This is a genomic window from Paenibacillus phytohabitans, from assembly GCF_013141775.1.
GTDB classification, from domain to species: Bacteria; Bacillota; Bacilli; order Paenibacillales; family Paenibacillaceae; genus Paenibacillus_AQ; species Paenibacillus_AQ phytohabitans.
Genome location: NZ_WHOB01000089.1, coordinates 115,344 through 230,686, shown reverse-complemented (window position 1 = coordinate 230,686; position 115,343 = coordinate 115,344). Strand labels below are relative to the sequence as shown.

General features: G+C 53.2%; 94 protein-coding genes, 1 pseudogene and 3 riboswitches (2 of these 98 cut by a window edge). Of the genes and pseudogenes, 62 read left to right on the top strand and 33 right to left on the bottom strand.

The genetic code is table 11. The features are described from left to right. The 27 genes and pseudogenes from GC101_RS30175 to GC101_RS30050 form a co-directional block, all read left to right on the top strand. Window positions 1-841, top strand: the 3' portion of a protein-coding gene (locus GC101_RS30175; protein WP_171720341.1) for a glutamate synthase subunit beta. Its footprint begins 644 nt before the window's first position; only the last 841 of its 1,485 coding nucleotides appear in the window; its start codon lies beyond the left edge, outside the window; it ends in the stop codon at window positions 839-841. Window positions 842-1,084: 243 nt separating this feature from the next. Then, window positions 1,085-1,291, top strand: coding sequence for a hypothetical protein (locus GC101_RS30170; protein ID WP_171720340.1), 207 nt, complete (start codon window positions 1,085-1,087; stop codon window positions 1,289-1,291). A gap of 73 nt (window positions 1,292-1,364) precedes the next feature. Beyond that, complete coding sequence (yfcE, locus tag GC101_RS30165; RefSeq protein WP_171720339.1) at window positions 1,365-1,907, top strand: phosphodiesterase; 543 nt, start codon at window positions 1,365-1,367, stop codon at window positions 1,905-1,907. A 147-nt stretch (window positions 1,908-2,054) separates the two neighbouring features. After that, the gene (locus GC101_RS30160) at window positions 2,055-3,086 is read left to right on the top strand and encodes an agmatine deiminase family protein (RefSeq protein ID WP_171720338.1); all 1,032 of its coding nucleotides are present in this window, start codon (window positions 2,055-2,057) and stop codon (window positions 3,084-3,086) included. Between the two features lie 159 nt (window positions 3,087-3,245). Continuing rightward, window positions 3,246-4,121, top strand: a complete 876-nt coding sequence (gene aguB / locus GC101_RS30155; protein ID WP_171720337.1) for an N-carbamoylputrescine amidase — start codon at window positions 3,246-3,248, stop codon at window positions 4,119-4,121. Between the two features lie 260 nt (window positions 4,122-4,381). Then, on the top strand, window positions 4,382-5,197 hold the full coding sequence (locus GC101_RS30150) for a transporter substrate-binding domain-containing protein (protein WP_081969796.1): 816 nt from the start codon (window positions 4,382-4,384) through the stop codon (window positions 5,195-5,197). A 110-nt stretch (window positions 5,198-5,307) separates the two neighbouring features. Continuing rightward, entirely contained in the window at window positions 5,308-5,955 is a 648-nt protein-coding gene (locus tag GC101_RS30145; RefSeq protein WP_039299378.1) for an amino acid ABC transporter permease, read from the top strand. Between the two features lie 15 nt (window positions 5,956-5,970). Continuing rightward, on the top strand, window positions 5,971-6,693 hold the full coding sequence (locus GC101_RS30140) for an ATP-binding cassette domain-containing protein (protein WP_171720422.1): 723 nt from the start codon (window positions 5,971-5,973) through the stop codon (window positions 6,691-6,693). 256 nt (window positions 6,694-6,949) lie between these two features. Continuing rightward, a complete protein-coding gene (locus GC101_RS30135) occupies window positions 6,950-7,396 on the top strand; it encodes a tellurite resistance TerB family protein (protein ID WP_042132981.1) in 447 nt (148 codons plus the stop codon). A 123-nt stretch (window positions 7,397-7,519) separates the two neighbouring features. Continuing rightward, window positions 7,520-8,116, top strand: coding sequence for a TerD family protein (locus tag GC101_RS30130; protein WP_171720336.1), 597 nt, complete (start codon window positions 7,520-7,522; stop codon window positions 8,114-8,116). Between the two features lie 29 nt (window positions 8,117-8,145). After that, window positions 8,146-8,721 carry a TerD family protein gene (locus GC101_RS30125; RefSeq protein ID WP_042132985.1) on the top strand — a complete coding sequence of 192 codons (576 nt, stop codon included), beginning with the start codon at window positions 8,146-8,148 and terminating at the stop codon, window positions 8,719-8,721. A 51-nt stretch (window positions 8,722-8,772) separates the two neighbouring features. Beyond that, window positions 8,773-9,354, top strand: a complete 582-nt coding sequence (locus GC101_RS30120; RefSeq protein WP_042132987.1) for a TerD family protein — start codon at window positions 8,773-8,775, stop codon at window positions 9,352-9,354. Window positions 9,355-9,447: 93 nt separating this feature from the next. Beyond that, a complete protein-coding gene (locus tag GC101_RS30115; RefSeq protein ID WP_171720335.1) occupies window positions 9,448-10,776 on the top strand; it encodes a TerD family protein in 1,329 nt (442 codons plus the stop codon). Window positions 10,777-10,803: 27 nt separating this feature from the next. Beyond that, entirely contained in the window at window positions 10,804-11,547 is a 744-nt protein-coding gene (locus GC101_RS30110) for a TerC family protein (RefSeq protein WP_171720334.1), read from the top strand. Between the two features lie 232 nt (window positions 11,548-11,779). Further along, window positions 11,780-12,988, top strand: coding sequence for an HpcH/HpaI aldolase/citrate lyase family protein (locus tag GC101_RS30105; RefSeq protein ID WP_171720333.1), 1,209 nt, complete (start codon window positions 11,780-11,782; stop codon window positions 12,986-12,988). A 76-nt stretch (window positions 12,989-13,064) separates the two neighbouring features. Further along, window positions 13,065-14,357 carry a phosphoribosyltransferase family protein gene (locus GC101_RS30100; RefSeq protein ID WP_171720421.1) on the top strand — a complete coding sequence of 431 codons (1,293 nt, stop codon included), beginning with the start codon at window positions 13,065-13,067 and terminating at the stop codon, window positions 14,355-14,357. Further along, the gene (locus tag GC101_RS30095; RefSeq protein WP_171720332.1) at window positions 14,354-15,508 is read left to right on the top strand and encodes a cysteine protease StiP family protein; all 1,155 of its coding nucleotides are present in this window, start codon (window positions 14,354-14,356) and stop codon (window positions 15,506-15,508) included. Before GC101_RS30100 ends, GC101_RS30095 begins: the two co-directional genes overlap by 4 nt. Then, window positions 15,505-16,338, top strand: a complete 834-nt coding sequence (locus GC101_RS30090) for an HAD family hydrolase (RefSeq protein ID WP_171720331.1) — start codon at window positions 15,505-15,507, stop codon at window positions 16,336-16,338. The genes GC101_RS30095 and GC101_RS30090 overlap by 4 nt, the downstream gene beginning before the upstream one ends. Beyond that, complete coding sequence (locus GC101_RS30085; protein ID WP_171720330.1) at window positions 16,335-17,390, top strand: ATP-grasp domain-containing protein; 1,056 nt, start codon at window positions 16,335-16,337, stop codon at window positions 17,388-17,390. Before GC101_RS30090 ends, GC101_RS30085 begins: the two co-directional genes overlap by 4 nt. 36 nt (window positions 17,391-17,426) lie before the next feature. Further along, on the top strand, window positions 17,427-18,152 hold the full coding sequence (locus GC101_RS30080; RefSeq protein ID WP_171720329.1) for a hypothetical protein: 726 nt from the start codon (window positions 17,427-17,429) through the stop codon (window positions 18,150-18,152). A gap of 13 nt (window positions 18,153-18,165) precedes the next feature. Further along, window positions 18,166-19,260 carry a toxic anion resistance protein gene (locus GC101_RS30075; RefSeq protein WP_039299403.1) on the top strand — a complete coding sequence of 365 codons (1,095 nt, stop codon included), beginning with the start codon at window positions 18,166-18,168 and terminating at the stop codon, window positions 19,258-19,260. A 159-nt stretch (window positions 19,261-19,419) separates the two neighbouring features. Further along, a pseudogene (locus GC101_RS37005) lies at window positions 19,420-19,800 on the top strand (S-layer homology domain-containing protein); the annotation flags it as partial. 51 nt (window positions 19,801-19,851) lie between these two features. Continuing rightward, entirely contained in the window at window positions 19,852-22,668 is a 2,817-nt protein-coding gene (locus GC101_RS30070) for an S-layer homology domain-containing protein (protein ID WP_246354580.1), read from the top strand. 338 nt (window positions 22,669-23,006) lie between these two features. Then, window positions 23,007-23,795 (top strand): formate/nitrite transporter family protein, encoded by a 789-nt coding sequence (locus GC101_RS30065; RefSeq protein WP_039299406.1) that lies wholly within the window; start codon window positions 23,007-23,009, stop codon window positions 23,793-23,795. 408 nt (window positions 23,796-24,203) lie between these two features. Next, entirely contained in the window at window positions 24,204-27,848 is a 3,645-nt protein-coding gene (locus tag GC101_RS30060; RefSeq protein ID WP_343049840.1) for a PA14 domain-containing protein, read from the top strand. 23 nt (window positions 27,849-27,871) lie between these two features. Then, the gene (locus GC101_RS36825; RefSeq protein WP_171720327.1) at window positions 27,872-29,578 is read left to right on the top strand and encodes an S-layer homology domain-containing protein; all 1,707 of its coding nucleotides are present in this window, start codon (window positions 27,872-27,874) and stop codon (window positions 29,576-29,578) included. Between the two features lie 25 nt (window positions 29,579-29,603). Beyond that, window positions 29,604-34,943, top strand: coding sequence for a glycoside hydrolase domain-containing protein (locus GC101_RS30050; RefSeq protein ID WP_171720326.1), 5,340 nt, complete (start codon window positions 29,604-29,606; stop codon window positions 34,941-34,943). Window positions 34,944-35,079: 136 nt separating this feature from the next. Here GC101_RS30050 and GC101_RS30045 read toward each other — a convergent pair whose 3' ends face one another. Next, complete coding sequence (locus GC101_RS30045) at window positions 35,080-35,532, bottom strand: rhodanese-like domain-containing protein (protein WP_171720325.1); 453 nt, start codon at window positions 35,530-35,532, stop codon at window positions 35,080-35,082. A gap of 118 nt (window positions 35,533-35,650) precedes the next feature. Between GC101_RS30045 and GC101_RS30040 the strand changes: the two genes are divergently transcribed. Further along, on the top strand, window positions 35,651-36,532 hold the full coding sequence (locus GC101_RS30040; RefSeq protein WP_171720324.1) for a LysR family transcriptional regulator: 882 nt from the start codon (window positions 35,651-35,653) through the stop codon (window positions 36,530-36,532). A gap of 133 nt (window positions 36,533-36,665) precedes the next feature. On the opposite strand, the gene GC101_RS30035 is transcribed toward GC101_RS30040, so the two are convergent. Continuing rightward, complete coding sequence (locus GC101_RS30035; protein ID WP_171720323.1) at window positions 36,666-38,978, bottom strand: TPM domain-containing protein; 2,313 nt, start codon at window positions 38,976-38,978, stop codon at window positions 36,666-36,668. 228 nt (window positions 38,979-39,206) lie between these two features. Next, entirely contained in the window at window positions 39,207-39,350 is a 144-nt protein-coding gene (locus tag GC101_RS30030) for a hypothetical protein (RefSeq protein ID WP_171720322.1), read from the bottom strand. A gap of 389 nt (window positions 39,351-39,739) precedes the next feature. Between GC101_RS30030 and GC101_RS30025 the strand changes: the two genes are divergently transcribed. After that, window positions 39,740-42,880: an EAL domain-containing protein gene (locus GC101_RS30025; RefSeq protein WP_171720321.1), complete on the top strand. Its 3,141-nt coding sequence runs from the start codon at window positions 39,740-39,742 to the stop codon at window positions 42,878-42,880. 92 nt (window positions 42,881-42,972) lie between these two features. Here the strand turns inward: GC101_RS30025 and GC101_RS30020 are convergent, their stop codons facing one another. After that, a complete protein-coding gene (locus GC101_RS30020; RefSeq protein WP_171720320.1) occupies window positions 42,973-44,067 on the bottom strand; it encodes a GGDEF domain-containing protein in 1,095 nt (364 codons plus the stop codon). Between the two features lie 215 nt (window positions 44,068-44,282). After that, a riboswitch (purine riboswitch) is annotated at window positions 44,283-44,382 on the top strand. Window positions 44,383-44,506: 124 nt separating this feature from the next. On the opposite strand from GC101_RS30020, the gene GC101_RS30015 reads away from it, so the two are divergent. The 3 genes from GC101_RS30015 (at window position 44,507) to GC101_RS30005 (ending at window position 48,046) form a co-directional block, all read left to right on the top strand. After that, window positions 44,507-45,970 (top strand): NAD(P)/FAD-dependent oxidoreductase, encoded by a 1,464-nt coding sequence (locus tag GC101_RS30015; protein ID WP_171720319.1) that lies wholly within the window; start codon window positions 44,507-44,509, stop codon window positions 45,968-45,970. Between the two features lie 559 nt (window positions 45,971-46,529). Continuing rightward, window positions 46,530-47,414: a methyl-accepting chemotaxis protein gene (locus GC101_RS30010; RefSeq protein ID WP_246354585.1), complete on the top strand. Its 885-nt coding sequence runs from the start codon at window positions 46,530-46,532 to the stop codon at window positions 47,412-47,414. A gap of 5 nt (window positions 47,415-47,419) precedes the next feature. Beyond that, complete coding sequence (locus tag GC101_RS30005) at window positions 47,420-48,046, top strand: PDC sensor domain-containing protein (RefSeq protein WP_171720317.1); 627 nt, start codon at window positions 47,420-47,422, stop codon at window positions 48,044-48,046. A gap of 140 nt (window positions 48,047-48,186) precedes the next feature. Here GC101_RS30005 and GC101_RS30000 read toward each other — a convergent pair whose 3' ends face one another. Continuing rightward, entirely contained in the window at window positions 48,187-48,765 is a 579-nt protein-coding gene (locus tag GC101_RS30000; RefSeq protein ID WP_171720316.1) for a nucleotidyltransferase family protein, read from the bottom strand. 206 nt (window positions 48,766-48,971) lie between these two features. Here GC101_RS30000 and GC101_RS29995 point away from each other — a divergent pair, with 206 nt between their 5' ends. From GC101_RS29995 to GC101_RS29975, 5 genes are all read left to right on the top strand, one after another. Further along, complete coding sequence (locus GC101_RS29995) at window positions 48,972-50,576, top strand: LytS/YhcK type 5TM receptor domain-containing protein (RefSeq protein ID WP_171720419.1); 1,605 nt, start codon at window positions 48,972-48,974, stop codon at window positions 50,574-50,576. Beyond that, window positions 50,573-51,304, top strand: a complete 732-nt coding sequence (locus GC101_RS29990; RefSeq protein ID WP_171720315.1) for a LytR/AlgR family response regulator transcription factor — start codon at window positions 50,573-50,575, stop codon at window positions 51,302-51,304. The genes GC101_RS29995 and GC101_RS29990 overlap by 4 nt, the downstream gene beginning before the upstream one ends. Before the next feature lie 135 nt (window positions 51,305-51,439). Continuing rightward, window positions 51,440-52,708, top strand: coding sequence for an L-lactate MFS transporter (locus tag GC101_RS29985; RefSeq protein ID WP_171720314.1), 1,269 nt, complete (start codon window positions 51,440-51,442; stop codon window positions 52,706-52,708). A gap of 475 nt (window positions 52,709-53,183) precedes the next feature. Continuing rightward, a complete protein-coding gene (locus tag GC101_RS29980; RefSeq protein WP_216626805.1) occupies window positions 53,184-53,765 on the top strand; it encodes an RNA polymerase sigma factor in 582 nt (193 codons plus the stop codon). Next, a complete protein-coding gene (locus GC101_RS29975) occupies window positions 53,726-54,709 on the top strand; it encodes a hypothetical protein (RefSeq protein ID WP_171720312.1) in 984 nt (327 codons plus the stop codon). Before GC101_RS29980 ends, GC101_RS29975 begins: the two co-directional genes overlap by 40 nt. 463 nt (window positions 54,710-55,172) lie before the next feature. Here the strand turns inward: GC101_RS29975 and odhB are convergent, their stop codons facing one another. After that, entirely contained in the window at window positions 55,173-56,459 is a 1,287-nt protein-coding gene (odhB, locus tag GC101_RS29970) for a 2-oxoglutarate dehydrogenase complex dihydrolipoyllysine-residue succinyltransferase (protein ID WP_171720311.1), read from the bottom strand. Between the two features lie 58 nt (window positions 56,460-56,517). Further along, window positions 56,518-59,385, bottom strand: coding sequence for a 2-oxoglutarate dehydrogenase E1 component (locus tag GC101_RS29965; RefSeq protein ID WP_171720310.1), 2,868 nt, complete (start codon window positions 59,383-59,385; stop codon window positions 56,518-56,520). A 516-nt stretch (window positions 59,386-59,901) separates the two neighbouring features. After that, window positions 59,902-59,986, top strand: a riboswitch (cyclic di-GMP riboswitch). A gap of 28 nt (window positions 59,987-60,014) precedes the next feature. Here GC101_RS29965 and GC101_RS29960 point away from each other — a divergent pair. Then, on the top strand, window positions 60,015-60,164 hold the full coding sequence (locus GC101_RS29960) for an anti-repressor SinI family protein (protein ID WP_083442555.1): 150 nt from the start codon (window positions 60,015-60,017) through the stop codon (window positions 60,162-60,164). A gap of 150 nt (window positions 60,165-60,314) precedes the next feature. Here the strand turns inward: GC101_RS29960 and GC101_RS29955 are convergent, their stop codons facing one another. The 10 genes from GC101_RS29955 to GC101_RS29910 form a co-directional block, all read right to left on the bottom strand. Then, window positions 60,315-60,647 carry a helix-turn-helix domain-containing protein gene (locus GC101_RS29955; RefSeq protein WP_039299636.1) on the bottom strand — a complete coding sequence of 111 codons (333 nt, stop codon included), beginning with the start codon at window positions 60,645-60,647 and terminating at the stop codon, window positions 60,315-60,317. Between the two features lie 172 nt (window positions 60,648-60,819). After that, on the bottom strand, window positions 60,820-61,410 hold the full coding sequence (locus GC101_RS29950) for a TasA family protein (RefSeq protein WP_039299460.1): 591 nt from the start codon (window positions 61,408-61,410) through the stop codon (window positions 60,820-60,822). 69 nt (window positions 61,411-61,479) lie between these two features. Continuing rightward, window positions 61,480-62,076, bottom strand: coding sequence for a TasA family protein (locus GC101_RS29945; RefSeq protein WP_171720309.1), 597 nt, complete (start codon window positions 62,074-62,076; stop codon window positions 61,480-61,482). Between the two features lie 98 nt (window positions 62,077-62,174). Beyond that, window positions 62,175-62,771 (bottom strand): signal peptidase I SipW, encoded by a 597-nt coding sequence (gene sipW, locus GC101_RS29940; protein WP_171720308.1) that lies wholly within the window; start codon window positions 62,769-62,771, stop codon window positions 62,175-62,177. Window position 62,772: 1 nt separating this feature from the next. After that, window positions 62,773-64,047 (bottom strand): hypothetical protein, encoded by a 1,275-nt coding sequence (locus GC101_RS29935; RefSeq protein WP_171720307.1) that lies wholly within the window; start codon window positions 64,045-64,047, stop codon window positions 62,773-62,775. Window positions 64,048-64,330: 283 nt separating this feature from the next. Then, window positions 64,331-65,308 (bottom strand): aldo/keto reductase, encoded by a 978-nt coding sequence (locus tag GC101_RS29930; RefSeq protein WP_246354579.1) that lies wholly within the window; start codon window positions 65,306-65,308, stop codon window positions 64,331-64,333. Window positions 65,309-65,363: 55 nt separating this feature from the next. After that, on the bottom strand, window positions 65,364-65,582 hold the full coding sequence (locus GC101_RS29925) for a hypothetical protein (protein WP_171720306.1): 219 nt from the start codon (window positions 65,580-65,582) through the stop codon (window positions 65,364-65,366). A 237-nt stretch (window positions 65,583-65,819) separates the two neighbouring features. Further along, on the bottom strand, window positions 65,820-66,380 hold the full coding sequence (locus tag GC101_RS29920; RefSeq protein WP_171720305.1) for a PadR family transcriptional regulator: 561 nt from the start codon (window positions 66,378-66,380) through the stop codon (window positions 65,820-65,822). Window positions 66,381-66,385: 5 nt separating this feature from the next. Beyond that, window positions 66,386-67,912 carry an MDR family MFS transporter gene (locus tag GC101_RS29915; protein ID WP_171720304.1) on the bottom strand — a complete coding sequence of 509 codons (1,527 nt, stop codon included), beginning with the start codon at window positions 67,910-67,912 and terminating at the stop codon, window positions 66,386-66,388. 201 nt (window positions 67,913-68,113) lie between these two features. Continuing rightward, window positions 68,114-69,931: a diguanylate cyclase gene (locus GC101_RS29910; protein WP_171720417.1), complete on the bottom strand. Its 1,818-nt coding sequence runs from the start codon at window positions 69,929-69,931 to the stop codon at window positions 68,114-68,116. Between the two features lie 208 nt (window positions 69,932-70,139). Here GC101_RS29910 and GC101_RS29905 point away from each other — a divergent pair, with 208 nt between their 5' ends. The 3 genes from GC101_RS29905 to GC101_RS29895 all read left to right on the top strand — a co-directional run bounded on the left by GC101_RS29905 (window position 70,140) and on the right by GC101_RS29895 (window position 73,617). Next, entirely contained in the window at window positions 70,140-70,487 is a 348-nt protein-coding gene (locus GC101_RS29905; protein WP_144026055.1) for a metal-sensitive transcriptional regulator, read from the top strand. Window positions 70,488-70,842: 355 nt separating this feature from the next. After that, window positions 70,843-71,043 carry a copper ion binding protein gene (locus tag GC101_RS29900; protein ID WP_171720303.1) on the top strand — a complete coding sequence of 67 codons (201 nt, stop codon included), beginning with the start codon at window positions 70,843-70,845 and terminating at the stop codon, window positions 71,041-71,043. A gap of 120 nt (window positions 71,044-71,163) precedes the next feature. After that, window positions 71,164-73,617, top strand: coding sequence for a heavy metal translocating P-type ATPase (locus GC101_RS29895; RefSeq protein ID WP_171720302.1), 2,454 nt, complete (start codon window positions 71,164-71,166; stop codon window positions 73,615-73,617). Window positions 73,618-74,028: 411 nt separating this feature from the next. On the opposite strand, the gene GC101_RS29890 is transcribed toward GC101_RS29895, so the two are convergent. Further along, window positions 74,029-74,973: a DMT family transporter gene (locus tag GC101_RS29890; RefSeq protein ID WP_171720301.1), complete on the bottom strand. Its 945-nt coding sequence runs from the start codon at window positions 74,971-74,973 to the stop codon at window positions 74,029-74,031. Between the two features lie 207 nt (window positions 74,974-75,180). Here GC101_RS29890 and GC101_RS29885 point away from each other — a divergent pair, with 207 nt between their 5' ends. Both GC101_RS29885 and nfsA read left to right on the top strand, forming a co-directional pair. After that, complete coding sequence (locus tag GC101_RS29885; protein WP_171720300.1) at window positions 75,181-76,524, top strand: aminotransferase class I/II-fold pyridoxal phosphate-dependent enzyme; 1,344 nt, start codon at window positions 75,181-75,183, stop codon at window positions 76,522-76,524. 91 nt (window positions 76,525-76,615) lie between these two features. Continuing rightward, window positions 76,616-77,359, top strand: a complete 744-nt coding sequence (gene nfsA / locus GC101_RS29880) for an oxygen-insensitive NADPH nitroreductase (RefSeq protein ID WP_171720415.1) — start codon at window positions 76,616-76,618, stop codon at window positions 77,357-77,359. A gap of 101 nt (window positions 77,360-77,460) precedes the next feature. Here the strand turns inward: nfsA and GC101_RS29875 are convergent, their stop codons facing one another. Then, window positions 77,461-78,960, bottom strand: a complete 1,500-nt coding sequence (locus tag GC101_RS29875; protein ID WP_171720299.1) for a glycoside hydrolase family 30 protein — start codon at window positions 78,958-78,960, stop codon at window positions 77,461-77,463. Window positions 78,961-79,182: 222 nt separating this feature from the next. On the opposite strand from GC101_RS29875, the gene GC101_RS29870 reads away from it, so the two are divergent. Then, window positions 79,183-79,563 carry an ATP-binding cassette domain-containing protein gene (locus GC101_RS29870; RefSeq protein WP_171720298.1) on the top strand — a complete coding sequence of 127 codons (381 nt, stop codon included), beginning with the start codon at window positions 79,183-79,185 and terminating at the stop codon, window positions 79,561-79,563. 461 nt (window positions 79,564-80,024) lie between these two features. Here GC101_RS29870 and GC101_RS29865 read toward each other — a convergent pair whose 3' ends face one another. The 8 genes from GC101_RS29865 to GC101_RS29830 all read right to left on the bottom strand — a co-directional run bounded on the left by GC101_RS29865 (window position 80,025) and on the right by GC101_RS29830 (window position 88,304). Beyond that, window positions 80,025-80,870, bottom strand: a complete 846-nt coding sequence (locus tag GC101_RS29865; protein ID WP_171720297.1) for an ATP-binding cassette domain-containing protein — start codon at window positions 80,868-80,870, stop codon at window positions 80,025-80,027. Between the two features lie 89 nt (window positions 80,871-80,959). Beyond that, on the bottom strand, window positions 80,960-81,721 hold the full coding sequence (locus GC101_RS29860) for an ABC transporter permease (protein ID WP_039299509.1): 762 nt from the start codon (window positions 81,719-81,721) through the stop codon (window positions 80,960-80,962). Continuing rightward, window positions 81,718-82,011, bottom strand: a complete 294-nt coding sequence (locus GC101_RS29855) for a thiamine-binding protein (RefSeq protein ID WP_039299512.1) — start codon at window positions 82,009-82,011, stop codon at window positions 81,718-81,720. Before GC101_RS29855 ends, GC101_RS29860 begins: the two co-directional genes overlap by 4 nt. A gap of 53 nt (window positions 82,012-82,064) precedes the next feature. Then, window positions 82,065-83,150: an ABC transporter substrate-binding protein gene (locus GC101_RS29850; RefSeq protein WP_171720296.1), complete on the bottom strand. Its 1,086-nt coding sequence runs from the start codon at window positions 83,148-83,150 to the stop codon at window positions 82,065-82,067. Window positions 83,151-83,281: 131 nt separating this feature from the next. Beyond that, window positions 83,282-83,392: riboswitch (TPP riboswitch) on the bottom strand. A 72-nt stretch (window positions 83,393-83,464) separates the two neighbouring features. Continuing rightward, window positions 83,465-84,865: a hypothetical protein gene (locus tag GC101_RS29845; protein ID WP_171720295.1), complete on the bottom strand. Its 1,401-nt coding sequence runs from the start codon at window positions 84,863-84,865 to the stop codon at window positions 83,465-83,467. Further along, entirely contained in the window at window positions 84,859-85,452 is a 594-nt protein-coding gene (locus tag GC101_RS29840; RefSeq protein WP_171720294.1) for a sigma-70 family RNA polymerase sigma factor, read from the bottom strand. The genes GC101_RS29845 and GC101_RS29840 overlap by 7 nt, the downstream gene beginning before the upstream one ends. A 135-nt stretch (window positions 85,453-85,587) precedes the next feature. Further along, window positions 85,588-87,048, bottom strand: a complete 1,461-nt coding sequence (locus tag GC101_RS29835; protein ID WP_171720293.1) for a hypothetical protein — start codon at window positions 87,046-87,048, stop codon at window positions 85,588-85,590. Between the two features lie 47 nt (window positions 87,049-87,095). Then, window positions 87,096-88,304, bottom strand: coding sequence for an MFS transporter (locus tag GC101_RS29830; protein ID WP_171720292.1), 1,209 nt, complete (start codon window positions 88,302-88,304; stop codon window positions 87,096-87,098). Window positions 88,305-88,465: 161 nt separating this feature from the next. Here GC101_RS29830 and GC101_RS29825 point away from each other — a divergent pair, with 161 nt between their 5' ends. The 8 genes from GC101_RS29825 to GC101_RS29790 all read left to right on the top strand — a co-directional run bounded on the left by GC101_RS29825 (window position 88,466) and on the right by GC101_RS29790 (window position 95,482). Continuing rightward, on the top strand, window positions 88,466-88,903 hold the full coding sequence (locus GC101_RS29825; RefSeq protein WP_042133062.1) for a pyridoxamine 5'-phosphate oxidase family protein: 438 nt from the start codon (window positions 88,466-88,468) through the stop codon (window positions 88,901-88,903). A gap of 296 nt (window positions 88,904-89,199) precedes the next feature. Then, window positions 89,200-90,237, top strand: a complete 1,038-nt coding sequence (locus GC101_RS29820) for an EAL domain-containing protein (RefSeq protein ID WP_171720291.1) — start codon at window positions 89,200-89,202, stop codon at window positions 90,235-90,237. A gap of 96 nt (window positions 90,238-90,333) precedes the next feature. Next, window positions 90,334-91,008 (top strand): winged helix-turn-helix domain-containing protein, encoded by a 675-nt coding sequence (locus GC101_RS29815; protein ID WP_171720290.1) that lies wholly within the window; start codon window positions 90,334-90,336, stop codon window positions 91,006-91,008. Beyond that, a complete protein-coding gene (locus GC101_RS29810; RefSeq protein WP_171720289.1) occupies window positions 91,005-92,438 on the top strand; it encodes a sensor histidine kinase in 1,434 nt (477 codons plus the stop codon). The genes GC101_RS29815 and GC101_RS29810 overlap by 4 nt, the downstream gene beginning before the upstream one ends. 96 nt (window positions 92,439-92,534) lie before the next feature. Continuing rightward, window positions 92,535-93,446: an ABC transporter ATP-binding protein gene (locus GC101_RS29805; protein ID WP_042133070.1), complete on the top strand. Its 912-nt coding sequence runs from the start codon at window positions 92,535-92,537 to the stop codon at window positions 93,444-93,446. Next, the gene (locus GC101_RS29800) at window positions 93,443-94,159 is read left to right on the top strand and encodes an ABC transporter permease (RefSeq protein WP_171720288.1); all 717 of its coding nucleotides are present in this window, start codon (window positions 93,443-93,445) and stop codon (window positions 94,157-94,159) included. The genes GC101_RS29805 and GC101_RS29800 overlap by 4 nt, the downstream gene beginning before the upstream one ends. 1 nt (window position 94,160) lies before the next feature. Continuing rightward, window positions 94,161-94,898, top strand: a complete 738-nt coding sequence (locus GC101_RS29795; protein WP_042133074.1) for an ABC transporter permease — start codon at window positions 94,161-94,163, stop codon at window positions 94,896-94,898. Window positions 94,899-95,116: 218 nt separating this feature from the next. Further along, window positions 95,117-95,482 (top strand): ArsR/SmtB family transcription factor, encoded by a 366-nt coding sequence (locus GC101_RS29790; protein ID WP_039299548.1) that lies wholly within the window; start codon window positions 95,117-95,119, stop codon window positions 95,480-95,482. Window positions 95,483-95,795: 313 nt separating this feature from the next. Here GC101_RS29790 and GC101_RS29785 read toward each other — a convergent pair whose 3' ends face one another. Further along, the gene (locus tag GC101_RS29785; protein WP_171720287.1) at window positions 95,796-96,782 is read right to left on the bottom strand and encodes a cation diffusion facilitator family transporter; all 987 of its coding nucleotides are present in this window, start codon (window positions 96,780-96,782) and stop codon (window positions 95,796-95,798) included. A gap of 333 nt (window positions 96,783-97,115) precedes the next feature. On the opposite strand from GC101_RS29785, the gene GC101_RS29780 reads away from it, so the two are divergent. Both GC101_RS29780 and GC101_RS29775 read left to right on the top strand, forming a co-directional pair. Continuing rightward, window positions 97,116-99,434 (top strand): heavy metal translocating P-type ATPase, encoded by a 2,319-nt coding sequence (locus GC101_RS29780; RefSeq protein ID WP_171720286.1) that lies wholly within the window; start codon window positions 97,116-97,118, stop codon window positions 99,432-99,434. A 353-nt stretch (window positions 99,435-99,787) separates the two neighbouring features. Further along, window positions 99,788-101,680, top strand: a complete 1,893-nt coding sequence (locus tag GC101_RS29775; RefSeq protein ID WP_246354578.1) for a methyl-accepting chemotaxis protein — start codon at window positions 99,788-99,790, stop codon at window positions 101,678-101,680. A 107-nt stretch (window positions 101,681-101,787) separates the two neighbouring features. Here the strand turns inward: GC101_RS29775 and GC101_RS29770 are convergent, their stop codons facing one another. From GC101_RS29770 to GC101_RS29760, 3 genes are all read right to left on the bottom strand, one after another. After that, a complete protein-coding gene (locus GC101_RS29770) occupies window positions 101,788-102,750 on the bottom strand; it encodes an L-lactate dehydrogenase (protein ID WP_042133078.1) in 963 nt (320 codons plus the stop codon). A 409-nt stretch (window positions 102,751-103,159) separates the two neighbouring features. Then, on the bottom strand, window positions 103,160-103,666 hold the full coding sequence (locus GC101_RS29765) for a CcdC family protein (protein ID WP_171720285.1): 507 nt from the start codon (window positions 103,664-103,666) through the stop codon (window positions 103,160-103,162). 198 nt (window positions 103,667-103,864) lie between these two features. Next, window positions 103,865-104,125, bottom strand: coding sequence for a GlsB/YeaQ/YmgE family stress response membrane protein (locus GC101_RS29760; RefSeq protein ID WP_036732764.1), 261 nt, complete (start codon window positions 104,123-104,125; stop codon window positions 103,865-103,867). Between the two features lie 254 nt (window positions 104,126-104,379). Between GC101_RS29760 and GC101_RS29755 the strand changes: the two genes are divergently transcribed. Next, entirely contained in the window at window positions 104,380-105,429 is a 1,050-nt protein-coding gene (locus GC101_RS29755; RefSeq protein ID WP_171720284.1) for a lactonase family protein, read from the top strand. A gap of 247 nt (window positions 105,430-105,676) precedes the next feature. Here the strand turns inward: GC101_RS29755 and GC101_RS29750 are convergent, their stop codons facing one another. After that, complete coding sequence (locus GC101_RS29750) at window positions 105,677-108,019, bottom strand: alpha/beta hydrolase family protein (RefSeq protein ID WP_171720283.1); 2,343 nt, start codon at window positions 108,017-108,019, stop codon at window positions 105,677-105,679. 461 nt (window positions 108,020-108,480) lie between these two features. Between GC101_RS29750 and GC101_RS29745 the strand changes: the two genes are divergently transcribed. The 4 genes from GC101_RS29745 (at window position 108,481) to GC101_RS29730 (ending at window position 111,808) form a co-directional block, all read left to right on the top strand. Continuing rightward, a complete protein-coding gene (locus tag GC101_RS29745; RefSeq protein WP_216626802.1) occupies window positions 108,481-109,602 on the top strand; it encodes a sulfate ABC transporter substrate-binding protein in 1,122 nt (373 codons plus the stop codon). Between the two features lie 114 nt (window positions 109,603-109,716). Beyond that, window positions 109,717-110,568: a sulfate ABC transporter permease subunit CysT gene (gene cysT / locus GC101_RS29740; RefSeq protein WP_171720282.1), complete on the top strand. Its 852-nt coding sequence runs from the start codon at window positions 109,717-109,719 to the stop codon at window positions 110,566-110,568. Window positions 110,569-110,612: 44 nt separating this feature from the next. Further along, a complete protein-coding gene (gene cysW, locus GC101_RS29735; RefSeq protein ID WP_171720281.1) occupies window positions 110,613-111,476 on the top strand; it encodes a sulfate ABC transporter permease subunit CysW in 864 nt (287 codons plus the stop codon). Window positions 111,477-111,586: 110 nt separating this feature from the next. Further along, a complete protein-coding gene (locus GC101_RS29730) occupies window positions 111,587-111,808 on the top strand; it encodes a YezD family protein (RefSeq protein ID WP_039299580.1) in 222 nt (73 codons plus the stop codon). Window positions 111,809-111,936: 128 nt separating this feature from the next. Here the strand turns inward: GC101_RS29730 and GC101_RS29725 are convergent, their stop codons facing one another. Continuing rightward, complete coding sequence (locus GC101_RS29725; RefSeq protein ID WP_042232103.1) at window positions 111,937-112,245, bottom strand: hypothetical protein; 309 nt, start codon at window positions 112,243-112,245, stop codon at window positions 111,937-111,939. Between the two features lie 271 nt (window positions 112,246-112,516). Here GC101_RS29725 and GC101_RS29720 point away from each other — a divergent pair, with 271 nt between their 5' ends. The 3 genes from GC101_RS29720 to GC101_RS29710 form a co-directional block, all read left to right on the top strand. Then, the gene (locus tag GC101_RS29720; protein ID WP_171720280.1) at window positions 112,517-112,930 is read left to right on the top strand and encodes a GNAT family N-acetyltransferase; all 414 of its coding nucleotides are present in this window, start codon (window positions 112,517-112,519) and stop codon (window positions 112,928-112,930) included. A gap of 54 nt (window positions 112,931-112,984) precedes the next feature. Next, entirely contained in the window at window positions 112,985-113,617 is a 633-nt protein-coding gene (locus tag GC101_RS29715; RefSeq protein WP_171720279.1) for an NAD(P)-dependent oxidoreductase, read from the top strand. Between the two features lie 202 nt (window positions 113,618-113,819). Continuing rightward, window positions 113,820-115,343: the 5' portion of an NAD(P)H-hydrate dehydratase gene (locus tag GC101_RS29710; RefSeq protein WP_171720278.1), read on the top strand. 411 nt of this gene lie beyond the right edge of the window; the window shows 1,524 of its 1,935 coding nt (coding positions 1-1,524); the start codon lies at window positions 113,820-113,822; its stop codon lies off the right edge, out of view.

The following is a 115,343-nucleotide window of genomic DNA, read 5'->3' as shown; positions in this document are numbered from 1 at the left end:
AGGGATTACCTTCGTAACCCGGACCGAGATCGGCCGGGATATCCCTGCAGCCCAGCTGCAGGAGGAGCATGATGCCGTAGTTCTCTGCGGCGGATCTACCAAGGCGCGGGAGCTTCCGCTGGAAGGCCGGGAGCTGCGGGGCATCCATCAGGCGATGGAGTTCCTGACCCTGAATACTAAGAGCCTGCTGGATTCCGGGCTGGCTGACGGCGAATATCTGTCAGCGGAGGGCAAGGATGTTGTTGTTATCGGCGGTGGCGATACAGGTACAGACTGTGTAGCTACCTCTATCCGCCATGGTTGTCGAAGCGTTATCCAGCTCGAGATTATGCCGCAGTCACCGCTAACCCGCCAGCCGGGCAATCCTTGGCCGGAGTGGCCGAAGGTGCTGAAGGTGGACTACGGGCAGCAGGAGGCGGCATCCCTATATGAAGAAGATCCGCGCCGCTATCTTGTGAACACCAAGCGCTTCGCCGGCGACGAGAACGGACATGTGCAGGAGCTGCACACCGTGCGCATTGAATGGAAGCGTACGGAGGACGGCCGGATGGTACCGGTTGAAGTGCCGGGCAGTGAAGAGGTTATCCAGGCGCAGCTGGTGCTGCTGGCGCTGGGCTTCACCGGACCGGAGGAAACGGTACTTGGACAGCTTGGAGTAGAACGCGATGAGCGTTCCAACGTTAAGGCTGAATTTGGCACACAGGCAACAAGTGTTGCGGGTGTCTTCACCGCCGGCGACATGCGGCGCGGCCAGAGTCTTGTGGTCTGGGCCATTAACGAGGGCCGTCAGGCCGCCCGTGAAGTGGACCGCTTCCTGATGGGCTCGTCCAACCTGCCATGAGGAGCTTTTAGATATACGAGTAAGCGGAGTTAACAGCAGGGCGCCCCGCCGGGGCGTCTTGCTTTGCGTTAACCGGGCGGGGGCGTTTACAATGGATGCATGGAATTACCCCATTCCTCCTGTTTGATTCGTTGCTGGCAGAACCAGAACCGGAGATTCTTAAGTTCATATTGCATAGGCATAATTGTTGTACGTATTGCAACTTTAATTGGGCGATACCGGGGTGTTTGGGAGGATTGTTGTATGAAATACAGCAATTGTCCCGCAAACCCGCCTGGAGAAGGAGAGTTGCTGTATTTAGTACAACAATTTCCGATTACGCCCGATATTGTGAGGAGAATGTTGTATTTCGTGCAGGAATCCACCACTAACAGTGGGGAGTCCAAAATTCCTGTGGCAGCAGAGGCTGGGATTTCAAAAAATTCACCATATCACCATAGAAGAGACTGAAGCTCTGAGTGGAACTGAGGCTCTACCCGGACATCATTAAGCTAAAGCTATATAACGGAGAGGAAGAACAAAGATGAAACTGATGTTTATTTCCGATATTCACGGGTCGCTGCACTGGCTGGAGCAGGCATTGGCCAAGGCGGAGGAGGAGCAGCCGCACACACTGGTTGTTCTGGGAGACTTCCTGTATCACGGGCCGAGAAATCCGCTGCCGGAGGGTTATAATCCCCAAGGGGTTGCTGACAGGCTGAATGCTTACGGTAAATCGCTGGTTGCCGTGAGAGGTAACTGTGATGCTGAAGTAGACCAGATGCTGCTGCAGTTCCCGATGATGGGCGACTACGTAATGATTCTCCATGAGGGCCGGAAGATTTACGCTACGCACGGGCATGGATTCAGCATCGATAACTTGCCGGCGCTGTCCCCGCAGGATGTGTTCATCCAGGGACATACGCATCTGCCGGTGGCGGATGTGAAGGAGGGTATTGTTGTGCTTAACCCCGGATCGATCTCCCTGCCCAAAGAGAACAATCCCAATTCTTACGGAATCCTGGACAATGGTGAATTCAGCATCAAGGATTTCGCGGGCAATGTCATTAAGCATATTACGCTGTAAAATAGCAGCATAACGCTAATCCCTCTGGATATTTCCAGGGGGATTATTGCGGTCCGGCAATTGAGCACACAGGCATATTATTGTATGATGGGTGAGGAGCTTGCGGCTAACAGGGCAGCTTCAAATATAAATGGCAGAGGTAACTAAATGACGTATCCCAAAGATTTAAACTATACAATGCCGGCGGAATGGGCCCGGCATGAACGGACCTTCATCTCCTGGCCGGTGCAGGACTCTATGGTATATCCGGACAACCATGCGGCGGTAAGTGCGGGTTATGCCGAGATTATCAGAGCCATTGCCGAGTTCGAGCCGGTAACGGTGATTGTGAACCCTGATGATATGGAGACGGTAGAACAGCTCGGACTTGGAGCTAATGTGACGCTGCTGCCTATCAAGCACAATGATGCCTGGCTGCGCGATAACGGACCGACCTTTGTGGTGAATGCTGAAGGCAAGCTTGCCGGTGTGAACTGGAAGTTCAATGCCTGGGGCGGCAAATATTCGCCATGGGATCTTGACGATAAGGTAGCTCCGCAAATTCTGGAGCAGCTGGAGATCAGCAGCTATGATGCACCGCTTGTCATGGAGGGCGGGTCAATTCATACCGACGGCGAAGGCACACTGCTGACTACCGAAGAATGCCTGCTGAACACGAACCGCAATCCTGAGCTGGACCGGGAAGAGATTGCCGGCTTAGTGAAGCAATATACGGGAACTGAGTCGATCATCTGGCTGAAGCGCGGCCTCAGCGGAGACGAGACGGACGGTCATGTCGATAACATCGCCTGCTTCGCTGCGCCGGGCAAGGTGATCATCCAGGTCTGCGGGGACCCGCAGGATGAGAACTATGCTATTTCGGAGGAGAACCTGCGTATTCTGGAGCAGGCTACCGATGCCAAGGGCCGGAAGCTGGAGATTATCCGCATTCAGCAGCCGCCCCGTGTGGATTATGAAGACAGCCGGTTGACCCTAAGCTATCTGAATTTCTATTTCGTGAACGGCGGGATTATCCTGCCGGTATTCGGCGGTACGGCGGCAGAGACAGACAAGCTTGCCGAAGTGACGCTTGCCGGGCTGTTCCCGGACCGCAGAATCCGCACAGTGAACGGAATGGCCGTAATTGGTGAAGGCGGGAACGTGCACTGCACCACCCAACAGATGCCTGCTGTGAACTAAGCTGTAACTTGAAGTTGAACTTACTGACAACATAAAGGGCAAAAGTAACGAGGGGAATTTTGGGACTGGAAGGAGCGAAAGCGGCCGGAAATCCAAATATTCACCGCAGTTACACTTCGCCCGGATGGGAATTTAAAGTTCATAATGGGAGGAACAACCGTGAGAAAAGTAAAAGTAGCCGCAACACAAATGAGCTGTTCCGGCGACATTGATGAGAATATCCGCAAGGCCGAGACACTGGTCAGGGAAGCGGCAGCCCAGGGCGCACAGATTATTCTGCTGCAGGAGCTGTTTGAGACACCGTATTTCTGCCAGAAGGAGAAATCCGATTACTACGCCTATGCCACCGAGCTTGAGCACAACAAGGCTGTGAACCATTTCAAGGCGGTAGCCAAAGAACTCGAAGTGGTGCTGCCGATCAGCTTTTATGAGAAAAAGAACTACGCGCGTTATAACTCGCTGGCCGTGATTGATGCCGATGGAACGGTGATGGGCAAATACCGCAAGAGCCATATTCCTGACGGCCCCGGCTATGAAGAGAAGTTCTACTTCAACCCGGGCGATACCGGCTTCAAGGTGTGGAATACCCGTTATGCCAAAATCGGCGTCGGCGTCTGCTGGGATCAATGGTATCCGGAAGCAGCGCGGGTAATGAGTCTGATGGGGGCGGAGATTCTGTTCTACCCTACGGCTATCGGCTCGGAGCCGCAGGACGGCTCGATCGACTCCAAGGATCACTGGCAGACCTGCATGCTGGGTCATGCGGCCGCTAACCTGATTCCTGTCGTCGCCTCCAACCGGATCGGTGAGGAGATTGACGAGGACTCCAGCATTAACTTCTACGGCTCTTCGTTCATTGCCGGCCCGCAGGGCAACAAGATTGCCGAAGCCGGGCGCGATGAGCAGGGTGTACTGGTCAGTGAATTTGACCTTGATGCGCTTGAGGTTGGCCGGATCGAATGGGGGATCTTCCGCGACCGCCGTCCGGAGCTGTACCGGCTGATTGCTTCATATGACGGGGACCTGACGTTCTGATTGGAAATGAATGAATTGAATAACAGTTATGATAGCATGCAGCCAGGACGCTGCCGGGGATATCGCTCTCCGGACAGCCTCCTGGCTGCTTTTTATATGAAGATAGACCTGAATTCTAAGATTAGGCGGCTGTAAATGTTACAATACATCGATATTATGTCATGTTATATAACATATGCAGGAAAAGTTAATTGTCACCACCGCTTTAATCTGATAAAATCTCTTTAAGTTATTTTATAAATAAGTAGGGGGATTGGAGCATGGGAATCAGAAAAAAATGGGCAATGTCAGGTATGGTGGCATTCCTGGTCCTGGCAATGGTCGGCTGTGGTTCGGATAATAACGCAGGCAGCGGCAATGCGGCCGGAGAGAGCATCAAGTTCGCCAGCGATGCCAGTTATGCACCTATGGAGTATATGGATACAGACACTATCAAGGGTTTTGACATTGATTTCATTAAGGCGGTTATGGAGGAAGCGGGTATTGATTACACCGTGACCAACACAGGCTGGGATACGATGCTGACCAGTGTTCAGCAAGGCACTGAATATCAGGCGGGGCTATCTTCGGTATCCATTACAGATGAACGCAAGGAAACCTATGACTACTCCATTCCTTATTTCGAATCCACGAACATGATCATGGTTAAAGAAGGCAGCGATATTAAGTCTGCTCTTGATTTGAAAGATAAGAAAGTTGCCGTTCAGGCAGCAACAACTGCGGATGATCTCATGAGCGGCATTATGGGGATCGACAACGGCAATCTGAAGCGTTATGACAGCAATGCGGTAGCCCTGATGGAGCTGAACGGCGGCGGAGCGGATGCGGTGGTTGCGGATATCGCCATCGTGAACGAATACATCAAGAATAATCCGAATGAGAAGCTGACCGGTATCATCGACAAGGAGAACTTCGGTTCCGAATATTACGGTATCCTCTATCCTAAGGGCAGTGAATGGAAAGCCAAGCTGGACCCGGCGATCAAGAAGATCATCGAGAACGGCAAATATGCGGAAATCTACAAAGAATGGTTCGGCGATGAGCCGGATACGGCCACACTTTTGAGCGCAGAGTAAGCGGAGTAACAATTAAGCATGCGTAATGATTGCTATTGCGCATGCTTCTTTTTTTGAAACACAAGAGAAACATAGAGAAAGATATAAGCAGAAGAGAAGGGAAGAGTTCTATGGATTTCAGATTTGACATCATCGTTCATTATTTACCGGTTTTACTTAAGGGGACCCTGTTCACCATAGGTGTATCGCTGGTTTCGATCCTGTGCGGGTCCATCCTGGGACTGGTTATCGGGTTCGGCAAAATGGCGCCCAGATGGTATTTCCGCTGGCCGTTTCATGCGTATATCAACATCTTCCGCGGAACACCGCTGTACGTCCAGATTCTGATCGTCCATTTCGGACTCATTCCGTTGTTCTATGGTAAAACCTATGCGCTGATGAGCGCATTTGTGGCGCTCTCGCTCAATTCCGCAGCGTATTCCGCTGAAATTTTCCGTGCCGGCATCCAGTCAATTGACCCCGGACAACGGGAAGCCGCCCTGTCACTCGGGATGACCAAACTCCAGGCGATGCGCTTCATTATACTTCCTCAGGCCATCAAACGGATGGTTCCGGCGTTCGGGAATGAATTCATCGTCCTCGTCAAGGATTCTTCGCTGCTGGCGCTGATTGCCGCACCGGAGATTATGTACTGGAGCAATACCATGAAAGGCCAATATCTGCGGATCTGGGAGCCTTATCTGACCGCTGCACTGATCTATTTCATTCTGACCTACTCCCTCAGCAAGCTGCTTAATTATATCGAACGGAAGGTGTAACCCTATATGGAGCCTATTATCTCAGTGAAGCATCTTCATAAATCCTTCGGTGCCCATAAGGTACTGACCGATATCAGCGTCGACATTCACAGCCGGGAGGTTGTGGTGGTCATCGGACCTTCGGGTTCAGGCAAATCGACCTTTCTGCGCTGCCTCAATCTGCTGGAGCAGCCGCAGGAAGGCGATATTATAATTGAAGGCACTTCCTTGATGGCCAAAAGCACAAGGATTAACGATATCCGTACCGAAGTAGGCATGGTCTTTCAGCAGTTCAATCTGTTCCCGCACAAAAAAGTAATCGAGAACATTATGCTGGCCCCGATGCAGGTCCGTAAATGGCCGGCTGACAAAGCCCGTCAAAAAGCGCTGGAGCTGCTGCAAAAGGTGGGACTGAGCGAGAAGGCGGAGATGTATCCAGCCTCGCTCTCGGGCGGTCAAGCCCAGCGTGTGGCGATTGCGCGCGCGCTGGCGATGGAGCCGAAGATCATGCTGTTTGATGAACCGACTTCTGCACTGGACCCCGAAATGGTGGGCGAGGTGCTGGCGGTCATGAAGGATTTGGCCAGTGAAGGAATGACTATGGTCGTGGTAACGCATGAGATGGGCTTTGCCCGTGAAGTGGGAGACCGTGTCCTTTTCATGGAACAGGGCATTGTAGTGGAGCAGGGGGTACCCGAGCAGTTGTTCGGAAATCCGTCACATGAGCGCACCCGGGAATTCCTGTCCAAGGTACTGTGAGAATCTGTCAAAGTAGAATATTGTTATTTAATCGGTTATATTAGAAGAGTAAGAATTAGGCAATGGGACCATCGGTTGAATATCTGCCCGGAATGGCGGGGAGGAGGCTCGGGGATATCTTTTTTTAAAGTATAAGGATTTATGGGCTACGCATAATAATTTATCCTTATATTTCCGGCAGAAGCGGATATGGTGCTTATAGTACGGCACAGCCCTTTCTACTGGTCATAATTCAGAATGATAGAAGGAGAATACGATGAGCACATTTAAAAATTGGCTAAATACGACAAAAACCGGACTGACAGAACAAGTTAAGAAGTTTAAAAATAAAGACTTTATGAACGCGGTAGTTGCAGGCTGCGCACTGGTTGCTGCGGCTGACGGCAAGATTGAGGAATCCGAGAAGAACAAAATGGCCGGATATATGAACCTCAGCAATGAATTGAAGGTATTTGACATGAGAGATGTCATCAACCAGTTCAACTTCTATGTGAGCAACTTCGAGTTCTCGCCGGAAATCGGCAAGCAGGAAGCGCTCAAATCGATCGCGAAATTCAGCGGCAAACCGGAGATCGGACGTGTCATTGTGGGCGTATGCTCCGCGATCGGTGCGGCTGACGGCGACTTCGATGAGCATGAGAAAGCGGTTGTCCGGAATATCTGCAGTGTGCTCGGACTGAGCCCAAGCGAATTCAGCCTGTAATACAGGCCGGAGGGCATCCGCAATTGGATGAAACTTAGGCGTTTCTCCATCGTATCACTGATATAACACCCGCAAGAAGGACTTACAGGCAGTGATTACTACTGGAAACGGAGGTACGTAAAGTTGGCTGGAATCAATCTGGTAAAAGGTCAGAAGATCGATTTAACTAAAGGGAATGCCGGACTGTCTAACGTTATCGTAGGACTGGGCTGGGACCCTGCCGAACCGGCAAGAGGCTTCTTTGGTGTCAAGAAACAGGCGAATGTGGACTGTGATGCTTCCGCTCTGCTGCTGAATGAGAATGGCAAGCTGACCAATAAGCTGAACCTCGTCTGCTTTCACAACAAACAGAATACGAACAACTCTGTAGTTCACTCGGGAGATAACCTGACGGGTGAAGGAGACGGCGACGACGAGCAGATCATGGTGAATCTGAAGGCGATTCCTGCCGATGTCCATAAGGTTCTGGTTGTGGTTAACATCTACGATGCGGTGAACCGCAAGCAGGATTTCGGAATGATCAAATCGGCGTATATCCGGATTATCAACGCGGCCGGGAACGGCGAGCTGATCAAGTTTAATCTGACGGACAATTACACAGGCTTCACGGCACTGATCTGCGGCGAGCTGTACCGCCATGGCGAAGAGTGGAAATTCGCTGCTATCGGTGAAGGCGCGCACGCAGCACATATCAATCAACTGGCTGAACGTTATATCTAATTCCAATTTGAGAAAAGAGGGTTCTATTCATGGCTATTAACTTATCCAAGGGACAAAAAATCGATTTGACCAAAACTAATCCGGGCTTGTCCAAAATTACAGTCGGCCTCGGATGGGATACGAATAAATACGATGGCGGTAAGGACTTCGACCTCGACGTGTCTGTGTTCCTGACCAATGCTAACGGCAAAGTGGATAAAGAAACAAACTTCATCTTCTTCAACAATAAGCAGAACGAGAACGCTTCCGTTGTTCACACCGGCGACAACCGCACAGGTGAAGGCGACGGAGACGATGAGCAGGTTCAAGTTGATTTGCTCAATGTTCCTGCGGATGTTGATAAAATTGCGTTCACCATTACAATCTACGAAGCGGAAGCCAGAAGCCAGAACTTTGGACAAGTCTCCCGTTCTTATGTGCGTATCGTGAATGATGCGAACAGTGAAGAATTGATCCGTTTTGACCTGGGTGAAGATTTCTCCGTTGAAACCGGCGTTGTAGTCGGTGAATTGTACCGCAATGGTGCAGAGTGGAAATTCAATGCCATCGGCAGCGGCTACAAAGACGGCCTCTCCGGACTGACCCGTGATTACGGTCTGCAATAAGACCCTGATGACTCCGGGAATTAAATCTTTGAGGAAAGAAGGTTTTTGCCAGTGACGATCAGTCTTTCCAAAGGACAGCGGATTGATCTTACCAAGACCAATCCGGGCCTGACGAAGGTAGTTGTAGGACTTGGCTGGGATACAAACAAGTATAGCGGCGGCAAGGATTTCGACCTGGATGCTTCAGCATTTCTGCTGCATGAGGACGGCAAAGCCAAAGGCGAAGACGACTTTGTATTCTATAACAACCCAAGCGGCGGGACAGGCTCTGTAACCCATACAGGCGATAACCGTACAGGTGAAGGCGACGGGGACGATGAGCAGATTCTTGTAGATTTCAGCCTGGTGCCGGCGAATATTCAGCGCATTGGGATTACAGTGACGATCTATGATTATGAGACACGGGTGCAGAACTTCGGACAGGTATCGAACGCATTTGTTCGTGTTGTAGATGCTTCCAGCGACCGCGAGATTCTGCGGTTTGACCTGGGTGAGGATTTCTCCACCGAGACAGCCGTTGTCTTCTGTGAATTCTACCGCCATGGGGCGGATTGGAAGTTCCAGGCGATCGGCAGCGGGTTTGCCGGCGGGCTCAGCGCTCTATGCAAGAATTATGGACTGGATGCACAATAAAGCTTCAAAGGCGGGATCATCATCGATCCTGCCCTTTTTATAGACAAAAGTGTATAAGTTGCACTCTTATCCATTTATAAAGGTGGCGTAAGAATGAGTACTGAAGTAGTTAAAGGGCAGAAAGCAGACCTGACCAAAGGAAACCCGGGAATCCGCAATATCATTGTAGAGATCGGGTGGAAAGCTCCATCTTCCATGGATATTGACGCCTCTGCGTTCCTGCTTGGGGCGCAAGGCAAAGTAAATAGTGACGATGATCTGATCTTTTATAATAACCCGTCTACGCCTTATATCAGATATAAGGATGTGCCGGGTGCAGCTTCGGGAGGACTTAAGCAGTTCGAGGTGGGACTGGACAAGATTCCTGCAGGTATCGCGAAGATAGCCTTTACCCTTACCCTGTATGATGGCGAGAACCGCAAGCAAATGTTCGGACAGATGAGCGAGGCCCAGTGCCGGATCCTGGATCAGGCGACAGGGGCGGAAATTCTGCGGTGTAACCTGGGAAATCATTTCTCTGTGGAAACAGCTGTTGTGGTAGGAGAATTATATAGATACGGCGAAGAATGGAAATTCAGTGCGATCGTTGCAGGCTTCTCCGGCGGACTCAAAGCGCTGTGCGGCAACTATGGCATAGAAGTGGAGGATGAGCCTGCTCCGGCGGCGGCACCACAGCCTGTGAAGACGGCGGCACCGCCGGAACGCACGCCGCTTCAGGTGCCACCACCGAAGGTGGAGCAAGCCAGACCTGCTATAGTGATTCCGCCTCCGCCTGTGCCTGCGCCGAAGCAGGAGGAAGCTCCCGCACCGCCGCTGAATCTCAATCTGAAGAAGATTGAGCTGAAGAAGAAGGGCGATTCCATCAACCTGAAGAAATCAGCCTCCGGTCTCGGTGAGCTCGTCATCAACCTGAACTGGAATCAGAAGCAGGGGGGGGGACTGTTCAGCCGTAACAAGGGCGGCGTGGATCTGGATCTTGCCTGCCTGTATGAACTGAAGAACGGCAGCAAGGGAGTTGTGCAGGCGCTGGGCAATGCGTTCGGCAACCTGCAGCAGCCGCCGTACATCATGCTGGATGGGGATGACCGGACAGGCTCCGTAACATCCGGCGAGAATCTGCGTATAAACGGAAGTAAGGTTGCACAAATCGAAAGAATTTTAGTGTTTTCTTTTATTTACAAGGGAGTTACCAATTGGTCCGAGGCGGATGGGGTGGTTACCCTGAAGCAGGATGGAGGACCGGATATTGTCGTTAATCTGGACGAGCATAACAACCGTAAGGGCATGTGCGCCATCGCGCTGATCCGGAATGTAGGCAACGAGACCTTCAGTATTGAACGGCTTGTGCAATATTTCAGCGGTCATAAGGAGATGGATGAGGCCTATGGCTGGGGGCTTCGCTGGGTAGCAGGCAGCAAATAATTTTATTTTACCGGAGGCGCAAGTGGAATGGACTGGTTCAGTGATTTTTTTAGGAGTATCAGTGAGAATTATGGGCATTTCTTCTCATGGAGTGATGTTGTAGCGACGCTCTCCGATCCTGTCAGCTGGGGGATTATCGGGAGTCTGGTTCTGCTGGAGGGCCTGCTCTCCGCAGATAACGCGCTCGTGCTGGCGGTAATGGTTAAGCATTTACCGAAAGAGCAGCAGCGTAAGGCACTGTTTTACGGGATACTCGGGGCTTATTTATTCAGATTCCTGGCGATTGGTCTGGGTACCTTCCTGATTGGATTCTGGGAGGTTAAGGCTCTTGGTGCTCTGTACCTCTTCTACATTGCCTATAAAGGTCTGTTTAAGGGTGGCGGAGAAGAAGGGGAGACGAAGAACAAAGGCACCTCTTTCTGGAGGACGGTGCTCCTGGTTGAATTAATGGATATTGCCTTCAGTATTGACAGTGTAGTTGCTGCATTCGGTCTTAGTAATCAAGTCTGGGTGCTATTCCTGGGGGGGATCCTCGGCGTGCTGATGATGCGCGGCGTGGCACAGGTATTCCTCAAGCTGATTGCTAAATACCCTGAACTGGAACAGTCAGCATTCCTGCTCATTGCACTTATTGCCGGTAAAATGCTTGCTGGTGCGTTCGGGTATGAGATGCCGCATGTGATCTTCTTCACGGTTCTGATTGCAGTGTTTGTGGGTACCATTGTGTACAGCGCCAGTAAACGCAAAAAAGAGGCGAACCGCAAAGCCTGATTCCCCTGATGAATAGATTTAGCTTCATAGCTGTACAGGAAGCCGGGGAGTTCACGGGAAGGGTGGACTCCGGCGTGCTTCCGGGTAATCGTTATATGTTATAGCATGGCCTTTGCTTGTATTTGAGAAAGCCGGATGCCGTCCCCGAGAGGACGGCATAGCCGGTTCTGCTTGTCTCTATATGGAGAGGCTATTCGTTTTGTGCTTGGCACATCATTAAGGGGGAAAGGCCTTGAGATATTTCGATTACCTTACGCAAGAACAGGAAACTTCATTATTTCATGTTCCGCCGGTTTCATTTGATCATACAACCAGCAAGGATTTACTGGCTTACGCCGTCGGAGCTGCCCTTTATATGCCTGCTACAAGGTCCAGTGTTGCCGAAGATATTATTAAGCTGAGAGCCTCGGGGCTCGTTACGGTAATTATAGATCTGGAGGATGCCATAGGGGATGGCGAGGTGGATTATGCTGAAGAATCCGTTGTACGGCATCTTGCCTTCCTGTCCGCTTACGCCGAGAATGATCCGGAGCCCAGAGGCAGTCTGCCGCTGCTGTTCATCCGTGTACGCAATCCGGAGCAGCTGCGGGATCTGATTTTCCGGCTGGGTTCATTAATAACGATGCTGACCGGCTTTGTATTTCCTAAGTTTTCTGTCCTGAACGGTGTGGAGTTCTTTGAGGCCATTGCCGACTACAATAATACACGTACCTATTCTGCCCCTGTGCTGTACGGAATGCCGATTCTGGAGAATGCTCCGATCATCTACCGGGAGAGCCGGCTGGACAGCCTGCTGGCCATCCGTGATCTGCTGGGGCAATACCGCGAATATGTGCTCAATGTCAGAATTGGAGCAACGGATTTCTCCAGCCTGTTCGGACTGCGGCGCAGTCCCGATATCAGCATCTATGATCTGACGCCGATCCGCGACTGCATGTCGGATATTATTAATATATTTGGCCGTGTGGAAGAAGGGTATGTCATCTCAGGACCCGTATGGGAATACTTCGCGAGCAAAGGACACCGGGTTCTGCGTCCTCAGCTTCGCGAGACTCCTTTTGAAGATACCTATGGCAAACATGGCCGTGAGATGCGGAATAAATACATTTCCAGCTCGATGGATGGTCTGATTCGTGAAGTGATTTTGGACAAGGAAAACGGTATTGTGGGCAAAACGATCATTCATCCTTCCCATCTCAGACCCGTGCAGGCGATGTATACAGTAATGCATGAAGAATATGTGGACGCCTTAAGTATTGTGGAGAGCAATGATGGCAGCCGCGGAGTGTTCAAGAGCGAATATTACAACAAGATGAATGAAATTAAGCCACATTTGAACTGGGCTAGACGTATTTTACTACGATCTCAAATATACGGGGTGTTACATGAACAACAGCATTTTGTCGGATTACTACCCGAGAACGAATACACACACGTTTAATATCGTCGAGAATCTGCAGGTTACGGTAACGGAAACCTCCAACCCCTTTCATATGCCCGTGGAAGCCTTGTTCTCCATGGCCGCCCGCATCAACAAGAAACGCTCTTTTCTATTCGTCAGCAAAGTGCTTGGCAAACATATTCCTGTAGGTCCCTATACCCCTCTGCTTAGCGGAGCGGCACTTGCCCTTCTCCTGTACTTAGAGATGAGTGCGGATAGCGCTGAACGGGAAATCATGGACAAGCTGATGAGCCAGGCGGTTCATGGCCTGATTCATCCTGAATTCGCGGAAGAGGCCTATCATGATCTGCTTGCTGCACGTCTGGTGCTGCCTCAGCCTGCCTTATTTATCGGCTTTGCCGAAACCGCTACCGCCCTGGGCCACAGCATGTACAACATGTTTGCCGGCGGAGCCTCATATATTCATACGACCCGTGAGAATATTCCTGAACTGGAATCCGTAGTCACCTTCGAAGAGGAGCATTCCCATGCTGTAGATCATCTCTGTTATGCCCTGAATCCTAAGCTGTTGTCGGGAACGGAGCCGATCGTGCTGGTGGATGATGAGATTACGACCGGCAATACGGCGATCAATACCATTCGTGATGTCCAGTCCAAATTCCCGCGCCGGGAGTATGTAGTGGCTTCAATTCTGGATTGGCGGAGCACCGCGAATATTCAGGCTTACCGTGATCTGGAGCAGGAGCTGGGAATTAGAATTACCGCCTTATCTTTGCTGCAGGGCAGCATTGAGGTGACTGGAACCCCTCTGCTGAAGCCGCAGCCCGGAAGCGGCGAAGAGCCCGCAGCGTTGGCGGAGCTCGTTACCACATATGTGCAGGATGGATTAGAGCGGCTGCAGGTGACCTCTGCGGATGCGCTAGGCATTGTGAACCTCTCCCCCTATCTGAAATACAGCGGCCGTTTTGGTCTGGATTCTGCAGATAACCGGCGGATTGACGAAGGGGTCAGCCGGGTGGCCGGGAAGCTCCGTGACTTACGGGAAGGCTCCCGCACTTTGGTGATGGGCGTAGGTGAGTTCATGTATCTGCCGATGCGGATTGCCGCGGAGATGGGTGAGGGTGTGTCCTATCAATCCTCTACCCGCAGTCCGATCCATCCGCAGCGCCGTGCGGATTACGGTGTGCACAGTGCAGCAGCGTATCCGTCCGCAGGCGACACAGAGATCACCAATTTCATCTATAATGTGGATCCCGGCCAGTATGATGATATCTTTGTGCTGCTTGAGCGGGATGTGCCGCGGCAGCGGATTGAACCGATGACGGATATTTTGCAGAGGCTGGCAGGCAATAAGGTGCATCTTATTATACTGGCCTCTGAACCTGAAACTGGAGGCTCGCGGATATGAAGGGAATCGAAATGGAAGAGATAATGAACAGAAGAATATCCCCTCCGGTTCCGCTGGGTAGCTACCCTGCTTCAGATGTTACTTTTCTGCTCAAGGACCTCAGCGATGTATCCCTGGAGCGGGGAACAGCCGAACGGGAGGAAGCTATCCAGTCGGGCGTGCATTACTCAGAGATGCTCCCTGTAGAATACCAGCCGACGGAGCAGTATATCGAATTGTTCCATGAGACATTGCAGCATACCGCGAGGAAGGTGGCGCTTGCTGTAGCTGCTGTATCTGAGATGATTGTGGCTCAGCGGGGAACGGCGAATACGGTGCTGGTCTCACTGGCCAGAGCAGGTACCCCGATAGGCGTGCTGATCAAAAGGTATATTCTGGAGCGCTATGAAGCGGATCTGCCGCATTACAGTATTTCGATTATCCGGGGTAAAGGTATCGATGAGAACGCTGTGCTATATATGCTGCAGCAGCACGGAAGCGATGCAGAGCTGCAGTTCATTGACGGCTGGACCGGCAAAGGGGCTATCCGCCAGGTGCTGATCGAGGCCTGCGAGAGCATGTACAGCAAATATGGGATTACCCTGAATGATGATCTGGCGGTGCTTGCCGATCCCGGATACTGTTCGGGAACCTTCGGCACAAGGGAGGATTACCTGATCCCAAGCGCTTGCCTGAATTCTACGGTATCCGGATTGATGAGCCGTACCGTGCTCCGCGACGATCTGATCGGACCGGAGGAGTTCCACGGGGCCAAGTTCTACAAGGAATGGCTGGATAGTGATCTGTCTAATGTATTCGTGGAAGCTGTGACTCCTTATTTCCGTGAGGTGGCTGCGGAGGGGCTGAAGCTTGCTGAAGAGATGCAGGCGGATCCTCCGGAGATTACCTGGCAGGGGCTGGCTGATATCCGCAGTATTCAGGAGACCTTCGGCATTGATAATATCAATCTGGTGAAGCCGGGGGTTGGCGAGACCACGCGTGTGCTGCTGCGCAGAGTGCCCTGGAGAATCCTCGTTGATCGGCTGGACAATCCCAACCTGCGGCATATTCTGCTGCTGGCCGAAGACCGCGGTGTACCAGTAGAGGTATTCCCCGGACTTACGTATTCCTGCTGCGGGATCATTAAGCCGCTGAAAGGGGAGAGTGAATGATCTACGCCAGTGATCTGGACCGTACGCTGATCTACTCTCTGAATGCCATCGGAGTTCCCGGGGATGCCTCCGGGCTGGTGCCGGCCGAAGTGATTGACGGCAGAACGGTCTCGTATATATCGCAGCAGGCTCTGGATATGCTGAAAGAGCTTGCGGCGAAGATCGTCTTCATGCCGGTGACTACGCGCACTATCGCACAGTACCGGCGGATTAACCTGTTCCAGGAGACCATTATTCCGGATTATGCCGTTACCAGTAATGGAGGCAACATTCTCGTGAACGGGGTAGTGGACCATGAATGGCGGGCGGCTGTCGGGCGGCTGGTGGAACGCGGGTCCGTGCCGGCTGAGGAAGCCGGCAGGATTGTCCGCTCTGTAGTACGGGCAGAATGGATTACCAGCGAGCGGTATTGCGACGAGCTGTTCTACACCTTCGTAGTACACCGTGATTCTCTGCCGCTGGATGAGATTACCCGCATGGCTGAGCGGCTGGATGGACTGGGCTGGAAGGTATCGCTGCAGGGGCGCAAGCTCTACATTGTGCCGGAGGCCGTGAACAAAAGTGACGCGATCCTTCATGTCCGCCGTACCGTCCGCTCAGAGCCGATGGTCGCTTCAGGCGATTCCCTGCTGGACAAGAGCCTGCTGGCGGCTGCAGACTATGCCATTGCCCCCTGTCACGGAGAAATATTTGCCGAGCAGCAGGCGGGTCTAGTAAACTTAGAGTATCCTTTCACGAAGCAATCGGGTGTATTTGCCGGGGATGAGATTATGCAGTATGTTCAAACGATTTATAATAATTTGACAGCATTGGGAGTTGGGCCACAATGAAAAAGGTAAATATTTATTTCAATCGCTGGTTTTCCGTGGCTTTTCATTACATGAATCTCATCCGGAACAATGAAGACGGCATCCCGGTTCAAATATTCGCCACCCACCCGGATATCCGCCATATGTCGCTGCAGGGCGCTGATGTTGCGGGGGCCGAGCCTGAGCTTACGGGAATCGAATACGTGCAGTTCTGCGTTGATTTCTGCCGCCGCAATGAGATTGATATTTTCATTCCGCGGCTGCATATGCTGGATATCGCCCGGCATGTGTCCTTGTTCGATGCCATCGGGACGAAGGTGCTGGTCTGCCGCGATCAGGATCTGCTGGAAATGATTATGGATAAAGGCAAGTTCTACGAAAGTGTGAAGTCTAACGGAATCATGACGATTCCAGATTATCATGTCGCAAGTAATGCAGAGCAGTTCAAGGAAGCCTATGAAGAACTCGTCTCCAAGGGACATAAGGTCTGCTTCAAGCCGACCGAAACAGAGGGCGGTCTCGGATTCCGGATTATAGATAATAACCGCAGCCCGCTGGAAGAGCTGTTTGGACATGTAACGCCGTTGATTTCCTTCGAGGATGCTTATCGCATTCTTTCCGGAGCGGAGAGTTTTCCTAATCTGATGGTTATGGAGCTGCTGGAGGGATATGAATATAGTATTGATTGTCTGGCAGATGCGCATGGCAATCTGCTTGCCGCTGTCCCGCGCCGTAAGGCGGGCGGACGGCTGCGGCTGATGGAGCATATTCCGGAGCTGGAAGAGGTTGCCCGCAGGGTGGCCGAGACCTACCGGATTCCTTATAATTTCAATGTCCAGATGAAATACAGCGGCGATGTACCCAAGCTGCTTGAGATTAATCCGCGGATGTCCGGGGGCCTGCATATCTCGTGTCTGTCTGGGATTAACTTCCCTTATCTGGCAGTCAAAAGCGCTCTGGGCGGCGAAGTTCAGCCTGTAGAATTCGCGCACAATGTCTTGGCAAGCCATGTTGAACAGCCGCTGATCATGAAAATAAACGGAGAATCCGTGGTTACGGATTCCGTGAATTGAGTGTGGAGCATTCACGCTCATAAGAGGTGAGAAGGAATGCAAGCTAAATTCAAAGTACTGGTATACGCCGGGGCCGGCTATGTTGTGGCTGTATTGACCAGCGGGTTCCTGCCCGAGCTGATCTCGCTGCTGCTTCCGGTTGCCGGGGCCGCCCTTGCAGTGCCGGGCTTCAGGCGCACAAGAGTGAATCTCCCGGTGGAGGTTATTCCCGCCGGGCAAGAGCCGGCAGCGGTCCCTGCAGCTTCAGCAGGGGCGCTTCAGTCCCCGGCTGGCAGCGCCCCGGCCGCAGGCCCACTCCCGGCTGCGGGACAGGCTTCTGCGGTCAAAGCGGGAGCTGAGACCAGAGGGGAGATTACCATCGGAGCGGAATTCGCTCCGGTAGTGGAGTATCTTAGCATTCTGGAGGATATGATTATATCTGAAGGGCAGAAGGATACGCTGGACAATGAGATCGTCGAGAAGTCACTGGCGCTGTTCGCCAGACTGCAGCGTGTGATTCCTCTGCTGCAGGAACTTGGCAACGGCGAGATCAACCACACCGTCCGCAGACTGGTGCTGAAGGATCTCAACGGTGTGATCAATCCGTTCCTGAGGCTGGGCGGCGAAGCCAAGACGAGAAACCGGAGAATGCTGCTGAACGGTCTGCGTGATGTCGATACCAAAATATCCGATATTGCGTCTACGATCGAACATAAAGACCTGATGGAACTTCAGACCAAGGCGGAACTGATTCATCAGCGTTACAGCAGTTCCGAACTATAGGAGGAGGAAAACCATGTCCACGCAGTTGATCGAGCTGAGAAAAGAAGATGAACAGAAGGTAGTGGAGGAAGCTTCCCAGTTAATTGAGAAGGTGTCCAAGACCGATACGGTAGCCCTGGATTCCCTGATGGATGATATCGGCAAGCTTGGCGTGAAGACGCAGGAAAAAGCGGGACAAACCCTTAAGCTGCTGGATCGTCCGGTCAATGACCTGATGAGCGGCAAACGGGTGGAAGTGCCGAATATGATTATGAAGCTGCGTAATGAGTGCGAGACGCTGCAGCAGAGCAAGAATGTCAGCTTTTTCGGCAAAATGCTGCGCAAGAGTCCGCTCAAAAATTATGTCTACAAATATCAGTCCGTCCGCACCAATATTGATGCCATCATTACCGGTCTGCGCGACGGCCGCGATACGCTGGAAGAGAGCATCGTCAACATGCGCCAGCTGAAGCGCACCTCGATGGAGGAGATTTATAACCTGCAGACCAAAATTGCCTTCGGCAACAAGCTGAAGGAGCTGTTCGAGGTAGAAATCGCCAAGCCGGAGAACGAATTCCGCAAGGCGTATCTGGAACGGGGACTGCGCAAGGTAATGGTACGGATTCAGTCCATGACCGAAATGATTCTGCTCTACAATCAGGCGATTGCGGCAACGGATATCATCAATGACAATAATGATAAGCTGATCGATTCCGTAAACAACGCGATTGATAAGACTTCTAACCTGATCACCGTGTCGGCGATGATTGCCATGTCCCTGGCTGATCAGGAGAATGTCATTAACGCTGTGGAAGCCACCAACAAGACGATCGAGGATCAGTTCAAGGAGAACGCACGGTTGCTGCGTACAACTACCGAGAAGACCACGGAGCTGCTCTCCAAGCCGTCCATGTCACTCGAAGCTGTGAATCAGGCAATAGGCGATCTGCTCAGTGCCCTGGATACCTCGGAGCAGTCCAACCGGCGGATTATCGAGAGCTGCCAGGATTATACGTCCAAAATGACGACCATCAACACCCAGCTGAACAACCGGCTCGGGCTTAATGAGGGCTCGCAGCCGCAGGCTTTGAAGCAGGCGGAGAATGGGCTGAGCAGCTTTTTGAACTGATGATTTGATCTGCGGCCCGTAAGCACATACGAAGGATTGCAATAAGCCTGCTGATGGGGATCAGCGGGCTTTTTTTGATGTGCATATTCTAATTTACTATTATATTCCGGTGATATATCATGAGATGGGTTTACTCTTACATTCAGGGGGAAAAGACGGATGGGCAGGAAGTTACAAGGAATGTTGGCAGGTATACTAGGAGTTAGCATGCTTCTCGGTTCAATGGGGATAGCGGCAGCTCAGACGGCAAGTACAAAGGATTACGAAGGACATTGGGCTGAGCAAACGATTGAGAGATGGCTGGACAGCGGCTTGCTTAAAGGGTTTGAGGATGGGTCAGTGAAGCCCAATCAAACCATAACCAGAGCGGAGTTTATGACACTGGTGAACCGCGCATACCATTTCACGGAACAGGGCGTGGTGCATTTCTCCGATGTACCATCCACAAACTGGGCTTATGTTGAAGTATCAAAAGCAGTAGCGGCGGGTTACATTCAGGGCTATAACAGTGAAATGCGTCCTAACGCTCCGATTAACCGCCAGGAAGCGGCAGTTATTATCAGCAAGCTGCTGAAGTTGGACGCAGGTAATATGGAGGCATTGAACATATTCAGCGATGCAAGTCAGATTGCCTCATGGGGAAAGGGGAGTGTTGCCGCGGCAGTTACAGCAGGAGTGCTTAAGGGGTACCCGGATGGAACATTTGGACCGGCCAAAGCCTTGACCCGTGCTGAATCATTGTCACTGATAGATGCAGCTGCGACAGCGCAGCCGGCGGGTGGTACAGTAGCGGCGCCGTCACCAGCTGCAACACCGTCCCCGTCAGCTAGTCCTACTTCCACTCCTAAATCAACTGCAACTACTGCTGCAGTCGGGGGTGGAGGAAGCGGCAGTGGAGGTGGTGGTGAATCTCCGGCAACGCCTACTCCGGCTCCGACTGATACTCCTGCGGCCACTGCCACACCGGCAGCGACAGCAACTCCATTAGCTATTCCGTTTGTAGACGGAGTGAAGATTGCTGTTAACGAGGATATCCTTATGGCTAATTCCGTCAATTTGACGATCGATTTCAGACTGGTTCCGGATGAATTAGCATCCAAAGTAGACCATTTTGAACAGTATATTTCAAACGGCGCTGTTCCGGTTGAACAGTTGCTGTCGGGGGAGTTCTATCCTGAATATTTTGACTCTCTCTATGAAACTATTAACTTTCCTATTTATGCCTTTCAAATAGAGGGGATCACCGATCCCTATATTACGCAGATCTTTTATGATACCCATAATCAGCTGATAGGGTATTTCAGACAAAAGACCGAAATGAAGCTGATGACGGTTACGAAATCAGACCGCTTCTCAGAGCTGAATGACGGAGTGACTGTATCCAAAGTCTCTGTTGGAGCAGATGTCTATGATATCCGGATAGATGTTTCTGAGGCATTGGAGCAAGCCGGAAATCAAGCCGTCTATTACTCGATTAATCCTCAAGAAACACTCACAGAGCCAAGCGATGTTAATGTGATCAACGATATCCTGGCAGGCCAGAATTATTTGTATCGTCAGGACAGTGGAACTGTGTACTTTGAATACAGTTCAGACAAGACTTATTATGTTGTGTTCTATGATAGCAATCTTCAGGCGCTAGCCTATTACGCAGGAGATTGGAAAAGATCGGAGCAGAAGGCGTACGAGTTGGCAGTTGCCCGTATTCAAGCCTTGCCGGATGCTGCAGACGTAACTTTAGCTGATGAGGATGCGGTAGCTGCTGCTTTGAGTAAATTTGATATTCTGTCAGACGTTCAGAAAATGAAGGTCAGCACGGAGCTGCAGGACAAGCTGAACGATTCTGTTGCTGCAATCGGTAATCTGCGCCCCTTGGGCAGTCTGGGTTATCCTTATTTTAATGCGGTTACTACAGGCGAAAGTCATTATCTAAATAGTATCCCAATTGTTATAGATCTGCAGAAGATGCCGAGTTTACTCCGCTACACATCTGTAAACTTTACTCTTTCAATTACTAGCAATCCTATCAAACTGGGGGATTTGATTAAACAGGGCGATTATTACAAGAATGATCTTGCCAGCAGAGCGGTGGATCTTGGTCAGCCGCAGGAGGGAGATTTTTTGAATATCGTTCTCTATGATAAGCAAGGGAGAATAACTGCATACTATAGCGAGCCAGTGAGCTTCCCGGCAGTTAGAGCTGTGTGGAGCAGTCCTATTCCTCAAATCACAGAGGGTGTTGTGATCCGGAAGAGCGACACTGGTGGCGATGCTGAAATTGACATCAGCGGATATGTGAATCAAGACCCGCAATCGGCTGCTTATTATACCTTGAATTTACAGTCCCAGGAGCGCGGAGAATTAGCGAAGTTTGGTCCCGAAACGCGGCTGTTAAATAAGGAAATGGCATATTTGCGCAGCACCAGACAGTTCACTATAAATGTATCTAACGACTGGGACGATGAGCAATATTTGATTATCTTTTATGACAAGAGCTACAATGTGCTCGGCTATTATCAGGGCCAGGCTATGTTTACGGAGCAGCAACTCCTGACTCTGGCCAGTTCAAGGATGTCTGGAATGCCGGAAGTAGATGCAATTACCCTTGAAGATGAATATAGCGTGGAGAAAGCAAGATGGGCTTTTGAAGCTTTAACGGAGAGCCAGCGGCACCAGCTGGATGCTTCTTACCTTGCAAAACTGGAGCAGGCTGAATCCAGAATAACTGAACTTCATTCCGGCGGGCCGTTATCTGCGCTCCCGCAGGTCGGGGGAGTAGTCAGAGACTTAGAATTTCCGAATATGGTGAACGGAACATATCTGGGTGTCACATTTCCCTTCTTGCCTCGGGCGGTGAGGGATAAGGCTGTGTCCTTTAACGCCTATCTTACAGATCAGCCTATTACAGAGAATGATCTGAGCAACCGGTGGCCGGATAATAGTTATCCGCTTAGCTCGGGCGGCTATGGGCTTACTAGCCCTGAACTTCCGGTGGAGAAGTACGTTACGCTGGTATTTTACGATAAAAATAAGGCAGCGGTTGCTTACAACACACACAAAGTTCAATTTACTACAAATACTCCGCTTCTTGATGCCTCGGTTACTGAATTAACGGAAGGTGTGAAAATTAGCAGCATAAATGATGGGGAAGAGAGAAATATAGTGATAGATGTTTCAAAGATACGCAATAATCCGGAACTGGGTTTTGCATATTATTCTGTGGCATCCAAAACCCAGCTTGGAGGAGACGCAGGGTTTACAGTGGAACATGCGGCGAAGTACCGGAATTTTTTAAACGAGAACGATCGATATTCATTTCTTGAAACCGGTGACCAGGAATATATCATTCTTTTCTACGACAACAATTATAATGTGCTGTACTACTACAAAGGCGGTATTTCAGACTAACCCTTCCGAAGGATCTTTCTCATTCATAATACCTCCCTTTCCCACATAAGTTGTCACTAAGGCGACCTGTGGAGAAAGAGGGGATAAGCGGATGATTCTGGGATGTTTGATAGTTGTGCTTATCGTCGTAGCCAGCAGTGAGAAAGCGGAAGCTATTGCCAGGCTGAATGACCCGGATGATAGAGGCCTGTAAGGCAGGTTCGGATAGTGTGCAGGCTCCATAAATATTGACGCTCTGTGGTTCAAGCAATTTCCAGCGGTTTATTGGGTATAATAACCCGGAGGCTGTACAGCAGCCTCTACAATCACTGAAAATACGAAGCTAAGACGGAGGTCAAATGGAGAACGAGGCACTGCTGCAGGTTGAGAAGCTGGCACTGAAGAAACAGAAGATCTTCCGGCAAAGCATATTGCGGTATATTGCCAGAGCCATGCTCGCCAGCATGTTTATCGGATTCGGCGTTATCGTAGCGTTTAAGACCGGCAACTTCTTCTATATGGAACAATCGCCGATGACCTATCCGATGGCTGCGATTACGTTCGGCGCAGCCATCATCCTCATTTCTTACGGCGGGGGAGATTTATTTACCGGAGATACCTTCTATTACACCTACGCGGCCTTGAGACGCAAGATGGCATGGACTGAGGTAGTGCGGATGTGGGTAGTGAGCTACATCGGTAATATCCTTGGGGCTACGGCGTTCGCCCTGCTGATTTTTCTGACCGGATTATTCTATGATTCCTCTGTGAACGGGTTTCTGCTGAATGTGGTGGCTCACAAGATGGAAGCCCCGGCGCTGCAGCTGTTCTTCCGGGCTATTCTCTGTAACTGGCTCGTCTGTCTGGCCTTCTTCGTCCCGATGTCGATGAAAAGCGACGGAGCCAAAATGTTCGCCATGGTTCTATTCGTCTTCTGTTTCTTCATCTCCGGCTATGAGCACAGTATTGCCAACATGTGTACCTTCGCAATTGCCCTCGTGCTGGATCACCCCGGCACCATATCATGGGGAGGCGTTGTGCATAATCTTGTCCCGGTTACGCTCGGGAATCTCATTGGCGGCGGGGTGCTGATGGGCGTGATGTATTACTATGTGAATAAGCCGTTTCTGGATGAGGAGTCTCATTAAAGCGGCTGCCAAATAAACCAAAAAGCGTTTCTCCGGTTATGGAGGAACGCTTTTCTGCTTTTTGTTGAGATAAATATACACACAAGCTGTTTGTTCCTGCTGGAATTCATAGTAAATTTCATAGCTGTTTTAACCTCCCGATTACATTTCCTTTTAGAATGCCGGAATTACAACTAACCCTGCTTCGTCGGCTACTTATAAGGGACACAGGTTATTTGGCAGTAGCGGGTAAGAGAGGTGATTTGGAAAAACGTGAATAATTATATATTATAATGAATTAATTTCCAAATACTTTTCTTCAAATTTTACATAAAATTCATCCTGGCTTTACCAAGCATGCATTGAACAGTTCGCCCGGTAAACGTATCATTTCCAAATGATCATAACTTTCATTTGGGGGGAAAAGAAGTGAAGAAGAGGTTTAAGCTGCTAAGCCGAATGCTTGCAGCTGCATTGCTGACGGCTTCATTGTTCACCGCTGGTTATGTGCCGTTACTACCGGCCAGTGCAGAGCCTGCAGACACAGGTGCTAATCCGGCTGAGGGAACGGATAACTCAGGATCGGCATCTGCTGCAGAGCCTGCCGCCAGCGGTGCAGACGGAGAAATATCTCTTGTTGCCGGTGAGGATGCTCCCATGTCAGCTGCTGCTGCAGAGGGAGCATTGATCGCCAAGGACAGTGGATGGGTGTATCTGGATGACGGTTCTGATCAGGCTACGGTCTGGCAGGATGTCTATTTCGATGACAGCAGCTGGAAGCAGGGACAAGCCCCGCTCGGCTATGCCGGCAGCGGCAAAGGGCTGGATCTGAACACCTGGATCGGTTACGGCACGGATTCAAGCCAAAAATATACAACATCGTATTACCGCAAGGAATTTCAGATTGACGACCCGGCAGCTATCCTTAAGCTCGCGGCTACGCTGGTCCGGGATGACGGCGCAGTTGTGTATCTGAACGGTCAGGAAGTCTACCGCACGAACCTGCCGACGGGTACGATTCTCTATAATACTTATGCTTCTTCGGCCATCGGCGACGAGCGGCTCGATAATAACTTCAATATCGATCCGGCTCTGTTACTGAAGGGCACAAATGTAATTGCCGCCGAGGTACATCAGGACAGGGGCGGCAGCTCCGATACGTTTTTCTCCCTCGAACTCAACGCTTCTGCAGGGGTATCCGCCTCGAAAGACCACGGATTACTTGGTCAATATTACACCGGTACCGAGACCTTTGAGTTCGGTGATTATAAGTCCACACGAATTGATTCCCAGATTAACTTCAGCAATCTGGACCCCGTTCTCCAGACATGGACCGGACGTTCGGATGATGCAAATATCCGCTGGACAGGCCAGATCATGGCGCCGGAGTCCGGCGACTATACCTTCTATATGATCGGCGACAATGGTTTCCGGATGTGGCTGGACGACCAGCTTGTGATCGACCACTGGACTAACGACTGGGATGTGGAACAGACCAGCACTCCGATTACACTGCAAGGCGGAGTGAAGCACAACTTTAAAGTAGAATATTTCGAGGATTTCGGCGGATCGAACCTGTATCTGCGCTGGTCGGGTCCGGGGATAACGAAGCAGATTGTACCTGCCTCTGCCCTTTACCTTCCGGTTGATTACAATGGCCCTGTCTACGGCAGCGTAGATTCTGGCGGTACCAGTGTAGCACTGCAGCTCACGGGTGATCTGCAGCCGGTTTCGTCCGAGTTGGCCAGCCATCTCACAGTCAAGACGGACACAGCTGTGATCCCGCTCCTGAATGCGGTTCAAGGCAGTGCTCCAGATCAGCTTACACTGGCACTTGGCTCCATCGTGAAGCCTGGGCAGATTGTGAATATCTCCTATGACGGGCAGGCAGGACTGAAGTTTACAGACGGTACATCTGCGGGCAGTTTCGTTTATAGTCCTGATAATATGTCAGAGGCCGTGGATTACTCACCGATTGCGATTGCAATGTCCTTCCAGAATGAAGCGAAGACCAACCGGTCCTTCGCCTGGTATACAAGCTATGAAAGACCCGACAGCGCACCAGCGGGGATTATGGACAGCATTGTAGAGATCGTGCCGGCAGACCAGGACTTTGACTCCCCAGTGAAGCAGCGCTTTGTTGGAGATCCTGCTGACACCCGGGCGCTTAATCTGAAAATTACAAACTCGACAACAGGCGCTTTTATCAGCCATAAAGCGATTGCTACCGGACTTGTTCCCGGAACTGCTTATAAATACCGTGTGGGCAGTGACGGAAACTGGAGCGCCGCTGGCAGCTTCACGACTGAGGGGGAGAACGAAAAGGCATACAACTTCCTCTATATGACTGACTCCCAAGGTGCAAATACCAACGACTATGAGGTATGGGCCAAAACACTGAAGAACGGGCTGGATGATTATCCGGATGCCAAGTTCCTGGTAATGACCGGGGATCAGGTCGATGCCGGATCGCTGGAGTCACAGTGGCTGGACTATTTCGGCAAGCCGCAGAACATGCTGATGAAGCTTCCGCTTATGGCGGCTGTCGGCAATCATGAAGGGCCGTATAACGATAACTATTATTATCATTTCAACTATCCGAATGATTCAATCGATGATCCGCTTCCTCCAGGCAGTGTCTATTCCTACGACTACGGCGATGCCCATATCATGGTGCTGAACACGATGGACATGGGCTGGGACGAGCGGCAGCGTAATTCCTTCGAACAGCAGGTTGATTGGCTGAAGCGTGAGGTAGCTGTAACGGACAAGAAATGGAAAGTGGTTGCTTTCCACAAGGCGGTCTATTCGCTCGGGAACCATGCACTGGACAGTGATATTCTGGCGCTGAGAGAGAAGATGGTTCCGGTGTTCGATGAGCTGGGTATCGATGTGGTACTGCAGGGTCATGACCATACCTTCATGCGCTCGTACCAGATGTATGAGGACAAAGCGGTAACGGATATTCAAAAAAACGGCGACGGCAATCCGCTGAACCCTGACGGTACGCTGTACATGATCAATAATTCCGCCGGTACGAAATATTACGATATCCAAAAGGGTGTAAATCCGTATTATGCCAATGTATATCAGCAGCCTAAAGTACCGATCTACTCCGGCATCACGATGACGGAAGACAGCTTCACTATCAATTCGTACAAATCGGGCGATGCAGCTCCATTCGATACGTACACAATTGTCCGCGATGACAGCAAGCCCGAACCGGTGGAGGGGCTAGCAGCCAGTAGGACAGAGGACAAGGCGGCCGTACTTACCTGGGTAAGACCAGCCGACAAGAGTGACGCTGATGCCGTCAGAGGCTTCCGGATTTATGAGAAGAACGGTAAACTCGGGACGAACTGGAGTGTTTATGTACCCGTGGAAGAAGCGCGGAGCCAGTATGAATATAAGGTAACGGGAACTAATCCGGCAGTGGATTATGAGTTTGTAGTCAAAGCCGTAGACAAGCGGGACAATTCCTCGGAAGCTACCGTGTTCTCCGGCGGTGAGCATCCGGCGGCACCGACCGCTCCGGTCATTGACGATGCGCGCAACACCTTCGGCTGGACACTCGTACCTGGCTACCTTGAAGCAGCTGACTATGAATATAGCTTGGACGGAGGCGAAACCTGGCAGCCAGTCACGGTGAACCCGCAGCCGATTCATGACGGCAGCTACGCAGCAGGCATGGTGCAGGTGCGCATCAAAGGTGATATGGCAGCCGGTACGCCAGCAGGAACAGCACTGCTCTCGGATAAGCCGTTCACGCCAAATGATCATACCGATACGTACGAGATAAAGGGTGTGCTTAAGCGCGATAATCAGCTTCAGGTAGAGGTCTCACTGGATCGTCTCGCGGAGTATACCGGCAGCGCTTATGTTGTCTTCGAACTGATGGACGGAGATACTCCGCTGCTGATTAACGCTATCCCGCTTACGAGCAGCCATCTGACGATGTCCCAGTACTACAATGTGAAAGGTGAACACTACCGGGTCAAGGTATTTGTATTTGACCAGTTCAACAACAACCTGGAAGTGCCTGGACAGCTTGCGAAGCCGGTAGAACTTCAGTGATCAGGAAAGAGAGGAATCCGAAGGTGAAAAAAGTTGTAGCGGCCATTATGGTCTTATTGTTCCTGTATTCTCCTGCTGCAGTCTTCGCTGCAAACTCCTTCACGCTCCATTTGAGCGGAAAGGCGGCTGAGCGCGGCGGCAGCATCACGTTGTCTGGAACGACAGCTGGGCCGGGTGACCAGGTCGTAGTCAAAATCGTCAGCCCGGCCGGCACGGTGTTCTATATTGATGTCTTGAAGGCTGTAGACGGAGCATATGCACAGCGGTTATCAATTCCGGCAAGCCAGCTATTGGCTCCATCCGGAAGCTATAACGTCGTTGCCGGTTCCGGCGGAGCTGCATTGACGCAAGAATTCACCATTCAGGGGGAGGATAATCCGGGCCCCGGAACACCGACTGCAGCTCCAACAGCAACCCCAAGCGCGGTGCCGACTGCAACTCCAACACCGACACCGACACCGGCGCCGGATTCCGGAACTCCGAGTAATCCGGGTACGTCACAGCCCGTTAGAACGGGCAGCCCTGCTTCATCAGCGGCCAGCCCAATACCAGCCGGAGCCGGAGAAGCTTCTAATGCCCGGATCAAGCCAGAGCTGATTAAAGGAAGTTATCTGATTGGTGCAGATACGCTGGCGCAGGCTATGCAGCAAGCTGCTGGCCAGATCACAATTGAGCTTCCGGCCACGGCAGGAGAAGCTGGAGTGGCACTGGAGCTCCCGCAGCAATCGCTTAATCTGCTTAATGCAGGGAATACAGGACTTGTACTGACGGATGGAGTAAGAACGATATCTTTTCCCGCAGGTGCAATGAAGACCTCGGATGATAATCAGACCCGGTTGCGGATAGTCCTGAATGCCAGCTGGAACAAGGAAGCCCAGTCGCTGGTTGGCGGGTCTGTCCGCAGTGATGCCGCTTATGCTTCGACTGGCGTATTACTGTCGCTGGTCATTCAGATGGTAAACGGCAGCAATGTTACTGAGATCCATCAGCTGGCTCAGCCGGCAGAGGTTAGCCTCAGGCTGACACCGGAGCAGATTACCTCGATGAAGACGGAACTAGCGGGCATTTATTACGTGGACGGCAACAGTGCTGAATATGTACCTGGCACGTTGACGGCTGGAACGGTAGCCTTCAAGGCAACCCATTTCTCTGCATATGCACTGCTTGTCTATGACAAGAATTTCGCGGATATGACCGGACACTGGGCTGAGGCAGCCGTGAAATCTCTTGCCGCCAAACATCTGGTGAACGGTGTGGACGCTGCGCATTATGAACCGGCCCGCGGCATCACCCGCGCTGAGTTCGCCGCCCTGCTGATGCGGGCTGTAGAGCGTACGGGAAATGTGCCGGCTGAAGTTGCGGCAGCACCGTTCGCTGATGTGCCTTCAAATGCTTATTACGCTAAGCAGGCGGCGGAAGCCGCAGCGATGGATATCATGAACGGCTACGACGGAGCTTTCCGGCCAAGTGAACGCATTACCCGCGAGGAAGCGGCGGTAGCACTGGTTAACGCTTCGAGGTACTTCAAGCTTGGGGCAGGCGTCCAGGCAGGTAAGGCTTATACTGATGCGCGGGAAATTGCCTCTTGGGCGGCGGCCAGTGTGGCCGAGGCGGGAGCAAGCGGGCTAATGCAGGGAGACGGCACCGCATTCCAGCCGAAGAAGCAGGTCACCCGCGCTGAGGTGGCTGTAATGGTAGGCCGTCTGGTTCAGACCGGCTCTTCACTATAAGATGAAAGCGAGGGATTGGAATCTCATGCGTAAACAACTGTTCTCCATTCTGATGTCGGTTCTGGTGCTGCTTGGCTTGCTGGATTCAGTGACTGCCTTTACGGTTACGGTATCCGCCGCGGAAGCCGGTATAGAAGTAGTCCCGGCGAAGAATGTTGCACTGAATGCACAAGTTACGGCCTCAGGTCAATGCAATGTGAATGAACGGCCGCAATTTGCTGTAGACGGCAAGAACGACACGAAGTGGTGCGATAATACAACCGCCAAGATCAAATGGATGAAGCTCGACCTTGGTAAGGATTACACGATTAACCATTGGACGGTTTACAACGCCGGTATCAATGAGAGCTCGAACAGCCCGTTCTGGAATACACAGAATTTCCGGCTGCAGAAGAGCGAGGACGGCCAGAGCTGGAGCGATGTGGATGTCGTGCAGGGCAATGTGCAGACGGTCGTTGACCGGTATCTGCCCCAGCCGGTGACAGCCCGCTATCTCCGGTTCTATGTAAGCAAAGCTGCAGCGAGCGGCGATACTGTCCGGCTGTATGAGCTGCAGGTATATGGGGTAGATGCCGGGAAATATCCGGCCTATCCTGCAGTAAATCTGGACCCGGTGGATTATGTTGATCCGCTTATCAACACCCTGGGAGATAACGGTCAGACGAATCCGGGACCGTCGACGCCGTTCGGACTCGTCTCCCTGGGACCTGACAGCGACGGCGGGGCGTTCAGCGGCTATTATTATCAGGATAAATACCTGAAAGGCTTCTCGCAGGTACGTTTCAGCGGTGTAGGCTGCAGTGGGGCAGGCGGCAACATCCTGATGATGCCTGAGACGCGTTCGTTCACGAAGAATGTGAATGAATATAAGCAGCTGTACGATAAAAGCAGTGAGCAGGCTTCTGCCGGGTACTACGGTGTTACGCTGGCATCAGGAATCGGCGTAGAATTGACGGCATCGGACAATGTCGGCTTCCAGCGCTATACATTCCCGGCATCCGCGAAGACGGGTTCTGTACTCGTGGATCTCTCCAATTCCTATGCCGGAATGCTTGATGCCAACCTGAAGGTGGAAGGCAGCAATGAAATTACGGGCATGATCCAATCCAAGAACGTATGCGGCAACGGGTATTATAAGCTCTATTATTCCATCCAGTTTGACCATGATTTCGATTCCTACACCTCCTGGCAGGGCGATACAACCGGAACGGAAGCAGTCCGTACCGGGGCGAACAGCGGAGTCTGGGTTAATTTCGATACGAATGGCGGCAAAGTGATCCAGGCTAAGGTCGGTCTGTCGGCGGTAAGTGTGGAACAGGCCAGAGCCGAGGTGAAGCAGGATATTGCTGACTGGGATTTTGACGCCCAGCATGCCAAGATCCGCAGCACCTGGAGCGATGTTCTGGGCAAAGTGGAAATCAAGGATGAAGATGAAGAGAATAAGCAAGTATTTTATACGCAAATGTACCATACGTACCTGCATCCGAAGAACGTAACCAGCTCAGCCGGAACGTTCAAGGCGGGCAGGGATGAGAATACGGTACGCCAAGCTTCCGGGCTTGGTGAGGATTTTGAATACTATAACGGCTGGACGACCTGGGATGATTTCCGCAAATACTCCCTGTTCTCTGTGCTGGAGCCGCAGAAGTATAACAACATGGTGAAGTCGCTGGTTGACCTTTACAAGACCAGAGGGACCTACACGCAATGGGGGGACGGTTATTGGCCAAGCCCGACGGTGCGCAATGAATTCAACGGTGCCGTTATTCTCGATGCCTATGCGAAAGGCTTCACGGACTATGACGTGTACACGGCGCTAAAAGGAATGGCAGTCGATGCGGACAACTTCTCGATCTCGGACGGCGAAATTTCCGGCAAGCTGGAGAAGGCGAAAAGTGCCTATTTTCCGATGAAGCTTGCTGCGCTGCTGGGCGATAAGAGCACATATGAGAAATATAAGAAGCTCGCACTCTCCTATCAGAGTCTGTGGAATGAGAATCAGGTCGACGAGAACGGTGTTAAGACCGGATTCTTTACCCCGAATGGTACAACGGTAGCCAAGGGGGATGTAACCGCAGTGGACAAGTATGCCTATCAGGGCAATCTTTGGACATACCGCTGGTCCGCTACACAGGACATCAATGGTCTGGCCAAGCTGATGGGCGGCAAGACAGAAATGGCGAAGCAGCTGCAGGATTTCTTTGCCCGGAATGAGTACATGGCTATCAATGAGCCGGACATCGATGTACCCTATCTGTTCAACTACCTGGGTTATCCTTATCTGACCCAATATTATGCCAGAGAATATACTACTGAGGTGGTTACTCAGAAATACCACAACCACGGGCCGTATGCTTTCCCGATCCAATCGCGGGTCTACCGTGCTGATCCTGAAGGTTATCTGCCTTCTATGGACGACGATGCCGGGGGAATGTCCTCCTGGTATGTATACAGCGCAATGGGCCTTTTTCCCGGCAATCCGGGAGACGCCAATTTCCTGATCGGCTCACCTGTTTTCTCGGAGCTGACCCTCCATCTGGATAATGGCAAGACCTTTACTATTAAAGCGGACAATGTCTCCTCCGCCAACCGGTTCATCCAATCCGCCACCCTGAACGGTCAATCGTTTGATCAGGCCTGGATCGGCTATGATGATCTGATGAACGGGGGCACGCTGGAATTTGATATGGGAGATACGCCTAATTATGCTTGGGGAGCTTCGGCCAAATCGGCACCTCCTACAGCAGATTATGATGCTGACATTGAGAACACACTCTCCCGGAATTCATTGATCAGCGAAGGTTCAGAGTGGAAATATTATGATAAGGGCAAAGCCCCGGCGAGTGGCTGGACATTAGCGGGCTTCAATGACAGCAGCTGGTCCTCCGGGCAGGCACCGCTTGGCTACGACAACAAGGGATATGCCAGAACCGTGATCGGCTACGGCCCGGATGCAAGCAAGAAATATACGACGTCCTACTTCCGCACAACATTCAATGCATCTGAGCTGCAGGACATACTGGAGCTGGATGCCGGTCTGATCCGTGATGACGGCGCCATCGTCTATCTGAACGGACATGAGATTATCCGGACGAACATGCCGGACGGGGCTGCGGCTTATGATACCAATGCCAATGCTACAGTCGGCGACGAACGTGACTGGAACCGTTATGAGATCAATCCGGATTATCTGCAGGAAGGCATCAACGTGCTTGCCGCAGAAGTGCATCAGGTAAACTTCAGCAGCTCAGATATTGCATTTGATCTCAGTCTGGAGACAGTCAAGCAAATGATGAAGCCTGACGCGCCAACAGCTCCGCTGGTGGACGATACGGCCAATACCTTCGGCTGGACGGCGGTACAGGGCTTCACAAGCCCGGCCGACTATGAATACAGTACCAACGGCGGTGTGAGCTGGAAGACGGCTGCAGCGAATCCGCAAACGGTCGGACCGCAGGCTTTTGCGGTGGGTGCTGTACAAGTACGCATCCAAGCAAATGAAGACCGGAATGTCATGACAGGCGATGCCTTGGTTTCTAATGTCCCGTACACCTCGGACATCCTATGGGATGTGTACGATCTGAAGGCAGACGTGAAGCGCACAGGCAATATGACCGTAGAGGTATCAGGAACTCTCAAAGGAGATTATGTAGACTCGGCGGTTGCTGTAATTCAGCTGATGGACGGCGGAGAGCAGGCACTGCTGTCCAGTGCCGTACCGGTCCAGTCCGGCGGCTTCGAGCTGACGCAGAACTTCAGTGTGAACGCCAGTAGGTATCAGGTGAATGTCTACCTGGTGGACAGCTATAACGGCAACATCTACGACTCATTGTGGCTGGCTGATCCTATTGAATCGCAGCCGGAGCCGGCACCGCAGAACCCTGGTGAACCAAGTGAACCAGGCGAACCGGGAGGAGAGCAGCCGGGCGGGGAAGTTCCGTTGCCTGAACCGCTGCCGGTACCGGTGAAGCCTCCGGTTATACCTGACCCGGCGGAAGAACCGCAGCCACCGGTAGTGGATACGGGGACGGTAGAATTTGAGAACCGCACGGCCTGGTCGGATGCGGTCAATACGTTCAACAACAATAAGCTGAAAACTGAAGACGGCAATAACGGTTCGGTGGTTGCCAATACCTTTACCGGCGCGTGGCTATCCTTTGCGGATATCGATTTCGGAACCAAAGGGACAAACCGGATTACGGTCGAGTATAATGCAAACTCTGACCGTACACCGGCGGATGCGGTGCTTGAGCTGCGGCTTGGGGCTGTAGACGGCGAGCTTCTCGGCAATGTGGAGCTTAAGAATACCGGTGCAGGGTGGACGCAATATAAGGCGGCGGCAGCAATCCTGAATCGTACACTGACCGGCAAGCAGAGCCTGTTCTTCGTGCTGAAGGGCAGTACAGACAGCAATCGTCCGTATATCGCCAATCTGGACAAGTTCATGTGGGACTACCAGGCGATCCGGACCGACTACACCAAGCTGGAGCTGGAGAGCTATGATGCCTGGTCCACGGATAATAATCCGGCCAACGGCGGTCCGCTGAAGACCGAGAACGGTACCAGCGGCAAGCAGGTTGCCAATACCTTTAGCGGAGCCTGGCTGGCATACAAGGGAATGAACTTCGGCAGCACGGGCGTGAATCAGTGGTCGCTGGAGTATACAGGCAATTCAACGAATACGGCCGCAGATTCATCCGTTGAAGTCCGTCTGGGCGGAGTGGACGGTGAGCTTGCAGGCACTCTGTCAGCACCGCCGACTGCAAATGCCTGGGGGACGTACAAGACTGTGTCCGGCGCGCTGAGTAAGAATCTGACCGGCATGCAGGACATCTACCTGGTGTTTAGGGGCACAACGGATTCAACCTTCAAGTATATCGGTAATTTTGACAATGCGTCCTTCTCTCTGGCCGCAGCTGAACCGGATGTTCTTGTGGAATTTGAGAACAAGACCGTGTGGTCTGATGCCAAAAATACCTTCAACAGCAATCCGCTCAAAACTGAGGGCAACAACGGCGGAACTGTAGTGGCTAATACATTTACCGGAGCCTGGTTCTCCTTTGAGAATGTTGATTTCGGCGTACCGGGCAAGAACTACGTGTCCATCCAGTACGATGCGCCGACCAATCGTGCCCCGGCTGACATCACAGCTGAGATCCGGCTGGGCGGCAAAGACGGTACCGTGATCGGTACGGTCAGTCTGCCCAATACAGGCGGAGCCTGGGGGAACTACAAGACTGCAGGCGCTCTGCTCAGTCAGACACTGACCGGCAAGCAGCATCTGTATGTCTCACTGAAGGGCTCGACTACTTCGAGTCTGAATTATGTGGGCAACCTCGATAAACTAATCTTCACGAAGAAATGATGGAGTGATTGCTGCAGAAGGCCCATAGGAGACTTGTCTCCTATGGGCCTTCTTTGCTGCTGATTTTCTTAATTTCATAAAATGATAAAAAGCTGCGTCTCTCACGGAAATATCCGCTTAGGGGAAAGGCTCCGCACTATTGTGATCCGGCAGGCATGCTATAGTACAGCGGCGCTTCCTCCTGCAGGTTGCCCTCCAGTCTGCCCCCTTCCTTGCGCCAATACTCGATACCGCCCAGCATCTCCTTAACGAGGTAGCCCTGGGCAGCCAGTCTGGCTGCAGCTTTACTGGCTCCATTGCACGCGGGTCCCCAGCAATACAGAATGAGTACATCATCTGTGGGCAGCTCCGGAGAAGTGTGGTTTATCCGCCCGGAGGGCAGGGAGAGGGCTCCCGGCAGGTGAGCCTCTTCATATGAACGGGCATCGCGGACATCGACCAGCTGAAAGCCGGTGATCCCTTCACGCAGATCGTAAGCCACATCGGCCACATCGGTCTCGAATGCTGCTTTGGCCGTGAAATAGCGTAACGCATCTGCGGAGGCCGCTGCCGGAGCAGCCAGTACTTGAGATTTCGCCTGTAGTTTCATTGCGGAGTCCTCCTTGGTTAAACGGGTTGGTTTTATTATATAGGGGAACTATAATTGGAGTTATCTATAGTCTGTGATACTAAATATCGAATATATTGATAATTCAGGAGAGCTGTGTATGGAATTAACCTATTTGCGGACCTTTTGTACAGTGGCAGACCATGGAAGTTATACCCGGGCGGCAGAAGTGCTGGGATACGCACAATCGAGTGTGACGGCGCAGATCGCCAAGCTGGAGGAGCTGTACGGAGCTATTCTGCTGGAGCGTTCGGGCAGGGGGATGATTCCAACCTTCGCCGGCAGCAATCTGCTCCCGTATGCCCGGCAGATGCTGGCGCTGAGTGCGGAAGCCAAAGGGATAATCTCCGGCGGTGATCAGGGAGTGCTGAATATTGGAGCCATTGAGACGCTGGCCGCATATTATCTGCCTCACCGGCTGCACCGGTACCGGGAGCAGCATACCGGAATGCAGCTGCGGGTACAGCCCGGCTCTGAAGAAGATATCATCGCCGCAGTCAAAGATAAAACCGCCCATTTCGGTCTGATCTTCGATGTTCCGTATGCGTCGGGGGAACTGGTCACTCTGCCGCTGCGGGAGGAGCAGCTGTATGTGATCACCCATCCGGAGCATCCCTTGGCAGCCGAAAAGGCGGTTACCCCGGAGCATCTGGAGGGGGAACCGCTGGTGCTGACAGAGAGTACCTGCACTTACCGGAAGCAGCTGCTGCATGTGCTCAGGGAATCCGGTATAACTGCGCGTGTGGATATGGAGTTTGGGAATCTCGAGGGGATCAAGCAGGCGGTGAAGCACAGCTGGGGGACGGCCTTTCTGCCGCGGTATGCGGTAGAAGAGGAGCTGCGTACCGGCGTGTTAACCGGAATTCCCCTGGCCGGGCAGCTGGAGCCGTTCTATATTCAGCTTATCTACCGCAAGGAGCAGCGGCTATCCCCTGTATTCATGGAGTTCATTGCCCATATGCAGCTGCAGGAGCCTGTATAACACATCTTACATTCTCAGCATCAGCCACCCCGGGACTTACTTATACAGGTTCTTCAGAAAAATACGGCTTCAGCCATAAACACTGGCTGAAGCCGTATTAGATATGTCTATGCCGCTCCCGGCAATCCGCCGTCTACCACTTGGAGCCGCCGGAAGAGTTCCTGCCGGACTTGCCTCCGCCCCAGGAAGAGCCGCCCGACGACCGGCCTCCGCCGCCCCAGGAGGAGCCGCCGGAGGAACGTCCGCCGCCGAATCCGCCCGAGGAGGGCGGCCCGGAGGACATCCGCTTGCGGGCCTGTTCTCTGCGCTGCTGTTCCCGCATCATTGCCAGGCGGGCCGCCCGCTCTGCCTCTTCCTTCTGGCGGACAAGCCGGTTCGCTTCCTCCACGAAGCTGGAAATCTGCGAGGCATAAGAACGTCCTGTACTCTCCAGTTCATCCAGATTGTATGGACGGGCGGACAGGCGCTGCTCCAGCTCGGCATACTCCGGCAGCAGGGACAGCTGGAAGCGGCTCTGTGCAGCAATACCTCTGCTATGCAGCAGATTCTGTGCCGCATCGACCCGGCTCTGCCCTTCCGCGAACAGCCTTCTCAGGCTGTCCAGACGTTCGTACAGAGAGCTCAGACTGCTGTCGATACTGCTGAATTTGCCCTCAGTCTCGTCCTGCAGCGTTAGCAGCCGGTCAAGTCCGTTACGCGCATTCTCATATTCACCCCGTGCATCGCTGGTCCAGGTCTCAATCTGCGGCACTTCGCCTGCGCCTTGCCGCAGTGCGGCGCCGGTCTCCTCAAGCGTCTGCTCCAGACTGTCCAGATGCTGGCGGACGAACTGGTTCCCCGCCTCGGTGAGCTTGCCCTGCAGCTCATTGCGCCGCTGGGTCAAGCTGCCCCACTTGCTGCGCACCGTCTCCAGATCTGCACGGTTGCTCTGCCGGATCATGGCCTGGCGCTCCGTCATGGCAACGGCTTCAGCCAGCAGCGCGTCCAGCGCCGCACCGATCCGCCGCACCTCATCCATGTCGCCGCTGCGCAGCGGCGCCTCAAGGGACCCGGCGGCAGCGGAAGCCTGCTCCAGACTGTCATAGGGCTTAACCTTCATATTGTGCAGGGAGTTCTGCTCAATCAGCCCGGCAATGCGGCTGCGGGCAGCGGCCAGAACCCCGGGGAATGCCTTCAGCTTATCGTCAAAAGCATCTACATCCTGCAGGTCCCGCTCAATCTGCTCCTGGCGCTCCTGCGCCTCTTCGGTAATATCCTGTGCGGCAATCGGGTCAAACAGCTCCAGCTGGTCAGCTTTGGCGGTTTCTGCGGCCAGCTCCTGCAGGTCCTCGGCGATTTCCTGCAGCGGATAGCCGGTCGCTTGGGCCGCCTGCTGCAATTGTCCGTCAAGCTCTGGCGCATCCTGCTTCAATTCGGTGATCCGCTGCTTGACGTTCCGGTCGGCTTCGCTGATGACAGCGATATTCTTCTCTTCCTCTTCAAGCGAGGTGCGGAAATTGCCTTCCGTCTGCTGAAGCTGTTCTGTTGCAGCTTTGAGGGCGGACAGGCGGTAGAAGGGCGGCAGGGCACCTTGCCCGGTGGTCTGCAGCGCTGAGATCTCGACCAGCTGCGAGGTCAGGCGCTTTGATATACCCTCGACCAGTTCTCCGGTCTTGCCCTGCACGATTCCCTGGAAGGGCTGAAGGGATTCGAGGGCGCGATTCGCACGTACCAGCAGGTCAGACAATTGTTCCTGCTGCCTGGCAAGCCCGCTGCGGCGGCGCATTCCTGTAATCAGCACGTACAGCAGGAGCACCAGTAAGGCGGCACCCGCAGCAATAGCGGCGAGCGATAAGAAGGAGAGTCCGCCGCTGCCGGTCTCGGCCGCCCCCGATCCGCTGCTTCCGGCTGTCCCGCCGCTGCCGCCTGATCCGCTACCCGCAGTACCACCTCCAGCAGTACCACCGGCAGCACTGCCCGGTCCGCTGCCTATGGCTTGAAGCTCCTTAATGACAGAGCTGATTCCTGAGGCGAAATCACCGTCTCTGGCATAAGGATTGAAGTAAGTCTCCAGCAGCTTAGTGATTGCCGCGCTTCCCGAAGCTCCTCCAAGGTTCTGCGACCAGGCATTGAGCGAGTTCTGCAGCTCCGGATTATCGAAGTTAATCTCCGTCTGCTGGTCTCCGTAAGCGATCAGAAGCAGGATATCCCGGGTCTTCAAGTTCCAGGTATCGTATACCTCATCTGCATAACTGGCAGGGTACGCGCCGTCAAGAGAGTCTATTGTAAGAATATGGAGAGTATAGCGGTCCGTTGCGGCCATCCGGGTGATAGCTTCCGCTTCCTGGGCAGTAAGTAAGCCGGCTTCATCAGTAACAACTCCCTGCTGTACAGGAATATCCGCAGCATAGACGCCGGGGATCTGGAGCAAGGATAATAGTAAGACCAAGGCGAGGATTTTTCTCAAGTCTGCACACTCCGATCTATGGGCTGTTATTCGTTATATTATGCTAATCATTATATCATTAAACATTCCGGAGACCTCAGATGCAGCCGTCCCGGAATTAGCCCCCGTATACCACAAAAAAAGCCGCATTCCCGTTAAGGAAATGCGGCCGTATACATTCTTCTATAACTAACAGCAATGGCGTCCTTGCCATAGACAGGGAGGCTTAGCTGTTGTGCGCGGAATAATCTACCGGGTTTGCAGACAGAGGATATACTGCAATCTGGACTTGATCTCTTTTTGCCATTTCATATCTCCGACTTTTACAGCAAGATTGAGCAGATCCAGGTAATCGTCAACCTGTAATGCGGTCCGGGTGGTGGCTGCGTTCATGGGTGTTCAGTCTCCTTTTAACTCAGATATAGTCAAGTAATGAATACTAGATATTCAATAATGATAATCATTATCAACCGTTATTGCTATTATCCACATTTTGCTTCCAAAAAGCAATACAAATATAAAGTTTCTTATTTTAAAATATAAGAAGTTATAGGTGCCACCCACTATTCCTTCCTCTATATCCCGCTGAAACAGTACCGTCCTTTAAAAGGCCGGCAAAGTCGCCTCCGCATACTTCTTCGACAATAAATAAACGATTCTGCAGAATTTGCACATTTTATCAGAATTGAAGTGGAACTAGCAGGAACCTTACCATTTTTTGTCGAATACAGCTTCATAATAAATGCGTTTAGCCGATTTTTATGGGACAAAGGAGAATTGCGATGAAGCGGTGTAAACTCTTGCTTCTAATTGGCATCGTGCTCATGATTACACCCCCCGCTGCCGCTCACGCCGAAAGACAGGATATTAAATACCAGGCAGAACTGGAATATCCCCCTTACAAGTACATACAGAACGGATATCTAACAGGCTTTGATATTGATCTGACGAGTATGATTTTTGAGAAACAGGATTATCTTATTCTATACAGCACCGGGGAATGGGAGAGTACATACAGGCTGCTGACCGAGGGCAAGATCGACACGACCGGCCTCATGGCCGTAACCGAGGAGAGAAAGCAGGATACCTTGTTCTCCAGACCTGTGCTGAGGAGCTATATTTCCGTCTATTCCCGCCAGGAGCTTAGTGAAGAAGTGAAGATGGGCACGTTGAAAAATTACAAAATCGGTGTAGGCAAGGGACAGTATTCGGAAACTGTTCTGCAGAATAAGGTGGGAATCTCATCCTCACAATACATAGAATATGCAACCGTACCTGAAGCAGTGGAGGCCCTGCGCAAAGGCGAGATTGATCTGCTGTTCGAGAATCAGGGGGTTGTGGATTACCTGATTGTTGAACAGGGGCTGACCGGAACGATTGTCCGCAAAATGAACAATCTGTATCCTCAGGATGTCGCTTATGGCATCAGCAAGACCAAGCCGGAGCTGGTGTCTTATGTAAATGCCAGACTTGAGCGGCTGGAACGCTCCGGGGCATTCGAAGAGCTGTATCAGCAATATTTCTTCGCTCACTCGGATTATCATCAGTCGATGATCCGTAACAGAATCATATCAGGAGTGGCCATAGGGGCTATCCTGCTGGTATTCGGCGCTGTGCTGCTCCGGATCTATATCCGCCGTCTGCGCCGGACAATTCACTCTGAACAGGAATTCTTCGAGGATGTGATCGAGAATACCGGGATGATCATATGGGCGGTTCATGGAGACAAGCGGAGCGTGCGCTTCAATCAATATGCCGAGAAAATGACCGGGCTTTCAGAGAAGGACGTGCTCGGCGTGAGTATCGATGACCTGCCTGGTCTTGAGGGCGGAGCGGCAGTGCTCCGGGATCTCCTTACCAAAGCGGTCTATCTCGATTATGTGACTAATGTGGAGCTGAAGCTTCCGGAGCATTCTCCGGGTGCGCATTATTTCTCCATCCGCACTACCCTGATCAAGGGGATGGATAATCAGGCAGAGGATATATTTGTCCTGGTCGGGCTTGATATCGATGAACGCAAACAGAACGAACTTAAGCTGCAGCTGAGTTACGAGGAACTGGAATCTACCTATGAGGAGCTTGCGGCAACTGAAGTTGAGCTGCAGGACCAGTTCAACCGGCTGGGCGTCAGTGAACGGCGTTTCCGTCTGGCCTCCGAAGGCTCAGGTGCCTATATGTGGGAGCTCGACTGGGATAGCGGCTTCTACAAGCTCTCGGACCGCTGGTATGAGGTCATGGGCTACACCGAGGAAGAGATTAATTCCTTCGAAGGCGGCGTGCTCAGCATCATTCATCCGGATGATCAGGAATCTGCACGCAAAGCCAGACAGGAGCATCTTACCGGGCTGACTCCGATCTACGAAACCGAGTACCGGATGAAGACCAAGGATGGCGTCTACGTCTGGTTTGAGGTTAGGGGGAAGGCGATTGTGGACCCAAGAGACCAAATCGTACTGTTCCTTGGCTCGCTGATTGATATCAGTAAGCGGAAGCAGGCGGAGTTCAATCTGAACAACAGCTATCAGGAGCTTGAAGCGACCTATGAGCAGCTTACGGCTACGCAGCAGGAGCTTGTAGGGCAATATGAGATGCTGCTGGAGAATCAGAAGAACATGCACCGCCTGGCTTATGTGGATTCGCTCAGCAATCTGCCGAACCGGATCTGTCTGCTGGAGACGATGGAGAATTATTTCCGCCGGCCGGGGGGGAGAGCAGCGCTGCTGTTCGTAGACACAGACAACTTCAAGTATATTAACGATACGCTAGGACATAAATCCGGCGACATTCTGATCCGCAAGGCCAGCGAGCGCCTGCAGTCGGTAGTCCGGGAAGGGGATATGCTCTCCCGGCTTGGCGGCGACGAATTTGTAGTGTTCCTCAAAGACATTGAGAGCCGCGTGGATGTGCTGAATCTGGCCGAGGACATTATGCGCTCCTTCCGCAAATCCTTCCTCATCGGCGAGAGCAACCTGTACGTCTCCTGCAGCATCGGGATCTCCTTCTACCCGGAAGACGGGGAGACGACGGAGGAGATTCTGAAGAATGCTGATGTAGCGATGTACCGGGCCAAAGAAGAAGGAAAAAGCACGTATGTGGTTTATGACAAATCGATGCATACGGCATTTAATGAACGGATGAACATTGAGAAGCATCTGCGGAGTGCCATGAACAATAATGAATTTGAGCTGCATTATCAGCCGCAGGTGCAGATTGAGACGGGACTGATCTCGGGATTCGAGGCTTTGATCCGCTGGAACAGTCCGGTACTTGGTTTTGTCTCTCCGCTCTCCTTCATCAAGATTGCCGAGGATTCCAGGCTGATTATTTATATCGGGGAATGGGTGCTGCGGGAAGCCTGCAAATTCATGAACAGCATCCACCAGCTTACCGGAATCTCTTATAAAATATCAGTGAATATCTCCATTATTCAGCTGCTGCAGGATGATTTCGTGGAGATTGTGCTGGATAGTCTGGAGGAGAGCGGCCTTGCGCCAAGCAGTCTGGAGCTGGAGATTACGGAATCCATATTCATGGAATCGTTCGAGAGCACCGTCAGCAAGCTGGAATTCCTGAAATCACGCGGCATCCGGATTGCGCTGGATGATTTCGGGACGGGGTATTCCTCCTTAAGCTATCTTCAGCAGCTGCCGATCTCGACACTCAAAATGGACAAAATTTTCATTGATTCCCTTGCGGATAAAGCCTTTAGTGAGTCCTTCGTTCAGACGATCATTATTCTGGGGCATAAGATGGGCCTGGATGTTGTAGCCGAGGGCGTGGAGGATGCCAGCCAGCTGGCCTTCCTCAAGGAATCGAATTGCGACAAGGTTCAGGGCTACCTGATCAGCCGGCCGGTGCCGCAGCGCAAAGTAATTGACCTGCTCGTGCCGCAGAAGCGTTATGAAGTAGAACATCTGAATTAGAGCTTATAGATTACATAGTAAAAGCGGGTTCCGGGCATGGATAATATGCCTGCGGACCCGCTTTTTTTGAACTATAAAAAATGTATTTGCAGCTAGAAGATGACGATTTTGTTCTTGCCTGTTTTTTTGGCTTCATACAGGGCATCGTCTGCCTGCTGAAAAGTGGAGCTCTTCGAATCCGTTCCATCATAATCATGCATGCCGATGCTGACCGTAACCGATTTATTCTCCATTTCATTAATGGGCAGGCCGGCAATTCCGGTTAGGATCTTGTCCATAATCCGCACGGAATCCTCCAGCGGCTTGGCCGTCAGAATGATAACGAACTCTTCACCCCCGTACCGGGCGGCGAAGTCATCCGATCCGATATGCTGCAGCATGACTGCAGCTACTTGCTTCAGTACAATATCGCCAACCCAGTGGCCATACTGGTCATTTACTTTTTTGAAATTGTCGATATCGAGAACCGCCAGCTGCAGGGGAAAAGGATTGTTCTGCTGATGCTCAATCAGCCAGCCCAGATATTCATGAAAGGTCTTGTGATTGTACAAGTCGGTCAAGGGGTCAATCTTGGACAGCCTGTCCATAATAATATTCTGAATGCGCAGATCCTGCTCCGACTTCACCGAATTCTCCAGTGACTGCATTAGATCCCGTCCCCGTGCAATGACGCCGAACCCGGCTAGAGAAGTTCCTGCAAAGATAAGGGTGATAATAATGTTCTGGATGCGCAGGGTATAGTCATAGGTGGCTGTGTTGAGGAACAGCATAATGATATAGATCAGGCAAATAATTGAGGAAGCCTTCAGATAATTGTCCTTCAGATAGATCATGGATACCAGCAGCGGAAGCAGCATAATCAGCGGCTTCACATGAAACTCCGTGCTCAGATTCATGATCATCAGAATGCCGTACAGATGGCTTGCGACAATAATTGAGAACTCGGACATCAGCGGTTTCCATTTATGTACAACCTCGAGAATCAGAAGCAAGACGAGCAGTATGGAGTCGGGGATCAATATGTGGTTAATGAAATATTGCCCGCCTGAGAGCTCAGGCCGGTGGCCCCACATGGATAGGGCAACAAATAGCTGGCTTGCCAGATAAACAAACAGGACCATCCAAAAGGTATTGAGGAGGACACGGTTCCAGTACATTTGGCGAGGAGTTGGCGGTGGGATGTGCATAAGATGTTCCTCTTTTCCAGTGGCAATATACTTATATATTCGACAATTATCCCGTTTTTCCTCCCTAATCCGATACTGTGATCATTGTTCGTGTTTTGGTGATTAACACTAGGTATATATAGCTAATCATGCTGATATAATGATGCAAACACGAATTATTAATGCGATATATCCTTGACACATTCGCATAATTTCTGTAGAATTCCAATTGGCTCACAATAATGAGCTAAGCTGTTCGTATATCCTCAATGATAAGGTTTGGGGGTTTCTACAGGGGACCGTAAATTCCTGGCTACGAATAGGGTGCATTTTGCATACCTATGAAGAGGTCGGGATTTTTGTGCTGTTTGCGTAAGTGAATTTATATTTATCGCAGAAACAGAGCAGCCCTTATCCACTGCAGGGGCAGCCGTTTCATCCTGGGAGGAACAGAGAACCTATGAGTAAATATGATGTGATTGTTGTTGGAGCCGGTCCGGCCGGAATATTCGCCTGCTATGAATTGACACTTAAAGCGCCGGAACTGAAGATCCTGCTGGTGGACAAGGGCCATGATATCTACCGACGGAATTGCCCGATTCTCGAGGAGAAAATCAAGCTCTGCCCTCCGGCTTCGGGCCGTAAGGAATTCGCCGGGTGTCTGCCGGCCTGTTCGATTACTGCAGGCTTTGGCGGTGCGGGTGCGTATAGTGACGGCAAATTCAACATCACGACCGAGTTCGGCGGCTGGATGACCGATTATCTGCCTCCTTCCAGGGTGATGGAGCTGATTGAATATGTTGACGGCATCAACCTGGAGCACGGGGCCACGCCGGTTATTACCGATCCGACTACCGAGAGCATCCGCGGGATTGAGCAGCGGGGGTACGCGGCTGGGCTTAAGCTGCTGCGTGCGCAGGTCCGCCATCTGGGAACAGAACAGAACCTGGAAATCCTGAAATCCATATACGAATATTTGAAGACGCGCATTGATATGCTGTACAAGACAGAGGTAGAAGATATTGTTACCGTCAAGGAGAACGGTGCACTTCGCATTACGGGCATTACCTTGAAGAACGGTGAGAGCCATGAGGCGGATCAGGTAATGATTGCTCCGGGACGTGACGGATCTGCCTGGCTGACTGCGGTGCTGAAGAAACGCCGGCTCAAAATGTACAACAACCAGGTGGATGTTGGGGTGCGCGTGGAAACCTCTGATGTGGTAATGCGTGAGATTAACGAGCATCTCTATGAGGGAAAATTCGTCTTCAATACATCTGTGGGGACACGGGTCCGCACCTTCTGCAGCAACCCTTCAGGACATGTTGTCGTGGAGAACCACAGCGGAGTGATGGCAGCGAACGGACACTCCTACAAGGACCCGGCGCTTGGCTCCAAGAATACCAACTTTGCCCTCCTGGTCTCCCATACCTTCACCGAGCCGTTCGATAAACCGAATGAATATGCCCGGGAAATCTGTAAGCGGGCCAATGATCTGTCCAGCGGCGGTGTGATCGTGCAGAAGTACGGCGATATCCTGCGCGGCCGCCGTTCCACGGAGACACGGATCAAGGAAGGGTTCCTTGAGCCCACGCTGAAGGAAGCGGTGCCTGGCGATCTGGGTCTGGTCCTGCCGTACATCACGATGAAGAGCCTGATTGAAATGGTCGAGGCACTGGAGAAGGTTACACCGGGTATTGCCTCCGAGCATACGCTGTTCTACGGAGTTGAGGCGAAGTTCTATTCTGCCCGGCCTAAGCTGACAGAGCAATTCGAGACCGAGATCTCCGGGCTCTACTGCGGCGGTGACGGTGCAGGCATTACCCGCGGCCTTGCACAGGCCGGAGCGGCCGGAGTATGGATCGCCCGGGGAATGATGGCTAAGATTAAACAAGAGGGCAACATGCAACCGGCAGTTCTATAGAACCGCCCGGGTGAATACCGGAAGGACAGCCTTACACGCAGAAGCTGCGGTGTACACGGCTGTCCTTTTTTTGGGAGGTTATATGTTGGAGTCTGAACCTCTTCGGGCGCCCAACCCAACCCAACCCAACCCAACCAATACTCCTCGGTTTCAACTGTTTTACCGGTTTGTTGAGTCTGGAGGATATGCGGGAGCGGGAAAATTGGAGCTAATCAGCTTGAAAAGGTAGTGGGAGCAGAAATAGATGGATTTCCTCCACTTGCTGATGAGCGAAAAGGCGCTGCCAAACCAATAGTTGGAAAAAGAACACTTAAATTACCCCAATTCAGCCAAAGTAGCGAAAACTAACATAAATAGGTGCTGTTAATCCACTTGCTTCCGTTCATTCGTAAGAAACGAGCAAATTAAGATACATTTATCCACTTGTTGTGGCAGGCGCGGGGCAGAGTGGAGCGGAACGCCGTAAGTGGAGGATAGGCATAGAAATGGTTTCCTTAATTTTACTCTGCTGATATAATGTTAGAATACATAACATGATAGAGTGGAGTGAACGTTGAAGATGGGTATTCGCCGGGGGAAGGCCGTTCTAGTCGTTGTTTTACTGCTGCTTGTAGGTGTGTACAGCTTATGGGTTGATATGTACTGGATACATAAGGTTATCTATCTGCTGCTAATGGCGGCGCTCGGCGGACTTGCGCTGGACAGCTATTACGGCGGAGTCCTCAAGGACCGGCAGCTGGCGGAATCCCGGGGCAAGGTGGAGCTGCTGGGCAATGAGATTGTTGTCACCTCGGACCGGCTGCATGGGGCGCTCGAAGAAATTAGCCGCCACACGGAAGGGCTTCAGCAGACTGCAGACTATTCACATGCATACGAAGTGGATTTGCAGACGCGCAGTAATGAGGCTAAGGCCAATATTGAGGGTGCTTTTGCCACCATGGGCGGAGTAGCGGCAGTGACGCAGCATATAGAGGAACTGACCGGGAAGCTGGGGGCGACCATGCAGACGACTCGCTCAGGAATGGTTGAAATGGTGGATTCACTGAAGAATACAGATGAGGTCATGGAGGAGCTGCAGGAGCAGAGCGGAGACATGCTGAACAAATTCACGACGCTTAGCGGCCATATTGCCATGGTGGAGGAGATTAACTCGCTGATTGTCGGTATTGTCAACGAAACCTCGCTGCTGGCGCTCAACGCTTCTATTGAAGCTGCGCGGGCGGGTGAGCAGGGTCGGGGCTTCGCGGTAGTAGCAAGCCGGATCAGGCAGTTAGCCGACCAGAGCCGGAGTTCGGTAGAGCGCTCCACGGAGGTGCTGCTCGATATCAATAACGGAGTGCGGCAGGTGCTGGAGTCGGTTACGAAAGAGCAGTCGGCAGTTGAGCACGGTGTGAATGAAGTAGCAACCGTGAAGCGGCGTCTCGCGATATCTCGGACAGAATAGAAGAGGTGGGGGCGGCGGTAAGTGAATCGGTCGCTGCGGCTGCGCGGCAGAGCAGGCTGATTGATGAGGTGACAGCCGAACTTAGCGGTGCAGTGGGTATTGTCAACGAGACCATCGCAGGTGTGGACCTGACGCTGGAGCAGGTCACCCGGCAGCGGTCCCAGATCGGCCAGCTGAATAATATCAGCGCCAGCCTGCTCATGGAGTCGCAATCCCTGCAGCAATCAGTGAATGCAATTGCGGGGCGCGGGGTGATTGAGATGAGCGGGTACGAGGGACGGCTGCAGGAAATGCAGGTATTGCTGGAGGAGCTCTCAGCTAAGCAGGAGCTGTATTCACCGGATGCGGACAGTCACAGCAGCGTCCTTGCTTCCTGTATCCGTAAGGTTCCGGATGTGCAGGCGATCTGGTCCAACCGGACGGATGGCACGTTCATTTACTCCGAGCCTGCGGCAGGACTCCTGAATGCCAAACGCCGTGACTGGTGGAACGGGGCCATGAATGAAGGCCAGTACGTCTCGCAGCCGTATGTTTCGGCGATTACCAAACGTTCCTGCATTACGCTCTCCAGAGCGATTAAGGATGGCCGCGGAGAGATTGTAGGTGTGGTGGGGATAGATCTGGCGGTGTAAACTAGAGTGTTTCGGCGGGATTGCTGAGGAAGAATAACTGTACGAAGCAGATAACATTGTCTTGTAAAAAAGAGCAGCAGGCTGCCCCGGTCAGGGAGTACCTGCTGCTCTTTGCGGGTTGTACCGGGTCTCGGCCCGGACTAGGTAGCGTCAGCCGGGAGGCTGCGCAGCCCGCTCCAGATGCTCTGCCAGTTCTTGCCTGCAATCCGCTTCTCATAAATAGGCAGCAAATGCGGATGGGCGGCGAAGTAAGGCGAGGGCCGCAATACCAGCTGAATGACATCCGAAATTCCATGAGGGGCGGCCAGAATTATTTCCCCATTTCCGTCCAGGGAGAGTCCAAGCGCCGTTGCCGTCTCGGGGAATTTGGACATGCCGTCTGTGGACGAGTAATAGGGCGGCAGGTTATTGACGGTATGCATCCTGGCCTGATTCTTGACTGACCAGGGGATTCCGGGATACCGGCGCTTCAGCTGGGCTTCCCAGGATTTCTCCACTTCCTCCCGCAGGTCGCCGGGGTCATAATAGATCACATCAATATCCGCGAGGGGTGTCCTCTCCGTAAAACCATGCTGCACATCCCAGATCTTCGACCGCACAAATCCGGCGCAGACCCACCAGTCCGGTAATTGCAAAGTTCCGGCAGCCTTCAGAATATCCATCATCCAGGCATCTCCCATCACCTGCCGGAGAATGTCTGCTTCACTGGTTATTATCATTGTATAATCGCTTCTTTCTCTGCTGAAATGAAGACAATAATCCATTATAGCCCGGATGGAGCGGAAAGTGTATGCTGCGCAGAGGGCCTTTTTTTCTGAAAAATAAGGCTTTATAATGGACCGATAGATTGTCCGATGGGGGCGTGAATGTGCAACATAACCTGAGTATTCTGCTGCAATTGTTTGAGCGGGCAGCGCTGCTGCTGATGTGTCTGTTCGTACTGACCCGGCTGCCGCGCTTTAAAGAGATTTTTGCCAAAGGGGTATATGCGCCTCAGGAGCTGGCGATTGTAACGGTGATCTTCAGCCTGTTCGCCATCTTCGGAACCTACAGCGGGATTAATGTGGAAGGGTCGCTGGTCAATGTGCGGATTATCGCCATTATGGCTGGCGGGATTCTCTTCGGCCCCTGGGTCGGGCTGATTACCGGGATCATCTCGGGGGTGCACCGTTTCCTGATTGATATCGGCGGGGTCACCTCGCTTCCGTGTCTGATTACAAGCATCACAGCAGGGCTTGTATCGGGGATCATCTACCGGCGCACCTCACCTGAACGACGCTGGATCGCCGGTATCGCGGCCGGGATGGCCTGTGAGGCGCTGACGATGGCGCTGATTCTGATTATGGCGGACCCTTATTCGCTGGGTGTGGATATTGTGTCGAAGATTGCTTTTCCGATGATTATCGGTCAGATCAGTGTCGGGCTGATTATTACGCTCGTGCAGAGTGTCGAAGGGGAGAAGGAACGGATTGCGGCTAAGCAGTCCAAGCTTGCGCTGGATATTGCCAACAAGACGCTTCCGTATTTCCGCAATATTAATCCAGAGTCGCTGCGTACCATCTGCGGGATTATCCAGGAGGATATCGGAGCGGATGCGGTGGCGATTACCGATACACGGTTCATTCTGGCCTATGTCGGTGTCGGTGAAGAGTATTATGCCGAGGCCAATGAGATTATCAGTGAAGAGACCAAGCAGACGCTGAAGAGCGGCGAGATTACCATCCGCGATGACGATACCGAGTACATGAACCGGGGCATCCGCTCGCTGATCATTATTCCGCTGAAGGAGAAGGGTGAAGTGACGGGGGCGCTCAAGATTTACTACACCAATGCGCATAAAATCACCTATTCCCTGCAGGCAATGGCAGTCGGGCTGTCGCAGATCATCTCTACACTAATGGAGGTTTCGCGGGTGGAGGGAATCAAGGAGATGGCCAACAAAGCTGAACTGAAGGCGCTGCAGACGAGCATCAACCCCCATTTTCTGTTCAATGCGCTGAATGCCATTATCTCCTCGATCCGGATCGATCCGGACAAGGCGCGCGAGCTGATCGTCAACCTGTCGGGGTATATGAGATATAATCTGGAGCTGACCGATGAGTCCATTGATATCCGCCGGGAGCTGCAGCAGGTCCAGCATTATGTGGAGATTGAGAAGGCCCGCTTCGGCAGCCGCCTGACCGTTCTGTACGATATTGATGAGGTGGCGGTGCGTATTCCGAGTCTGATTATTCAGCCACTGGTGGAGAACGCGATTGTCCATGGGATTTTGAAGGAGAAGGGCAATGGTACTGTGGATATTTCAGTCAAAGACCACGGGGACAGCGTAAGGGTAAGAATTGCCGACACCGGAGCGGGAATTAGTGAAGAGACGATTGCCAAGGTCTACAGCGGCAGCATGGAAGGTAACAAAATCGGACTGTACAACGTGCACCAGCGGGTGAAGCTGATCTATGGCACGGGTCTGACGATCCACCGGCTTGCCAAGGGTACGGAAATTTACTTTGATGTGATAAAGGAGCAGCGATGAGAGCGATAATTGTCGAGGATGAAGTGCTGGCGAGGCAGGAGCTTGCTTTTCTGATACAGGCACACAGCAGTTTCAAGATTGCCGCCGAGTTCGAAGACGGGCTGGATGCGCTGAAGTATCTGCAGACGGATACGGTGGATGTGATTTTTCTGGATATCAATATTCCATCGGTTGACGGCGTGCTGCTGGCCCATAATATTAGCCGTTTCGCGGTCAAGCCCTATATTGTGTTCATCACAGCCTATAAGGAGCATGCCGCCGAGGCGTTCGAGATCGAAGCGTTCGACTATATCCTGAAGCCTTACAGCGAGACGCGGATCAAAGCGATGCTGCAGAAGCTGGAGGGGGCCATTGCGGCCGGGAGCCGCCAGGGGGAAGAAGAGCCGGTCAAGCTCAGCAGCGGTAAGGTCAATCTGTGGAAAAATGAAAAGATCATCGTCGTCGATACGGACGAGATCTACTATGCTTCGGCGCAGGAGAAAACAACGAGCGTCATTACCAAAGATGAGGAGTACAGCATGGCCTTAAGCATCAGCGAATTCCATAGCCGCCTGCCGCAGGAGCAGTTCTTCCGCTGCCACCGTTCGTATCTCGTCAATCTGTCCAAGATCAAGGAAATCATCCCCTGGTTCAACAACACCTATCTGCTCCGGCTGCGTGATTTGGACTTCGAAGTGCCGGTCAGCCGCGGCAAGGTGAAGGAATTCAGGCAGATCATGCGCCTCTAGCGGCAGTTCATTCCCCGTTTGCGTCATCTCATTCCGGATTTCTCTTAAGTCAGCATCTTTTCGCTACAATGAAGAGGCAAAGCAAGCCTTGAAGCGACTTTGGAAGCGATATTAGAGAGAAAGAGGGAATCACCCATGACTACGACTACGCCAGGCAGCAAGCGGTGGCTCATCGTGCTAGGTACAGTGATTATGCAAATGGGACTCGGTACAATCTACACCTGGAGCTTGTTCAATGCCCATCTTGTCAGCAAATTCGGCTGGGAGCTCAGCTCTGTTTCGATAACTTTTTCCATCACCAGCTTTGCCCTGGCCTTCGCGACACTATTCGCGGGGAAACTGCAGGACCGGTTCGGCCTCCGCAGACTGACCGCTGCTGCCGGGATTATGCTGGGGCTTGGTCTGATTCTAAGTTCGCAGGCCAGCTCCCTCCCGATGTTCTACCTGCTGGCCGGCGTAGTTGTCGGGTACGCGGACGGAACAGCGTATATTACTTCACTATCCAACTTAATTAAGTGGTTCCCGAAGAACAAGGGACTGATCTCCGGAGTATCCGTAGGTGCTTACGGTACGGGTAGTCTGATCTTCAAATATATCAACGGCAGCCTGATTGAGTCGGCGGGCGTGTCGAATGCTTTTCTGTACTGGGGCTTCATGGTGATGATTATGATCGTAATCGGCTCAATGCTGGTCCGGGAAGCGCCGGTGGCGGCCCCCGCATCGGCGGCTATGGCTGCCGGGAATCGCATGAAGACAGCCGCTGGAGCTGTTATCGCGCCGAAAGACTACACTGTTAAAGAAATGCTCCGCACGAAGGAAGCTTACCTGCTGTTCGTGATCTTCTTCACCGCCTGTATGAGCGGCCTCTATCTGATCGGCATCGTGAAGGATATCGGTGTGCAGCTGGCCGGACTGGATGTTGCGGCAGCAGCGAATGCTGTAGCGATGATCGCGATCTTCAATACGGCCGGGCGCCTGATTCTGGGTGCATTATCCGACCGCATGAGCCGCTTGAAGCTGATTAGTGTAACGCTGGCTGTTACGGCGGTAGCGATGTTTACTCTCAGCTACGCCACCCTCAGCTACGGTATATTCTTCACCTGTGTGGCGGCGATCGCCTTCTGCTTCGGAGGTAATATTACCGTGTTCCCGGCGATTGTCAGCGACTTCTTCGGCCTGAAGAACCACAGCAAGAACTATGGCGTTGTCTATCAGGGCTTCGGCATCGGTGCGTTGTCCGGCTCGTTCATCGCCGCATTCCTGGGCGGGTTCAAGCCTACGTTCATCGTAATTGGTCTGCTGTGTATCCTGGCCTGCATCCTGGCGGTTTCCCTGAAGCCTCCGGTAGCAGGGCAGGCAAAAGTAAAGGGAATGAGCCTGAAGCCTTCACGGCATACGGCTTAACCATATAGAGATTGATGTTGGCTTGAAAGAAACAGAGACAAAGAGTGTCGTAGAGAAAGAGAATGGCAGACCAAGAGTGCTGTAAAGTAAGAGAATGACGGGCAGCGAGTGTTGTAGAGAAAGTGTGCTGTAAAAAAGAGTGCTGTAAAAAAGAGTGCTGAAGACCAAGAGACTGGTTTCGGAGAAGAGATGTCCATACTTCCGCGTGAGCGGAGGGGGAGGTCTCTTTTTTTTCTGTGGAGAGGGGTAAGAGTCCGGAGGGGGCCGGATGAGAGGTGGAAGGTGCATAAATCAGCCTTCGATAAATCTGCTAAAGTTATATTATATTGGATTGAAAGACTACATAGGATGAAGCCCGTACAACCGTTTTTACTCGAATAAAGTTGTGCCGGTAGGCACTTTTTGCAGAAGTCAGGTGTTATAAAGATATACAAGCCAGGAGGTGAGGGCAACGTCACAGGAGAATATGCCGGATATGCGGCAGGTAGAGGCGGTCATTATCAGGGTTCAACAAGGGGAGCAGGAATCCTTTGCGTTCATTGTGGATGCTTTTCAGCAGCCGGTTTACCGGTATTGCTGCCGGATGCTGGGGAACAGGCAGGATGCCGAGGATGCTGTGCAGGATGTGCTGGTCAAAGCCTATCAATCTATCAGAGGGTACAAGCCTACGGTTAGCTTCTCGGCATGGCTGTACCGGATTGCCGGCAATCATTGTCTGAACCTGCTGCGCCGGCGGCGGATGCAGGGGCACTTCCTGCGGGTGTTCCGTCCCGATACGGCGGCAGCGGCCGGTCCGGAGCAGACGCTGGAAGAGCGGCTATACAGTCCGGCGCTGGAGGCTGCACTTGGACGGTTATCGCTGGAGGAACGGAATTTGCTTGTTCTGCGGGTATTTGAAGAGCAGACCTTTCTGGAGATCAGCGCAATTCTCAACATTACGCCTAATGCGCTGCATAAAAGGATGGAGCGGATCAAACGAAAAGTGCGGGAAACGATGCAAGCGGAGGAGGGGATATCATGGAACGGGCAGGAATCGGCAATGAGTACCAAGATATAAGAGACGCTGCAGTCCGTGAAGAGCAGCTATCCGTGATTGAGGTTACTGATAGAGTTATGGCCCGTGTGCGGGGGACTGAACAGAAGCGGAGTCCGCGCGGGATCAGATTCGCCGGTAAAACGGCTGCGTTCACAGGGATGCTGGTTATGCTGCTGCTGATCACAGTAACAGCCTACGCTGCCTCGGAGTATATTCAGATCCGGAATAAGGCAGGCGAGGTGAAGGTGCAGCATCGAGCAGAAAACCCCAATCCGGGAGCGGCTGCTCCGTATTACGAATATTTGTGGAAGCTGATGGACTTTGCCAAACCCGGGGAACTGATCGCTTATTTCAATAGAGGAGAAAAACTTCCGGAAGGAGCGGAGCCGGCACTGCAGTTTACAAGCAAGGAGCTGCGTCTGACCGATTACCCGGCTTTTCTGGGAGAGATGAACAAATTGAAGACGCCTGTATTGCCCAAGGAAGCCGGAGGTTATGAATTTAAGTATGGCACGATACACCCCGGTTCACCTTTAGCCGCGGAACGCGATGGAAATCCGCTCTACCGTCAGACTCTTGACGAACTGTTGGCTGAGGCGAAGCAGGATACCGGCCGCAATCTGTTCATGAAGGCGATCCCGTGGACCGAAGCGGCTTCTATTGGCGGCAAGTATACCAGAGAAGGGGCGGTCATCGAAATAGGGGCTACCCTGCTGCATGGGGGTAATGTGCAGGTCATGCTAAGGCCGGAGGTGGCCGCAGAGAAGCTGGAGGTAGAGGGCCGTGAGATCGTATACAATCACGCCAACAAGCCAGAGGTGCGGCCGGATATAAGCTACCATTACCTGAACTGGTACAGTGAGCAGCAGGATGCGTATTATATTGTCACCACCTACGGTGACCGGAAGCTGACCAAGGAACAGCTGCTGGATTTGGCGGGTGAATTGATCCGGGGCGGGCTGTAGGCGGCGGTTCTGGGGAGTGATTTTGTTAAGTTCAGTCTATACAGGCATAAATGTTGTACGTACTGCAACATTGGTTCATAAATACCGGCTGTTCAGGAGGATTGTTGTATGAAATACAACAATAGCTTCGTTAATCGGCCTGGAACGAGGGAATTGCTGCATTTTGTGCAACAATTATAGATTTAGGCCGTGTTATTGAGGGAAATGTTGTATTCTGTGCAGGATTGTAATAAGCACTCCATGTGCAAAGGATGAATCGGGCAACTCTTGCTTAAACAGCAGCCGGAAGTCCAAATATTCATCGTTGAGCAGCCAGCAGCTTAAGTGAATAGATTGAATTCAATTTAGGTATTAAAAGGTATTCAAAAAGGAATCCAAAAAGGCATCCATAGAGCGAATACGCTCTATGGATGCCTTTGGTGTTCACACGTATGAGGAATGAAGGATGCCGCGGGAGGAGGGCTTAGCCCTCCAACAGCAGCGCTTCAGGGTCTTCCAGTAATTCCTTGACCTTGACGAGGAAGCCTACCGCCTCTGAACCGTCCACAATCCGGTGATCGTACGATAAGGCGACATACATCATCGGACGGTTAGCTGTCCGCTCTTCATCCAAGGCGATCGGACGAAGCTGGATCTTATGCATGCCGAGGATGCCGACCTGCGGCGTATTGAGGATCGGCGTAGACAGCAGAGAACCGAATACACCACCGTTGGTGATCGTGAAGGTACCGCCCTGCAGCTCCGGCAGACTGAGCGTGTTGGCGCGCGCTTTGGAGGCGAGCTCGCCGATCTTGCGCTCGATTTCCGGGAAGCTGAGCCGGTCGGCATCGCGGACGACCGGCACGACCAGGCCTTCTTTGGCAGCTACGGCAATGCCGATGTCATAGTATTTCTTCAGCAGGAGATCCTCGCCGTCGATCTCGGCATTCAGCAGCGGATAAGCCTTGAGTGCACCGATCACGGCTTTGGTGAAGAAGGACATGAAGCCGAGTCCGACCTCATGCTTCTCTTTGAAGGCATCCTTGCGGCGTTTGCGGATGTCGAGAATAGCGGTCATGTCCACCTCGTTGAAGGTGGTCAGCATGGCAGCCGTCTGCTGCGCTTCGACCAGGCGGCTGGCAATCGTCAGCCGTCTGCGCGACATGCGCTTGCGCTCGGTCGCTTTGCCGTCCTCCGCGTGCGGCGCCTTGCCCGCCGGCGCGGGCGGCTTCACCGGCTCCGGCCGCGCCGCCGCAGGCGCAGCGGCCTCCGGCACGGCTGCGCCATGGCCGTTCACATCGGCCTGGCCGATCCGGCCGATGGGGTCGCGGGCACTGACCTCGCCGAGGTCGATGCCCCGCTCCCGGGCCAGCTTGCGCGCCCCCGGCGAAGCCAGGGCCGCAGTCCCTGCCACCGCACCTTCGGAGGCGGCAGGAGCACTTGCCGCTTCCGGCTTACCGCCGTCAGAGGCGCTGCCGCCCGCCGCTGCGCTCGTCGCTTCCGGCTTGCCTCCGCCTCCGGCTACTGCCGCACCGTCGGCGCTGCCGATAATGCCGATAGCTTCGCCAACGGCAACGTTCTCGCCCGCCTGGCGCAGGATGGAGGAGATGACACCATCCTCCTCCGCACTGATCTCCAGGTTGACCTTGTCGGTCTCAAGCTCCGCGAGCACATCGCCCTGGCCGACAGTGTCGCCCTCTTTAACCAGCCATTTGTAGATCGTTCCTTCGGAAATGGATTCGCCCAAATCGGGTACTTTAATTTCGGACACAGGCCGTTACCTCCCCAAATATAGTAGTTTACGTTATCGAGAGACCGCCTTGCTGCTGTCAGGAAGACGGTACAGGTGCTTGTACTTGAGCGTTTAGTTTCAGGGCTTCTCTAACGATGCGCCGCTGCTCGAAGCTGTGCACATCCGCGTAACCGCTGGCCGGGCTGGAGCGCTCCGGACGGCCGATATACTGGACGGTAACATTCTGCGGGGCAATGGCGCGCAGCCGGGGTTCGGCGTAGCTCCAGCCGCCCATATTCTTCGGTTCCTCCTGCACCCAGATGATTTCCTGCAGGGAACGGAACGAACTGAGATGTGCGCCAAGCTCGCGTTCCGGGAACGGGTACAACTGCTCCAGGCGGAGAATATGCAGCCAGGAGAAGTCCTGTCCGCGGGCGGCCTCCAGCTCTGTCTGCAGGTCGATGGCGACCTTGCCGCTGCATACCACCAGGCGCTTGACCTCTTCGGGCTTGCTGCCGAGCAGCGGTTCCGGAAGCACCGGCTGGAAGCTGCCGGAGGCGAGATCAGCACCGGCCGAGGTGCTGCGCGGATTGCGGATCAGGCTCTTCGGTGCCATGATTACCAGCGGCCGGGCATCGGGCTGTCCGCAGAGTGCAGCCTGACGGCGCAGCAGATGGAAATATTGGGCCGCGCAGGTCAGGTTCGCTACGGTCCAGTTCTCCTCGGCGGAGAGCTGCAGATAACGTTCCAGCCTGCCGCTGGAGTGTTCCGGTCCCTGGCCTTCATATCCATGCGGCAGCAGAATCGCAAGATTGCTGCGCTGTGTCCACTTGGCGCGTCCGGCGGAGATGAACTGGTCGATAATGACCTGGGCGGCATTGGCGAAATCGCCGTATTGCGCTTCCCAGAGCACGAAGGTCTCCGGTGCGAACACATTATAGCCGTATTCATAGCCGAGTACAGAGGCTTCTGACAGCGGGCTGTTGTAGACGCCGAAGGAGGCGCGGGAATCCTTAAGCTGGTGAAGAGGAGAGAAGAGCTCCCCGCTCTCACTGTCATGCAGGACAAGGTGGCGGTGAGCGAAGGTGCCGCGCTGTGAATCCTGTCCGCTGAGGCGGATCGGCGTGCCGTCCTTCAGAATGGTAGCGAAGGCCAGGGTCTCAGCCAGCGCCCAGTCTACCCGCTCGCCGTCATTCAGCGCATCCTTGCGCCGCTGCAGAATCCGCTCCAGCTTCGGATAGACTGTGAAGCCGGCCGGTACGCTCAGCAGCTCACGGTTAATCTCCTGGAGGCTGGCCAGCGGAACCGCTGTAGGGCGGTGCACCGGTGTTCCCGTATCCAGAACGACCGAAGTCTTGGACTCGGCGTTCTTCTGTTTCCCTTCCTTCATCTGCTCGAAGGCCTGCTGCAGCACATTCTCGGCTTCGGCAATCATGTTCTTCACCTCATCGGCTGTAACAACCTTCTCGCGCTGCAGGCGTTCCGCATAAACGCGGTAGACGGTAGGGTGGTTGCGGACCTTGCCATAAACCACCGGCTGGGTGGTTTCCGGATCATCCATCTCATTATGGCCGTGGCGGCGGTACCCGATCAGATCAATCAGGAAATCCTTCTTGAACAAATGGCGGTAAGCGCTGGCCATACGGACGGCTGCAATACAGGCTTCGGGGTCATCGGCATTGACATGCACTACCGGGATCTCATAGCCCTTCGCCAGATCACTTGCATAATGCGTGGAACGGGAATCTTCACTTTCGGTGGTGAAGCCGATCCGGTTATTGACGATAATATGCACAGTGCCGCCATTCTGATAACCTGTCAATTTGCCGATATTAAGTGTTTCCGCAACAATGCCTTCACCAGGGAAGGCGGCATCGCCATGCATAAGCACGGCCATGGCTTTGTTCGTATTCAGCTTAGGCAGGCCGGGGGTACCCCGTTCCTCCTGGGCTGCACGCGTGAAGCCTTCAACGACCGGATTCACGAACTCGAGATGGCTCGGGTTGTTCGCAAGCGTGATGCGGGTACGCACGGTTTCGCCTTCACGGACGGCCCGGTCAGCGCCTAGATGGTATTTCACATCACCGCTCCAGCCATAGGTGACACCCATGGAGCCTTCGGACGGGAAGAGCTCCTTGTTCGGCGAATGATGGAATTCCGAGAAAATAATATCATAAGGTTTGCCCAGGATGTGGGCAAGCACATTAAGTCTTCCGCGGTGGGCCATACCCATCAGGATATGCTCTGCGCCGTCATGTGCGGCAGCGCGGACAATTTCATCCAGCATAGGCACGAGGGCATCATTGCCCTCCAGGCTGAAGCGCTTCTGGCCGACGAAGGTCTTGTGCAGGAAGGTCTCGAACTGCTCTACCTGGATCAGGCGTTTCAGCAGCTCTTTGCGTTCCGCATTATTCAGTGGAGCAGGCGACGTTGTGGATTCCGCCTGGCTGTTGAGCCAGCGCAGCTCACGCTCGTCATGCACATGCCCGAATTCATAGGCGATGGTCTGTGTGTAGGCCTGGCGCATTCTGTGAACGGCATCCATAGCGGTATGCACACCCTCGGGGGCATTCTCCCAGATCAGTGAAGCCGGCAGGGCATTCAGATCTTCGCGCGTCAGCTCATAGGTCTCGATCTCCAGCCATTTCGCCATCGGGTTGGTGCTCCGCTCCAGCGGATCGATATCGGCAGCCATATGGCCGTATATTCGGATGTTAGCCATTAGCTTGGAAGCTTTAACGGCTTTCTTGAGCCACTCTGTATCTCCTGAGATGGCGGGGGGAGGCGTCTTGACGGCATCCGGAGCCAGGGGAGGCGGACCGGATACTGTGAACAGGTCGCGGTAATGATGCTCTACGGAAGTGGGATCCTTGACAAACTGCTCGTATTTCTCCTGAATGTAGCCCAGATTGGGACCGTAATACTTGCTCCAGACAGATTCGTTATAGGGCTCTTTGACGGCCATGAGTAGGTCCTCCTAACGGATAAACTCCACATGCGGTATATTAGGAACACCGCTTAGCGGAGCTGCGATGTTTGCGGTTTCATTCTCATCCTATTGTGCTACTTTCCGGCAGGGTAATCAATTCATACTTTCGTGCAATCCGTTCGCAAAACGGTATGATTCAGCAGGGAATTCATACGGAACAATCATAAATTTTCCGGGTGAAGCCGGAGGGATAAAATATCGTTAAAATCCATAAAAAATTAAGGAATTAGGTGGTTGTAAATCATGGAAATGGGTAATTACTTCTATATTGTGTTACGGGATAAATATCTATTAGTATATTTAAACTAATTTGGACCGATTGAAGATGAATTGGAATTATTTATACAAGCCATTGGCAATTTTAGCTAAGGGTCCTCACGATTTAACATAAAAAAATTCCAGAAAACGACACACTTTTCATGTAAGATCTTGTATAATGTTATTGCGGAGAACGGTTTCATCGATTCTTTCCAGATCCTTTCATGTAAAGGGTCCAGTAAAGGGTAAACCTGCCGAAAGACAGGGGCACAAAGTCTCGGATCTAAAGTAGAAATACTATGATGGCCGGACTGCCTGGGGACGCGAAAATTCTAGGAGGAGATTTCTTGGATAAGTCCAACCAGGGGAATGACGAACTGCAGGCAGTTGATCTGGATTTAGAATGGGTGCATTTGCTAATGTCTGCTAAGCAGGCTGGCATCCAGGCAGACGAGATTCGGCGTTTTTTTACTGAAAAAGCACTCCAGGCGATGTAGGGCATTCAGCATTGTACGGATACATACAGAACAGGGCACAGCGGTGTACACGCTGTGCCTTGTTCTGTTGGGATTTACATGTTGTTTCGGGGTCCCCGCAAAGTACCTGAGTAATCATCGAAGCTGCTGCCTCACTTTGTGGGGGGTATTTCAGTTATCCTTTTGCTCCAGCCGCCATTTCTGATAATCGAGAAATTCCTTGAATTCACGTTTGCTTATACCAGAGGCCATCGCATCCTGTACCAGCCTGAACCATTCTCCATCGAGAGCCGGTTCTGCAGTCTCTGCAATTCCGCCATACAGTAATACGTGAATCGATACTTGAAGTGCATCGGCAATTTTTTCGATAAATTGAATGGAGGGGTTGGATTGGATATTCCGTTCGACATTACTTAAGTATGATTTCGCCACGTCAGCCTTATCCGCAAGCTCGGATAAAGAATAACCCTTCTCCAGACGGAGCCTATGGATGCGGCTTCCCATGTTATCTGACACGATTACAACGCCCTCCGTACTTTTTGTTATCAGTATAACAAAAATTCGCAAAACGGACAAAAACCCTTGTTCCTGCCAGAAGCTGGCGGGGAGAGACAAAACGGCATATCCAGCCCGGATGAGGGAGGATATGCCGTTTTGTGTATATAGTTTGATGGCCTTATTTGGCTTCTCCCAAACCTTGCGTAGCATTGAATGTCCAGTTCAGCGCCAAGCCGTCACCCTGGAAGATATTCTGATCCTGGGTATTGTCAACGAATTCGAAAGCAATCTTGAAGGTTTTGGTTTGGGTAGCGGCGATGCCTCCCGGCAGTACACCCGCCGTTACGAGATCATAGCTGGAAGTGTTCTTCAGGTCCTTCAGGGAGATCTCGGACAGCACATGGCCGGCAAGCGGACCGCTGGTGTAAGAGCTGTCGAGAAGTTTGATTTTGAAGTGATCTCCAAGATCCTGGCCGGCATTATCGCCCTTCGCATCAGTTATAGTGTAGCTGGTGGCCAGCGTTAGGAGTTTGATATCCAGGGTGCCGTCATTGGACAAGGTGAACGTGCGTACGGTGTAATCACCCGGTTTCAGGTTGGTCAGGGCAACAGGGGTATTGAAGGAAGAGCCGAGCTTCAGTGTGCCTGCCGCGAAGGTTGCCGTGCTGGTTGCTGTGGAGCTGAAGTAAGCGAAGGTGCCCCCTCCGATTAAAGACAATCCCAGTGCTGCCGATGCTACGCCAAGACCCAGTGTTTTTTTGATACCCATAATTAATTTCCTCCTCGAGTATATTATGTTTTTTTAAGATCGGTGATCAGGAATGCATATACAGATAGATTATTTGAGGGCGCCTTTTTCCTGGTTGGCTTCGAAGTTCAGGGTCAGGGCCAGCGTATCGCCTTGATAGTAGTTTTGCGGCTGGAAGGTTTCCTTGAAGGCAAACTGTACGCTCAGGTTATCTGAAGTGCCTGCTTTGATGCCCCCGTTCTCTACACCAAAGATCCCGCCGAGAATTCCCTTGGCTACAAGATCCGGACTTTGCTGCTCAAGGTCGGCCAGTGAAATGACCAGGACAGGTGATGTTACCTTATCCTTGTTAACAAGGAAGGTCACAATAATATCGTCTTTGAGATTATGGGCGCCGTTATCCCCCAGGGCATCTGTAATGACAGATGAGGTGCGCAGAACAACTTTGGGAATATTGAGCGTTCCGTCATTTTTCAATTTAAAATCTCTTAGAATCGTATCCCCCGGCTTAAGATTGCTGAGATTGACAATAACGGAGGGGTCCGAATTAAGTAATAAAGTACCGTTGTTAAAAGAAGCTGAAGTGGTGGAGGTACTGCTGAAGTACGCGAAGGTTCCTCCGCCGACCAGGGTTAATCCGAGTGCTGCCGATACAACGCCGAGACCTAATGTTTTTTTAACGTTCATTTGTTCATCCCTCTCTCATCGTTCTTTTTGGTCTTTACCTGTCTTCGGGTAAAATTTATTGTTGCTCCGCGTTTCGTAAACGGGAGAGGACAATCGGTTTATTGCACAATGTCTGGAAGGGTATCCGGTCCGCCGGTCACCGCTGGCCCTGCATTCTTCTTCTCCAGTGCCGCTACGGCTTTCCAGGAGGAATACAGTGCGTAGAGGAGCAGGAGCAGCCCGGGGATAATCATCAGCATTACGCTTCCGGCTTTGGAGACCGCAAAATTCATGGCATATCCTACATAAGGGACGGTGACGCCGGTATATTGGCCTACCACATTTGTTGAGCTGACCGCTGAGGTATCGGCTGCATCGTTATTGTCCCCTTTGGTGGTATAGCTGGCATCGCCTATGGCACTGTTTATTGAAGCATCGACCACACGGTGTGTAATCAGGAGGTTATCGGGATTCATGAATGTAATCACATCGCCTTTTTGAAAACGGGTCATATCCCCGCCCGGCTTAATCGCTACAATAGATCCGGTCTGGATGCCCGGCTCCATGGAACCGGATAACACCGTCTTGATCTGATAGCCGAAGAAGGAAGGTTCGCCTCCGGAGGCTTTGGAGATGACTACTGCGGTTACCAGCACCAGAAAAATCATAAATATCAGTGTGGACAATGTGGTGCTGACTATCTTTTTAATGCGCATATTATTCCCCGCCTTTGCTGGTATCCGATTGTGGAGCAGGTGTAGCTGTAGGTGTAACTGTAGCTGTAGCTGTAGCTGTAGCTGTAGGCTGCGCGGTATCTGTAATGCTATCCGGGAGCTCCCCAGGTGAGTCTGCCGCTGGAGTCGCCTCCGGAAGATTGGCTTCCGGTGCCGGTGTGGCAGGCGGAGCGGTAACCACTGCATCCGGTGAGGGTGCAGGAGCCGGCTTTTCTCCCTCAGGAGCTTCTATAGCAGGTTCTTCGATGGTCTTATCTTCTCCAGGAATCTCCGCTGCGGGCGGATTATTCTTGGTTTGATCGTTCTCCTGTTTCTGCTTCTCAAGCGCCAGCCGTTCCGCTTCTTCAGCCTTGGCTTTCTCCTCCAGCGCCGCCTTCGCCTCAGCAATGTGTACCTGCTGTTCCTGCAGCGTGGTGATTGTGGACGATAGGTTCTCTCTGGAGGCTGTTAATTCTGCACTTAACTGATCATAGCTTGACTGTAAGGCGGGAGATACATTGGGGTCTGCATTGTCATTGTAGGCTCTGGCCATGAATGAGAAAATCGGTTCCTCGGCAGGGAAGCCGAAGCTTTCACGCCGGAGAAGCACCCGGTCAGGATTGCCGGTCGGCAGCGAGCCGCCGAAATCATGAATCGTATTCAGATAATGCACAATACCCGTTAATGTATCCGTCAGGGATTCCGACAGCACCCCGCTTTGGTGGAGACCTTCCTGCAGCTGTTCGAAGAACCGGGCGTCACGGATTTCCAGGCAATTGGGTTCGAGATTCACCATATATCCTCCGAGTTGATGCAGAATGGCTGCTGCACTGCCAATTTCCTGCAGAATTTGCTGCCAGATACCTGCATTGAAGCTCAGCTGTGTATCCAGTGCGCTAACTGTATCGCTTGCCAGCCGGATTTGTTCCGAGATCTCACTGGAGACCTGATCCAGTTCCTCCGCTGACAGTTCTTCAGAGATTGGGGGAGTGTTATAGTTCCCGCTCGTATTGTGGCTGCCAAGAGAAGATTTCAGTTCGATAATTGTGCGGACATGTCCGCTGAACTCCGACAGCAGCTGTTCAATCTGACCCGGAAATACGGAGCAGAGCCCGATAGAGGTGTTCTGTTCCTGGGAAGTGTTATACTCTCCGTAAGTACTGCCAATCTGATTGGATGTATACATTATAAGGACAGATACAGCCACACCGGATTGCAGGATCCGAAGACCGAGTTTCGTGTAATTCTTTTTACGCCGTTTGGCGGATCTGGGGTACAAAGGTAGGCCCCCTCTCATGGCTTACTGTTTGGTATTCGTTATATTCGTTCTTTATTAAGAACGTTCTCGTAATGAAATCATACACTGCGCACCCGGGAAAAGAAAAATGTCAATTTCAGCGAATTGTTCGCAATAAAGCACGAATGCATCTGATTATCTTTAATTATCTTAATATATCGCTGTTTTTCACAAATGTTCTTTATTGAGAACGAAAAAAGGTTATGCTATCCGCACAACAAATACGGATGGCATAACCTTTTCCTTTTGTAGTGAAGCCCGCTCCTTAAGGAAGCTTCTCTCCGCGTGAGCTGACGTACAGCTCGTACCATTCCTTGCGGGAGAGCTCAATCTTATCCGCTCCTCCGCAGGCTGCGATGCGCAGCGGATTGACGGTGCCGATTACAGGCTGGATGGCTGCAGGATGCGTCATCAGCCAGGCCAGGACGATGGCCTCAGGTGTTGTATTCTTCTCATCGGCAAGCGCCTGTACTCTGGCCGCTGTATTCACCACGTTCTCCGGCTGTCCTTCAAGCGGCCGTCCGCTGAACAGCCCCTGGGCCAACGGGCCCCAGGCCTGAAGCTGGATGTTCCCCGCGCGGCAATACTCTATTGTACCCTCAGGAAACGTGAGGTCTTTCCACTGTTCCCGGTTCACGCTGAGTACGGCATCGACCCAGCTGATTTTGGCCAGGCTCATATGCAGCTGATTGACGATGAAGGGCTCGTCACAATAGGTCACCAGCAGTTTGATCTGGGCAGCACTCATATTGGAGACACCGAAGTGGCGCACCTTGCCGGCTGCCTTAAGCTGGCGCAGTGCTTCGGCGACTTCCTCGGGGTCCATCAGCGGGTCGGGGCGGTGCAGCAGCAGAATATCAATATACTCTGTGCCCAGCCGGGAGAGTGTTCCGTCTACACTGGACAGAATATGCTCCTTGGAGAAGTCGAACATATTGGTGATATCCCCCGGCTCCATCAGCCTGATGCCGCATTTCGACTGCAGGATGATCTCATCACGCAGACCCGGACGCTCCCTGAAGATCTGTCCGAACACCTTCTCCGCCTTGCCCCGGGTATAGATATCCGCATGGTCAAAAAAATTGATGCCGATCGACAGCGCCGCATCCAGCGCCTCATGCCCCTGCTTTATGTTCTCCGCTGTAACCGGTTCATGGTCCCAGCCGCCGCCAAGCCCCATACAGCCCAGCGCAATGCGGCTGGCAGGAATTCCGCGTTTGTTAAGTGGCAACGCTTTCAGCAATTGTATCCCTCCATAAGCTATAGCTTTTGAATGCTCTAAGATTAAGTGTACACCTTTAGAATCCGGTATGGTATTTTTTGTCGCTGGAGGAGCGGTGTTTCGTGCCTTCCTTATCCTTCTCCTCCTGCTTCTCGAGTGTCAGATCCTCGACCGGAATCGGATCTACATTCTGTTCCCTGTCATCAAGGTCAAATAAGCTTGGCTTGTCGGTCGGGTATTGCTCAGGGTGGTCGCGTTCGTCTCTTATCGGCTTCTTATCGTCACTATGGCTCATCTTAAGTTCACTTCCCTTTCGGAATATTTGCCGGGCAAGGATGGGGAATGTGCTAGAGAATTCTCCTGAGCCTTGCCGGCAGTTTGCTCCCTAATAAACACAATTCGGGCTAATTAAACACAGGAACCTGTGATAAACCGCAGGTTCCTGTGTGAACAGGCTTTGGAAATGAAATGGAGGACTGCCCCGGCCTGCCTGTAACGGCGGCGGAACAATCCTCCTGAAATTCTATACTTATTAAGGAATAATCGGGCTGCCTTTGTCACTCATCCTGCGGGCCACAACATCCTCATGGAGCCGCTTCAGCCATTTCAGCTCGGTCAGACAGTGCTCGTACCGGCCGTACATCAGATGCAGTGCCGAACGGGGAACTATGGAGATATGCTCCTCATACACCTGATAAGCGAAGTTCACCTGGTGCTCTGTCTCGCGGATACGTTCCTCCAGCAGCCGTTCCACCTTCTCCTGATCAATGTAGCGGGAGAGGGCCAGGGCCATGTACAGCGGATGATGCAGCTGATCGCTTTTCTTGATCTGCTGCAGAATGAGCTGTTCCATCAATTCCTTGCCTTTATCGGTAATCCGGTAGATCGTTTTATCCGGCCGGTCCGTGCTGCGGATAACCTCTACAGCTTCAATATGGCTGCCCTCGGCCAGCTTGTCGACTGCATAATACAAGGAGCCCATCTGCAGCTTAATGAACTGGTCCATCGTGCGTTCCTTCATGACCAGTGTAATCTCATAAGGATGCATATCCCGTTCCAGCAGCAGCCCCAGAATCAGCAGCTTCATGGACATGATGCTTACCTCTGCCCGGAAGCTGGAGCAGGCTGGGATTCCTTAGGCTGAATAGCCAGACGGTCTTTGGGCATCAGCAGAACAAAGACAACGGCAAGCACCGCAGGGACGATAGCCCACATGAAGGTATGAGCGATCGATGTAGACAGTGAATTCGTAATCTTCTCCAGTACCGGTGCCGGAATCTGTGCACGGGCCTCAGGGGTCAGAGCAGAACGCGGATCACCGAAGGAAGAGGCCTGGCCACCGTCTCCGAAGGCCGTGCTAAGCTCTGAAGTGAAGCTGTTGCGCTGGATAATACCGAAGATGGTAATCCCCAGCGTCATCCCGAGCGAGCGCAGGAAGGTGCTGGTGGAGGTAGCTGAACCGCGCTGGCGCATATCGAAATGGTGAATGGATGACATGCTGAGTACGGAGAAGGAGAACCCGACCCCGAAACCGGTCAGTGCCATGAACGCATTCAGCAGCAGACGGGAAGTATCCGGTGTCAGTGTGCTGAGTGAGAAGATTCCGGCAACGAAACACACTGCAGACAGCAGCATAATGTTGCGGAAGCTCGTCTTGGTGGTGAGCAGACCGCCGGCTTGGCTTCCGATGACTGTACCGATCATCATCGGCATCAGGATCAGACCGGAGTTGGTGGCGGAGCCGCCGTATACCCCCTGGACATAGATCGGAATGTATACCGTAGCTACGATAAACGCCGAGCCGTAGAACAAGCCGAGCAGACTGCTGGTGGCAAACAGGCGCCCCCGGAACATGTTGAACGAGATGACCGGCTCTGCCGCATTCTGCTCAATGAAGATGAAGGCAATCAGGAATACGGCGAAGCCGGCGAACAGTCCGAGAATCGTTGCTGAATCCCAGGCATACTGATTGCCGCCAAGCTCAAGCGCGAACATCAGGCAGATAATTCCTGCCACCAGCGTGAAGGCGCCGCCCCAGTCAATCCGCTGTTTGGCATGGGAGACGGATTCCTTGTAGGACGTCATAATCAGGAAGAAGGAGACGATACCAATCGGCACATTAATATAGAAAATCCAGTTCCAGCCGACGAAATCAGTGATATAAGCGCCCAGCAAAGGCCCGATTACGCTGGAGATCCCGAAGACAGCACCGAATAATCCGGTGAGCTTGCCTCTTTTTTGCGGCGGGAAAATATCAAATACAATCGTGAAGGCAATCGGCATCAGCGCACCGCCGCCAACCCCTTGAATCGCCCGGTAGATACTGAGCTGTGTGATGCTCGCCGCCGTACCGCACAGGGCGGAGCCGATCAGGAACACGATGAGTCCGAAGATGAAGAAGCGCTTGCGCCCGTACATATCGGACAATTTGCCGAAGATGGGGGTTCCGGCCATAACCATGACCATATAAGCGGAGGTTACCCAGACGATTTTATCGAGTCCCCCTAGATCTGAGACGATGGTGCCCATAGCTGAGGCCACAATCGTATTATCCATCGCGGACATCAGAATGCCGAGCAGCAGTCCGGCAACGACGAGCTTAAGATTGCTTTCTTTAGTATGCATTTACAAACTCCTTTACGTTCATTATTCAAGATGAAATCTTATTATATTCAAATTTGAATAGGGTGGCAATCTTTTTTTCAAAATTAAAGTAAATTGTGGACGCAAATAAGCCGCCCTTGTACAACAAGAACGGCAGGACTTCTATGTATGGTATTCCCTGACGGGCGGAACCTTATTCGCAGCGCGGTTGCACGCTTCTTCCTACATGGCAGCATCGCTTGAACGCAGCTCACGGGCTTCTATGTACCTGATGAACAGCTCGGTCAGATCCGGGTCAAACTGGCTTCCCGCGCAGGCCCGCAACTCCACAATCGCTTCCGCGAATGATTTGGTCGGCTGGTACGGACGCTCCGTCGTCATGGCATCGAATGAGTCGATAATGGTCAGCATCCTGCATAGCCGGGGAATCTCTTCTCCCTTGAAGCCGTAAGGATATCCTTTGCCGTCATACCGTTCGTGATGCAGCTCGATATAAGGGGCAAGATCCTTGTATTTATTGTTGGTAAGTGCCATCTCTTTGCCCCAGGTGACGTGCCATTTGACCATCTCCCATTCCTCCGGCGCGAGCTTATCCTTCTTGTTAAGTATGCCCCAGGGAATCTCCAGCTTGCCGATATCGTGGATCAGTGCGCCGAGCGTGAACTGCCGTTTGGAGAGATTGTCCAGCGCCAGCAGCTCGCTGATGTCCATGGCATAGCGGAATACGCGTTTGGAATGCTTGAAGGTCTCCAGATCCTTGTACATAAAAAGATTAAGCTGCTGCTCAATATCGCGCACATCCTGGCTGAAATCGATGTCACGCTCCAAGAGAGACTGGTTACCGTAGACGTGGACCATGTTCTTGCCTTGTTTTTTGGCATAGTACAACGCCTGATCGGCATGGTCGACCAGCTCTGACTTGAAGTGGACATCCGGCCGGTACCCGGCTACGCCTGCGGAGAAGGCCAGACAGCCCTGCGGGAAGATCTCGCTGCCTTCAAACATAGAATTGTTGAGCGTTTTGCGCAGCTTTTCGATAAATTGCTTGGCCGTTACGGCATCGTAGCCCGGCATCAGCAGGGTGAATTCTTCACCGCCATATCTGGAGACAATAATATCGGTGGACCCGGTTTCCTTCTTCAGCAGGTCAGCCAGAAAAACGATCAGCCCGTCCCCCTTAAGATGGCCGAAGTGATCATTATATTTCTTGAAATCATCAATATCAATCATGGCCAGGGAGAGTGCGCTGCCGCCTGCCTGCGATCTGCGCATTTCCTCTTCGAGCGCCGCTTCGAAATAGCTGTGGTTAAACAGTCCGGTACGCTGATCGCGGTTGGCCCGTTCTTCGATGTCACGGTACATGCTGAACAGCCGTTTGAAGGAATAGGAGATCAGTACACTGAGGCCCAGGAATAAGGCCAGACCTGTAATTCCGTTATAAAAGAGCAGAACGGTCAGCACCAGGGAGAGCACCAGCGTGCACAGATAGGCCAGTACGGCGTCTGTCAGCATTGCTTTGAGTGTATTGTAGAGATTCTCACGGAAAATTATGTAGTAGAAGAAGCCGACAAGCAGCAGGTTCAGGATGAAATAAATGGCCATAGCGCTGAGGTATGCTGCCAGATGGCTGCTGAGAAGCGGTCCCTGCCGGCCCCCGAACCACGAGAAGATAAAGGCTGCGGAAGTGATCATGATACAGTACACGGCGAAATTATTGAGATGCTTCCAGAGTGGAGTGCTTCCCCATTCGATGAATAGCAGTACGATGGAGCAGAGCAGAAGAACCAGGAGAGCGGATGGGGCGCCGAAGATAAAGATACAGGCCAGATAGATGGAAGAATCCAGTGACAGCCCGTTCCCCTGCGGAGGCAGCTGGAAGGTGAAGACGGTGAGCAGGACGGCCGCGCCTGACATGGCGGTAACCCAGCCCCAATCGGATGTGGAGAGTTGAAGAATTTGCGGTTCCGTTTGATAAATGAACAAGCCCAGCCCGGCGAGGCATATGATAAAGGAGTACAAATAGCTCCTGCGGCGATGCATCTGGCTGATGATTGATTTGAGCACTGCTCCTCCTCCATTCGCGTAGTTGTAGATGTTTTATTCTAGGAGATTCGCGTTTACACCAGGATTCTCCTGCTAAATCATGACAAATCCGCATGGATTACAGGACAAAGGGGGAAAGCTGCGGTGAAGCCTTGACATACCCATGGGGGGTATATTATATTGATACTTGAGGAGGCTGATTCCTGTGTCAACAAATGAGAAGGAGCATGCCGGGCATGACTGCGGCGAGGATTGCCATTCTTCTGCATCCGGTGTCCGCAAGAGCCATCATTCCCCGGAATTCAAGAGTGGACTGACCACCCGGCTTAACCGGATAGAGGGACAGATCCGCGGCGTCAAAGGCATGATTGAACGGGATACCTACTGTGATGATGTGCTTAATCAGCTGGCGGCGGTACAGGCGGCGCTGAACAGTGTCGGCAAGCTGCTGCTTGAAGGCCATATGAAGAGCTGCATTATCGAACGGATCGAAGCCGGCGAGCATGAGGTTATCGATGAGCTGCTGATTACGGTGAATAAGCTGATGAAATAGAGGTTGGGGCCTGGATAAGCAGAACTCTTAAATTCATGCAAGGATGGCGGGCGTAACTGCGGTGAATGTTTGAACTTTCGGCCGCTGTTGTCCCCGGATTTCTTTGATTTAAACCGCTATTTGCGGTAGAAATCCGTGGACAAAGGCGTACGCATTCGCTCCTACAGTTTCAAAATTCCCCTCCGTTACTTTCATCTGGGATTATTTTTTCTCAAGATCAAACTCTGCAGGCAATGCGGGGAGCCGTCAAACCAAGCATTCGCTGGCAATTAAGCGGATGCTAACCAAATTAAGCGTATGCTTTCGAGGCTGATCAGGAGGCGTATGCTATTCAAACCATTAGGAGGGTAATCAAATGTCGAACGTAACATTGAATGTAGAAGGAATGTCTTGTGGTCACTGTGTAAGTGCTGTAGAGAAAGCTGTAAGCGGCGTTGGGGCTGCGGCGAAGGTAGATCTTCCGGCGAAGACGGTAGCGGTTGAATTTGACGAGAACACTATAAGCCTGGATGCAATCAAGGCAGCTATCGAGGATCAGGGCTACGACGTAGTTTAAGTGAAGGATTGTAATGTAAGGGCTTGGAGCCGGGAACCCTAGAGCAATAGGGCCGGGCGCCAATGCCTTTTCTTTTAAAGATAAATATACCCCTTGGGGGTATAAGGAGGTGCGTGAATCATGGAAAAGAGTGCAGAACCGGTCCAGCAGCAGGCTACGCTGCAGATTACCGGGATGACCTGCTCCGCTTGTGCGGCGCGGATCGAGAAGGGATTGTCCCGCATGGAGGGGGTATCCCGGGCGAATGTCAATCTGGCGCTGGAGCAGGCGACGGTGGGATTTGATCCGAAGGTCGCTGGCGTGCCGCAGATTGAGGAGAAGATCCGTTCGCTCGGCTATGATACGCTGAAGGAATCGGCGGATTTCGATATTACGGGCATGACCTGTGCCGCATGCTCGGCCAGAATTGAGAAGGTGCTGGGACGGATGCCCGGGATTGCCGCAGTGAATGTGAATCTGGCGCTGGAGACAGCACATGTGGAATATTCGCCGGGCAATATCAGTACAGCCGAGATTATGGATAAGGTGAGCAGTATCGGCTACAAGGCAGCGCTGAAGCAGGACCGTAAGGATATCGCCAGCCAGCGCGGGGAGGAAATCACGCACAAACGGAACAAGTGGATCATTTCTGCTATATTGTCGCTGCCGCTGCTCTGGGCCATGGCGGGCCATTTCTCATTCACTTCCTGGATCTGGACACCGGAGCTGCTGATGAATCCCTGGTTCCAGCTGGTGCTGGCGACTCCCGTGCAGTTTCTGATCGGCTGGCATTTCTATGTCAGTGCCTACAAAGCACTGAAGAACGGCAGTGCCAATATGGATGTGCTGGTGGTGCTGGGCACCTCGGCAGCCTATTTCTACAGCCTGTACCTGACGATTGATTCCCTGAAGATGAGCGGGATGAACCATACCGTGGATATGTATTACGAGACAAGCGCGATTCTGATTACGCTGATTCTTGTAGGCAAATGGTTCGAGGCATTGGCCAAAGGGCGTTCCTCAGACGCGATACGCAGCCTGATGGGGCTGCAGGCCAAGACCGCGCTGGTGCTGCGTGACGGGGTTGAGCTGAGCATTCCCGTAGAGGATGTCGTTATCGGAGATCTCGTGCTGGTGAAGCCGGGAACCAAGGTGCCTGTAGACGGTGAAGTGGTCGAGGGGCTGTCCTCCGTCGATGAATCTATGCTGACTGGCGAGAGTATGCCGGTGGAGAAGAAGCCGGGTGATGCGGTTATAGGAGCCACGCTGAACAAAAACGGTGTGCTGCGGATCAAGGCCCGCAAGGTCGGCCGGGATACGGCGCTGGCGCAGATTATTCGAGTGGTGGAAGAGGCGCAGGGCTCGAAGGCGCCGATTCAGCGGATCGCCGATGTGATTTCCGGGATCTTTGTACCGATTGTGGTGGGGATTGCAGCTGTAACCTTTGTAATATGGTATATCTGGGGCGCACCCGGGCAGTTCGCCGATGCGCTGGAGAAAGCCATCGCGGTGCTCGTAATCGCCTGCCCGTGTGCACTGGGACTGGCGACACCGACTTCCATAATGGCGGGGTCCGGCCGGGCAGCCGAGTTCGGCATCCTGTTCAAGGGCGGGGAGCATCTGGAAGCTGCACAGGGCATTAAGGTTGTTGTAGTGGATAAGACCGGAACCGTGACCAACGGCAAGCCGGTGCTGACCGACATTGTAACCAGTACCGGCATTGTAGCACAGGGCAAGGTGCTTGCCGAGAACCGGCTGCTGTCGATTACAGCGGCAGCGGAGAAGCTCTCGGAGCATCCGCTGGCTGATGCCATTGTAGCGGGCGCGCAGAGCAGAAGCATTGAGCTTCCGCCTGCCGGGCAGTTCGAGGCTGTGCCGGGCCGCGGCGTATCTGCCGTAGTGGCCGGCCAGAAGGTAAGCGTGGGCACACGGCGGATGATGGAGGAGAGCGGCCTTGATATCGGGCCGTGGACAGCAATTATGACCCGGCTTGAGCATGAAGGCAAAACAGCGATGCTGGTAGCTGTTGATGGCGCGATTGCCGGTGTCGTAGCGGTGGCGGATACGATTAAGGAAACCTCTCGCGCGGCGGTATCCAGACTGCACGAGATGGGCATCGAGGTCGTTATGATTACCGGGGACAACAAGATTACAGCTCAGGCCATTGCTGAACAAGCGGGCATCCGCACGGTGCTGGCAGAGGTGCTGCCGGAAGGCAAGGCAGCAGAGATCCGCAGGCTGCAGAGCGGCGGAGTCAAGGTTGCCATGGTAGGCGATGGCATCAACGATGCGCCGGCACTGGCAACGGCAGACACCGGTATGGCCATCGGCACCGGCACGGATGTGGCGATGGAGGCGGCGGATATTACGCTCATGCGCGGCGATCTGATGAGCATTCCGGATGCCATTCTGATGAGCCGCAAGACGATGCGCAATATCAAGCAGAATTTGTTCTGGGCGCTTGCCTACAATACGATCGGCATACCGGTTGCCGCGCTGGGCTTCCTGGCTCCGTGGCTGGCCGGTGCAGCAATGGCCTTCAGCTCTGTATCCGTTGTGCTGAACGCGCTGCGGCTGCAGCGGGTCAAGCTGTAATGTTCACTGCTTCTGCTGCAGACGGAGCGATCCGGACTTGTGTGCGGATAACCGAAGAACCGCCGGAGCGTTAATGCCGACGGTTCTTTGTGTCGCCGCCGAAAGCGGAACAAGGGAGGAAATGAGGGGCACTAGTGCCCTTGATTCCGCCGAAAGCGGGCCAAAGGAGGAAATGAGGGGCATTAGTGCCCTTGATTCCGCCGAAAGCGGGCCGAAGGAGGAAATGAGGGGCACTAGTGCCCTTGATTCCGCTGAAGGCGGGCCAAAGGAAGAAATGAGGGGCATTAGTGCCCTTGATTCCGCCGAAAGCTGGCGAAGGGCAACCGGACCCAATGTATGCGAAAAATCGAATACAATGTGCCTCCCTAGAAGTAGTCTGAATAGAGCAATGTGGAACAGCGCACTACCTGCTTACACAGACTCGCTCCAGCCGGCAACCTGCACGCCAGGCTTGTTCCGGCCGAGCCGGTTGGTGCCGATTACCCCGGCTATGATCAGAAGAGATCCGATCCAGTGGTACACTGTAATGTCTTCCCCCAGGAAGAACGCCCCGGCTGCAATGGAGACGATGGTTGAGAGATTGGTGAACACGCTCATGAGCGAAGCTTCGATTTTGGACAAGATATAAGTTGAAGTCAGGGTAGTGACCAGCGAGGCTATGACTCCCAAATATACAGCAGACAGGATAAAGGTGCCGCTCGTGAGCGGGCTTAGGAATTCGCTGAAGGTTCCGCTGGCTGCATGTCCGGTGAGTGAAATGATCAGGAAGGTTGCGAAGCCGATCCCCATCATGAGGTAGCTGAGTTCAGCGGGGCTGAAATGCCTGGAGAGTGACCGGGCCAGCACGCTGTATCCGGCAAACGCGAGACAAGTCAGGAACAACAGCACAATCCCGGTCATATTGGACAGCTGAATACTGCTTCCCTTCATGACGAAGATAAACACAACGCCAAATACCGACAGGAAAATGCACAGCTTTTGCAGCAGAGTCGTCTTCTCCTTCAAAAAAATAGAAGCGATGATCATCGTCACGACCGGAGTGAACGAATAGAGAATTCCGCCCTCGGCAGAGGTGGCATGCTGGAGTCCGAATACCTGAAGGGTAAAGAATCCCAGCGGATACATCGCTGCCAGCAGCAGTGCCCGGCCAACCGGCTTGCCGCGGTAGGAGATTTTGACCCAGCCGAAGGCGACCGGGACCGACATTACAATAAAGGAAGCAGCGAAACGGTAGGTTAGTGTATCGAGCGGTCCGGCATGGCCGAGAGCCACTTTGGTGAACAGGAATGAGAATCCGATAATGACCGCATTGAGTACGGCAAAGCTATAAGCCAGCTTGAGTCCTTGCTGCTGCATAGGTACATCTCCTTTGTGTGAGTAAGACTGGATGCTGTAAACATCTTATCTGTTACTTTAAAATTAAAGGGAATTCTGCAGCAGAACAATACCGCCTTTCCGCTACTGTACCGGTACAGTTGGTTGTTTCCTGTATAATAATTGAAGGATAATAGAGGTATCATGAACAGCAGGCCGTGGAATGAAGACGATGGGAGGCGGGGCAGGGTGAAAAAGTATCATTCGGTTGTATCGGAGATAGAGAAGCGGATGAAGGAAGGACAGTACCGTCCTGGGGAAAAGCTGCCTTCCGTGCGCAGTGCCGCAGCATTCTACGGCTGCAGTGTCAGCACCATTCTGCGGGCCTATGGGGAGCTGGAGCGAACACATCTGATCTATTCGATTCCGCAGAGCGGCTATTATATGGTGGAGAAGACGGAGGAAGCCGGACCAGCCGGGGGCAGCGGAACAATTGATTTCGCTTCGGCATCGCCGGATCTGAACGTATTTCCGTATCTGGATTTCCAGCATTGCCTTAACAAGGCGATTGACCAGTACAAATACAACCTGTTCACTTACGGGGATGCGCAGGGACTGGATTCGCTGCGCCGCACGCTGGTGTCTCATCTGGCGGAGTATCAGGTTTTTGCCAAGGCAGAGCGGATTATCATTACTTCGGGAATCCAGCAGGCACTGGAGATTCTGGCCAGAATGCCGTTTCCCAGCGGCAGGACGGAGATCCTCGTTGAACAGCCGGGGTATGATATTTATCTGCGGTATTTGGAGGCGGAGGGACTGCCTGTCAGCGGAATCGGCCGCTCCGCAGCCGGCATTAACCTGCGGGAGCTGGAGGAGCGGTTCGCAAGCGGCAGGTTTAAATTGTTCTATACCATGCCCAGGTATCATAATCCGCTCGGGACATCTTACAGCACAGCAGAGCGGCAGGCTATTGCCAGACTGGCCGGCAAATACGATGTGTATATCGTTGAGGATGATTACATGGCTGATCTGGGTGCCGGACGGCAATTTGATCCTGTATACGCGTATGACCAGACTTCACATGTGATTTATTTGAAAAGCTTCTCCAAAATCATCTTCCCCGGCCTCAGGCTGGGGGCGGTTGTGCTGCCGGAGCCGTTGCTGGAGACGTTCCGCGCCTATAAAGGATACACGGACACCTCCCTGTTATCCCAGGCAGCGCTTGAGGTATACATTAAGAACGGCATGTATGAGCACCACAGGCACAAAATAAAAGCGATGTACGCCAAAAGAATCCAGGCGGTGTATGAGGCGCTCCGGCGGCACAATACGGAAGGTTTAATTGAAGCATCTGCGGAGAGCTCCGGCGTCTACATGCAATTCAAATTGCCGGTAACCGTGAATCTGGAACGGCTGGTCAAGCGGCTGGGAGAGCGGAAGATCTGCATCGTATCCGGTAATGGATTCTATTTATCGGATTACCGGAACCGGGACAAGTTCATACGCATCAGTATTTCCCGCGCCGGGCTGGACCAGATTGATGAGGGGATCAGGGGCATAGTCCAGGAGGTGAAGCGGGGGGGCGGATGGTAGCGCGAAGGCCCTCCTGTTGTCTGGATACTAAATTGTGTTCATAATATTCCTATATAACTGTGAAAAGAGAGGCGAACCTACTGTGAAACCTGTGAATGAAACTCTTGAGCTGTTGAACCGTCATACCTCCGTCCGCCAGTTTCAGGACAAGCCGGTCAGTGACGAGCTGCTCGCTGCCATTATCGGGGCGGGCCAGATGGCCTCGACCTCCAGCAATGTGCAGGCTTATAGTGTAATTGCCGTAACGGAGCCTGCACTTAAAGCGCAGCTGTCCGCCTTATCCGGTAATCAGGCGTATATCGAGCAGTGCCCGGTCTTCCTGGTCTGGTGTGCTGACCTGTACCGGCTGCGTGAGGCGGCGGCTCCCCATCTGCAGGGGGCGCCATCCTATGAGGACAGTACCGAGAATCTGATCGTTGCCACCGTCGATGTTGCGCTCGCCGCGCAGAATGCTGCGGTTGCCGCCGAATCGCTCGGTCTTGGCATCGTATATATCGGCGGCGTCCGCAATAATATTGCTGCTCTGTCAGAGCTGTTGGGCTTGCCGGAGCTGGTCTATCCGGTATTCGGCATGTGCCTTGGTTATCCCGCCGCCGTGAATGGAGTGCGGCCGCGTCTGCCACTGCAGGCTGTGCTGCATCATAACGGCTATAATGCCGAAGCAGCAATACAGCAGGCCGGGGTGTATGACGGGATCTCACGCGATTATATGCGCGAGCGGACCGGCGGCCAGAGTGAGGCCTCGTGGTCGGAGATCATGGCGAAGCGGCAGGCCCAGCCGTCAAGAATGCATATGAAGGAGTTCCTGCTGGGCAAAGGGTTCATGCAGAGATAACAGGTTAAAGTGTGTAACTGAAGCTATATGGATAGCAGCAAGAAGCCTTCCCCTTAAAGAAAGGGCGAAGGCTTTTTGCTGCTTACAGGATTCAACCCTCTTTATGACGGATTGCCGTACCACTTATATGTCATCACTGACTTGGCGGGCACATTTACGATAAACGACTGGCTGCCCCATTGTATCTTGACGTTCTTGGTCGAGGTCTGCGGATTATAAGCGACAACTACCTTGGAGCCATCGGGATTCTTGAACGCCACATTCTTCAGGTCGTTGCTGGTATTGGTCTGGATGCGGTAAGCACCCGGAACGACAAATTTGCTGAAGTGGCCCAGCAGATAATACTGCTTGGTATAAGTGACATTGTTCTCCGGATTACTGTTTGAATTGTCGGAGTTCTGAATGGTGACCATGCCCCGGTTGGTATTGTAGGCGGACAGCAGGGCAGGACCGTCCTTCTGATCAAGTGCGGCGTTCCAGAGAATAACCGATTTGGACCAGTTACGTGTAATATTGATGAATTCAGTGATCATGTTGTCGAAGCCCTGGCTTGTGCCGTTCTGCGGATCATTCCAGGTGCCGAACCCGCCCTCTGTGAACCAGATGTCTTTATCGGGATGGGCATTATGCATGGAGGTCATCTGCGAGCCGTCGCCGCTGTCGTAGTGATGGAAGGCGCTGCCGGCGATATAGCTTGCTTTGCCGGAGTTTTTCAGATTCTGAACGACCGTATTCGGGAAGCTCCAGTTCAGATAATTATGGTCAAAAGCAATGATCTTGGTATTAATCCCGGCATTCTGCAAGGTTGGGCCCAGGTAGTCTCCGATGAAGCCGGTCTCATCCTGCTCGTTCATGCCCATCGAGGGGTACGCTCCGGTTTCATACATAGGCTCGTTCTGTACGGTGACGGCATAAATGGGAATCCCCTGGGCCTGATAGGCCTGAATGTATTTTTTGAAATAGTCGGCGTAGGTCTGATAGTACTCAGCTTTGAGCTTGCCGCCGTTCAGGGTGCCGGAATACTTCATCCAGGCCGGAGCGCTCCACGGTGAAGCAAACACCTTGATACCGGGGTTCTTGGCAATCGCCGCTTTGACCATGGGAACGATATAAGGCAGATCACGGCTAATCGTGAACTGGCCGAGTGAGGTGTCGCCGGCCGTGTCATCATACGTGTAGGCCGACCAGGTGAAGTCCGAGCTGCCCATCGGCTGCCGCAGCACACTCAAGCCAATACCGGTGTTGCCAAACAGCTTCTCCATCACCTCAGCCCGCTTGGCGGCATTCAGCTTGTAATTGAGCAGCCAGGCGGAGGAGTCGGTCAGGGAAACGCCGAATCCGTCCATTTGCTGATAGGTGGTGCCTTCGTTAATAGTAATTGTATAATCGCTGCTTCCGGTGGCGGAGCTGAAGCTCTTATCCCCGATGCGGGTCAAGCGGGCGCCGGCGCTTAGTCCGACAGCCGGCTCCGTATTCGGATCTGAGGTGGTTATCCATACCTCTGCCGTTTCCCCTGCAGCCGAAACCGGTTGCGGTACGAGGCCTCCGCTACCCGCAAGCAGCGTGGCGATCAGCGCTGCCAGTCCAATTCTTTTGAACATACATTTAACTCCTCTCGATTATGCATAAATGTAATCGCTTACTTTTATTGCAGGATTATCTTAATTCAATACTCCATAAAAATCAATAATTTCCTCAAAAAGTTATTTATCAGGGTGACAGTTGTCACCTTGAACGAATGACAGTCCATACTGATGTTCACTTTCGGCCTCCTGTACTATAGAAATATAGCCGGAGGGCATATGGATACGGAGGGATACAGAATGGATCATGTGATCGAAATGAAGAATGTCAGCAGAAGCTTTCATGATAAAAAAGCGGTAGACGGCGTCAGCTTCACCATTAAACGGGGTTCCATTACAGCAGTGCTCGGGCCTAACGGAGCAGGTAAAACAACTACCTTATCCATGCTTCTGGGGCTGCTTGAGCCCACAGAAGGAAGTGTACAGGTGTTCGGGCTTCCGCCCAAAGATGCCAGGGATGCGGAGGACACCGCAGACCGGATTCTGCTGTTCAGCCGCGGGGCCCTTGTGGCAGACGGCAGCCCGGAGGAGATTAAGGCCAGAATCGTGAGTAAGTCAGTGTCCTTCCTGCCGCTTGGCGATCCGGCGGTGCGGCTGGCTGAGGAGAAGGGCTGGATGTAGGAATAACAGCTGATCCCGAAATCTGCCGGGAAATTGAATCTGTTGTACTTTGTACAGCAGAAATCTGCAAAGATGGAGTTTTTGGACGAATATTCAGAAATCTGTTGTACGAAATACAGCAGAATGGGATTTATCTCAGAATATTGGGAATTCTGTTGCACCAAATACAATCACTGGGACAATTGAGCTTCTTAAGCTCACACTGAATAGGCAATATGTTGTACGTAATGCAACTCTCATACCCCTATAATAGGGTGTTTGGGAGAATTGTTGTACGAAATACAGCAATTCTCCCGCTAAGCCGCTTGGAGAAGGAGAAATGCTGCCTTTTGTACAACAATCTTGGATCAGGGGCCGGGATAAGGAGGGGAATGTTGTATTTAGTGCAGGATTTCTCCGGAATTCCGGGAAATGTGAATAGCTAGGTTCAGCATACATGGGCCGAATAGCGCCGACTCACGTCAAAGGCTCTTGGCCTGCTCCTCGCGCATCCACAGCGAGAGCTGGCGCTTGAGCTGCAGGAACTCCGGCGCATCGGTGATTTCATCGCGGCGCGGACGCGGGAACGGCACATCGACGGTGTGCAGGACGGAGCCGGGACGTCCGGAGAAGACATAGATGCGGCTGGAGAGCAGCAGCGCTTCTTCGATGTTGTGGGTGATGAACAGCACGGAGCGGCGATTCTCCTCCCACAGCTCCAGCAGCCAGCGCTGCATCTGCTCGCGCGTCAGCGCATCGAGCGCGCTGAACGGCTCGTCGAGCAGCATCAGCTCCTGCGGAGCGAGCATGGCCCGCAGGAAGGCGGCCCGCTGCTGCATGCCGCCGGACAGCATATGCGGATAAGCGCGCTCGAATCCGCCCAGGCCGACCTTGGCCAGCCAGTGGCGCGCGGCTTCGCGGGCCTCCGCTTGCGGTGCGCCCTGCAGCTCGGCGCCGAGCAGGACGTTGTCCAGGGTGCTCCGCCACGGGAACAGAGCTGGCTGCTGCGGCATATAGCTGATCTTGCCGCGCTGCCCGGTAACCGGGACGCCGTCCATGCTGACGGTTCCGGCATCCGGCAGCGTCAGGCCGCCGATAATGTGGAACAGGGTGCTTTTGCCGCAGCCGGAAGGACCGACAATCGAGACGAATTCCTGCGGCTCTACCGTCAGCGACACCTGGTCCAGCACATGCGTCTCCCGGCGGCGGTGCGTGAACGATTTGGAGACGCTGCTGACTTCAAGCGCAGGCGGTGTGCTTCTGGCCTCGTCAAGGCTGCTGCCGGGGACGTCCTTCTTGAGCTGTACGGTATTCGTGAGTGGAGACACTTCGGTCAGCTCCTTCTATATAGAATTTTTGTACTTAAGGCTTTATCTCAAACGTGCTCAGTATAGCGTGTATTGTTACCCTGTGCGTGTTAAGCTTCCTTGCGAGGTTTCCAGCGCACGAGCCATTTCTCCAGCAGGGCAATCAGTGCGAACAGCACCAGACTCAGCAGCACAATAATGACAATGGCCACGAACATCCGGTCCGTGCGGTAAGAGGCCTTTTGCAGCAGCATATAATAGCCGATCCCTTTGTCCGCGCCAATCCACTCGGCAACCACTGCGCCCATTACGGCATAGGTCGCGGAGATTTTGAGCCCTGAGAACAGGGAGGGCAGGGAGCCGGGAAGCTCCAGCTTGGTGAAGATCTGCCAGTTGCTTGCACCGGCCATTTTCATATAGTTCAACATTACCCTGTCGCTTTGCGCCAGCCCGCCCATGGCCGCTACGGCAACCGGGAAGAAGCAGACGAGGGTGATCAGGACGATTTTGGGCAGCAGACCGAAGCCGAACCAGATAATCAGCAGCGGTCCAAGGGCAATGGAGGGCACATTCTGGCTGAGGATCAGCAGCGGATAGAGCGCTCTTTTGAGCCAGGGCAGCAGATGAAGCAGCAGAGCCACAATGAGGCCGATGCCGGTGCCGACAGGGAAGCCGATCAGGGTCAGCCGCAGCGTTGCGGCCGTATGCGCCCAGATCCCGGAGGCATTGCCGCGTGATTCACGCGCGATATCGGACGGGCTCGGCAGCTGCCAGGCCGGGATATGGAACACCGATACCGCAATTTGCCATGCGCCCAGAAAAAAGATGACCGCCACAAGGGGCGGCCAGATTTGTCTCCAGGTGCTTCTCACGGCCGGTATTTCTCCGTCAGCTTGTCCATGCTAATGCCGCTGGGATTATGGGCGATCTTGATCTGGGAGATCACGCTCGGGCTGCCGGAGGCAATCAGTGCCTCATGCATCTGACGTACAACTTCCAGCAGCTCCGTGAGCTCGCCTTCCATGGTGGTATCAAGCGGATTCACCTGATGCTTGACCCCCGACTTCTGAATTACCTCAATCGCAGTGTCCACGTAAGGGATCGAATCCTCATTGTTTGGAGTCTTGGGAATTACCTGAATGCTAAGCAGTGTATTAGCCATTTATTATTCATTCCTCTCATGTGAGTTAGTGTCATTACTACTCCACTCGGTGTTTACTGGCCTTCCGGCAAAAATTCATTCGTAAATGTACTTGCGGCATCCAGCGGTTTGTCCAGCAGCTTCAGGCCGTACATCCACTCGGCATAATTCTGCCAGATTTCTAGCTTCTGCTCACCCCAGCGGGCGGCATCGTCCTTGTATTTCGGGCTGAGCCATTTCTGGCTGGCCAGCACCAGCTCGGGATCCAGATCAGGCACGGCATCAGACAGCACCGTGGCCGCTTCTTCCGGATGGTCGATCGCGTATTGGTAACCTTTCGACGTAGCTTTGAGGAAAGCCTTCACCACTTCCGGATGCTCGGCAATTTCCTTCTCACTGGTTGTGAGCACCGGTGTGTAGTAATCCAGCTGCGGCGCGTAATCCTTCAGGTACAGCATATCCAGCGGCTCGCCGCGCAGCTCGGCTTCGATCCCGGTCCAGGCGTAGAAGATCCAGGCAAAGTCGATATCGCGTTTCACCGCAGTGAAGAAGTCAGCTTCGCCGATATTCACCAATTTCACTTTGGAGACATCTCCGCCATCGGGGTCCATGATGGCTTTCATGGCTGCTTCTTCCGCAGGAGAGCCCCAGCCTCCATAGGTTTTGCCTTCAAAGTCTTTCGGCGTCTTAATATTGCGGTCCTTCGGAGCGGCAAAGCCGGAGGTATTATGCTGAATGATAGCGGCGATGGATACGAGCGGCACATCCTGCAGACGGGCCAGGGTGAGCGCCTCCTGTGCACTGATACCAAACTGGGCTTCACCGGAAGTAACCATGGTGTCAGATCCGGCAGCACCCGGCTGCACGATCTCCACGTCAAGACCTTCCTCCGCGTAATATCCCAGCTCCTTGGCGGTATACAGGCCGGTGTGATTCGTGTTCGGCGTCCAGTCCAGCGCAATCTTAACCGGGGTCAATTCTTTAGGCGCGTCGGTGGTACTGGCGGCTGCGGTTGCTTCAGGTGCAGCGGTGCTGTTCCCGGCGGCAGGGGTGCTGCCTCCGGCATTGCCGCCCGGGTTGACGTTCCCGTTGCCGCATCCGGCCATCACGAGTACAAGCATAGAGCTGAGCAGCAGCGGTAATACTTTTTTGACTCCCATTTCTCTTCTCTCTCCTTCCAGCAATCCCTAGTCTTCCAAAATTCAGAGTAACCCATACCAAAAAGCGCCCCGGAGACCGGGACGCCAGTTACTTGCGCAAGGTGAGTTCAACTTCAGGCCCATGAAGGGGCTCGGGGTTGAATGAAGATTCCTACGCTGGCATTATCCAGATCAGGTATAAGGGTCAGTATCTTGTGGGATACAATCTCAGCCGGCCAATTCCAGCACCCCTGGTTCTATGAAGTTCACGGGTATTGCTATGTTCTTACGGTGTATTATAGACGCCGCTCTTGCGGTTGTCCAGTCTCCCCGTCCTAATCTTCGAGCTTTAGCGGCAGAATCCAGGGGCCTTTGAGCAGGAATTGAGGCTCCGACATTCTAAAACGCAGCGTATCCGCGCCGGGCTCTGCATCCAGAAGAAGAGTCTTCAAGATTCTTGGGAATGTCTCGGTATCCTGCCAGCCGTATGAATATTTGTCCCCAGAACCCGGGTAGCGGATGAAGAAATGCGTCAGTGACTTTGCCGCTTCGGGATCAAAATTCATATCCACATCAACGCTGACAGCCGTCCCGCTGCTGCGCTCAATGCGGGTGAATTCTACCGGGTAACCGGCGATCTCAGCGGTAATGTGGAGAGGCGCACTCTCCCCGCTGGCGGGCAGCGGCAGAACGACCTCCCGGGAGAGTGCCTTCCGTTCCGCTATTTCGATGTAAGGGATGACGACCCTGTAAGACTGTTCTTCAGCTGATGCCAATTCCCGGAACGAGAACTCCGACGGGTAGACCATGGTTGAAGGAGGTTCAACCTTCGCTTTGACTCCCTCTGCATTCTCGACATACAGGCCATTCCAGGATACCAGCGGCTCCAGTGAATAAGAATGGACGGCGGAGAACGAATCTGGAAGGGCCGGAACTAATTCAACGCGGACAAGTCCGTCATCCAGACGAACCGGAAAAGCCGTAATCCGCACTTCCTGGTGCACATCGCTTGCGCCTAAATGCTGCAGATCATCGGCGGTCACCGGTGCTTGAAGCACCAGTGGCCCGACTGCTGCTCCATGGATATACAGAGTCACCGGTTCAGCGGTTTCAAGCTCCAAATTTCCGGGAAGTGCAGTGCTGAAGCTTGCATACCAGTCTCCGGATGCAGAAGACCGCATATTGGAAGTAAAGGTATAACGGTCCCCTCCGATGTCTGCCTGAAATTCAGTAATGACGGGAGTCTGCTGTCCCCGCAGCGTAATGGTCCCGCTGTTCTCCTGCAGAAGTACGGCATTGACTGTCAGCTTTCCCTTGCCTATGGAAGCAGTGTAGGGCTTCTCCAGAACATAAAGCTGACTGCCCGGGCTGCTCTCCAGAACAGTGCCGAAGCCGGGCAGGAAGCTAAGGGCTTGCTTTAGACCTGCCTGGGCGTCAGGGGAGAACGCCAGCAGGCCTGCGGCCATAAGGATCGCGGCCGCCGCCGCTCCAATAGCTGCCCGCCGCCGCGGCTTGCGGACAGCAGCAGGCAGTTCAGGCGCCGGTTCAGTCTGAATAAGGTCGAGGGTACGGCTCTTGATCCGCTCAAGCGAAGCAATCTCTTCTTTAGACCCGGGTACCGGGCTGGACTCAGGCTCCGACAGTAATCCGTCCAGTGCAAGTTCAGCCTCGCTGAATTCCAGAAGATCGAGCTGATCAAATATGCTTTTCTCGCCGCTGTTCATATCCTTTACCATGACCCGAGTTCCCCCTTTCCATCTTCGCCAGTCAGATGTATAGCCTGCTTCAGCATTGTCCGGCAGCGGTACAGACGGCTCTCGACAGCTTTTTTACTGAAGCCAAAGGCCGCAGCCAGTTCATCCAGACTCTCGTATAGGTAATACCTGCGCAGAAACAGGCTGCGGTCCGGTTCACGGAGCTGCCCGATATAGCGGAGCAATTCCCCCGTTGCCTCACGTTGTAGAAATTCCCGTTCGGTGTTGGTCCCGCTCTGCATGTTCAGTGTTGCTTCGTTCAGCGTCCTGCCAAGTCCCGGCTGCAATTTACGCCTCAGATCCAGCGCCTTGTATTTTGCGAGCAGGAATATCCAGGTGCGGAAGGAAGCGCGTGACGGGTCGTAACGTCCGATATTGTTCCAGGCCGCGAGAAACACATCGCTGACACATTCCTCGGCATCTTCTGCACTCCCGCAGCCGGCCAGAATACGCTGGACCAGTCTGTGCACATCGGGTCCGTAGAAGTCGATGGCATCCGCGAGAGCTTGCTTATCTTTAGTTCTGAACCGGCCGGGCCAGTCCAGGCTGTCATGATCATTACGCGTCATAGGAACCTCCGGCATTTCTTTTCATGAGTAACCTACTAAGAAGTCGTATATGTATTACTACGCATGCCGGCGGCAAGATCACTCAGAAGAATTGTGAAGTGAATAATAAAAAAAGCCGCCGTCACCGGCAGCCCCTCAATCCTTATCATAGAACCGCTTCTTACGGCGGCTGCGTATTCCGTTCCACGCCTCCCTCAGCGTCAGGCCCAGGCTGACTGCGATCCCGGAGAAGGTGAGGAACAGCGCCAGGTACTCAAACGCAGAGTACTCCAGCATTTTGCTCCAATCGATCGGTGCCTTCAAGTCCTCAATGACCTGATTCATCCCGTAAATCCCGCTTATTACCGTAAATACAGTCAGAACCATCAGCAGCGTATCCCGGCGTTTGGCCTGGAATTTATCCTGATACTGGAACAGGTCATTCAAGGTCATCTTCACTTCATCGAACAGGGCGTCATTGCCGTAAACCTTGCGCAGCTGGAAGAAGATCTCCCGTCCCTGCGACTGCGAAATCAGCTCCAGAAAGTAGAATTTGGCCGAGAACTTATTAATCAGGAAGATCAGATTCTCGATCTCGTCATAATCGTGGTTGATGCGCAGCCGGGAATGCAGATTGGCCAGCTTCAGCAGCACGATTTTATGAAAAATACTCAGCAGCAGCCCGTAATAATACTCCCCGTACATCTGGTTAATCAGCTGGGTGGCGATGTCAGATTCGGCCCGGCTTAGGCAGCAGAAGGTCTGCTCATTAGTCATATAATAGGTGTCCGGCCCCCAGCGGCTGTAGCAATGTTCAGAGGTATATTGTTCGATATATTCAGGATCGCTGGCACTGGTATAGGGTTTACCCTCCATATTCAGCCCATCCAGCTGGGAGGCACGGTAGCGCAGCTCGACACTGATCTCATCTATTTCTTCCACGCGGTTGAAGCCATAGAAAGCCTGCACCAGCATCCGTTCATCCACGAAAAAAGGCAAGGTCTCAAAATACGCGCCATCGATCTCCGCAGGGTCGAGAAACGGCTCCAGCCCGGCAACCAGATTCTTGAACACGAAATCCTCCACTTGACCGAAAGACTTCTTATGACAATGGATATAAGTCTGTTTATCCTGATAAGACACATCCTCCAGCGTACGGAAGCGGTCAGCGAATTCCAGCGCAGTGCTGTAGGTGAGGTGCTCCTCCTCTATGGCTACTCGTACAGTCAGGAAGCCCAGCTCAAACGGGCACAGGAACACATCCGTGGACAGCACGCGGAAATTCACGGATTGAAACGGCATTTCAAGCTGGCACTGCAGATTGTTCACCCGGGAAAAGCGGCGGAAGGAATCAGCATCCTTCTCACGCGGAAAGAGGACATGAGCGGCGAACGGCAGGTAGCTGCGCTCCATTTTCTCATGGGACACGCAGTAGCCCTCCCCGTAATAAGCATGCTCAAGATCCTTGTTATCAAGAAAAAAACGCGTAAACCCGCCCTGCTGCAGACGCCCGATCAGCTCTTTGTCCTGCCCGGCCTTGATGGAGAAGGGGAAAATGAATTGCAGTAATGCAGTATGCAGTGTGGGTTCGGGTCTCTCGGAGTGCAGCTCAGCCATATAGGGGTTCCGTCCTTATTCACAGGATATTGAACTTGCTTATTATATTACCCGATTTTCCAGGCGGCCACGCTAAGCAGGAATAATACGGCGGCAAAAGCGGCCAGAAGCCCCGATGTCTGGGCCACCTGCATATGGTCCATGGACCAGCCGGTCAGCAGCGGCAGCACCGCGCCGCCGATTCCGCCCGAGGCGATCATGATGCTTGGCGTGGATTCCTCCGCACCGGGCAGCAGCTTGCTTGCGAAGACTAGGGCGATGGAGAAGATGCCGGACATGAACAGCCCGAGCAGCAGAATGACAGCGAATGCGGCAATCCGGTGCTCTGCGAACGGGAAAATAACCAGCAGCAGCAAAGCGGCGAAGCAGCTGATGAGCACATAGATGCGGTAGGAAATCCGCTCGGCAACCACACCGGCGAATAGTCTTCCCGCCGACATAGCCAGCCAGAAGAAGGTAACCGTCAGCGCTGCCGCAGCTTCGCTCATGCCAAGCTTGGCGATGAAGATCGCCGGCATGAAATTGACCAGACTCATCTCGGTACCTACATAGAGAAAGAAGAAGACGATGAACAGGCCAAGCAGTACCCACTGTTTACCCTTGTAGGGCAGGCGTCCGGATTTGCCGGCGGCGGGTACTGTTGCACTTGCTGCTGCATCTGCGGAGGCCGCGGCAGCGGCAGGGCGTGACGGCCGCTCATCCAGCACACGCTGGAGCGGACCGAAGCTGCTCTTCGCCCAGAAGAGCAGCGAAACCAGAGAAAAGGCGGCAACGATCAGGAAAGCCAGCCTCCAGCTGCCGGCGGCAATCAGCGGACTTGCGGCCAGCGGCATGAGCAGCGCGCCTACACCGAATAGCACCTCCAGCCGGCTCATGGCAATTGCCGTTCCTTCGGTAATCGCGGCGATAATAATCGTGCCGATGACGGCTTCGATCATGCCGAAGCCGAAGCCTGCAGCTATCGCGATCACGTACATCCAGCCCCAGGGCGGGAGGAAGGCGTAGGCCGTTTCGGCGCAGACCAGCAGCCCGGTGGCGATCAGGATGCCGCCGCGTTTGCCGAAGCGGCGGTTCAGCAGCGGCGAGACTAGCACACCGGCGAGGAAGCCGCCGAACTGGCTGAAGATCAGCTCGCCTCCGGCACTGTAGCTGCGGTCATAATGCTGGAGCAGCACAGGCAGAATAGAGCCCAGCACCACATGGGCAAGGCCGATGACGAAATAGGAGAGACAACCGATCCAGATTAATTTTTTCAAGGGGAGAGACTCCTTCTGGGTGAATTTATGAACATAGTCCGGGATTCATTATGAACCGAACGGGTACACTATAATAAGCACAGTTTTTATAATAAATCCAAACTGCGGATGTGAATATATAAACTTATATTCACATGAATTCGAAAGGAGCTTTCTCGTCAATGGATAACAAAGAGCTGGAGAAAACGATCATACAGGTGCTGGATGACAACAAGTTCGGGTCCTTCGGCACGATAGAAGCCGGCAACAAACCTAAGGTGCGTTATATGGCGGTATTTCATGACGGATTGAACATTTATCTGGCTACGAACCGCAAGACCCATAAGGTAGAGGAGCTTAAGGATAATCCGAATGCTTGTCTGCTGCTGGGTTACGAGCAGGGCGGCGGCAAGGATGTGCTGGAGATTGAGGCTACCGTAGCTGTCACCAAAGATGAGGGTTTGCGTTCGAAAGTATGGAACACTTCCTTGGAGCAATGGTTCAAGGGACCGGATGATCCCGATTATGTAATCCTGGAGCTCTCCCCGACACGGATTGAATATATGGGCAAAAATAAGGAACACGGAGTATGGCAGGGGGCTGCTGCGGTATCCAAGTAAGTAAGCGGCGGTACTGAAGGGCCCCAGTCCTTTATAATAATAGAGGTAATGTTTATGATCAGGCCTTTCCTGAGCCTTAGGGTTCGGGAAGGGCCTTGCCGCGTTGTGCAAATATAAGAAGTTACAGGTTTCACACGATAACTTATCCTTCTATTTCTCGCTGAAACGGTACCGTCCTTACAAAAGGACGGCAAAGCCGTTTCCACTTGTGCATGTCCGTAAATAATAGATCGAACATGGGGAATCATGCTATACTTGCCTCAGTATTTTGACATCCTGAGGCGGAGGCGATTGCCGTGAATTGTGTTGACTGCGCTGACATAGACCCGATTGAAGATGAAGGGGAGCTGAAGCTGCGCCCCTATTCTGTTCCGCTTGCCGCTGCGGTAAGGAATGCAGGATATGAAGTATTCGGAACAAGCAGGACCTGTATCATTCCGTACCGCTGCAAAGAAGAGTTGCTGGAGCTGTTAGGACAGCTGGAGGTATTCGAGCAGCAGCAGCAGATCTCCTTGTCCTTATGCATTAAGGGCAGAGGAGCCCGCATTACTCTGGAGCGCTGGCTGACTCTGGATCAGCTGAAGGTCCGCTTTTCCAGCGAGAATCTGGTTTCGATTATTATGAGCCATGATTTCTGCAGCCACATGCAGCCGATTGTGAATTTCTCCGAAGAGATTATTGGCTTTGAACTGCTGCTGCGGCCGCTGCCGCAAGGGAATCATTTTCAGCCGTATGAGCTGTTTGAGATTGCCCGGCGTACGGGCTTCCATTCCTTTCTTGACCGCGCGGCCAGGATTTCAGCCATTGAGACAAGTACAAGAATGCTGCCGAAGGGCATCAAGCGGTTCATTAACTTCCTGCCCTCCTCTATTTATAATCCCAAGTATTGTCTCACGCATACGTTCGAGACGATTCAGCGGCTGGATCAGAATCCGGAGGATTATGTATTTGAAGTGGTGGAAACGGAAAAAATAAACGATATGCCGCATCTCCGCGCCATTTTTGCCGAATACCGCCAGCAGGGTATGCTGGTTGCGCTGGATGATGTCGGTGCGGGGTATTCGACTGTAGAAGTGATGTCCAGCCTGCAGCCCGATTATGTCAAAATCGACCGTGATTTGATCAGCTTCTGCGATCAGAATAAGGACAAGCAGAACGTTCTGCGGGATATTATCTCCCGGGCCGGGGATTTCGGTGCAAAGGTGCTCGCCGAGGGAATCGAGCGCCGGGAGGAGTTTCTCTTCTGCCGTGACCTCGGCATGGATCTGGGGCAGGGGTATCTCTTCGGGAAGCCGGAAGAGAAGCCGCCGGCACATTTCGGATTCAGTGCCTGAATCAGCAAGATCCATTCTCCCCGGAGCGCAGTCTTGAAGGCTGCCTGCTTCCGGGGATTGTTATGTTATTTGAAGGAGAGAGGGGAGAGGTTCTGCGTGGGTGTTACAGTACTATATGTAGAAGATGACCGTGAGATTGGCAACGCAGTATCTGCGGATCTGCGGGAACGGGAGTATGCTGTCCGCTGGCTGGAGAGCGGAGAAGGCGCGCTGGAAGCGGCTGAGGGCTGCCAGCTGGTGATACTGGATGTGATGCTTCCGGGACTGGACGGGTTCACCGTCGGCCAGCGGCTGAAGCGGGTATACCCGGAGCTGCCGATCCTGATGCTCTCGGCGCGTACCTCCATTGACGATAAGCTCCAGGGGCTGGAATTCGCGGATGATTATTTAACCAAGCCGTTTCATCCCGATGAGCTGGCAGCCAGGATTGAAGTTCTGTTAAGAAGAAGCGGCACGGCTGCCCCTGCTCCCTTGATTCTTAAGCATCTGGTGGTTAGTCCGGGCAGCAGTGTGGTTACGGAAGCCGCAAGCGGACGGGAGATTATGCTTACCGGCAAGCAGTTCCAGATCTTCTCTTATCTGCTGCGCCATCTTGGCCAGATTCTGACCAAGGAGCAGATTTACGAAGCCGTCTGGGGCGAAAGCTATATCGAAGGCGACAAGACACTTATGGTACATATCCGGTATCTGCGTGAGAAGCTGGAGCTTGATCCGGCTGCGCCGGAGATTATTGAGACGGTCAGGGGTATCGGTTACCGGGTGAGAGGATGAAGAGGGCGGGGCGTTTCCAATTTCTGCGCCGTTCCCTGCTCTTCCGGTATCTGCTTATTATTATTGCTGCGCTGTTGTTTATTCCCGTTGTTGTCCCCCTTACTATTGTTCTGTACAGCACCTTTGGCGGATTCACCCGTGAAGATCCCCCCGAGGAATATGCGCTGTATTCAAGCGTCGATAAGCTGGAAATTATATGGCATGAGGAAGCGCGGAAGCTGCTTGGACAGCCGCCGGAGGGGATCACTGAGCGTCTCCGGGCTTTGAGCGAAACCTACCATCTGGCCCGAATATTCTGGGTAGATAATGAGGGCAGAACGCAACTGATCACGGTACCCTCAGGTCCCCCGCTGCTGGAGGGCGGCCATGCCGCCAGGGAGGTTCCCTCTTATTGGACAGCCGCCGACACGGTGTCCTTCATGAAGGATAGCGCAGCGCTTAAACCGCTGGCAATTGTTGCTTTTGTGGGGGATCAGGCTGCAGCGGGCGAGGGCTTCATGGTCATGCAGATTCCGGAAGTAATCACGAATGTGAAATACGCCCAGGGTCTGAATACGTGGTATATGGTAGTCATGATGATATTCTTCATAGTCTTCATCGGCAGCTCCTGGTTCTTCTTCATTATGATCCGCAGAAGGCTGCTGCGGCTGCAGACCGCTATGGTTTTTACCGGACGGGAGGGTCTTCCTAAGGCGGTTATTCCGGGCAAACCTGATGAAATCGGGCGGCTTGAGGAGGCATTCAATACGATGGTGACAGAGCTTGCCGCCAGCCGCTCCAGAGAGACGGAAGAAGAGGGCCTGCGCAAGCGCCTGGTTGCCGACCTGTCACATGATCTGCGAACCCCGCTCACCGTGATCCGCAGCCATCTGCATGTGCTGGGCAAGGAGGATTTATCGGCGCGCGGCCAGGAATCCCTTGAGCTGATGGATCAGCGGATCGAGAGTCTCGGAGGGCTGATTGACAATCTGCTGGCCTATAATCTGCTGAACAGCGGGCGGATGACGCTCAAGCTGGAGCAGAAGGATGTGCTAAGACTGCTGCGGGAGAGCGCGGCGGCCTGGTACCCGCTCTGGGAGAAGGAGGGGTATCAGATTGAGATTGATCTGGAGGCAGCGCCGCTCTACTGGGATGTTGATGTCAGCTGGTTCCGCAGGGTGCTTGATAATCTGTTCCAGAATATTCTGCGTCATGCGCGCAGCGGTTTATATGTAGGCATTTTTACAGAGATCCGCGGCGGTAACCGTGTTCTTGTAATCTTGGACCATGGCGGCGGCCTGGACGGGAGTACCGATTCCAAAGGGGCGGGCCTTGGCCTGTCCATTGTTGATCTGCTGCTCAAGCGGATGGAGCTGGAATGGAGTATGGAGAGTACGGGGCAGGGCACCGGGATTACAATCTGGAAGCGGCTGCCGGACCGGATAATTTGAACAAAATGCCGGACCGGAAAATTTAAACAAAATTTAAACTTGCTGCTTCCGCGCTTTTAACCTTGGGACGTTATGCTGAATACCGAGGTGAAGAGAATGAAGGATACAGTAATAGAAACAAGAGCTCTGCTTAAGGAATACCGTGGCCGTGCGGCCGTGAAGGAACTGAATCTAAATATCAGACAAGGGGAAATCTATGGATTCCTCGGTCCGAACGGCGCCGGCAAAACAACAACGATCCGTATGCTGCTGGGTCTGATTAAGCCGACCTCCGGCAGTATCGAAATTTTTGGCCGGGAGCTGCGCCGGAACAAGCTGCAAATCCTGCGCAAAGTAGGCTCTCTGGTGGAGTCCCCTTCCTATTACGGGCATCTGAGTGCCCTGGACAACCTGGAGGCAATCCGCCGGATTCTGGATGTGCCGAAGCCGCGCATTGCCGAGGTGCTGGATATTGTCTCGCTTACCGGGGAAGAGAAGCGGCCGGTCAAAGGCTTCTCGCTGGGCATGAAGCAGCGGCTGGGCATTGCCGCTGCGCTGCTCGGCAGCCCGGAGCTGCTGATTCTGGATGAACCGACCAACGGGCTGGACCCGTCGGGCATTCAGGAAATCCGCTCACTGATTAAGCGGCTGCCGGAAGAGCAGGGAATTACGGTTCTGGTATCCAGCCATCTGCTGAGCGAAATCGAGCAAATGGCCGGAACCGTCGGCATTATCCGTGAGGGGCAGATGGTCTATCAGGATACGATTGCCCATCTGCAGGAGCAGGCGGCAGGCAATCTGAGCCTGGCGGTATCAGAGCCGGAAGCTGCGCTGGTGACTGCACTGCGGCGCGGGTGCGGCGGTGAGCTGCAGGAGGGAAGGCTGATCCTGCCCCGGATGAGTGATGCCAGAGTATCGCTCCTGGTCAAAGAGCTGGTCGAGGACGGCCATGCGGTCTACAGAGTGGAAGAGCACAGACAATCGCTGGAGGAATTCTTCCTGCAGGTAGTTGGGGGAGGGCAATCATGATGTGGCGTGCACTGTCGGCGGACTGGCTCAAGATCCGCGGCAAAGGCTTATGGTTCCTGGTGTTCCTCGGACCGGTCGGTCTGATTGCCATGCAGGGAGTGAATTTCGGGCTCCGCTATGATTATCTGCGGAATCAATACCAGGCGGATTTGTGGGGAGGCCTGCTTCGCAATGTGTCCGATTTCGTACCGGTAGCCTTGTACCTCGGCGGGACACTGGTCTGCTCGCTGATTGCAAATATCGAGCATCAGACGAGTTCGTGGAAGCAGCTGCTGGCGTTGCCTGTCTCGCGCACGGCTGTGTTCATGTCCAAGCTGCTGATCTGCCTGCTGCTGCTTGTGGTGTCCTGTCTCCTGCTGTCGGCAGGGACCGTCTTCCTGGGTCTGCTGCTCGGATTCAGTACGCAGCCCATTCCTTATGCGGATGTCCTGCGGATAGGATTTGCTTCTTACGCAGCGGCTATGCCTGTCATTGTGCTGCAGCTGTGGCTGTCCTTGTCCAGCCGTAACCAGACGCTTCCCGTATCTCTGGGCATGACATTGTCGCTGCTCAGCCTGTTCTCGGTATTCCTCTCCGAGTGGATTCCGTTATCCTGGCCTTCCCTGGCCTGGAATGCTGAGAATCCCTGGTTATTCAGCGGGGCAGGCCTGCTCCTTGGAGTCATAGTGCTGCTGCCGGGAGCCCTGCATTTCGCCCGAAAGGATGTGGCCTGAGATGAGACCATTCTTGCGAATTATGTCTGCGGAGCGGCTGAAGATGTCGGGGTCCTGGGTCTGGCTGCTGGTGCTAATCAGCCCGCTGATCGCATTGGCCGTCGGGGCTGTCGCAGACCGGCAGCCGGACGGGGTATTCACCTGGCAGGTGTTGCTCAGTGCCATGTCGGTTATTCACGCCATGTTATTCCTTCCGGTGCTCTCGGGCATCTTTGCGGCTCTGATCTGCCGCAATGAGCATAGTGACGGCGGCTGGAAGCTGCTGCTTGCCTTGCCGGTTAGACGAACCTCGGTATACCTGGCCAAATATACAATGGTTATGGCGCTCCTGGCTGCTGTGCAGCTGCTGTTTCTTGCAGCTCTGCTGGGCATGGGATTGTACCGCGGTGCAGAAGGAGCGATTCCCTGGGAACTGCTGCTGACCAGCCTGTTCGGCGGCTGGTTCGCCTGCCTGCCGCTGGCAGCGCTGCAGCTGGCCGTATCCCAGGGCTGGAGCAGCTTTGGCGCTCCTCTTGCGCTAAATGTATGCTTCACCATCCCCAATATCCTGATCGCGAACTCAGCAACATACGGGCCGTATTATCCATGGGTGCAGCCGATGCTTGCCATGTCGCCTTTCGGGGAGGACCGGTTCGGCGCTTTCAACCTGCCTGTGGAGAGCCTGATGATTGTAGTGTCCGGGAGCCTGGCGTTATTTCTGGGAGCGGGGTTGTTCTTCTTTTGGCGTAAAGCGGTATAAAGGCCGGGTTATTGCGGAGTAGGATATAATATTTGTGAGTGTGATTATGCTGATATTTCTAACTTATAGTTTGCATCTGCTTATACCAGTTATGTGCTGTCTCTCCTGTTCTACATTTCTCTCCATGGACATTGACCGCAGTTTTTTCTATAATTAATCGTAGAAGTAACTATTAACGGCCGGTGTAGCCGGATAAGCATATGGAGGAGGGCGAGAGCATGGAGCCAGCGGCACTTGAAGAATGCGACAACACATGCAATGGTTCCGAGCTGGAACCGGAATCTATGGCATTGATCCTGCCTGACCGCGGGACTACAGACAAGATGGCGGAGATGTTCAAGGCACTCGGCGATCCGACCAGAGTACGGCTCATTTATGCTTTATCCCAACAAGAGTTATGTGTGCATGACTTGTCGTCGATCCTGGATATGGGACAGTCCGCTGTTTCCCACCAGCTCCGTTACTTGCGCAATCTGCGGATTGTGAAACGCCGCAAGGAAGGCAAGACTGTATTTTACTCGCTGAATGATGCACATGTGGAGCAGATCTTCCTGCAGACCCATGAGCATATCCGGCATGAATAGATAGCTCTGAACATGAACAAGGGAATGTCCCGGCAGCTGCGAATAGGCTGCTCGGGGACATTCCCTTTTTGTATTACGGGGTGAATGAATTAACTGGTTCGAGCTAAAATCCTGTACGAAATACAACATTCCGCTCAGTAAAACGGCACTAATTGAAAATTGTTGTACATAATGCAGGATTCTTCCTCTTCCAGGCGGCTTAGCAGGAATATTCTTGCATTTCATACAACATTCCTCCCCTACACCCTGGTATCTATGAAACCAAGTTGCAATATGTACAACAATTATGCCTTGTCCGGCAAAAGCCTCCCAATTACACAGGAAGCTCCCTATGCTTCAAGGAAGAATTCTCAATCTGCAGGGTAGTGTGGTGAATGCCGAATTTGTCTTCCACAACCTTAAGTGCCTGCTGCAGCACCTGCTGGTGGTCAGTATGATCCCCGATCAGCAGATGGCCGCTGAGTGCATCCAGTCCGGAGCTAATCGTCCAGATATGCAGGTCATGCACATCTGTGACCCCTTCGATTCCCAGCAATGTTTCCTGCACATCACGTATATTCACCGTGAGCGGAGTACCTTCCATAAGAATATGAAAGGCCTGTCTGATAACGCCCCAGGCGCTGCGCAGGATGAGAAGGGCAACCAGCACGCTGATGATTGGATCTGCGACGTACCAGGAGAACAGATTCATGATAAGGCCGGCAATCAGGGCGCCGACGGAGCCGAGGGCATCGCCCATAATATGCAGATAAGCGCTCCGGATATTGATGTTGTCTTTAGCTTCGCTCTTGCGCATCAGCGACCAGGCGCTGATGAGATTGGCCAGCAGTCCGACAGCGGCAATCACCATCATGGTTCCGCTGGCAACAGCCGGAGGCGAGAAGAAGCGCTGGTACGCCTCCCACATAATAAAGCCGGCGATAACAAACAGCGTCACCCCGTTGAACAAGGCTGCCATAATCTCAAACCGGAAGAACCCGTAGGAGTTCTTCGATGACGGCGGCTTCGCGGCAATTATCATCGCAACCAGACTCAGTGCCAGCGAGGCGGTATCGCTGAGCATATGCCCGGAGTCAGATAACAGGGCCAAACTGCCGGTGACAAGGCCGCCGAAGAATTCGAGAAACATAATGCCGCCGGTAATAATTAAGGCGATCAGCAGGCCTTTCTTATTATTCGGTGCATGAGAATGAGAGTGTGAGTGTGAGTGTGAGTGCGAATTCGAATGGGAATGCCCCGCATCCTTACCATCAGGTGCCCCATTCTGCGTTGTCGTGACGGAATTTTTAGAATGATTCATGGGTAAAACCTCTTTTCAGTTAACATATGAATGATTGCTCATATGTTAATATTATGACGGCTGAAGGTAATTTACAAGGGTTTGCAGCAAGTTTATTTTCGTTGCTAGTTGTCGCAAAAATCCCTGTCGCTTCAATTACCGGTATACCGCACCTTCTCCAGTTCAAGCTATATAAGTTTTATTTAACGTTGTTTTAATGGTTATTTTTCATGAAAAAGCCAAAAACTATGCGCGGAGTGCATTGACACTGCAAGATTCAGGGGAATATAATATGTGTAAGTTAACATATGAACAAATACTCATATATAGGTTTTACCAAGGGAGATGAGTCATTTGAATACGGTACAAGGTAATGTGAAGCGTAAATGGGTACTCGAGGGTCTGGACTGCGCGAATTGCGCCATGAAGATTGAGAATAAGGTCAAGAAGATCGAAGGGGTATCTTCCTGTTCCGTGAACTTTGCGATGAAGACCATGACGCTGGAGACCGCTGCTTCTGCTGCAGAAGAAGTAGCTGAACAGGCGCAGCATACTGTCACTGCACTTGAACCGCATGTGAAGCTGCGTGAAGTCACCGCTTCGCGGGCGGTCAAGAAGCCGCTGGCTGCTGGCAGCCCAGGCCAGGCACGCCGCGTAGCTACTCAGGGTCAGGAGCATGACCATCCGGGCGGAGAGCCGCATGCCCATGCTGACACACACGGTCATGCCCATGCGGCTGCAGAGGATACCCATAGTCATACCTCTGCCGCTGAGGACGGTCATGACCACAGTCACGGCCACAGCCATGAGCACGGGGAAGGCGGTACGCGCAGAATCCTGCTGCGTTTGGCCGGCGGAGCCGTTCTGGCTGCTGCCGGGATGTTCCTCCCGGTCAGTGGAATCGCGGAACTGTTAATCTTCCTGGCAGCGTATCTTATCGTCGGCGGTGAGGTAGTCTGGTCTGCCGCGCGGAATATTATCCGCGGCCAGGTGTTTGATGAGAATTTCCTGATGGCGCTGGCGACCATCGGGGCTTTTGCCATCGGAGAGTATCCGGAAGGCGTTGCGGTTATGCTCTTCTATCAGGTAGGTGAGCTGTTCCAGGGGATGGCGGTGAACCGTTCACGCCGTTCGATTACAGCGCTGATGGATATCCGGCCGGAATTTGCCTACTTGAAGGAAGGCCGTAATCTGCGCAAGGTCTCGCCGGAAGAGGTAGCAGTTGGAGACAGCATCGTGGTTAAGCCGGGCGAGAAGGTACCGCTGGATGGCATCATTCTGGAAGGCAGCGCGATGATGGATACCTCGGCGCTGACCGGTGAATCCGTGCCCCGGTCAACCCAGCCGGGCAGCCAGGTGCTGAGCGGATTCATTAACCGCAATGGTGTGGTTACCATTGAGGTGACCAAGGATTTCGGCGAATCAGCAGTCTCGCAGATTCTGGAGCTGGTGCAGAATGCGACCAATAATAAAGCGAAGACAGAGAACTTCATCACGAAATTCGCCCGTGCCTATACGCCGGTAGTAGTGATAACAGCGCTGCTGCTGGCGGTGGTTCCGCCGCTGGTACTCAGCGGAGCCACGTTCTCGGACTGGATCTACCGTGCGCTCGTCTTTCTTGTTATTTCTTGTCCCTGTGCGCTTGTGGTATCGATCCCGCTCGGATTCTTCGGCGGTATCGGGGCCGCTTCGCGGAACGGTATTCTGGTCAAGGGCAGCAATTTCCTGGAAGCATTAAATGATGTGAAGGTTGTTGTATTTGATAAGACGGGAACCTTAACCAAAGGGCAATTCAGCGTGACCGGGAATTATCCGGCGGAAGGATTCACCCCGCAGGAATTGCTGCGGATTGCTGCTTATGCCGAGAGCCATTCCAGTCATCCGATTGCCGAATCGATCCGCTCCGCTTACGGAGAGGTCATCCCTGGAGAAGCCGTCACGGACTATAATGAAATTTCCGGCCACGGTATTGCTGTAACAGTCGAAGGCAAGGCGGTCCTGGCCGGGAATGCACGGCTGATGGAACGGGAGGGGATTGCAAGCCAGATCCCGCAGCAGAGCGGCACTGTGGTTCATATTGCTGTCGATAAGCAGTATGCCGGTTATATCGTTATTGCCGATGAAGTGAAAGAGGATGCACAGCGGGCCATCCAGGAGCTGAACGCGCTGGGAATCCGCAAGACCGTCATGCTGACCGGCGATGCTGCATCTGTAGCCGAGTCCGTCGGCAGACAGCTGGGCATTCAGGAGATTCATGCGGAGCTGCTGCCCGGAGATAAGGTGGAAGCGATTGAACGGCTGGAGCGGGAGAAGGGACCGAAGGAGAAGATTATTTTTGTCGGAGACGGGATTAATGATACTCCGGTGCTGGCTAGAGCCGATGTCGGGATCGCCATGGGCGGACTTGGCTCCGATGCAGCTATTGAAGCGGCAGATATTGTAATCATGACGGATGAACCCTCGAAGATTGCCGCCGCTATCGGCATTGCTAAGCGCACGCGGACCATTGTGTGGCAGAATATTATTTTTGCGCTGGGGGTCAAGGCCGTCTTCCTGCTGCTGGGAGCGTTCGGAATTGCCACCATGTGGGAGGCCGTATTCTCCGATGTCGGGGTAACCGTGCTTGCCGTGCTCAACAGTATGCGTGCATTGCAGCCTCCGAAATCAGGATAATGCTCAGCTGCCATATTTATAAATTCACTACTTTTGCCGGATTCTGATTTATAAATTATGAAATAATTATGAAAAAGTAAGCCGTCATGATCCTAAATATTGGGTCCTGAGGCTTATTTTTTATTGGATGTATAATGTTTTTTGTCTATTTATGCCGATATATCATTATATATTTACAGCATATGGAAGATTACAACGGTTTTCTGGGGGGACATTCGGTGAAGAAGGCAGGCTTGTGGTCAAAAATGAAAATGAATGCAAACAATGGAAAATCTGGTTCTCTGCAGAAAAAGTGGTCGTTGGTCATTTTAGCAGTTGCCATTGTACCTCTGCTGGGAGCGACCCTCTTTTTCATGCAATACTTTGGGGGCGTGACCCGGGCGGACAGTGAGGAGCTGGCAGAGAGTATCCTGGAGATGAATACTACACGGATCGATGAATGGATAAACTCCAAAACGTCTGCGGTACAGGAACTGATGGCCATGCATCCTGAATTCGACACCGCACAGCCGGGCACTATATTCCCGGTAGTCAAGGTGCTGGAAGACAGCGACAGGCAGTCCGAAGGCTACAGTGTCATTAATAAGGAAGGGGTATTGTCGAATTCCCTTAATCTTACCGCCGATGTCAGCGGTGAGGCCTATTTCCAGGAAGCCAAGACGAGCCATGCACCGGCTGTAGCCGATATGTCTTTTTTGGAGCAGCTGAATAAAAATATTATTCCGGTCTTCGTTCCGGCAGTGGACAAAAACAATCAATTCGCCGGAGGCATCGCCTTCTCGGTAACACCTGATATTCTGACGGAGATGAGCAAGAACATCCATGTAGCCGAAACCGGTTATGGATATGTGATTTCAGGACAAGGGAATTATTATACCTCTTCGGATCCGGAGCGGATCGGGAAGAACATTGCGGACTATGCCGGAACGCCGGAAATGAAGGAAGCCTACAAGAATATACTGGCAAACGACAAGGGTTCGGAGACCTACAAGGGCGAAGACGGTAAGCAGGTCATCACCTATTTCCGTACGATCCCCAGTACAGACTGGAAGCTGCTGATCAGCGTTCCAAAGAGTGAGATTACAGCCAAAGTAACTTCGGCACAGACCATCTCCCTGATATTCGTTGTTATAGTTATGCTGGTTGTTATCGGAATCTCGCTTTATCTTACCCGCTTGATTGTGAAGCCGATAGTAGCGATCTCCGGTGTAATGAGACGGGTGGCAGAAGGTCATCTGAGTGATCGGGTGGCAGTGCGTTCCGGAGATGAGATTGGCCAGATGAGCCAGAGCATCAATGATATGATTGCAAGCCTGGCCGGAATTGTCGGCAAAATCGATGCCACAGTCGCTCAGGTAGCGGTCTCTGCAGAGGGTGTGCTGAACTATGCCAGTCAGACCTCCAATACTTCGGCGGAGATCGAGACCGTGGTCCAGGAAGTGGCGCGGGGGATGGAAGAGCAGTTCAGAGGTTCGGAGCAGTCGGCCAGAGCCACGGAGGAGATGGCCATCGGGCTGCAAAGAATTGCCGAATCCTCGGTCAGTGTATCAGATCAGGCGGAAACGGTCAGTACCGAGGTAGAGAACGGTTATCTGGAGATCCAGGCTACACTTGAGCAGATGACAGTAATTAGCACTACTGCGGGGAAGACTTCAGAGCTGATCAACAACCTGACCGGTCAATCAGAGCAAATTGGACAGATCGTGGATGTGATCTCGGAAATCTCCAATCAGACTGGGCTGTTATCACTTAATGCTTCTATTGAAGCGGCCAGAGCAGGCGAGCACGGGCGCGGCTTCGGGGTTGTAGCGAACGAAGTGAAGAAGCTGGCTGAGCGCACCAATGGAGCCATCGTGAACATTGTTGAACTGATCCGCCAGATTCAAGAATCCACCAAGAATGCTGCGGTCTCTATGGAGAAGAGCGTAGTTGAAATCGGTGACGGTATGGGGAAAATGAAAAATGTGGGCGAATCGTTCAACCATATCCGTTCTTCCATCCGCGAGGTTTCCTTGCAGATTCAGGATGTATCTGCCATCAACGAGCAAATGTCGGCCGGGACGGAAGAGATTACGGCTTCCATCTCTGATATGCTGATCATTGCAAGGGATTCTGCGGAAAGTGCCGAGATGGTTGCAGAGGCTTCAACTGAACAGCGGAATCTGATGGGTAAGGTTGTAACCTCGGCTGAATCCCTGAATGGGCTGATGTCCGAATTGCGGAGCGAGATTGAGAAGTTCCATTAAGGGCTGGTTGCAATAAAAAAACACCCCCTCTGCCGCACGGGTTACCGTGTTTGAAGCAGAGGGGTGTTTGCTGTTTAATGAATCAATCCGCAGATGCAAGGTCAGGCTTACAGCTTTTCTTCCAGCTGCAGACTCTCAATTCCGCCGCGGATAATGCTGCATGAGGCTGCGAATTTCGCCATTTCAGCATCGCTGAGGTTCAGCTCCAGCAGTTCCTGGATACCGCCGCTGCCAATAATGGCCGGTGCACCTGCGCAGACGCCGCTTTGCCCGTACTCGCCGTCCAGAATCGCCGAAACGGCGATGATTTTGTGCTCATCATTCAGAATGGAGCGCGTGATGTAGGCCAGTGCGCTGCCGATCCCGAAATGCGTGGAGCCTTTGCGGGTGAAGATCTCCCAGCCGGCATCTTTCGTCTTGCGGGCGATATCCTCAAGGTCCAGGCTGCTGAAACGCTCGCGGTGCTGTTCCATGATCTGCAGAAGCGGCTTGCCGCCGATCGTTACATGGGACCAGGCCACGAACTGGGATTCCCCGTGCTCGCCGAGTGCGTAACCGTTAACGCTGCGCGGGTCGATGGTGAATACCTCGGACAGCAGCGTCTTCAGGCGGGAAGAATCAATCGAGGTGCCGGTGCCGATGATCCGGTGCCGCGGCAGGCCGGATATTTTCCATACCATATAGGTGACAATATCAACGGGGTTCGCGGCTACGACAAAAATACCGTCGAAACCTCCAGCCATAATTTCGGTAACAATCTCCCTGGTAATAACAGCGGCGGCATCCAGCACATCCAGCCGGGTCTGCCCTGGTTTGGGATTGGCGCCTGCCGTCAGAATGACGACATCCATCCCGGCGCAATCGCTGGAGGTGCCTGCGTACACCTTAGTGCGTGTTCCGGTGAAATCCATGCAGTGCGAGAGGTCAAGCGCTTGTGCCATGGCACGGTCGTAGGTGCGGTCGATCATCATGATCTCATCGCAGATGGCCTGATTAACCATGGAGTAGGCGCAGCTGGAACCTACCATACCAGAGCCGACGATTGCCACTTTTCTCGATTTACTTTTCAATTGCCTTGTCCCCACTCTCTAGAAGTATGCTTTTATTCTAACTGATCTTATCGGAAGTTACCTGACATGAAGTTGAAAAAGTCATGCGTCGCCTGCCCGTTTTTCGACACAATTGACATTGGAGGTTAGAAATATGGCGGTCCAGCCTTATACTGCTTCACTGCTATAATTATTATGTGATCCGGGCTGTTAAGAACCATACAGAAAGCCCGGCGCCTATTAAATATGAAAGGGGATGTCCCAAGCAGTCATGATCATGGCTGTTTGGGACACCCCCTGTTTGTGGATATAAGGATGCATAAGTGTCATTCCGCGAATCATCCTTATACTTCCCGCTGAAACGTGACCGCTCTTTGAACAAGGCGGCAAAGCCGTTTCCACCCTGCTGTCCAGGATGTATGTATCCTGCTTACCCTCTGGTCTGTGGTATTGGGGCCTCTGCAGGCAGCATCCGGGTGTAGTGCTTATACATGAACACTCTCCAGTGGAGAATCATGCCAAAGGCCAGAATAAAGAATAATCCGCCGGATTGCGGGACGGATACATATTGATTGATAAACTCATGGAGAAGGGTGCGGATCAGCAGCAGTCCAAGCAGAATGAAGGCGAAGCTCTTGGAGCGCTGGGCATAAATCTGTCCTTCCCGTTCCTCGAACCGGGTGCTGCGCATTAGCGGATAGGCGAAGATAAACCAGCCGACCAGGAAAGCTGCGACAGCCCACCACCAGGGAAATCTGACTTCCGGGACTACAAACATGGCGAATCCGGTGGACATGCCAAGCGGCGGAATCCATATTTTACGGACGGTTACCGGACGGGCACTAGCCTTCAGGCGGATAAAAATAACCATCAGCGCCATGAACACGGCTCCCAGCGTGGAGCCCACATGCAGAAGTGAGGGGTTGATATTGCCCATGATTCACTTTCCTCTCTGTGATTTGGGTCACTTATTTCTTCATTATAGCAGAAAAAAGATCCAATTCAGAATGGATCACCGGCCGTGGTGAAGGCGGCCCCTGAATGGTCCACACAGCAAACCCGCCAGGGTTAACCCTGGCGGGTTTGCTTGATAAGTGTATTTCAGCAGCTTCAGCTAGGAATGCTGCCATAGGGCTTAAGAACGGCTACGTCCGCCAACCGAACGCAGGATCAGGCTGACGATGAAGATCAGAACTACGGCACCAATCAATGAAGGGAAGACATAGTAGTCGCTGATCTTAGGTCCCCAGCTTCCCAGCAGCATGCCGCCGAGCCATGAACCCAGAATACCGGCGATAATGTTGCCGATAATGCCACCCGGAATATCTCTGCCCATAATCAGGCCAGCCAGCCAACCAATCACGCCACCAACAATCAACATCCATAATAAACTCATTATTCTTCAGCTCCTTTGTGTTTGTTATCTTCGATGGTTACTATTAACCTTCTGCAAGACGTTTAAACCAAGTGTCAAATATTGCTTGCACACTTAGAATTAGTATTCTATTGTATCCATATTTATGCTGTTTAAGCCTGGTAATGTCTTGGGTACATAAACATGTTATAGTAAATTTTGCGGAGATCAGCTGAGTGAAAACACCGCTGTGCAGGTTATATATTTGTACACTATACAATAAAGGAGCCGTTGCCATGCACCAGCCTAATGAAGTGTTGTTCTATATCGGAACCTATAGTAGTGAGAAGGAAGAAGCCATCCTGTTGGGGGCGCTGGATAAGGAAACGGGCGAAATGAGAATTATGGGCGGCACCCGCGGAATTGAGAATCCCTCCTATCTGGCTGTAAATGCAGCAGGAACCGTATTATATGCGGTAAGTGAACAGGATGAAGGCCAGGTGCACGCCTACGCCATTGAATCCGGCAGCAAAGCGCTGCGCCCGCTGGGCAGCAGAGCTACCGGAGGCGGTGCGCCGTGTTATGTTTCCGTGGCTCCGCAAGGAGATTACATATTCGTATCTAATTATACGGGAGGGAATGTAAATGTATTCCCGCTGAACAGTGACGGCTCGCTGCAGGACATGTCCTCCCAGGTTAAGCATGAAGGTTCAGGAATCCGTGCAGACCGTCAGGATGCGCCTCATCCGCATTCCGTTATTCCCGATAAAACCGGGGATCATGTGCTGGTCTGCGATCTCGGACTGGATCAGATTGTGTTCTACCGCGTGGAGGAGGGCAAGCTGGTCACCCACCGCGAAGTGGATCTGCCGCCGGGCTCCGGGCCGCGCCATCTGGCTGTACATCCTTCACGGCAATGGATCTATCTGGTGAATGAATTGAATAATACGGTTACCGTTTTTGCGGATGACGAGCAGCAGGGCAACCTCAAGATCCTGCAGAATGTCAGCTCGCTTCCTGAGCATTACACGGCCGGAAGTGATGATACAGCGGCGGATATTCACGTCTCCCCATGCGGAAGATACCTGTATGTATCGAACCGGGGACATGACAGCATCGCCCTGTTCCATATTGATAATGCGACAGGTCTGCTGGAAGCGGAGGATTGGGTTATCTCCGGCGGCCGGACACCGCGGAATTTCGCCATTATCAGCGGCATGCTGCTCGCCGCTAACCAGAACAGCGGCAACATCGTATCCTTCAGGATCGACAGCGAGAGCGGCCGGCTGATTCCTACGGGTAATGAACTGGAGGTTCCGTCTCCGGTCTGTGTAGTGGCTGTTTGATAGAGCTGATTACGCCGCCATCTGTGGATCTAAGTTGTAATTCATACAACATTTAAGCCAATGGACTTATCTATAGAAAGCGGGCTTAAGAATAAGAATAAGCATAAGGATTTCCCTTTTCCGGGTTCACGCCAAAAGAACGTCCCTCTGCCCGCTGGCAGTCTGGGACGTTCTTCGTTTGGGCTCATTATATACCCTTGTGGCACAAGGGACACGGAACAGTAATTTTATCGTCTGAGTAGGCTCTTTACTGCATCCCCTGCAGCTGGTCATCCCGCTCATAGAAGCCGATGTCATCCAGCATAATCTTGTCATCTTCCCCTTGCAGGTAGAAGGTGATTTCGGTCAGCTTGTCCGGATCAAGCGCTGGCTCCTCTTCAAGGAACAGCTCAAAGGGCAGCTCGTAGGTCTGGAAGACGGCTTCCGAGCGGTCGCCGAACTTGCCGTCGCTGATCCGCTCCTCCAGCCATGGGCTGATCGTGAATTCGGTCTGGGGCAATGGCAGAATCTCCATTACCTCATCCAGGGGCAGCCGTGCCGTGACCTCATTGCTGTCGGTCAGCTCCACCTCCACATCGGGGGAGAGAGCGGCCGCAGAGGGTGCAGCCGCATCCTCTGCGTCATCAGCGTCGGAATTACGGTTAGCCAAGGAGAAGGCTAAGCCCTCTGCGGCGGAACCGGCAAGATTACGGGTGAGTGATTCACTAAGCTTAATCTTGTAGGAGGCCTCAACCGCATCCGCACCAGCATCCGCATCACCAGCTCCAGCCTGGTTCTGAGCGGTGCTGCCGCGCTCCAGCAGAATACCGTATGAAGGTTTGTTCTTGGACTCGCGGTCCTTGGCCGCTTCTTCGCTCCAGGTGAGGCCTTCAGCTGTGGCAGTGCCGCCCTTCACCGTATTTCTTTTGCGGTCTTCCTCGTAGTTCGCTACCGTAAGGTAAGTCCCGCTCTGGAACCGGTTATAATAGGCGGTATCCGGCAGCCACTGCGCACCGCTGCGGTAATCACGGAACAATTGCTGATATTCCGTCTTCCCGTGCAGCGTAGTCTCCAGAAAGGCGGAGACATAGACCTTGGCAATCTGCCGCTGCTCATCACCATCCATTATATCTGTACGTTTCAGGAACAGCCCCGTCGGCAGCGCCTGGTCAAACAGCCCCCAGTCTGTATTGAACTGGCTGTGATTGGCATCGGCAATGTAGAGCGAGCTTTTGAAAGCCGGAGTGCTGCCGGTGTAGGAAGTACGCATATACTGCCGGTCCCCGTAGAAGTCATGCACATCGCCGTCACGGGCGCCCTGCAGCGTCAGATAGTTCACATCCACCAGACTGGCCTGTTTGCTGTCAATGGCTTTATCCGTAGGAGCCAGCGCAATAACGGAAGTGATGTTGAACTGCTTCGTTGCCGCCAGTGCCGGATCACCGGTGAACCAGCGCGAGGCATCCGCAGCCATGGCTACAGCCTGACCGCCGCGGCTATGGCCCAGCAATGCAGTCTGGTCATAATCGACCTTCTGATAGAAGGGTGTACCGGATTGCTCCGCGAAGCTTGCGATCTGCTGCAGATGCTTCAGAATCATCCAGGTCCGCACCTGGAAGTCATTATCCGGAATGCCGGACCACGCAGAATAATTCAGGAAGTTCTCATCCAGCGAGACGGCGATAAATCCCCGGCTGGCCAGCAGTTCCCCGAGATAAGCGTATCCGCCCTCGGAATAATCCTCCATCATATGGTTGCCATGCACCATAAGCACGAGCGGATAAGGCCCGTCCCCGTCAGGCATCCAGACCCGGGCATTTAGAGGAAGCGCTCCGGGATCGAATCCCCAGAATAAGGTACGCAGCGCAGGCCATGATTTGATGTATTCCGTAGCATCCACAGAAGCAGAGAGGAGCGCGGCATCCGCGCCATACTCTGTACGGTGCAGGTCCTGGCCGCTCCCATAGGTGAAGCTGTGGAACGTATAGTCCCCCGGCTGTCCGGGATCAGCCGCCGCCGCAGGAAGAACCTCTCCATCCGCAGCCAATGTCTTAACCGATGGGGAGGGGGCAGGGCTGCTTCCCGTCCCATAGGCCAGTGCCAAGGGGGTCAGGACAAGAACCGCTGCCAGAAGCCCGCCGGTGAGGGTTCTCCGCGTCCGCAGCAGACCGGCTGCAAGACCTCCCAGTCCCCCGGCCAAAGCTGTGATACCAGCGATGGCTGCTGCAGCCTCAAGCTCCAGATCGGCGTAATACAGAATAAGCAGCACGGCGCTCAGTGCACTGAGCCAAGAGCCCATGAACAGCCGCGGAATGCGCAGTCCGGTTAAGGAGAGCAGTACAGCCAGCAGGTTGCCGGCCAGCGCCATTACAAGGGTTCCCGCGCCGGCAGCCAGTATAATATCCGCTGCGCTCCCAAGCCCTGTAGGGATGCCCATAACGGCTATAGTAAAAGCCAGAATACATAGAATCCAAGGACCGCAGAGCGCAATCCTCCATAATGCTGTATCGTACCGGTACGTTTCTAAGATGCGTCTTCCCATTTCTCTGAGTATGCGCCTATGCAGGCGTGGTCCCTGCGGTGCGGGTACATACTCCAAATCCATTCCCATGATAGTTTCCCCCGACAATTTGTGGCAAATAGAGGCTGCAGAAATCCGGCAGAACTCATCTCTAGTAATTCAACTTATATCTAGTAATTTGACCTATAAGATGTAGCAATAATATTACTTTAAGACATCAATAACAAGTGGGTCTTACAGGAACGGCCACCACTTGCTGCCGCCGGGCGGAATAGAGCTATCTTTCATCCAAATTGAAAAAAAGGTTTGACAGCGCGCAGGGCTTTCAGTATTATGTCTGTATAACCTACTAAATGGGTAGGAATAATCAAATAAGTTCTTACCGTACAGACGGAGGAACGCCTGCTTCAGGCTCGCAGATACGCGTCCATAGGACCGGTTTGACCAGCCACAAGTGGGCTTTCCTGCGTCTTTTTTTGACGGAAATCCGACCAACAAGAAATTCACAATGATAATGCAATTACAAGAACATTATGGGGGAGTGGTTTGTGATGAAGAAAGGGATCAAGAAGGGGCTTATCGCCGGTTTCACACTATTATTGACGGCAGGGCTTACTGCTTGCGGCAACAACAATGGAGGGAACAGTGCAGGCGCGGCAACAGAAGCTCCGGCAGCAATAGAGGCGGCTGCGAATACGGCGGCTACACCGGAGGCAACAAAGGCTCCAGCCAAAGATCCGGTCGAGCTGCTGAATGTGTCCTACGACCCTACACGTGAACTATATGAGAATTATAACAAGGCATTCGCCGCTTACTGGGAGCAGGAGACAGGCCAGAAGGTTACGATCAAGCAATCGCATGGCGGATCAGGCAAGCAGAGCCGGGCTGTACTCGACGGTCTGGAAGCAGATGTAGTTACGCTGGCGCTCGGATATGACATTGATGCACTGCAGGAAACAGGTCTTATCGGCGCGGACTGGCAGAGTAAATATGAGCATAACAGCTCCCCGTATACTTCCACCATCGTATTCCTTGTGCGTAAAGGCAACCCGAAAGGCATCAAGGACTGGCCGGATCTGCTCAAGGACGATGTAGAAGTGATCACTCCGAACCCAAAGACTTCCGGCGGTGCGCGCTGGAACTACCTGGCAGCCTGGGGATATGCGCTTGACCAGAATAATAACGATGAAGCCAAGGCTCAGGAGTTCGTACAGAAGCTGTTCAAAAATGTACCCGTACTGGACACCGGGGCGCGCGGCTCCACAACTACCTTCGTTGAACGCGGAATCGGTGACGTGCTGATCGCCTGGGAGAATGAAGCCTACCTGTCGATCAAGGAGCTGGGTCCGGATAAATTCGAGATTGTAAATCCGTCGGAGAGCATTCTGGCCGAGCCGCCGGTAGCCGTGGTGGATAAAGTTGTCGACAAGAGAGGCACCCGTGAGGTCGCAGATGCTTATCTGAAATACCTGTACACCGAGGAAGGCCAGAAAATCGCCGCCGAGAACTATTACCGCCCGACTCTGGAAAGTGTGAAGGAACAGTACAAGGACCAATTCCCTGAGATCAAGCTGTTCACACTGGCGGACAAATTCGGAACCTGGAAGGAAACCCAGGAGAAGCACTTTAATGATGGAGGAATCTTCGACAAAATCTACGTGCCGGGCAGCTGATAGCAAGTTCCGGGATGGAGCTGAGCAGAACAGGTAAGGCGAATTTTGCAGGCGGGGTCCCGCCCGGTTGCTGATCGGCCAACGAGCCGAAGGCAGGAAAGGATGAATGGGCAAATGAATGTCACCACTAAAGCTGCTGCGGGGGCTGTGTCACGGCGCAGGCTTCTGCCGGGTTTCGGAATTACGATGGGGTTCAGCGTATTGTATCTGAGTCTTGTCGTTCTGCTGCCGCTGTCAGCGCTGCTCTTCAATTCGACGGGACTCAGCTGGGCTAAGTTCTGGGATGTGGCTACGGATGCCCGTGTCCTGGCCTCCTATCGGGTCAGTCTGAGTACAGCGGCAGCAGCAGCCCTGATCGATGCTGTTCTGGGGCTGCTGCTGGCCTGGGTGCTGGTACGCTATGAATTTCCGGGCAAAAGGCTATTCGACGCCCTGATCGATCTGCCGTTCGCACTCCCTACAGCTGTGGCGGGTGTGTCACTGACCGCACTTTATTCCCAGAACGGCTGGATCGGCTCCCTGCTGGAGCCGCTGGGCCTCCGGGTAGCCTTCACGCCGCTTGGCATTACGCTGGCGCTGATGTTTATCGGCATTCCCTTTGTGGTCCGCACGGTTCAGCCCGTGCTGGAGGATCTGGACAGGGATATGGAAGAGGCAGCGGCCACGCTGGGAGCGGGACGCTGGCGGACCTTCGTGCGGATTGTTATGCCGGAGCTGTTCCCGCCGCTGCTTACGGGCTTTGCATTGGCCTTTGCCCGGGGCATCGGCGAATACGGCTCCGTTGTATTTATCTCCGGCAATATGCCGATGCGTACGGAGATTGCTCCGCTGCTCATCATGTCCAAGCTGGAGCAGTTCGATTATGCCGGAGCAACGGCGGTGGCGCTGCTGCTGCTGCTGATCTCCTTCCTGATGCTGCTGGTCATCAACAGCCTCCAGCACTGGGCGCGGAAGAGCTCGCGTTAAGGATTCAGGATGCCTAAGCTAACAAAACTTTAGGAGGAATAAATATGGCCGGTACGGTTCCCTTACATGTCCCCGCGCCGCGAAAAAGCGTGTCGTCCCCCCGGACGACTGAATCCAAAGCGGTGAAATGGGTACTCATTTCCCTTGCCGGACTTGTATTGCTCTGGCTGATTGCCCTGCCGCTGATTATCGTGCTGGTGGAGTCGCTGAAGCGGGGGCTGGATGTCTACTGGGCTGCGCTGACCGATCCGGATGCCGCCTCGGCGCTGAAGCTGACCCTGCTGGTCGCGGCCATTACCGTTCCGCTGAATACGATCTTTGGTGTAACGGCGGCGTGGGCAGTGACCAAGTTCCGTTTTCGCGGCAAGGGCTTTCTGATTACGCTGATCGATCTGCCATTTGCCGTATCGCCGGTAATTGGCGGGTTGATCTTTATTCTGGTATTCGGCTCGCATGGCTGGTTCGGTCCTTGGCTGAGCAACCACGATATCAAGATTGTTTTCGCTTTGCCGGGTATTGTGCTGGCTACGCTGTTTATCACCTTCCCTTTTGTGGCGCGCGAGCTGATTCCGCTGATGGAGGAGCAGGGCACACAGGAGGAGGAAGCGGCCATTACGCTCGGTGCGCACGGCTGGCAGATTTTCTGGCGCGTGACGCTGCCTAATATCAAGTGGGGTCTGCTGTACGGCATTATTCTCTGTAATGCACGGGCGATGGGGGAGTTCGGCGCGGTATCCGTGGTATCCGGGCATATCCGGGGAGAGACGAATACCCTGCCGCTTCATGTCGAGATTCTGTATAACGAATATCAATTTTCGGCATCCTTCGCCGTTGCCTCCCTGTTGCTCCTGCTGGCCCTGGTGACGATGATCGTCAAGAGCCTGCTTTTACGTAAAAATGCTCATTGACAGTCCTTGGGGTCCGTGCTAAGTTAATTCATAGTATACAAGGTGGTAATTACGGAATAACGGGATTTAGGCGGAGATACTCCCCTGTCCGGGGAAAGGGAGGCTGGAGAATGGCTAAACCACTGAAAGTGGATGAGGTATGGCTTGCGCGGATAACGGAACTTCTCGACGATATGGAGTTCGGCTCATTGCATATTGTAGTGCATGAAGGTCAAATCGTACAGATGGAGCGCACAGAGCGCAAACGTTTCGAGAACAGCACAGCAAATGCACGTTATAGTGGAGAAACCGGAAGCCGGCGGACCGATTCCCGTTCTGCGGGACGAGGATAGCAATCTGTAGTGCACTGATAAATGATTATACATCTCCGTGAACAGAAAAAAGGGGGATCTCACAAGCCTGGAAAAGGCTGAATGAGGTACCCCTTTTGTATGCCGGGACAATTAGTGTAAGCCTTACTTTAGTAGCGTGTGTTGCGCCGTGATCCGCTGATTCCCTCCACCAGGAGTATGAGGGCAGTGATGGCATGCATAATCCAGCCGACAAAAGGTATTAAACCGACCACTGAAGTGACGATACCAACTGCGTTACCGATGATAGAACCGCGTTCTCTCAGCAGAATAATTACAGCTACGGCATGGAGCAGAAAAGCAACCCCCAGCGGTACCCAGGCATTGGCTACGACAAATGCCCCGCCGATGAACGGCAGTGCCAGAAAAGCCTCATAAGCGAAAGTTCCCCATTTGAATAATTTCCCTATCGGAGACATAATAACTCCACCAGCCTTCCAAGTAGTCTTATAAAGATCCTATTCCACAGTTTACCCAAGGATACGGGCTAAGAATAACCCTGTGCCGGCAACAGATGCAGAACCGTTTGTATTTCTGAGTAATTGTACGCCGGGGGGAGGCGGGACGTTTCATTTTTCCGGATAAGATAGGCGCTGCCTTGCCTCGAAACCTTGCAGTCATATATATTGGTAACAGGTTAACAGGAGTGTCCGCGTGCAGGCGGATAATCATGACAAGAGGGGATAATGTATGGACAAGACATTGCAGCCGGATATCCGGCATGAGCTGCCCACAGTGGAGCAATACCTGGCCCTGCGGCTGGAAGCCGGGCTTAGTCCCATGAGTGTGGAGGGAGCCGGAATCGGGCTGCCCCGCTCCGCGTTTGCTGTAACCTTGTATGAAGGAGATATATTGGTTGGAATGGGACGGGTAATCGGGGACGGGGGCTGTTTTTTTCAGGTGACTGATATTGCCGTGAAGCCTTCCTTTCAGGGGCAGGGTCTGGGGAAAATCATTATGCGGGAAATCCGCAGGTTTCTGGATACCGTGCCGGACAAGGCGTATATTAGTCTCATTGCTGACGGGGAAGCCTCCAGGCTGTATGCCCAATATGGATTCGCACCGGTCCTGCCGGATTCTCAGGGGATGTTCCTGCGGCGTTAATGATGAATAGAGGATCAGAGCTGCAAACAAATACGAAAGTGAGGCAACAAGAGAATGGATATCGTAGTATTTGGTGCATCGGGTAAGATCGGAAGTGCGATTGTAGAAGAAGCGTTAAAAAGAAAACATGAGGTTACCGCTGCCGTCCGCAAACCGGAAGCCTTCAGTATTCAGCATGACCGGCTTAAGGTTGTTGCAGCCGACCTGCTGGACCCGGCCACGGTAACGGCAGTTCTGCACGGACATGAAGAGGTTATCAGCGCATTTGGACCGGCGCCGGGGCATGAGAATGATCTGCTGCAGGCGGCGGATTCCCTGCTGACAGGGATGCGTGCGGCCGGGCTCCAGCGCCTGATCGTTATTGGCGGGGCAGGCAGCCTGAAGACGGAAACGGGGGAGTGGCTGATGGACACGGCTGATTTCCCGGAGAACTTCCGTCCGCTTGCGTCGGCTCACGCCAATGCCTATGAAATCTACAGAGGGTCAGAGCTGGATTACACGTACCTGAGTCCGCCTGCTGCCATTATCGCCGGACGCCGGACCGGCCAGTTCCGGATTGGTCTGGACCGGCTGATTGTGGACGAGAACGGGCGGAGCAGCATCAGCATCCAGGATTTCGCGGTAGCGGTTATCGATGAGCTGGAGGAAGGCAATTTCAGCAAGACCCGTTTTACTGTGGGGTATTAATAGCTACAGTTTAAGCTTGTCAGGAAATAAAGCGGCCTAGAATACAGGCTTCGTAAGCTTAAAGCCCGTCCTCTTGAACGCTCAGGAGGGCTTTTTGCTGTCATTCCGGGCACCTTAGCCGGATGGGGATGCGTCAAAGCCTGCAATTTGCTTGATTCTATAGTACTGGGTACAATCGAAGCAACTAAAGGGGGGCTTGGCTATGGATGTGGTAACTGCGGAGGAGATGCGGGCATTCGACCGCGAGACGATTGAGCGGCTGGGAATTCCGGCCATTGCACTGATGGAGAACGCCGGGCGGGCGATTGCCGAGGAGGTCATCGCATTGTGCCGGCGGCGCGGGGCAGGCGCGGGCGGCGGCACAGGGAGCGCAGACGCAGCGGGGCGAAGCTACGGGGCAGGAGCCCTGGGTGGCGCGGGCGGCGGAACGCAGAGCTATGGAGCGGGCGCGGTGGGCGGCACAGGGAGCGCAGACGCAGAGGGGCGAAGCTACGGGGCAGGAGCCGTGGGCGTGGGCGGAGTGGGCGGAGGAATGCAGAGCTATGGAGCGGGCGCGGTGGGCGGCATAGGGAGCGCAGACGCAGCGGGGCGAAGCTACGGGGCAGGAGCCGTGGGCGGCGTGGGCGGAGGAATGCAGAGCTACGGGGCAGGAGCCATGGGCGGAGGAACGCAGAGCTATGCGGCCGGCGGGCCGGCGATCCAGCCGCCGGGCTTCTCGGTCAGCGCCGACCCGGCGCTGACGCTTACCGCTGCCGGCGGCGAGCACTGGCTCGTCCTCGCCGGCAAAGGCAACAACGGCGGCGACGGGCTCGCCGCCGCCAGGCACCTGCGTGAGGCCGGCATCGCCGTCACGCTGGTGTACGCGGCCGCGCCGGAGTCGCTGGCCGGCGAAGCCGCGCTGCAGCGGGATGCCGCTGCAGCCATGGGCATCCCTGCCGTAGTCTACGGCAGGGATGCTGTGGACCTTGCCGCATGCAGCGGCATCATAGATGCGCTGCTCGGCACAGGCAGCGCGGGAGCCCCGCGCGGTGCCTATGCGGAGCTGATTGCCGCTGCGAACGCCAGCGGCAGGCTTATTGTGTCCGCGGACATCCCCAGCGGTCTGGACGCGGACACGGGCGAGACGCATGAGCCCTGCATTCATGCGTCGGTGACCGTCTGCCTCGCGTTCCTCAAACGCGGGCTGCTGCAGTATCCCGGCGCCGGAGCAGCCGGGCAGGTGGTGGTCCGCTCCATCGGCATCCCCGCTGCCCTGGCGCGTGAGAGCGGCGTCCCGGTCAGCCTGCTGACGCCGGAAGTGCTGCGGACACGTCTGCAGGTCGACGTGTCGCGCCGCCGTTCGCCCGAAGGCCACAAGGGCACTTACGGGCATGTCCTGCTGGCCGCAGGAAGCCTGCGCATGAGCGGCGCCGGCCTGCTGTGCGCCCGCGCTGCGCTGCGCGCCGGCTGCGGGCTGGTGACGTGGGCGCTGCCGGATAAACTGCTGCCCTATGTGATCGGCTGCGCACCCGAGCTGATGCTGGCCCCGGTATCCGGCGGCGACGGGGAATGGAATGCCGGTACGGCGGCTGAAGTGCTGCAGCTAAGCGGAAGCCGCGATTGTATGGCTGTCGGACCCGGTCTTGGCCGGTTCGAAGGAGATACGGATTGGCTCCGCAGGCTTTGGGAGGAGACGGATTCTCCCCTGATTATCGATGCGGATGCACTGAATATACTGGCGGATGCC

What these genes read in the sequence shown, in the direction of transcription:
- GC101_RS30150 (WP_081969796.1), top strand. Translation starts at nt 4,382, where the DNA reads ATGGGAATCAGAAAAAAATGGGCAATGTCAGGTATGGTGGCATTCCTG.
- GC101_RS29825 (WP_042133062.1), top strand. Translation starts at nt 88,466, where the DNA reads ATGGATAACAAAGAGCTGGAGAAAACGATCATACAGGTGCTGGATGAC.
- GC101_RS29810 (WP_171720289.1), top strand. Translation starts at nt 91,005, where the DNA reads ATGAAGAGGGCGGGGCGTTTCCAATTTCTGCGCCGTTCCCTGCTCTTC.
- sipW (WP_171720308.1), bottom strand. Translation starts at nt 62,771, where the DNA reads ATGCGCATTAAAAAGATAGTCAGCACCACATTGTCCACACTGATATTT.
- GC101_RS29725 (WP_042232103.1), bottom strand. Translation starts at nt 112,245, where the DNA reads ATGTCTCCGATAGGGAAATTATTCAAATGGGGAACTTTCGCTTATGAG.
- GC101_RS30010 (WP_246354585.1), top strand. Translation starts at nt 46,530, where the DNA reads ATGGGTATTCGCCGGGGGAAGGCCGTTCTAGTCGTTGTTTTACTGCTG.
- GC101_RS29845 (WP_171720295.1), bottom strand. Translation starts at nt 84,865, where the DNA reads ATGGTAAAGGATATGAACAGCGGCGAGAAAAGCATATTTGATCAGCTC.
- GC101_RS29850 (WP_171720296.1), bottom strand. Translation starts at nt 83,150, where the DNA reads ATGGGAGTCAAAAAAGTATTACCGCTGCTGCTCAGCTCTATGCTTGTA.
- GC101_RS30045 (WP_171720325.1), bottom strand. Translation starts at nt 35,532, where the DNA reads ATGAAACTACAGGCGAAATCTCAAGTACTGGCTGCTCCGGCAGCGGCC.
- GC101_RS29715 (WP_171720279.1), top strand. Translation starts at nt 112,985, where the DNA reads ATGGATATCGTAGTATTTGGTGCATCGGGTAAGATCGGAAGTGCGATT.
- GC101_RS29835 (WP_171720293.1), bottom strand. Translation starts at nt 87,048, where the DNA reads ATGGCTGAGCTGCACTCCGAGAGACCCGAACCCACACTGCATACTGCA.
- GC101_RS29760 (WP_036732764.1), bottom strand. Translation starts at nt 104,125, where the DNA reads ATGAGTTTATTATGGATGTTGATTGTTGGTGGCGTGATTGGTTGGCTG.
- GC101_RS29765 (WP_171720285.1), bottom strand. Translation starts at nt 103,666, where the DNA reads ATGGGCAATATCAACCCCTCACTTCTGCATGTGGGCTCCACGCTGGGA.
- GC101_RS30020 (WP_171720320.1), bottom strand. Translation starts at nt 44,067, where the DNA reads ATGCACATCCCACCGCCAACTCCTCGCCAAATGTACTGGAACCGTGTC.
- GC101_RS29895 (WP_171720302.1), top strand. Translation starts at nt 71,164, where the DNA reads ATGGAAAAGAGTGCAGAACCGGTCCAGCAGCAGGCTACGCTGCAGATT.
- GC101_RS29875 (WP_171720299.1), bottom strand. Translation starts at nt 78,960, where the DNA reads ATGTTCAAAAGAATTGGACTGGCAGCGCTGATCGCCACGCTGCTTGCG.
- GC101_RS30040 (WP_171720324.1), top strand. Translation starts at nt 35,651, where the DNA reads ATGGAATTAACCTATTTGCGGACCTTTTGTACAGTGGCAGACCATGGA.
- GC101_RS30080 (WP_171720329.1), top strand. Translation starts at nt 17,427, where the DNA reads ATGCAAGCTAAATTCAAAGTACTGGTATACGCCGGGGCCGGCTATGTT.
- GC101_RS29890 (WP_171720301.1), bottom strand. Translation starts at nt 74,973, where the DNA reads ATGCAGCAGCAAGGACTCAAGCTGGCTTATAGCTTTGCCGTACTCAAT.
- GC101_RS29950 (WP_039299460.1), bottom strand. Translation starts at nt 61,410, where the DNA reads ATGGGTATCAAAAAAACACTGGGTCTTGGCGTAGCATCGGCAGCACTG.
- GC101_RS29975 (WP_171720312.1), top strand. Translation starts at nt 53,726, where the DNA reads ATGGAACGGGCAGGAATCGGCAATGAGTACCAAGATATAAGAGACGCT.
- cysW (WP_171720281.1), top strand. Translation starts at nt 110,613, where the DNA reads ATGGCCGGTACGGTTCCCTTACATGTCCCCGCGCCGCGAAAAAGCGTG.
- GC101_RS30050 (WP_171720326.1), top strand. Translation starts at nt 29,604, where the DNA reads ATGCGTAAACAACTGTTCTCCATTCTGATGTCGGTTCTGGTGCTGCTT.
- GC101_RS30125 (WP_042132985.1), top strand. Translation starts at nt 8,146, where the DNA reads ATGGCTATTAACTTATCCAAGGGACAAAAAATCGATTTGACCAAAACT.
- GC101_RS30015 (WP_171720319.1), top strand. Translation starts at nt 44,507, where the DNA reads ATGAGTAAATATGATGTGATTGTTGTTGGAGCCGGTCCGGCCGGAATA.
- yfcE (WP_171720339.1), top strand. Translation starts at nt 1,365, where the DNA reads ATGAAACTGATGTTTATTTCCGATATTCACGGGTCGCTGCACTGGCTG.
- GC101_RS30025 (WP_171720321.1), top strand. Translation starts at nt 39,740, where the DNA reads ATGAAGCGGTGTAAACTCTTGCTTCTAATTGGCATCGTGCTCATGATT.
- GC101_RS29805 (WP_042133070.1), top strand. Translation starts at nt 92,535, where the DNA reads ATGAAGGATACAGTAATAGAAACAAGAGCTCTGCTTAAGGAATACCGT.
- GC101_RS30160 (WP_171720338.1), top strand. Translation starts at nt 2,055, where the DNA reads ATGACGTATCCCAAAGATTTAAACTATACAATGCCGGCGGAATGGGCC.
- GC101_RS29870 (WP_171720298.1), top strand. Translation starts at nt 79,183, where the DNA reads ATGGATCATGTGATCGAAATGAAGAATGTCAGCAGAAGCTTTCATGAT.
- cysT (WP_171720282.1), top strand. Translation starts at nt 109,717, where the DNA reads ATGAATGTCACCACTAAAGCTGCTGCGGGGGCTGTGTCACGGCGCAGG.
- GC101_RS30090 (WP_171720331.1), top strand. Translation starts at nt 15,505, where the DNA reads ATGATCTACGCCAGTGATCTGGACCGTACGCTGATCTACTCTCTGAAT.
- GC101_RS29945 (WP_171720309.1), bottom strand. Translation starts at nt 62,076, where the DNA reads ATGAACGTTAAAAAAACATTAGGTCTCGGCGTTGTATCGGCAGCACTC.
- GC101_RS29955 (WP_039299636.1), bottom strand. Translation starts at nt 60,647, where the DNA reads ATGGGAAGCCGCATCCATAGGCTCCGTCTGGAGAAGGGTTATTCTTTA.
- GC101_RS30100 (WP_171720421.1), top strand. Translation starts at nt 13,065, where the DNA reads ATGGCCGCCCGCATCAACAAGAAACGCTCTTTTCTATTCGTCAGCAAA.
- GC101_RS29840 (WP_171720294.1), bottom strand. Translation starts at nt 85,452, where the DNA reads ATGACGCGTAATGATCATGACAGCCTGGACTGGCCCGGCCGGTTCAGA.
- GC101_RS29965 (WP_171720310.1), bottom strand. Translation starts at nt 59,385, where the DNA reads ATGGCCGTCAAAGAGCCCTATAACGAATCTGTCTGGAGCAAGTATTAC.
- GC101_RS29785 (WP_171720287.1), bottom strand. Translation starts at nt 96,782, where the DNA reads ATGAATCATTCTAAAAATTCCGTCACGACAACGCAGAATGGGGCACCT.
- GC101_RS30065 (WP_039299406.1), top strand. Translation starts at nt 23,007, where the DNA reads ATGGAGAACGAGGCACTGCTGCAGGTTGAGAAGCTGGCACTGAAGAAA.
- GC101_RS30030 (WP_171720322.1), bottom strand. Translation starts at nt 39,350, where the DNA reads ATGAACGCAGCCACCACCCGGACCGCATTACAGGTTGACGATTACCTG.
- GC101_RS29800 (WP_171720288.1), top strand. Translation starts at nt 93,443, where the DNA reads ATGATGTGGCGTGCACTGTCGGCGGACTGGCTCAAGATCCGCGGCAAA.
- GC101_RS29990 (WP_171720315.1), top strand. Translation starts at nt 50,573, where the DNA reads ATGAGAGCGATAATTGTCGAGGATGAAGTGCTGGCGAGGCAGGAGCTT.
- GC101_RS30170 (WP_171720340.1), top strand. Translation starts at nt 1,085, where the DNA reads ATGAAATACAGCAATTGTCCCGCAAACCCGCCTGGAGAAGGAGAGTTG.
- GC101_RS30145 (WP_039299378.1), top strand. Translation starts at nt 5,308, where the DNA reads ATGGATTTCAGATTTGACATCATCGTTCATTATTTACCGGTTTTACTT.
- GC101_RS30070 (WP_246354580.1), top strand. Translation starts at nt 19,852, where the DNA reads ATGGAGGCATTGAACATATTCAGCGATGCAAGTCAGATTGCCTCATGG.
- GC101_RS29915 (WP_171720304.1), bottom strand. Translation starts at nt 67,912, where the DNA reads ATGCATACTAAAGAAAGCAATCTTAAGCTCGTCGTTGCCGGACTGCTG.
- GC101_RS29720 (WP_171720280.1), top strand. Translation starts at nt 112,517, where the DNA reads ATGGACAAGACATTGCAGCCGGATATCCGGCATGAGCTGCCCACAGTG.
- GC101_RS29985 (WP_171720314.1), top strand. Translation starts at nt 51,440, where the DNA reads ATGACTACGACTACGCCAGGCAGCAAGCGGTGGCTCATCGTGCTAGGT.
- GC101_RS29920 (WP_171720305.1), bottom strand. Translation starts at nt 66,380, where the DNA reads ATGTCCATGAAGCTGCTGATTCTGGGGCTGCTGCTGGAACGGGATATG.
- GC101_RS30075 (WP_039299403.1), top strand. Translation starts at nt 18,166, where the DNA reads ATGTCCACGCAGTTGATCGAGCTGAGAAAAGAAGATGAACAGAAGGTA.
- GC101_RS29900 (WP_171720303.1), top strand. Translation starts at nt 70,843, where the DNA reads ATGTCGAACGTAACATTGAATGTAGAAGGAATGTCTTGTGGTCACTGT.
- GC101_RS29925 (WP_171720306.1), bottom strand. Translation starts at nt 65,582, where the DNA reads ATGAGCCATAGTGACGATAAGAAGCCGATAAGAGACGAACGCGACCAC.
- GC101_RS30110 (WP_171720334.1), top strand. Translation starts at nt 10,804, where the DNA reads ATGGACTGGTTCAGTGATTTTTTTAGGAGTATCAGTGAGAATTATGGG.
- GC101_RS29730 (WP_039299580.1), top strand. Translation starts at nt 111,587, where the DNA reads ATGGCTAAACCACTGAAAGTGGATGAGGTATGGCTTGCGCGGATAACG.
- GC101_RS29910 (WP_171720417.1), bottom strand. Translation starts at nt 69,931, where the DNA reads ATGCATCGCCGCAGGAGCTATTTGTACTCCTTTATCATATGCCTCGCC.
- GC101_RS30135 (WP_042132981.1), top strand. Translation starts at nt 6,950, where the DNA reads ATGAGCACATTTAAAAATTGGCTAAATACGACAAAAACCGGACTGACA.
- GC101_RS29995 (WP_171720419.1), top strand. Translation starts at nt 48,972, where the DNA reads ATGTGTCTGTTCGTACTGACCCGGCTGCCGCGCTTTAAAGAGATTTTT.
- GC101_RS29795 (WP_042133074.1), top strand. Translation starts at nt 94,161, where the DNA reads ATGAGACCATTCTTGCGAATTATGTCTGCGGAGCGGCTGAAGATGTCG.
- GC101_RS30085 (WP_171720330.1), top strand. Translation starts at nt 16,335, where the DNA reads ATGAAAAAGGTAAATATTTATTTCAATCGCTGGTTTTCCGTGGCTTTT.
- GC101_RS30000 (WP_171720316.1), bottom strand. Translation starts at nt 48,765, where the DNA reads ATGATAATAACCAGTGAAGCAGACATTCTCCGGCAGGTGATGGGAGAT.
- GC101_RS30115 (WP_171720335.1), top strand. Translation starts at nt 9,448, where the DNA reads ATGAGTACTGAAGTAGTTAAAGGGCAGAAAGCAGACCTGACCAAAGGA.
- GC101_RS29775 (WP_246354578.1), top strand. Translation starts at nt 99,788, where the DNA reads ATGCAATACTTTGGGGGCGTGACCCGGGCGGACAGTGAGGAGCTGGCA.
- GC101_RS29790 (WP_039299548.1), top strand. Translation starts at nt 95,117, where the DNA reads ATGGAGCCAGCGGCACTTGAAGAATGCGACAACACATGCAATGGTTCC.
- GC101_RS30095 (WP_171720332.1), top strand. Translation starts at nt 14,354, where the DNA reads ATGAAGGGAATCGAAATGGAAGAGATAATGAACAGAAGAATATCCCCT.
- GC101_RS29855 (WP_039299512.1), bottom strand. Translation starts at nt 82,011, where the DNA reads ATGGCTAATACACTGCTTAGCATTCAGGTAATTCCCAAGACTCCAAAC.
- GC101_RS29755 (WP_171720284.1), top strand. Translation starts at nt 104,380, where the DNA reads ATGCACCAGCCTAATGAAGTGTTGTTCTATATCGGAACCTATAGTAGT.
- GC101_RS29750 (WP_171720283.1), bottom strand. Translation starts at nt 108,019, where the DNA reads ATGGGAATGGATTTGGAGTATGTACCCGCACCGCAGGGACCACGCCTG.
- GC101_RS29745 (WP_216626802.1), top strand. Translation starts at nt 108,481, where the DNA reads ATGAAGAAAGGGATCAAGAAGGGGCTTATCGCCGGTTTCACACTATTA.
- GC101_RS29980 (WP_216626805.1), top strand. Translation starts at nt 53,184, where the DNA reads ATGCGGCAGGTAGAGGCGGTCATTATCAGGGTTCAACAAGGGGAGCAG.